The sequence below is a fragment of the Flavobacterium sp. B330r genome (genome assembly GCF_056824325.1).
In genome coordinates this window covers 4,729,057-4,844,399 of record NZ_CP124860.1, presented here as the reverse complement: position 1 = coordinate 4,844,399, position 115,343 = coordinate 4,729,057, and the positions used below count along the sequence as shown (strand labels likewise).

107 protein-coding genes and 2 tRNA genes (2 of these 109 only partly in view) are annotated in these 115,343 nt (G+C 32.2%); 49 read left to right on the top strand and 60 right to left on the bottom strand.

What is annotated here, in order from left to right; genetic code table 11:
* Both QLQ95_RS21590 and QLQ95_RS21585 read left to right on the top strand, forming a co-directional pair.
* Positions 1-313, top strand: the end of a protein-coding gene (locus tag QLQ95_RS21590; RefSeq protein WP_095931121.1) for a M48 family metallopeptidase. It extends 497 nt beyond the left edge of the window; only the last 313 of its 810 coding nucleotides appear in the window; its start codon lies beyond the left edge, outside the window; its stop codon occupies positions 311-313.
* Positions 314-481: 168 nt separating this feature from the next.
* The gene (locus QLQ95_RS21585) at positions 482-1,807 is read left to right on the top strand and encodes an MFS transporter (RefSeq protein ID WP_482501616.1); all 1,326 of its coding nucleotides are present in this window, start codon (positions 482-484) and stop codon (positions 1,805-1,807) included.
* A 90-nt stretch (positions 1,808-1,897) separates the two neighbouring features.
* Here QLQ95_RS21585 and QLQ95_RS21580 read toward each other — a convergent pair whose 3' ends face one another.
* Genes QLQ95_RS21580 through QLQ95_RS21565 form a run of 4 tightly spaced genes read right to left on the bottom strand, consistent with a single transcriptional unit; the run spans position 1,898 to position 4,784 of the window.
* The gene (locus tag QLQ95_RS21580; RefSeq protein ID WP_320495553.1) at positions 1,898-2,620 is read right to left on the bottom strand and encodes a head GIN domain-containing protein; all 723 of its coding nucleotides are present in this window, start codon (positions 2,618-2,620) and stop codon (positions 1,898-1,900) included.
* A 19-nt stretch (positions 2,621-2,639) separates the two neighbouring features.
* Positions 2,640-3,698 carry a hypothetical protein gene (locus QLQ95_RS21575; protein ID WP_320495552.1) on the bottom strand — a complete coding sequence of 353 codons (1,059 nt, stop codon included), beginning with the start codon at positions 3,696-3,698 and terminating at the stop codon, positions 2,640-2,642.
* A complete protein-coding gene (locus QLQ95_RS21570) occupies positions 3,682-4,215 on the bottom strand; it encodes an anti-sigma factor (RefSeq protein WP_320495551.1) in 534 nt (177 codons plus the stop codon). Before QLQ95_RS21570 ends, QLQ95_RS21575 begins: the two co-directional genes overlap by 17 nt.
* A 14-nt stretch (positions 4,216-4,229) precedes the next feature.
* Positions 4,230-4,784, bottom strand: a complete 555-nt coding sequence (locus tag QLQ95_RS21565; RefSeq protein WP_320495550.1) for an RNA polymerase sigma factor — start codon at positions 4,782-4,784, stop codon at positions 4,230-4,232.
* Between the two features lie 164 nt (positions 4,785-4,948).
* Between QLQ95_RS21565 and QLQ95_RS21560 the strand changes: the two genes are divergently transcribed.
* From QLQ95_RS21560 to QLQ95_RS21530, 7 genes are all read left to right on the top strand, one after another.
* Positions 4,949-5,635 (top strand): hypothetical protein, encoded by a 687-nt coding sequence (locus QLQ95_RS21560; protein WP_482501614.1) that lies wholly within the window; start codon positions 4,949-4,951, stop codon positions 5,633-5,635.
* Positions 5,636-5,892: 257 nt separating this feature from the next.
* Positions 5,893-8,346 carry an endopeptidase La gene (gene lon / locus QLQ95_RS21555; RefSeq protein ID WP_482501612.1) on the top strand — a complete coding sequence of 818 codons (2,454 nt, stop codon included), beginning with the start codon at positions 5,893-5,895 and terminating at the stop codon, positions 8,344-8,346.
* 144 nt (positions 8,347-8,490) lie between these two features.
* Complete coding sequence (gene porQ / locus QLQ95_RS21550; RefSeq protein ID WP_320495546.1) at positions 8,491-9,510, top strand: type IX secretion system protein PorQ; 1,020 nt, start codon at positions 8,491-8,493, stop codon at positions 9,508-9,510.
* A 4-nt stretch (positions 9,511-9,514) separates the two neighbouring features.
* Positions 9,515-10,117 carry a murein L,D-transpeptidase catalytic domain-containing protein gene (locus QLQ95_RS21545; protein WP_428239190.1) on the top strand — a complete coding sequence of 201 codons (603 nt, stop codon included), beginning with the start codon at positions 9,515-9,517 and terminating at the stop codon, positions 10,115-10,117.
* Between the two features lie 99 nt (positions 10,118-10,216).
* A complete protein-coding gene (locus QLQ95_RS21540; protein WP_482501611.1) occupies positions 10,217-10,822 on the top strand; it encodes a murein L,D-transpeptidase catalytic domain-containing protein in 606 nt (201 codons plus the stop codon).
* Between the two features lie 43 nt (positions 10,823-10,865).
* Positions 10,866-11,558 carry a (d)CMP kinase gene (gene cmk, locus QLQ95_RS21535; RefSeq protein WP_250836233.1) on the top strand — a complete coding sequence of 231 codons (693 nt, stop codon included), beginning with the start codon at positions 10,866-10,868 and terminating at the stop codon, positions 11,556-11,558.
* Between the two features lie 69 nt (positions 11,559-11,627).
* Entirely contained in the window at positions 11,628-13,004 is a 1,377-nt protein-coding gene (locus tag QLQ95_RS21530) for a nucleoside permease (protein WP_482501609.1), read from the top strand.
* 77 nt (positions 13,005-13,081) lie between these two features.
* Here QLQ95_RS21530 and QLQ95_RS21525 read toward each other — a convergent pair whose 3' ends face one another.
* Positions 13,082-13,591 (bottom strand): hypothetical protein, encoded by a 510-nt coding sequence (locus QLQ95_RS21525; protein WP_320495538.1) that lies wholly within the window; start codon positions 13,589-13,591, stop codon positions 13,082-13,084.
* Positions 13,592-13,719: 128 nt separating this feature from the next.
* Here QLQ95_RS21525 and QLQ95_RS21520 point away from each other — a divergent pair, with 128 nt between their 5' ends.
* The 3 genes from QLQ95_RS21520 to QLQ95_RS21510 all read left to right on the top strand — a co-directional run bounded on the left by QLQ95_RS21520 (position 13,720) and on the right by QLQ95_RS21510 (position 19,536).
* Positions 13,720-14,556: a hypothetical protein gene (locus QLQ95_RS21520; RefSeq protein WP_482501607.1), complete on the top strand. Its 837-nt coding sequence runs from the start codon at positions 13,720-13,722 to the stop codon at positions 14,554-14,556.
* A 473-nt stretch (positions 14,557-15,029) separates the two neighbouring features.
* Complete coding sequence (rpsA, locus tag QLQ95_RS21515; protein ID WP_250836229.1) at positions 15,030-16,808, top strand: 30S ribosomal protein S1; 1,779 nt, start codon at positions 15,030-15,032, stop codon at positions 16,806-16,808.
* Positions 16,809-16,932: 124 nt separating this feature from the next.
* Entirely contained in the window at positions 16,933-19,536 is a 2,604-nt protein-coding gene (locus QLQ95_RS21510; protein WP_482501605.1) for a DUF7619 domain-containing protein, read from the top strand.
* Positions 19,537-19,641: 105 nt separating this feature from the next.
* Here the strand turns inward: QLQ95_RS21510 and QLQ95_RS21505 are convergent, their stop codons facing one another.
* The gene (locus tag QLQ95_RS21505) at positions 19,642-20,169 is read right to left on the bottom strand and encodes an ExbD/TolR family protein (protein WP_482501604.1); all 528 of its coding nucleotides are present in this window, start codon (positions 20,167-20,169) and stop codon (positions 19,642-19,644) included.
* A gap of 212 nt (positions 20,170-20,381) precedes the next feature.
* Between QLQ95_RS21505 and QLQ95_RS21500 the strand changes: the two genes are divergently transcribed.
* Complete coding sequence (locus tag QLQ95_RS21500; protein WP_482501603.1) at positions 20,382-20,936, top strand: fasciclin domain-containing protein; 555 nt, start codon at positions 20,382-20,384, stop codon at positions 20,934-20,936.
* Between the two features lie 83 nt (positions 20,937-21,019).
* Here QLQ95_RS21500 and QLQ95_RS21495 read toward each other — a convergent pair whose 3' ends face one another.
* From QLQ95_RS21495 to QLQ95_RS21460, 8 genes are all read right to left on the bottom strand, one after another.
* A complete protein-coding gene (locus QLQ95_RS21495; protein ID WP_482501601.1) occupies positions 21,020-21,865 on the bottom strand; it encodes an EamA family transporter in 846 nt (281 codons plus the stop codon).
* Between the two features lie 59 nt (positions 21,866-21,924).
* The gene (locus tag QLQ95_RS21490; RefSeq protein WP_095931140.1) at positions 21,925-22,068 is read right to left on the bottom strand and encodes an SsrA-binding protein; all 144 of its coding nucleotides are present in this window, start codon (positions 22,066-22,068) and stop codon (positions 21,925-21,927) included.
* 81 nt (positions 22,069-22,149) lie between these two features.
* A complete protein-coding gene (locus tag QLQ95_RS21485; protein ID WP_482501599.1) occupies positions 22,150-23,604 on the bottom strand; it encodes a serine hydrolase in 1,455 nt (484 codons plus the stop codon).
* A gap of 20 nt (positions 23,605-23,624) precedes the next feature.
* Positions 23,625-25,064, bottom strand: coding sequence for a serine hydrolase (locus QLQ95_RS21480; RefSeq protein WP_482501598.1), 1,440 nt, complete (start codon positions 25,062-25,064; stop codon positions 23,625-23,627).
* Positions 25,065-25,069: 5 nt separating this feature from the next.
* On the bottom strand, positions 25,070-26,938 hold the full coding sequence (locus QLQ95_RS21475; protein ID WP_320495527.1) for a M56 family metallopeptidase: 1,869 nt from the start codon (positions 26,936-26,938) through the stop codon (positions 25,070-25,072).
* 11 nt (positions 26,939-26,949) lie between these two features.
* Positions 26,950-27,318 carry a BlaI/MecI/CopY family transcriptional regulator gene (locus QLQ95_RS21470; protein WP_095931144.1) on the bottom strand — a complete coding sequence of 123 codons (369 nt, stop codon included), beginning with the start codon at positions 27,316-27,318 and terminating at the stop codon, positions 26,950-26,952.
* Between the two features lie 29 nt (positions 27,319-27,347).
* Positions 27,348-28,922, bottom strand: a complete 1,575-nt coding sequence (locus tag QLQ95_RS21465) for a M56 family metallopeptidase (protein WP_482501597.1) — start codon at positions 28,920-28,922, stop codon at positions 27,348-27,350.
* A 7-nt stretch (positions 28,923-28,929) separates the two neighbouring features.
* On the bottom strand, positions 28,930-29,298 hold the full coding sequence (locus tag QLQ95_RS21460) for a BlaI/MecI/CopY family transcriptional regulator (RefSeq protein WP_320495522.1): 369 nt from the start codon (positions 29,296-29,298) through the stop codon (positions 28,930-28,932).
* Positions 29,299-29,693: 395 nt separating this feature from the next.
* Between QLQ95_RS21460 and QLQ95_RS21455 the strand changes: the two genes are divergently transcribed.
* The 4 genes from QLQ95_RS21455 to QLQ95_RS21440 all read left to right on the top strand — a co-directional run bounded on the left by QLQ95_RS21455 (position 29,694) and on the right by QLQ95_RS21440 (position 33,026).
* Positions 29,694-31,145 carry a hypothetical protein gene (locus QLQ95_RS21455; protein WP_320495520.1) on the top strand — a complete coding sequence of 484 codons (1,452 nt, stop codon included), beginning with the start codon at positions 29,694-29,696 and terminating at the stop codon, positions 31,143-31,145.
* Positions 31,146-31,163: 18 nt separating this feature from the next.
* Positions 31,164-31,562: a hypothetical protein gene (locus tag QLQ95_RS21450; protein WP_320495517.1), complete on the top strand. Its 399-nt coding sequence runs from the start codon at positions 31,164-31,166 to the stop codon at positions 31,560-31,562.
* Positions 31,563-32,167: 605 nt separating this feature from the next.
* A complete protein-coding gene (locus QLQ95_RS21445; protein ID WP_320495515.1) occupies positions 32,168-32,590 on the top strand; it encodes a hypothetical protein in 423 nt (140 codons plus the stop codon).
* Positions 32,591-32,627: 37 nt separating this feature from the next.
* Positions 32,628-33,026, top strand: coding sequence for a hypothetical protein (locus QLQ95_RS21440; RefSeq protein ID WP_320495513.1), 399 nt, complete (start codon positions 32,628-32,630; stop codon positions 33,024-33,026).
* A 124-nt stretch (positions 33,027-33,150) separates the two neighbouring features.
* Here the strand turns inward: QLQ95_RS21440 and QLQ95_RS21435 are convergent, their stop codons facing one another.
* A complete protein-coding gene (locus tag QLQ95_RS21435; protein ID WP_482501595.1) occupies positions 33,151-34,368 on the bottom strand; it encodes an MDR family MFS transporter in 1,218 nt (405 codons plus the stop codon).
* A gap of 99 nt (positions 34,369-34,467) precedes the next feature.
* Here QLQ95_RS21435 and QLQ95_RS21430 point away from each other — a divergent pair, with 99 nt between their 5' ends.
* The 7 genes from QLQ95_RS21430 (at position 34,468) to QLQ95_RS21400 (ending at position 39,515) form a co-directional block, all read left to right on the top strand.
* The gene (locus tag QLQ95_RS21430) at positions 34,468-35,067 is read left to right on the top strand and encodes a DUF1684 domain-containing protein (RefSeq protein ID WP_095931148.1); all 600 of its coding nucleotides are present in this window, start codon (positions 34,468-34,470) and stop codon (positions 35,065-35,067) included.
* A complete protein-coding gene (locus QLQ95_RS21425; protein WP_095931149.1) occupies positions 35,067-35,714 on the top strand; it encodes a TatD family hydrolase in 648 nt (215 codons plus the stop codon). Before QLQ95_RS21430 ends, QLQ95_RS21425 begins: the two co-directional genes overlap by 1 nt.
* A gap of 233 nt (positions 35,715-35,947) precedes the next feature.
* Positions 35,948-36,661 (top strand): tRNA threonylcarbamoyladenosine dehydratase, encoded by a 714-nt coding sequence (locus tag QLQ95_RS21420; protein ID WP_095931150.1) that lies wholly within the window; start codon positions 35,948-35,950, stop codon positions 36,659-36,661.
* 186 nt (positions 36,662-36,847) lie between these two features.
* Complete coding sequence (locus tag QLQ95_RS21415; RefSeq protein WP_095931151.1) at positions 36,848-37,510, top strand: HAD family hydrolase; 663 nt, start codon at positions 36,848-36,850, stop codon at positions 37,508-37,510.
* 70 nt (positions 37,511-37,580) lie between these two features.
* The gene (locus QLQ95_RS21410) at positions 37,581-38,423 is read left to right on the top strand and encodes a DUF2911 domain-containing protein (protein WP_095931152.1); all 843 of its coding nucleotides are present in this window, start codon (positions 37,581-37,583) and stop codon (positions 38,421-38,423) included.
* 154 nt (positions 38,424-38,577) lie between these two features.
* Complete coding sequence (locus tag QLQ95_RS21405; protein WP_482504071.1) at positions 38,578-39,099, top strand: TetR/AcrR family transcriptional regulator; 522 nt, start codon at positions 38,578-38,580, stop codon at positions 39,097-39,099.
* A 5-nt stretch (positions 39,100-39,104) separates the two neighbouring features.
* Positions 39,105-39,515: a DUF1348 family protein gene (locus QLQ95_RS21400; protein ID WP_428239205.1), complete on the top strand. Its 411-nt coding sequence runs from the start codon at positions 39,105-39,107 to the stop codon at positions 39,513-39,515.
* Positions 39,516-39,520: 5 nt separating this feature from the next.
* On the opposite strand, the gene QLQ95_RS21395 is transcribed toward QLQ95_RS21400, so the two are convergent.
* The 13 genes from QLQ95_RS21395 to QLQ95_RS21335 form a co-directional block, all read right to left on the bottom strand.
* On the bottom strand, positions 39,521-40,150 hold the full coding sequence (locus QLQ95_RS21395; protein ID WP_482501594.1) for an MCP four helix bundle domain-containing protein: 630 nt from the start codon (positions 40,148-40,150) through the stop codon (positions 39,521-39,523).
* Positions 40,151-40,176: 26 nt separating this feature from the next.
* On the bottom strand, positions 40,177-40,779 hold the full coding sequence (locus QLQ95_RS21390) for a hypothetical protein (RefSeq protein ID WP_482501592.1): 603 nt from the start codon (positions 40,777-40,779) through the stop codon (positions 40,177-40,179).
* 266 nt (positions 40,780-41,045) lie between these two features.
* Positions 41,046-42,770 carry a sodium:solute symporter family protein gene (locus QLQ95_RS21385; protein WP_482501590.1) on the bottom strand — a complete coding sequence of 575 codons (1,725 nt, stop codon included), beginning with the start codon at positions 42,768-42,770 and terminating at the stop codon, positions 41,046-41,048.
* A 113-nt stretch (positions 42,771-42,883) separates the two neighbouring features.
* A complete protein-coding gene (locus QLQ95_RS21380) occupies positions 42,884-45,415 on the bottom strand; it encodes a PIG-L family deacetylase (RefSeq protein ID WP_482501589.1) in 2,532 nt (843 codons plus the stop codon).
* Between the two features lie 180 nt (positions 45,416-45,595).
* Positions 45,596-47,221 carry an LVIVD repeat-containing protein gene (locus QLQ95_RS21375; RefSeq protein ID WP_482501587.1) on the bottom strand — a complete coding sequence of 542 codons (1,626 nt, stop codon included), beginning with the start codon at positions 47,219-47,221 and terminating at the stop codon, positions 45,596-45,598.
* A 211-nt stretch (positions 47,222-47,432) separates the two neighbouring features.
* Positions 47,433-47,954 (bottom strand): hypothetical protein, encoded by a 522-nt coding sequence (locus tag QLQ95_RS21370; RefSeq protein WP_428239088.1) that lies wholly within the window; start codon positions 47,952-47,954, stop codon positions 47,433-47,435.
* Between the two features lie 190 nt (positions 47,955-48,144).
* Positions 48,145-49,809 (bottom strand): hypothetical protein, encoded by a 1,665-nt coding sequence (locus tag QLQ95_RS21365; protein WP_482501585.1) that lies wholly within the window; start codon positions 49,807-49,809, stop codon positions 48,145-48,147.
* 246 nt (positions 49,810-50,055) lie between these two features.
* Positions 50,056-51,156: an AI-2E family transporter gene (locus QLQ95_RS21360; protein ID WP_482501583.1), complete on the bottom strand. Its 1,101-nt coding sequence runs from the start codon at positions 51,154-51,156 to the stop codon at positions 50,056-50,058.
* A gap of 102 nt (positions 51,157-51,258) precedes the next feature.
* Positions 51,259-51,789 (bottom strand): mechanosensitive ion channel domain-containing protein, encoded by a 531-nt coding sequence (locus tag QLQ95_RS21355; protein ID WP_202002950.1) that lies wholly within the window; start codon positions 51,787-51,789, stop codon positions 51,259-51,261.
* 10 nt (positions 51,790-51,799) lie between these two features.
* Positions 51,800-52,384: a Maf-like protein gene (locus tag QLQ95_RS21350; protein ID WP_095931164.1), complete on the bottom strand. Its 585-nt coding sequence runs from the start codon at positions 52,382-52,384 to the stop codon at positions 51,800-51,802.
* Positions 52,377-53,303 carry a geranylgeranylglycerol-phosphate geranylgeranyltransferase gene (locus QLQ95_RS21345; RefSeq protein ID WP_320495503.1) on the bottom strand — a complete coding sequence of 309 codons (927 nt, stop codon included), beginning with the start codon at positions 53,301-53,303 and terminating at the stop codon, positions 52,377-52,379. The genes QLQ95_RS21350 and QLQ95_RS21345 overlap by 8 nt, the downstream gene beginning before the upstream one ends.
* 83 nt (positions 53,304-53,386) lie before the next feature.
* The gene (locus QLQ95_RS21340; RefSeq protein ID WP_482501580.1) at positions 53,387-53,914 is read right to left on the bottom strand and encodes a KdsC family phosphatase; all 528 of its coding nucleotides are present in this window, start codon (positions 53,912-53,914) and stop codon (positions 53,387-53,389) included.
* Positions 53,898-54,659: a Rossmann-like and DUF2520 domain-containing protein gene (locus QLQ95_RS21335; RefSeq protein WP_095931167.1), complete on the bottom strand. Its 762-nt coding sequence runs from the start codon at positions 54,657-54,659 to the stop codon at positions 53,898-53,900. Before QLQ95_RS21335 ends, QLQ95_RS21340 begins: the two co-directional genes overlap by 17 nt.
* Before the next feature lie 288 nt (positions 54,660-54,947).
* Here QLQ95_RS21335 and QLQ95_RS21330 point away from each other — a divergent pair, with 288 nt between their 5' ends.
* A complete protein-coding gene (locus QLQ95_RS21330; protein ID WP_482501578.1) occupies positions 54,948-58,169 on the top strand; it encodes a cytochrome c biogenesis protein in 3,222 nt (1,073 codons plus the stop codon).
* A 66-nt stretch (positions 58,170-58,235) separates the two neighbouring features.
* On the opposite strand, the gene QLQ95_RS21325 is transcribed toward QLQ95_RS21330, so the two are convergent.
* The 4 genes from QLQ95_RS21325 to QLQ95_RS21310 all read right to left on the bottom strand — a co-directional run bounded on the left by QLQ95_RS21325 (position 58,236) and on the right by QLQ95_RS21310 (position 60,787).
* Entirely contained in the window at positions 58,236-58,970 is a 735-nt protein-coding gene (locus QLQ95_RS21325; RefSeq protein ID WP_482501576.1) for a DUF3667 domain-containing protein, read from the bottom strand.
* Between the two features lie 18 nt (positions 58,971-58,988).
* Complete coding sequence (locus tag QLQ95_RS21320; RefSeq protein WP_428239084.1) at positions 58,989-59,381, bottom strand: DoxX family protein; 393 nt, start codon at positions 59,379-59,381, stop codon at positions 58,989-58,991.
* Positions 59,382-59,468: 87 nt separating this feature from the next.
* Positions 59,469-60,257: an anti-sigma factor gene (locus QLQ95_RS21315; protein WP_482501574.1), complete on the bottom strand. Its 789-nt coding sequence runs from the start codon at positions 60,255-60,257 to the stop codon at positions 59,469-59,471.
* Entirely contained in the window at positions 60,257-60,787 is a 531-nt protein-coding gene (locus QLQ95_RS21310; RefSeq protein WP_095931172.1) for an RNA polymerase sigma factor, read from the bottom strand. The genes QLQ95_RS21315 and QLQ95_RS21310 overlap by 1 nt, the downstream gene beginning before the upstream one ends.
* Before the next feature lie 765 nt (positions 60,788-61,552).
* Here QLQ95_RS21310 and QLQ95_RS21305 point away from each other — a divergent pair.
* Positions 61,553-62,140, top strand: a complete 588-nt coding sequence (locus tag QLQ95_RS21305; RefSeq protein WP_095931242.1) for a glutathione peroxidase — start codon at positions 61,553-61,555, stop codon at positions 62,138-62,140.
* Positions 62,141-62,330: 190 nt separating this feature from the next.
* On the opposite strand, the gene QLQ95_RS21300 is transcribed toward QLQ95_RS21305, so the two are convergent.
* Together QLQ95_RS21300 and QLQ95_RS21295 are read right to left on the bottom strand one after the other, a co-directional pair.
* Positions 62,331-62,828 carry a GNAT family N-acetyltransferase gene (locus tag QLQ95_RS21300; RefSeq protein WP_320495496.1) on the bottom strand — a complete coding sequence of 166 codons (498 nt, stop codon included), beginning with the start codon at positions 62,826-62,828 and terminating at the stop codon, positions 62,331-62,333.
* Between the two features lie 16 nt (positions 62,829-62,844).
* On the bottom strand, positions 62,845-64,020 hold the full coding sequence (locus tag QLQ95_RS21295) for a thioredoxin family protein (protein ID WP_482501571.1): 1,176 nt from the start codon (positions 64,018-64,020) through the stop codon (positions 62,845-62,847).
* A gap of 177 nt (positions 64,021-64,197) precedes the next feature.
* Between QLQ95_RS21295 and menD the strand changes: the two genes are divergently transcribed.
* From menD to QLQ95_RS21255, 8 genes are all read left to right on the top strand, one after another.
* Positions 64,198-65,859, top strand: a complete 1,662-nt coding sequence (gene menD / locus QLQ95_RS21290) for a 2-succinyl-5-enolpyruvyl-6-hydroxy-3-cyclohexene-1-carboxylic-acid synthase (RefSeq protein WP_482501569.1) — start codon at positions 64,198-64,200, stop codon at positions 65,857-65,859.
* A 90-nt stretch (positions 65,860-65,949) separates the two neighbouring features.
* A complete protein-coding gene (locus QLQ95_RS21285) occupies positions 65,950-66,291 on the top strand; it encodes a DUF2853 family protein (protein ID WP_379801053.1) in 342 nt (113 codons plus the stop codon).
* Between the two features lie 171 nt (positions 66,292-66,462).
* Positions 66,463-67,317, top strand: coding sequence for a CvfB family protein (locus tag QLQ95_RS21280; RefSeq protein ID WP_320495493.1), 855 nt, complete (start codon positions 66,463-66,465; stop codon positions 67,315-67,317).
* Positions 67,318-68,105: 788 nt separating this feature from the next.
* Positions 68,106-68,939 (top strand): 1,4-dihydroxy-2-naphthoyl-CoA synthase, encoded by an 834-nt coding sequence (locus tag QLQ95_RS21275; RefSeq protein WP_012024845.1) that lies wholly within the window; start codon positions 68,106-68,108, stop codon positions 68,937-68,939.
* Between the two features lie 85 nt (positions 68,940-69,024).
* Positions 69,025-69,987 carry a 1,4-dihydroxy-2-naphthoate octaprenyltransferase gene (menA, locus tag QLQ95_RS21270; RefSeq protein ID WP_095931179.1) on the top strand — a complete coding sequence of 321 codons (963 nt, stop codon included), beginning with the start codon at positions 69,025-69,027 and terminating at the stop codon, positions 69,985-69,987.
* Between the two features lie 30 nt (positions 69,988-70,017).
* A complete protein-coding gene (locus tag QLQ95_RS21265; RefSeq protein ID WP_095931180.1) occupies positions 70,018-70,695 on the top strand; it encodes a metal-dependent hydrolase in 678 nt (225 codons plus the stop codon).
* 160 nt (positions 70,696-70,855) lie between these two features.
* Complete coding sequence (locus tag QLQ95_RS21260) at positions 70,856-72,094, top strand: tetratricopeptide repeat protein (protein ID WP_320495488.1); 1,239 nt, start codon at positions 70,856-70,858, stop codon at positions 72,092-72,094.
* Positions 72,095-72,192: 98 nt separating this feature from the next.
* On the top strand, positions 72,193-73,236 hold the full coding sequence (locus tag QLQ95_RS21255) for an o-succinylbenzoate synthase (protein WP_482501566.1): 1,044 nt from the start codon (positions 72,193-72,195) through the stop codon (positions 73,234-73,236).
* 51 nt (positions 73,237-73,287) lie between these two features.
* Here QLQ95_RS21255 and QLQ95_RS21250 read toward each other — a convergent pair whose 3' ends face one another.
* Positions 73,288-73,830 carry a hypothetical protein gene (locus tag QLQ95_RS21250; RefSeq protein WP_320495486.1) on the bottom strand — a complete coding sequence of 181 codons (543 nt, stop codon included), beginning with the start codon at positions 73,828-73,830 and terminating at the stop codon, positions 73,288-73,290.
* A gap of 17 nt (positions 73,831-73,847) precedes the next feature.
* Entirely contained in the window at positions 73,848-74,759 is a 912-nt protein-coding gene (locus QLQ95_RS21245; RefSeq protein WP_482501564.1) for an OmpA family protein, read from the bottom strand.
* A gap of 183 nt (positions 74,760-74,942) precedes the next feature.
* On the opposite strand from QLQ95_RS21245, the gene QLQ95_RS21240 reads away from it, so the two are divergent.
* The gene (locus QLQ95_RS21240; RefSeq protein WP_428238631.1) at positions 74,943-75,416 is read left to right on the top strand and encodes a CYTH domain-containing protein; all 474 of its coding nucleotides are present in this window, start codon (positions 74,943-74,945) and stop codon (positions 75,414-75,416) included.
* A gap of 1 nt (position 75,417) precedes the next feature.
* Positions 75,418-76,386 (top strand): YpdA family putative bacillithiol disulfide reductase, encoded by a 969-nt coding sequence (locus QLQ95_RS21235; RefSeq protein WP_428238632.1) that lies wholly within the window; start codon positions 75,418-75,420, stop codon positions 76,384-76,386.
* A 106-nt stretch (positions 76,387-76,492) separates the two neighbouring features.
* Here QLQ95_RS21235 and QLQ95_RS21230 read toward each other — a convergent pair whose 3' ends face one another.
* A complete protein-coding gene (locus QLQ95_RS21230; protein ID WP_482501561.1) occupies positions 76,493-78,061 on the bottom strand; it encodes a protein adenylyltransferase SelO in 1,569 nt (522 codons plus the stop codon).
* Between the two features lie 190 nt (positions 78,062-78,251).
* The gene (gene msrA / locus QLQ95_RS21225; RefSeq protein ID WP_482501559.1) at positions 78,252-78,785 is read right to left on the bottom strand and encodes a peptide-methionine (S)-S-oxide reductase MsrA; all 534 of its coding nucleotides are present in this window, start codon (positions 78,783-78,785) and stop codon (positions 78,252-78,254) included.
* A gap of 182 nt (positions 78,786-78,967) precedes the next feature.
* Here msrA and QLQ95_RS21220 point away from each other — a divergent pair, with 182 nt between their 5' ends.
* A complete protein-coding gene (locus QLQ95_RS21220; protein ID WP_095931189.1) occupies positions 78,968-80,455 on the top strand; it encodes an aminotransferase class V-fold PLP-dependent enzyme in 1,488 nt (495 codons plus the stop codon).
* Between the two features lie 308 nt (positions 80,456-80,763).
* Here the strand turns inward: QLQ95_RS21220 and QLQ95_RS21215 are convergent, their stop codons facing one another.
* The 6 genes from QLQ95_RS21215 to QLQ95_RS21190 all read right to left on the bottom strand — a co-directional run bounded on the left by QLQ95_RS21215 (position 80,764) and on the right by QLQ95_RS21190 (position 85,394).
* Entirely contained in the window at positions 80,764-82,413 is a 1,650-nt protein-coding gene (locus tag QLQ95_RS21215) for an APC family permease (protein WP_482501556.1), read from the bottom strand.
* 96 nt (positions 82,414-82,509) lie between these two features.
* Positions 82,510-82,980, bottom strand: coding sequence for a nuclear transport factor 2 family protein (locus QLQ95_RS21210; RefSeq protein ID WP_095931191.1), 471 nt, complete (start codon positions 82,978-82,980; stop codon positions 82,510-82,512).
* 47 nt (positions 82,981-83,027) lie between these two features.
* Positions 83,028-83,552 carry a hypothetical protein gene (locus tag QLQ95_RS21205; protein ID WP_095931192.1) on the bottom strand — a complete coding sequence of 175 codons (525 nt, stop codon included), beginning with the start codon at positions 83,550-83,552 and terminating at the stop codon, positions 83,028-83,030.
* Between the two features lie 11 nt (positions 83,553-83,563).
* Positions 83,564-84,040 (bottom strand): hypothetical protein, encoded by a 477-nt coding sequence (locus tag QLQ95_RS21200; RefSeq protein ID WP_095931193.1) that lies wholly within the window; start codon positions 84,038-84,040, stop codon positions 83,564-83,566.
* A gap of 6 nt (positions 84,041-84,046) precedes the next feature.
* Positions 84,047-84,724 carry a peptidoglycan DD-metalloendopeptidase family protein gene (locus QLQ95_RS21195; protein ID WP_095931194.1) on the bottom strand — a complete coding sequence of 226 codons (678 nt, stop codon included), beginning with the start codon at positions 84,722-84,724 and terminating at the stop codon, positions 84,047-84,049.
* Positions 84,725-84,728: 4 nt separating this feature from the next.
* Positions 84,729-85,394, bottom strand: coding sequence for a spermidine synthase (locus QLQ95_RS21190; RefSeq protein ID WP_320495479.1), 666 nt, complete (start codon positions 85,392-85,394; stop codon positions 84,729-84,731).
* A gap of 64 nt (positions 85,395-85,458) precedes the next feature.
* Here QLQ95_RS21190 and QLQ95_RS21185 point away from each other — a divergent pair, with 64 nt between their 5' ends.
* On the top strand, positions 85,459-86,010 hold the full coding sequence (locus QLQ95_RS21185) for a 1-acyl-sn-glycerol-3-phosphate acyltransferase (RefSeq protein WP_095931196.1): 552 nt from the start codon (positions 85,459-85,461) through the stop codon (positions 86,008-86,010).
* Between the two features lie 84 nt (positions 86,011-86,094).
* Here the strand turns inward: QLQ95_RS21185 and QLQ95_RS21180 are convergent, their stop codons facing one another.
* On the bottom strand, positions 86,095-86,544 hold the full coding sequence (locus QLQ95_RS21180; RefSeq protein ID WP_095931197.1) for a helix-turn-helix domain-containing protein: 450 nt from the start codon (positions 86,542-86,544) through the stop codon (positions 86,095-86,097).
* A 311-nt stretch (positions 86,545-86,855) separates the two neighbouring features.
* Between QLQ95_RS21180 and QLQ95_RS21175 the strand changes: the two genes are divergently transcribed.
* From QLQ95_RS21175 to QLQ95_RS21160, 4 genes are all read left to right on the top strand, one after another.
* On the top strand, positions 86,856-88,010 hold the full coding sequence (locus QLQ95_RS21175; protein ID WP_482501554.1) for a M14 family metallopeptidase: 1,155 nt from the start codon (positions 86,856-86,858) through the stop codon (positions 88,008-88,010).
* Positions 88,011-88,087: 77 nt separating this feature from the next.
* Positions 88,088-88,567, top strand: coding sequence for an Lrp/AsnC family transcriptional regulator (locus QLQ95_RS21170; RefSeq protein ID WP_008468989.1), 480 nt, complete (start codon positions 88,088-88,090; stop codon positions 88,565-88,567).
* A gap of 92 nt (positions 88,568-88,659) precedes the next feature.
* Positions 88,660-91,245: a phosphoenolpyruvate carboxylase gene (locus tag QLQ95_RS21165; RefSeq protein WP_095931199.1), complete on the top strand. Its 2,586-nt coding sequence runs from the start codon at positions 88,660-88,662 to the stop codon at positions 91,243-91,245.
* 9 nt (positions 91,246-91,254) lie between these two features.
* Positions 91,255-91,770 (top strand): DinB family protein, encoded by a 516-nt coding sequence (locus QLQ95_RS21160; protein WP_482501553.1) that lies wholly within the window; start codon positions 91,255-91,257, stop codon positions 91,768-91,770.
* Positions 91,771-91,911: 141 nt separating this feature from the next.
* Here the strand turns inward: QLQ95_RS21160 and recQ are convergent, their stop codons facing one another.
* From recQ to QLQ95_RS21130, 6 genes are all read right to left on the bottom strand, one after another.
* A complete protein-coding gene (gene recQ / locus QLQ95_RS21155; protein WP_095931201.1) occupies positions 91,912-94,026 on the bottom strand; it encodes a DNA helicase RecQ in 2,115 nt (704 codons plus the stop codon).
* 143 nt (positions 94,027-94,169) lie between these two features.
* Entirely contained in the window at positions 94,170-94,583 is a 414-nt protein-coding gene (locus QLQ95_RS21150; RefSeq protein WP_172426943.1) for a DNA primase, read from the bottom strand.
* A gap of 8 nt (positions 94,584-94,591) precedes the next feature.
* On the bottom strand, positions 94,592-95,560 hold the full coding sequence (locus tag QLQ95_RS21145; protein WP_095931202.1) for a deoxyhypusine synthase family protein: 969 nt from the start codon (positions 95,558-95,560) through the stop codon (positions 94,592-94,594).
* A gap of 103 nt (positions 95,561-95,663) precedes the next feature.
* Complete coding sequence (locus QLQ95_RS21140) at positions 95,664-97,067, bottom strand: type III PLP-dependent enzyme domain-containing protein (RefSeq protein WP_095931203.1); 1,404 nt, start codon at positions 97,065-97,067, stop codon at positions 95,664-95,666.
* A 303-nt stretch (positions 97,068-97,370) separates the two neighbouring features.
* Complete coding sequence (aroB, locus tag QLQ95_RS21135) at positions 97,371-98,438, bottom strand: 3-dehydroquinate synthase (protein ID WP_095931243.1); 1,068 nt, start codon at positions 98,436-98,438, stop codon at positions 97,371-97,373.
* Positions 98,439-98,576: 138 nt separating this feature from the next.
* On the bottom strand, positions 98,577-101,273 hold the full coding sequence (locus tag QLQ95_RS21130) for an O-antigen ligase family protein (protein WP_482501552.1): 2,697 nt from the start codon (positions 101,271-101,273) through the stop codon (positions 98,577-98,579).
* A 186-nt stretch (positions 101,274-101,459) separates the two neighbouring features.
* Between QLQ95_RS21130 and QLQ95_RS21125 the strand changes: the two genes are divergently transcribed.
* Entirely contained in the window at positions 101,460-102,629 is a 1,170-nt protein-coding gene (locus QLQ95_RS21125) for a proline dehydrogenase family protein (RefSeq protein ID WP_482501551.1), read from the top strand.
* 192 nt (positions 102,630-102,821) lie between these two features.
* Here the strand turns inward: QLQ95_RS21125 and QLQ95_RS21120 are convergent, their stop codons facing one another.
* Complete coding sequence (locus QLQ95_RS21120; protein ID WP_320495455.1) at positions 102,822-104,612, bottom strand: ABC transporter ATP-binding protein; 1,791 nt, start codon at positions 104,610-104,612, stop codon at positions 102,822-102,824.
* 262 nt (positions 104,613-104,874) lie between these two features.
* Between QLQ95_RS21120 and QLQ95_RS21115 the strand changes: the two genes are divergently transcribed.
* A tRNA-Val gene (locus tag QLQ95_RS21115) sits at positions 104,875-104,949 on the top strand.
* A gap of 77 nt (positions 104,950-105,026) precedes the next feature.
* Positions 105,027-105,107 (top strand) — tRNA-Tyr (locus QLQ95_RS21110).
* A gap of 58 nt (positions 105,108-105,165) precedes the next feature.
* Here the strand turns inward: QLQ95_RS21110 and QLQ95_RS21105 are convergent.
* Complete coding sequence (locus QLQ95_RS21105; RefSeq protein ID WP_482501549.1) at positions 105,166-105,828, bottom strand: hypothetical protein; 663 nt, start codon at positions 105,826-105,828, stop codon at positions 105,166-105,168.
* 252 nt (positions 105,829-106,080) lie between these two features.
* Between QLQ95_RS21105 and QLQ95_RS21100 the strand changes: the two genes are divergently transcribed.
* A complete protein-coding gene (locus QLQ95_RS21100) occupies positions 106,081-106,662 on the top strand; it encodes an RNA polymerase sigma factor (protein ID WP_482501548.1) in 582 nt (193 codons plus the stop codon).
* A 188-nt stretch (positions 106,663-106,850) separates the two neighbouring features.
* Entirely contained in the window at positions 106,851-108,455 is a 1,605-nt protein-coding gene (gene lepB, locus QLQ95_RS21095; protein WP_482501546.1) for a signal peptidase I, read from the top strand.
* 63 nt (positions 108,456-108,518) lie between these two features.
* Here the strand turns inward: lepB and QLQ95_RS21090 are convergent, their stop codons facing one another.
* Positions 108,519-109,049: a hypothetical protein gene (locus QLQ95_RS21090; protein WP_482501544.1), complete on the bottom strand. Its 531-nt coding sequence runs from the start codon at positions 109,047-109,049 to the stop codon at positions 108,519-108,521.
* A 154-nt stretch (positions 109,050-109,203) separates the two neighbouring features.
* On the opposite strand from QLQ95_RS21090, the gene QLQ95_RS21085 reads away from it, so the two are divergent.
* Entirely contained in the window at positions 109,204-109,761 is a 558-nt protein-coding gene (locus tag QLQ95_RS21085) for a hypothetical protein (protein WP_482501543.1), read from the top strand.
* A 45-nt stretch (positions 109,762-109,806) separates the two neighbouring features.
* Here the strand turns inward: QLQ95_RS21085 and QLQ95_RS21080 are convergent, their stop codons facing one another.
* Together QLQ95_RS21080 and QLQ95_RS21075 are read right to left on the bottom strand one after the other, a co-directional pair.
* Positions 109,807-110,736: a DUF2268 domain-containing putative Zn-dependent protease gene (locus QLQ95_RS21080; RefSeq protein ID WP_482501542.1), complete on the bottom strand. Its 930-nt coding sequence runs from the start codon at positions 110,734-110,736 to the stop codon at positions 109,807-109,809.
* Positions 110,737-110,755: 19 nt separating this feature from the next.
* Entirely contained in the window at positions 110,756-111,235 is a 480-nt protein-coding gene (locus QLQ95_RS21075; protein WP_482501540.1) for a hypothetical protein, read from the bottom strand.
* A 144-nt stretch (positions 111,236-111,379) separates the two neighbouring features.
* Here QLQ95_RS21075 and QLQ95_RS21070 point away from each other — a divergent pair, with 144 nt between their 5' ends.
* Positions 111,380-111,961 (top strand): HD domain-containing protein, encoded by a 582-nt coding sequence (locus QLQ95_RS21070; RefSeq protein WP_320493527.1) that lies wholly within the window; start codon positions 111,380-111,382, stop codon positions 111,959-111,961.
* Between the two features lie 21 nt (positions 111,962-111,982).
* Here QLQ95_RS21070 and QLQ95_RS21065 read toward each other — a convergent pair whose 3' ends face one another.
* The 4 genes from QLQ95_RS21065 to QLQ95_RS21050 all read right to left on the bottom strand — a co-directional run.
* Positions 111,983-113,014 carry an alginate O-acetyltransferase AlgX-related protein gene (locus QLQ95_RS21065; RefSeq protein WP_320493528.1) on the bottom strand — a complete coding sequence of 344 codons (1,032 nt, stop codon included), beginning with the start codon at positions 113,012-113,014 and terminating at the stop codon, positions 111,983-111,985.
* Positions 113,015-113,018: 4 nt separating this feature from the next.
* The gene (locus QLQ95_RS21060; protein ID WP_320493529.1) at positions 113,019-114,455 is read right to left on the bottom strand and encodes an MBOAT family O-acyltransferase; all 1,437 of its coding nucleotides are present in this window, start codon (positions 114,453-114,455) and stop codon (positions 113,019-113,021) included.
* A gap of 93 nt (positions 114,456-114,548) precedes the next feature.
* On the bottom strand, positions 114,549-115,085 hold the full coding sequence (locus QLQ95_RS21055) for an endonuclease V (RefSeq protein ID WP_482501538.1): 537 nt from the start codon (positions 115,083-115,085) through the stop codon (positions 114,549-114,551).
* 15 nt (positions 115,086-115,100) lie between these two features.
* Positions 115,101-115,343 carry the 3' portion of a hypothetical protein gene (locus QLQ95_RS21050; protein ID WP_428239218.1) on the bottom strand. The gene runs 330 nt beyond the window's last position, so 243 of the gene's 573 nt are visible here — the last part of the coding sequence; its start codon lies off the right edge, out of view; it ends in the stop codon at positions 115,101-115,103.

The following is a 115,343-nucleotide window of genomic DNA, read 5'->3' as shown; positions in this document are numbered from 1 at the left end:
CGGAAAATCTGAAGCAACACAGCAAATATTTGCACAAGCATACGGAATTGGTTCTGAAGTAGGAGTAATGCTTCCATTTAGTAGAAGTAACGAAAGTGAAGCCGACAAAATTGGTTTGACTTTAATGGCAATTGCTGGTTACAATCCAGATGATGCTGTCGCTTTCTGGAGTAGAATGGCTGCCAAATCTGGTGGGGCATCTGCACCTGAATTTATGAGTACACACCCTTCTGATGCAACAAGAATTGCTAATATTAAAGCTTTAATTCCAGAAGCTAAAGCAATTGCATTGAAAGTTGGAACTATAAAATAGATTTTAAGTACACAATAAGTACACAAAATATTCTTTTAAGCCACTCGTTTCCGAATGGCTTTTTTTATTTAGTAAAGTTTATAATTTAATAATGTATGATTTCAACAATTTCCGTTTGATTATCATAAAAAATAGATAAATTCGTAGCCTATTTACAAAACCATTTCTATGAAAAACCTACAAAAAGGAGATAAGAAGCTTTTAAATGCTTGGGCGTTTTATGACTGGGCAAATTCAGTTTATACCTTGACTATTGCATCTGCAGTTTTTCCAATTTTTTACGAAGCATTATTCAGCGACAGAGATCATTATATTGATGTTTTCGGAATGCATCTTAAAAACTCAGCATTAATTAGTTTTATTACGGCATTTGCTTTTATGGTGGTTTCGTTTATTTCACCATTATTATCTGGAATTGCTGATTATGTTGGAAACAAGAAATCATTTATGAAGTTTTTTTGTTACGTAGGAGCTTTGTCTTGTATGGGATTATACTGGTTTGATTTGGATAATATTTATATCGGATTATTATTTTATTTCCTTGGATTACTTGGCTATTGGGGAAGTTTGGTTTTCTACAATTCCTATCTTCCAGATATTGCATTTGAAGAACAGCAGGACAGAATTAGTGCCAAAGGATATTCGTTAGGATATATTGGAAGTGTTATCTTATTAATCATCAATTTAGCGATGATTATGAAGCCTAAAGTTTTTGGAATTTCAGGAACTGATGGCGAAGCAGCAATGAAGGCAATGCGTTATTCTTTTATAATGGTAGGAGTATGGTGGATTTTATTTAGCCAATACACTTACTATTATTTACCAAAAGGAAGTAAAGAATCGGGGCAGAAACTAACAAGATCTGTAGTATTTAATGGCTTTAAAGAATTAAAAAAGGTTTGGACGTTATTACAAGAGAATATTCCTTTGAAACGATATTTAGGAGGTTTCTTCGTTTCTAGTATGGCTGTACAAACGGTAATGCTTGTAGCAACCTATTTTGGAGCCCAGGAAATTCAGTGGGAAACTAAAGAACAAAGTACAATAGGTTTAATTGTTTGTATTTTAATCATTCAATTGGTAGCTGTTGTTGGAGCTGTTTTGACCTCTAGAGCTTCAGAGAAATTTGGAAACGTACCCACTTTAATATTTATCAACGTAATTTGGGCAGTATTTTGTGCGCTTGCCTATTTTATTACTTTGCCAACACATTTTTATGTAATGGCAACAGTTGCCGGATTTGTAATGGGCGGAATTCAAGCATTATCTCGTTCGACTTATTCAAAATTATTGCCTGATACACAAGATACAGCATCGTTTTTTAGTTTCTATGATGTTGCAGAAAAAATCGGAATTGTAATCGGAATGTGCGTTTACGGAATTATCGATCAAATTACCGGAAGCCCTCGTGCTGCAATTGTAATCTTGGCCGTATTTTTTGTTATATCCATATTTCTATTGAGAAGAGTGCATAAAAAAGACGTTTCAAAATAATCGAAACGTCTTTATACTACAATATCGCAAAGTGCAATTAATTATTGATTGATGATAGTTTTGTAATTTGCGATATTTTTATTTAAATAATTAACCTTTGTAAATTTTTCCAGACCCCGAAACTTTTACATCTCTTTTCTCTGGATTTCCTAGATACTTAATATTTCCAGAACCAGAAACTCTTCCCGTAATACTACTTTCGCAAGTTACTACGCTATTTCCAGAACCTGAAACAGTAACATCTACAGTTTGTGATTTTAAATTTGAAGCATTAACGTTTCCTGATCCTGATATTTTGCTTGTAAAAGAATCTGCTTTCCCTTTTAAAACTATATCTCCCGAACCACTTAGCGCTAAATCAAAATTTCTAGAATCAACATCTAAATCAAAATTTCCTGATCCAGAAAGTTTTGCAGAAAAACTATCGCTATTGATTTTGTTTTTGCTTTTAACATCTCCAGATCCAGACAATGTAACTGCTGATATTTTTTCGAAAGGAACTATTACTTGTATCTTTTTGCCCATACTGGTACGAAGTTGTACTCCTCTCTCAATATAAACTTTCAATTCATTTCCTTCAACTTCCACTTTAATTTTAGACAATAAATTTTCTTCTCCTTTAAGAATAATTTTTCCTTCTTTTCCTGATACTAAATCTACATCAAAAAATCCTGAGATTCTTATGCCATCATAGTCTCCAGTTGTTCTTGTTTCGGTAGTGACAGTACCGTTTCCGCTTATTTTTGTTTGTGCGTTAGAATTTATTGCCATAAAAAGTAGGCTTAATGCTGTAAGTAAAATTGACTTTTTCATTGTTTTGATTTTTAGATGATTAATTTTTTGTTAGGGAAATATTTCCGTAGTTCGAATTGATATTGATTTTATTTTGACCTTTTTTCTTGTAATAGCCAGCAATTCTTTTACTGTTACTTTTAACCTCAGAGACAGAAATCTCTAAAGAATTATCATGTTTAATGTTTGAATATCTTGCAGAAATATCAAAATCAAATGCATAATTGGGTACGTAACCAATTGAAATATCTGTATATCCTGAGTTTATGCTAATGTTCCCCGCTTTTTCAGTTACAGTCCCGATACTGATTTTACTGTAATTGGTATCGTAGCTAAAGTTACTGGAAATTTCGCCAATAATGAAAGTTAAATAATTTCCAGAACCACTCAAAGAATTGATTTTTTGAAATTTAAACGTTCCGTAGTTGCAATCTGCTTTTATGTTTTGGCCATCATTAAGATTAACATCTGTATAATTTGCGCTTAGATTCAAGTTCCCAGAATCATTAATTTTAAGATTCGAATATCGAGCATCAATATTTCCTGTTTTTATGTACTCTATGCTTGAATTTTGGCAGTATTGAATAGAGATTTGATTACTAGATCCATTTAGTTTTCCTAAAGCCACTTTTCCATATTTACAGTCAATATCTGTAGAAGCTTCAGCATTTGGTACCGAAATATTACCGTATTTATTAACCAATTTAATTGATCCGTTTTTAGGAATTTTAATCACATAATTGATCTCAAAACTATTATTACTTCCCTTGCTTTTAAGATTAGAGCTTCCTAGTTTGGTTACGGCAGAAACTAGACCTTTAAGCGCCGTGATATCAACATCGATACTGTTTAATCTTTCGTTTACCCAATTTTCATTTGGGCCATTTACCTTTATAGTAATATCCAGATCAATTTTATCTTCATCCCAAGTGGTTACAGTGATGCTTCCATATTTGTTATCAATATCGATTCCTGCATTAGAATTAACGATATAGGTTTTTTTAATGTTTTTTTGTTTAGTAACAAAAGCATCATCATTTGAAAAACCTAAGAAAGGAATCAAAAGAAATAAGATTAGTAAGTTATAGTGTTTTTTCATTAGAGTTGTTTTTTAATTTTTCGTTGTCTTCAATTCTTTTCAAAACGGTTTGTAAAAAAGAAATACGCGTTTGAAGATTGCTAATCATCGCATAAATAATTTGTTTATTCTCACCATTTTTTTGCAGTTCGTTTATGATTTTCTGATAATCAGCGTCAAAAGTTTTCATCTGATTCATAGCATCAGTAATAATCTGCTGATTTTCTGGTGAGTTTTTCTCTTTTAGCTTAACCAGTTCATTATCGATTAGAATATTGAAAATAGAGTCTGTACGTTTAGTTTCTTTAGAAGCAAATTTGAATTCTTTTGGTTTTTCATTTTTATAAAAAAGAGAAACTCCAAGCATCAATACAATCGAAGCGGCAATAGCAGTCGCGAACCAGTATTTTTTCTTAGGCTCTTTTTTGTTTAATTTTTGCAGAAAATCTACCTGGTGATCAGAATTTAATTCCTGAATATCCCATTGGTTTTCAAATCTTTTAAATAAGTCGTCTAAATTGTCTTTTTCATTTTTCATAATTCCAATTCATTTTATATTTCTTCCAATTTTTTTCTCAAACTATCTTTGGCTCTACTCAAGGTTGTTCTGCAATTTGCATATGTAATGTTCAAAATCTCGCAGATTTCTTCTTGATCGTAACCTTCAATGTAAAAAAGAGTCAGCACCATTCTGTAATTATCTTTCAGCTGCAAAATGGTATCTAAAACCTGTTTTAGTTTTAGAGCGTTTAAGTCAATATTTTCAGAAAGAATTCCGTCGTTTTCTTCGATTTTATAAAGCTGTTTACTTAAATCTTCTACATGAAAAGAGTTGTTTTTCTTGTAAAAATCGATGCTATAATTGATGATTATTTTTTTTAACCATGCGCCAAAAGCCACTTCTTGTTTATAGTCATTGATTTTTGTAAAAGCTTTTAAGAAACCTTCCTGCATGACGTCTTGTGCAAAATGTTCGTCTTTTACAATACGAAAAGCCACGTTATACATCGCCTTACAATAGCGATTGTATATTTCAAACTGCGCTTTCTGGTTATTGTTTTTACAGAGCGCAATTAGTTCTTCGATATTTTGGTTGTTTATATTCAAGTAGTGGCTTTTGGTTTTTAATATAGACTTGGCTTTTTTTTGTTTGTTACAGTTTTGATAAAAAAAAATAAAAATATTTTTTGATTTTACGTAATGCCGTAAGGTATAATACATTCATTGCTATAATTTCACATAAAATTTAACTACCAAAAACAAATTCAATAATGAGAAAATTAAACAAATGCTTTGTAATTCTGTTTGTTATGACAGGATTTATGTTAACATCATGTAGCAATGACGATTCTAGTGAAAGTGCTGGAGAATCAACAGGTGATTATTGGCCTTCTAAAGTCGGTAATCAATGGGTTTTTAATCAAGATGGCGCTGAAAGCACAGTAAAAATTCAAAGTTCATCTAATAAAGATGGCAATACGTATTATAAATTTAACCAATTATTTGGTTCTACTGACGAAATTTCTGGAACAGCAGGTGCTTCGCTTAAAAAAGTAAAAGGAGATTATTGCATCGTTATTGATGAAGTGAATTATAGTTCTGAAGGAATAACCGGAAAATCAACTGGATATGAATTTATTCTTTTTAAGGATTATTTGGATGTAAATCAAACATGGAAAGGGTCTTATTCTCTAGAAACAAGCTTTAATATACCAAGTTTTCCTTCTTTGAAAATGAATGCAAACTACACAGGTACTATTTTAGAAAAAGGAATAAGCTTAAAAGTTAAAGAAGTAACCTATAGTAATGTAATCAAATTTAAACTCCATATTGAAGCAAGCGCGCAGGGACAAAGTTCTTCATCAGATACATTTTATTGGATTGCTAAGGATGTTGGAATTGTAAAATTAGAATCGTCTGGCACTACTTCAGAACTCGTTTCTTACTCTTTGAAGTAATGAATAAATAAAATGCTTGAAACCCGAAAATCTTTTTTCGGGTTTTTTGTTTTCTAAACTTTAAAATGGATTGTATTTTAAAATTGACTAATTAGAATTATTTAAGCTTTAAGTTTGTTTTGGCATAATGATTGTCTATTTTTATGCCCTATCTTGTAATTGAAAAACGAAACACGTTTTTGGTAAAACTTCAATAAGCAATACTCTATTTATAGATAGCACAGAAAATTTAATGACAAAAAGACTTATATTTTATTATGTCAAACCATAAAATACTTACCATTGACAATCTGTCACTTCAAGAATTTGACTCAGAGGCAGAATTAATTCCATTATTGACTCCAGAAGACGAAGAGGAAATGAATAATGAAGAACTTCCTGTTTCTCTTCCGATTTTACCTTTACGCAATACTGTTTTATTTCCTGGAGTTGTTATCCCAATTTCTGCTGGGAGAGATAAGTCTATTAAACTAATTAATGATGCTAATGCAGGCGGAAAAATAATTGGTGTAGTTTCTCAAATTAACGAAGAAGACGAAGATCCGTCAAAAGATGATATTCATAAAGTTGGAACTGTTGCACGCATTTTACGTGTGCTTAAAATGCCTGACGGAAATGTAACGGTTATTCTTCAAGGAAAAAAACGCTTTGAAATTGACGAAGTTGTTTTAGAAGATCCCTATATGACAGCAACGATCAAAGAAGTTGCTGAAGAACGACCAGATGAAAATGATACTGAATTTACTGCTATTTTAGATTCTGTAAAAGAATTGGCGATTCAGATTATTAAAGAAAGTCCAAACATTCCTTCAGAAGCTACTTTTGCTATTAAAAACATTGAAAGCCAATCGTTTTTAATCAATTTTGTTTCGTCTAACATGAATTTATCAGTAAAAGAAAAACAAGGTCTTTTATCGATAAATGGGTTAAAAGAACGTGCTTTAGAGACTTTACGTTATATGAATGTAGAACTTCAAAAATTAGAATTGAAGAATGACATTCAGTCAAAAGTTCGTTTTGATTTAGATCAGCAGCAAAGAGAATATTTCCTTCACCAGCAAATGAAAACCATTCAAGAAGAATTGGGTGGCGTTTCTCAGGAAGAGGAAATGGACGAAATGGGGCAGAAGGCTAAAACCAAAAAATGGGACGAAAAAACGCAGAAACATTTTGAGAAAGAATTGTCTAAAATGCGTCGTATGAATCCGCAGTCGCCAGATTTTGGAATTCAGCGCAATTACTTAGAATTGTTTTTGGAATTGCCTTGGGGCGAATATTCTAAAGATAAGTTCGATTTAAAACACGCACAGAAAATTTTAGATAAAGATCATTTTGGACTTGATGAAGTTAAGAAAAGAATGATCGAGCATTTGGCAGTTTTAAAATTGCGAAATGATATGAAATCACCAATTATATGTTTAACAGGGCCTCCAGGAGTTGGTAAAACTTCAATCGGTCGTTCTGTTGCAGAAGCTTTAGGAAGAGAGTACGTTCGTATTTCTTTAGGAGGCTTGCGTGATGAAGCGGAGATTCGCGGTCATAGAAAAACCTATATTGGAGCGATGCCAGGACGTATTATTCAGAGCTTGAAAAAAGCAGGAACATCCAATCCTGTATTTATTTTAGACGAAATCGATAAATTATCAAACAGTAATAGTGGCGATCCATCTTCAGCTTTATTAGAAGTTTTAGATCCAGAGCAAAACAGTTCTTTCTACGATAATTTCCTTGAAATGGGATATGATTTGTCTAAAGTAATGTTTATTGCGACTTCAAATAATATGGCTACAATTCAGCCAGCTTTGCGCGATCGAATGGAAGTTATCAAAATGTCAGGCTACACTATTGAAGAAAAGGTTGAAATTGCCAAAAGACATTTATTTCCAAAACAATTAGAAGCTCACGGTTTAACCGCAAAAGATTTGACTATTGGTAAAAAGCAATTAGAAAAAATCATTGAAGGTTATACGAGAGAATCGGGTGTTCGTAATTTAGAAACAAAAATTGCGCAAGTAATAAGAAATGCAGCAAAATCTGTTGCAATGGAAGAGGAGTACAACAAGAAAGTTACAGATGAAGATGTTGTAGCGATTTTGGGAGTGCCAAGATTAGAGCGCGATAAATACGAAAATAACGATGTTGCAGGTGTTGTAACAGGTTTAGCTTGGACCAGTGTTGGAGGAGATATTTTGTTTATTGAATCTTTGATTTCTGAAGGAAAAGGATCATTGACTATTACAGGAAATCTTGGAACTGTAATGAAAGAATCTGCTACAATTGCATTAGAATATATTAAAGCAAATGCTAAGAAATTAGGTATTAGTACAGAATTGTTCCAAAAATATAACATCCACTTGCACGTTCCAGAAGGAGCAACTCCAAAGGACGGACCAAGTGCTGGTATTGCAATGCTTACTTCTTTAGTTTCGCTTTTAACTCAGAAAAAAGTGAAGAAAAGTTTGGCTATGACTGGAGAAATTACGCTTCGTGGAAAAGTATTGCCGGTTGGTGGTATTAAAGAAAAAATCTTAGCGGCAAAAAGAGCAGGAATTAAAGAAATTATTCTTTGCCACGAAAACAAAAGCGATATTGATGAAATCAAAGCAGAATATTTAGAAGGCCTAAGTTTTCATTATGTAAAAGAAATGAGTGAAGTTTTAGCTTTAGCTTTAACAGATCAGAAAGTAAAAAATGCTAAAGATTTGAAATAAATATTTCTTTTGGCTGAATATGTAAATTCCAAATTCCAATTTTAATGATTGGAGTTTGGAATTTTTTTATTGGACTTTATTTTTAGTGTTATATAATTTTATATTTGCACTTGCGTTATTCCCATATAGGTGCGCCAAAAACAAATGCTTAAAAAAGTTGTTTTATTTTTTATAATCTTAATTTGTTCGTCTTCTTTCGGACAAGTTGGAGGGCGCTACACTTACCAGTTTTTAAATTTGACCACTTCGCCAAGACAGGCGGCATTAGGAGGAGATATTATTACCATATATGATGAGGATGTTAATCAAGCTATGTCGAACCCCGCTCTTATAAACGCAGACATGGACAATCATTTGGCATTAAATTACGGAAGTTATTATGGTGAAGCCTCTTATGGTACAGCATCGTATGCTTATACTTATGATAGACATGTGCAGACTATTTATGCTGGAGTTACTTATGTGAACTATGGTACATTTGAAGGTTATGATGAAAACGGACAGGCAACTTCTAATTTTACAGGAAGCGAAGGTGCATTATCGGTTGGATATGCGTACAATGTTCCTTATACCGATTTATACATTGGAGCAAGTGGTAAATTGATCACTTCTTCTTTAGAAAGTTATAATTCGATAGGTGGTGCAGTCGATTTGGGTTTTTTATATGTAGATGAAATGAATGACCTAAATTTCGCCCTTGTATTTAGAAACATGGGGACACAGTTTACTACTTATTCAGGAATTAAAGAAAATCTTCCATTTGAAATTGTAGCAGGTATTTCTCAAGAATTAGAACATGTTCCAATTCGCTGGCATCTTTCTCTAGAAAATTTACAGCAATGGAATATCTCTTTTTCAAATCCAGTTCGTGGAGAAACGAATATCGATGGCTCTACAAGTCCAGAAAAAGTTTCTTTTGTAAACAATGCGCTAAGACACGTAGCTTTTGGCGTTGAGCTTTTCCCTAAAAAAGCATTCAATTTTAGAGTAGGATATAATTTTAGAAGAGGCGAAGAATTACGAGTAGACGAACAGCGTAACTTTTCGGGCGTTTCTTTGGGGTTTGGTTTAAAAATGAATAAACTGAAATTCAATTATTCATATTCTAGATATACGTTGGCGGCCAACACAAGTCTTTTTGGTTTAACATTAAATTTTCAATAAGTAAATGAAACTGTTCTATTTGGCTTTGTTTATGTCAATAAGCTTTTTTACGGGTTCTAAACTTTCTTTTAAAGAAGAAGAAACTATTTCTACAATAGAAATGGAAAGAATTAATGGTAGAATTGCTGGTATAAAAGACATGATTACTACCGATCATAAATACAATCAGAAAATAGTTTTTTTAATTGATATGAAAGTGCCTTCTGGAAGAAATCGCTTTTTTGTTTACGATCTGCAGAAAGATGAAGTTGTAGATCAAGGTCTTGTAGCCCATGGTTCTGGTTCTGAAACAGGAGTAAGGGGAGCGCTTAAATTTAGCAATATGCCAAATTCTAATTGCACTGCTCTAGGTAGATATTCTGTTGGAAAAACCTATAAAGGCATTTTTGGAAAAGCATATCGATTGGCTGGTTTAGAAGAAAGCAATAACAATGCTTTAAAAAGAGCAATTGTTTTGCATCATTATTCTGCGGTTCCTTACGAAGAACAGGATTATTATATAAGCAATAGTCACGGATGCCCGATGGTAAACGAACAGTTTTTTAAAAGAATAGAAAAAATTATTGATAATTCTAAGTCCAATATCCTTATGGATATTTACTATTAATAAAAGAGCGTAAGAGTGTCCAAAAGAAAGTCAAAACTTTTTATTGTCGAATAGTTTTAGTCTTCAATATTGAAAAGTTTTTTTTCTGAATCTAAATCAATGAAAAAAATAATTATTGTATTCCTTTTTATTCTTGCGCTTTTTGTCGGGTATTTGCTGCTGTCCGATAGTAAAGAAATTGGTTTATTGTCTTCTGATGATAAAAGAATTGAATTTCAAATTGCTGACATAAAAAAGCTGATAAACAAAAATCCGCAATACAATAACAAAATAGCCTTCTTTGTTGATATGAAAATTCCTTCGGGAAAAAATCGCTTTTTTGTTTATGATTTAAAAGCAGATAAAATTATCGATAAAGGTTTGGTTGCCCATGGTTCTGGTTCTGAAACAGGTATTAAAGGTAAACTTCGTTTTAGCAACGTTCCCAATTCATTAAGCACTTCATTAGGGAAATATTACATTGGAAAACATTATTACGGAAAGTTTGGTAGAGCATATAAGCTCTACGGATTGGATAAAACGAATAGTAATGCTTTTAAACGAGATATTGTTTTTCATTACTATTATGATGTTCCATATGAAGAGAAAGATGGCTACATTTGCAATAGTTTTGGCTGTCCTATGGTTAATAAAAAATACTTTGACAGAATAGCGCGACTAATTGATAGTTCTGAATCGAATATTTTGATGAGTATTTATTATTAAAAATCAACTGTCATTAAAAGAATAAAAATTTAAATATAAAAAATTGAAAAAAATTACCATTGCTATCGACGGATTTTCATCTACAGGCAAAAGCACTCTTGCAAAACAATTAGCAAAAGAATTGGAATATGTTTATGTAGATACTGGGGCGATGTACCGCGCGGTTGCCTATTTTGCTATGCAGCATAATTTGATTGAGGCCGATTTTTTTAAGAAAGAAGCTTTGGTTGAAGCATTATCTGATATCAAATTAGAATTTAAGTTTAATTCAGATTTAGGTTTTGCAGAAATGTATTTGAATGGTGAGAATGTAGAGAAACAAATTAGAACGATCGAAGTCTCTAATTTTGTTAGCAAAGTAGCAGCTGTTTCAGAAGTTCGTTCTAAGTTGGTAGAGCAGCAGCAGGAAATGGGAACCAATAAAGCCATTGTAATGGATGGAAGAGATATTGGAACTGTAGTTTTTCCGAATGCAGAATTAAAAATATTTATGACCGCAAGTGCAGAAACACGTGCACAAAGACGTTTTGATGAATTACAGCAAAAAGGTGATAATGTTTCTTATGAAGAAGTTTTGAAAAATGTTGTAGATAGAGATTATATGGATACACACCGCGAAGATTCTCCTCTTGTAATTGCCGATGACGCCATTGAGATTGATAATTCTTACTTAAATAAAGAAGAACAATTTGCTGCAGTTCTGGAATTAGTGAATGATGTTGTTAAAACAGCATAATTTTTTGCAGATATTATTTTAAATGGTAGTTTTACCGCTTCATTTTTACTAAAGAACAATTTTTATCATATGGGGATTAAAAATAGATTGATTTTAATGAGCTTTCTTCAATTTTTTGTTTGGGGAGCCTGGCTTATAACAATTGGAAATTATTGGTTTGGAACAAAAAACTGGGAAGGAACTCAATTCGGACTAGTTTTCGGAACCATGGGAATCGCTTCTCTTTTTATGCCTACACTTACAGGTATTATTGCCGACAGATGGATTAATGCCGAAAAATTATACGGTGCGCTTCATATTCTTTATGCGGTAGTTTTATTCGGAATTGCACAAGTTGCTACACCAGATACTTTTATTATTGTTATGCTTTTAGCAATGTGCTGTTATATGCCAACAATTGCTTTAAGTAATTCAATATCTTATACTTCGCTTAAATTAAATAATAAAAACATTGTAAAAGATTTTCCGCCAATTCGTGTTTGGGGAACAATTGGTTTTATTGTGGCAATGTGGATTACGAATTTAAGTGGAAGTAAAGCGACTGAATATCAGTTTTATATTGCTGGAGTTGGTGCTTTAATCCTTGGAGTTTATGCTTTTACTTTGCCAAAATGTGAGCCGCAGCGTTTGATTAAAGAAAATGCTACTTGGATTGAAACTTTTGGTTTAGAATCTTTCAAATTGTTTGCAAATTACAAAATGGCTTTGTTTTTTGTTTTTTCTATGTTTTTAGGAGGAGCATTACAATTGACAAATGCTTATGGCGATGTATTTTTAGATGAGTTCAAGCATTTTCCAAAATACGCAGATTCTTTCGTAATAAAATATTCGACTATTATAATGTCGATTTCTCAAGTTTCTGAAACCTTGTTTATTCTAGCAATTCCGTTTTTCTTAAGACGCTTCGGTATCAAACAGGTTATGTTGATTAGTATGTTGGCTTGGGTTCTTCGTTTTGGATTATTTGCGTTTGGAGATCCGATAGGAGGGTTATGGATGATTATTTTGTCTTGTATCGTTTACGGAATGGCATTTGATTTCTTCAATATTTCGGGTTCTTTATTCGTAGAAAGCAATACAGATTCTAAAATTCGTTCTTCTGCACAAGGTTTATTTATGATGATGACCAATGGAGTAGGAGCAGTTTTAGGAAGTTTAACTTCTGGATGGGCAATTGATCGTTTTTTTACCAAATCATTTGCTAACACAACAGAATTGGCTGGATTTTTACAAACAGATGCGACTAATGAGAAAATGGTAGAATTTGTAAAAGGACAAGGAAATTCAATTTCTGCAGACGGAATTTTTACAAATCCAATTTTGATGAAAGATTGGCACACGATCTGGTTATCATTTGCAGCTTATGCTTTGGTGATTGCAATCGCTTTTGCTATTTTGTTTAAACACAAACATGATCCGAAGGAAATTGAGAATTTGAGTCATTAATATCTCTATAATTATATATAAAATCCCGTTTTCAATATATCGAAAACGGGATTTTTTTAGTGAAGAATTTAGAAAACTTATTTTAGAGAAGCAATCAGATCTTCTACTTGCCTTTTTTGTTCTGCATATTTTTGTTGGAGCTCGGAACCTTCACCCATTCGGCTGTAATATTCAAGACCTTTATTGGCGAAGAATTTTTTGTGAAAGTTGGATATTTCCGGAATTTGCGGAAACTGAATATGAAAGTTCATTTCGTAATAAGCTTGCCATTCTCGTTCATTTTTATCTAAAACATAAGGTTTTATTGTCTTTTGATTGACGTGAACCATTTCGTGAGTGATTAAAACAAGCATTAATTCTAACTGAAATTCGAAGGTGTTTTCAGGTATTCGAATGATTTGAGGTTTCCCAAAATCTCCTTCAGTTGTCATGAGGATAAAATCTGGTTTGGCGCTTTCTCTAAACTCAAATCCTTTTAAGTTAGCATTTTTGAGATTATACTTTTTTAATAACCAATAAACAGCATTGATAACTTGTCCTTTTTCATGCAAAGTCTTTATTTTTATTTTTATTTCATCAAGTGTCATGGTTATAAGATTATAATAAGGAATTAAAGTTATAGATAAATTTACATTTAATTTGGGAAGCAAAGTTTTTTTTTTGTAGGTTTTTGTTTATAATTTAAGCATTGTATATTTGCTTTTAAAATTGCAATATGTTATCTCACTACAAGAATTCTCTTCCTCCATTTCGTGCTGTACGTTCGATTTCTAATGCATTTTGGGGTTTTACTACTGGTGTTTTTCTTCTGTTGCTGGTCTTAGCAGGAGTTTGTCTGATCATTTATTTGATAGTAGAATTACTTACAGAACCTTTAATGTCTGGAAAAGAGATTTTAGGCTTAATTGTTTTGGTATTATCCATTGCCAGTGCAATTGGCTTTTTTATTTATAAGGTAGTCTATGAAAGAAGTAAACGATACACCACTACTATAATAGATGAAAATGGAGTTCATTACTTTAACAGATTCAATAATACGATTGTGAATGAGTTGTTGTGGAGTCAATTTACAGAAAGACTCTTAGGAGAACAAAAAGGAATTTATATCGCAAAATTTGATATTGATTGTTTGGCTTATAATTCAAGAGGAGGCAGGTCGGAAGGAGGTATTGTAACGAAACTTTTTTGGAGGATTAAAGTAAATGAAAAAGAAATAATACACAGCGAATATTTTACTTCCAGTCATCTTTTTAGCGGCATTTATATTAATCGAGAAGATTTGATCCGGGCATTTTTATTGGGTTTAGCGCATTACAGGCCTGACCTTACAATAAATCCTTGGATTTTTATTGCAAACTCAATCAATATCAAGGATTATACTTTTTATCCAAAGTCAATATTTGTTAATGTGCTTATGGTATTGTTCTTTGTATTGTTGATGCTGTTTATTTTGTTTTTGTTATATGAAAGTTCAACTCCATTAGAACAGGAAAATGTTCTGAGAATGATTCATGATTCGTTTGCAAAACTTAAAAGTTTAATGGAATTTTAAAGATTGTAAATGATCATAAATCCGAAAGATTTAAAACCTGTCATGTTTGTTTTATTTACGGATCAAGTCCTTGTTAAGCTTCAAACTTAAACAAAGGTAGCTATGCATAGTATTTTTAGGAAGAAAGGGTTTTGCCTGCGCTCAACCTGACAAATATGGCTGTTGAAAACAATACAGCTTCTAACCTAGCCCCGATAGAAGTGGAAATCCTTTTGTGACGGGGTTCGGCACAAAAGATTGCAACGGATAGCGGGACTGAACGTCTTGAAAACATAAATTCTTCTGCTTCTTAAACAAATGGCTGATAATCATATCGGTTTTGTTTTGTTAATTCAGAAAAATGTATTAATTTTGCAGTCCTTTTGGCAGAGAAGAGTTTCTATTAGGAATCAACCATTTATGTAAAACAACTTCTGTATTTTCTATCGCATAGAGAAACTCGAGAAAAACAGAATACAAATTTTTTTATCAGCATGTCTGAACAATTAAAATCACAAGAAGAGTTTTTAGCAAATTTTAACTGGCATAACTTCCAAGAAGGAATTGATGCAGTAGATGAAAAAAACTTACAAGAGTTTGAAGAACTAGTATCAAAAACTTTCATCGCTACAGATCAAGAAGAAGTAGTAGAAGGAGTTGTCGTTAGAATTACAGATAGAGACGTTATCGTTGATATCAATGCTAAATCTGAAGGTGTTATTTCTTTAAACGAATTTCGTTACAACCCTAATTTAAAAGTAGGTGACAAAGTAGAAGTATTAATCGACATCCGTGAGGATAAAACAGGTCAATTAGTATTATCTCACAGAAAAGCACGTACTATCAAATCTTGGGATAGAGTTATTGCAGCTAATGAAACTGGAGAAATCGTTAACGGTTTTGTTAAATGTAGAACTAAAGGAGGTATGATTGTTGACGTTTTCGGAATCGAAGCGTTCTTACCTGGATCTCAAATTGACGTTAAGCCAATTAGAGACTACGATGTATATGTAAACAAAATGATGGAATTCAAAGTGGTAAAAATCAACCACGAATTCAAAAACGTTGTTGTATCTCATAAAGCGCTTATCGAGGCTGATATTGAAGTACAGAAAAAAGAGATCATCGGTCAATTACAAAAAGGACAAGTATTAGAAGGTGTTGTTAAAAACATTACTTCTTATGGTGTGTTCATTGACTTAGGTGGTGTTGACGGATTAATTCACATTACTGACCTTTCTTGGAGTAGAATCAACCACCCAAGTGAAGTTCTTGAATTAGACCAAAAATTAAACGTTGTAATCCTTGATTTCGATGATGAGAAAACAAGAATTCAATTAGGATTGAAACAATTAAACGCTCACCCATGGGATGCTTTAGATGCTAACTTAACTGTTGGTGACAAAGTTAAAGGTAAAGTAGTTGTAATCGCTGATTACGGTGCATTTATCGAAGTTGCTGAAGGTGTTGAAGGTTTAATCCACGTTTCTGAAATGTCATGGTCAACTCACTTACGTTCTGCTCAGGACTTCGTGAAAGTTGGAGATGTTGTTGAGGCAGTTATCTTAACTCTTGACAGAGATGATCGTAAGATGTCATTAGGTATCAAACAATTGACTCAAGATCCATGGACTGACATTACTTCTAAATACCCAGTAGGTTCTAAACATACAGGTATCGTTAGAAACTTTACAAACTTTGGTATTTTCGTAGAATTAGAAGAAGGAATTGATGGATTAATCTACATCTCTGACTTATCTTGGACTAAGAAAATTAAACACCCATCTGAGTTTGTAAACGTTGGTGAAAAACTTGATGTAGTTGTATTAGAATTAGATGTTGAAGGACGTAAATTATCTTTAGGTCACAAACAAACTACTGCTAATCCTTGGGATCAATACGAAGATTCTTTCGCTGTAGGAACTATCCACAACGGTGAGATTTCTGAAATCGTTGACAAAGGAGCTACTGTAGAATTCGGAGATGATATCGTTGCTTTCATTCCTACTCGTCACCTTGAAAAAGAAGACGGAAAGAAATTGAAAAAAGGTGATACTGCTGATTTCAAAGTAATTGAATTCAACAAAGAATTCAAAAGAGTAGTTGCTTCTCACACTGCTATCTTCAGAGAAGAAGAAGAGAAAAACGTGAAAGCTGCAACTGAAAATACTTCATCTGCATCTTCTACAAATGCACCAGCTGCAACTTTAGGAGATAACAATGATGTATTAGCTGCATTAAAAGCTAAAATGGAAAAAACTGAGAAAAAATAATTCTTAGCTTTTTATAAATAGGAAGTCCCACAGTAATGTGGGACTTTTTTTTGCTCAAATTTTATTTTATTTAGAAAACTTTAACAAATAAAGTTGTGTTATTATTTTAAAAAGTTATTTTTGTATGAAAATACCACATATGAAAAAACTCTACTTTTTTGTTTTGGCTTTATGCTTTTTTAATGGTGCAAATGCACAATTTGTTTCTTTTCAGGATTTTAATCTTAAAATTAAATTGCTGTCATCTCCTGTAAATACCAACTCCAATTCGGAAATTGAAATCAGCGAAGCGTTAAATACTACTTATTTAGATATTAGCAACTCTAATGTCATTTCATTACAAGGATTAGAAAGTTTTGCCAATCTTCAATTTTTAAATTGTAGTGACAATCCAATTATGACAGATGTTGATTTTAATTTTCTAAAGAAATTAGTTTATTTAAAGTATTCTAATATTCAAAACAAACAATATTTACAAATTGAAAATTTACCAGAGTTAACCACTATAATAGCTGATGGACTAACTAATTTGAAATATGTTCAATGTACAGGAAATCCAAAACTAGAGACATTAAACTTAAATGGGGCAGTTAGTTTGACTGAAATTGCGGCTTCAAATAATAAATTGACTACCTTAAACCTTCAAGGTTTAACTGCACTTAAAAAGTTATATTGCGGAGGAAATCAATTGGCTGAATTAGATGTCAGAAGTTTAACAAATTTAGAATCTTTAGAATGCGGTGGTAATCTGTTGACATCACTAAAAGTGAATGGCTTAACAAAACTTTTTTCATTATCATGTACTTATAATAAACTGTTACAATTAGATCTTAATGGATTAACTAATCTGGGTTATTTACAGTGTTTTTCTAATCAAATAATGAGCCTTAATGTAAGCGGTTCAGCCAATCTTATTGAGCTTTATTGTGATGGAAATGCTATTTCATCATTAAATTTGAATGGTTTAGAAAAACTCGAATATGTAAATTGCAGTAGTAATCAATTGCAATATTTAAATATAAATGGACTGCCAAAGCTTAAAGGTTTTAGATGTATAAATAATAAGCTTACAGCTTTAGATTTAACGCAATTAGCAAGTCTAACAAAATTGGAGTGTTCTTACAACCAATTGAAAATGTTGGATGTAAGTGATTTAGGTGAATTAGAAGAGCTTAACTGCTCAAACAATGAGCTTAACTTTTTGTATATAAGAAATGGCAATAACGAAGCTAAAAATTTAAATTTTTCTGAAAATCCAAATTTGTTATATGTTTGTGCAGATGAAAGTCAATTGTCGCAAGTTCAAAGTCTTTTAAATAATTATGGGTATACCAATTGCAGTGTAAATGCCTATTGCTCATTTAATCCAGTAGGGCAATATTTTATTGTTTCTGGGGATAATAAAATAGACGCAGATAATAACGGCTGTGATACTCAAGATTTAAATTTGCCAAATTTAAAGCTTAATATATCTAATGGAACTGATACTTCAAGTTATATAGCCAATGGAAATAATTATTCTATTGCCTTGCCAACAGGAACGCATTCTATAACACCTGTTTTAGAAAATCCTACTTATTTTGCGATTACGCCATCAGCTATAAATGTTGACTTTCCATCACAGACAAGTCCGTTGAATCAAAATTTTTGTATTACACCAAATGGTATACATTCAGACTTAGAAATAGTCGTTATACCAATCAATCCAGCTAGACCAGGATTTGAGGCATCATATAAAATTATTTATAAAAACAAAGGTAATATAGCAGAATCTGGATCAGTGAATTTAAGTTTTAATGATTCTGTTTTGGATTTTATCGCATCAAATCCAGCTGTAAATACTCAGAGTACAAATAATTTATCATGGAATTTTACAAATATTAAACCTTTTGAGTCCAGAGAAATCACATTTACCATTAAAGTAAATGCTCCGACAGCTACTCCAGCTGTAAATAATGGTGATATATTGGCATATACAGCAACCATAGTATCTTCAAATGCAGATGAAACCCCTAAAGACAATTCATTTGGCTTCAATCAAACAGTTGTAGGATCTTATGATCCGAATGATAAAACCTGTTTGGAAGGCTCAGTTATTACTTCAGAATTAATAGGTGAGTTTGTGCATTATTTGATTCGTTTTGAAAACACAGGAAGTTATCAAGCGCAAAATATCGTTATAAAAGACATCATTGATTTATCAAAGTTTGACATTTCAACGCTAATTCCGACGAGTTCTAGCCATTCATTTGTAACTAAAATTTCTGGAGGAAATAAGGTAGAGTTTATTTTTGAAAATATTAATCTTCCTTTTGATGATGCCAATAATGACGGTTATGTAGCTTTTAAAATTAAAACCAAACCAACACTTGTTGTGGGAGATTCTTTTACAAACGAAGCAAATATTTACTTCGATTATAATTTTCCAATTTTAACCAATACAGCAACTTCTACATTTAAAAGCACTTTGACGACCCAGGATTTTAATTTTTCTAGATATTTGGTTTTATATCCAAATCCATCAGATCAAATTTTAAATATTTCTCAGAATGAGAATATTAATGTACAATCTTTTGAGATTTATGATATTTTAGGTCAATTAATTATAGCTATTCCAAACGCAAAAACAACCTCAAATATTGATGTTTCCAAGTTGAAAACGGGTAATTACTTTATAAGAGTAAAATCAGATAAAGGAAGTTCAAGTATGAAATTCATTAAGATTTAAATAAAAAGTCCCACAGTAATGTGGGACTTTTTATTTGTTTCAGGTTTCAAGTTTGTTTCGTTTGTCAGTTCGAGTGGAGTCGAGAACCTTTTTGAAAGTGATTTTTTATTTTAAAGCTAATAATTTAGATTCTTCTGGTGTGAAATCATTTACAATTACATATGTACTTATATCTGCAATTGCCATTTCATCTAATATATCAACTAGATTTTTAAAGTTAGATTTTTTGCTTGGTTTTATGATAACAACCATTCCTCGTCCTGGTCTTCCTAATTGAGCAGAATAATTAAGCATGTTTTTGTTTTGTTTTAGAAGCTCTTGTCTTATTCCATCTTTTCCGTATCCAAACTTTTTAGGAGCAACTTTGGGTACTTCTAGTAGTCCCATATAAGACACTAGTTTATTATCATCTCCTAGTAAAATTGTGTAAGATCGGTTTTCTCCACAGCCACCTGTCCATTTACATGCAATATTACCATAATCTGGCAGACTTAAAGCCATAGCTTTGTTTTTTCGTAATTCTATTGTGACCATAAAAAAAATAATTAATAAAAAAGAGACGCTAACCATTGCAGTTAAATCTACTCTCGAACTTAACTTTTTGCTTCGTACTTTCTGTGGTAAATTTTTCATAAAGAATAGTTTTGAATTTAAATTTAATAATAAAAAGAAAGCAAAATTCATGTATTCTTAAAATTTTTAGAATAAAATTTAAAATCTACTAAAGCCTTGTTTTGCTAGTACTTAGAAAGATATAGTTTTCTTTTTCGAAACTAATTTGTTTTAATTTAAAACCAAAACATTTTTTCCTGCGTAAATGAGCTTATAACTTAAAAACAATAAATATGAAAACTAGAAAATTTTTAGCTCTTGCAGTTTTAGCTTTAGGATTTGCATTTACATCAAATGCACAAAAATCAGTAATGGTTGGTGGAGCAGCGATGTATCCGAATAAAAATATTATCGAAAATGCTGTTAATTCAAAAGATCACACCACATTAGTAGCCGCAGTAAAAGCTGCAGATTTAGTTGAAACATTAACAGGGGCAGGTCCGTTTACTGTTTTTGCTCCAACTAATGCTGCTTTTGATAAATTGCCAAAAGGAACTGTAGAGACGTTATTGAAACCAGAGAATAAAAAAATGCTTCAAAATATCCTGACTTATCATGTAGCAGCGGGAAAATGGAGTTCTGCTGATATTGCAAAAGCAATAAAAGACGGAAAAGGAAAAGCAACGATTAAAACAGTAAGTGGTGGAACCCTTACGGCATGGATGAAAGGTAAAGATCTATATATTACTGACGAAAATGGCAGTAAAGCAAAAGTGACCATTGCAGATGTTAATCAGTCAAATGGTGTAATTCATGTAATAGATGCTGTTTTGCTTCCAAAAAAATAAGTAGTTTCAAATTCCAAAAAAGAAATTCCAAATTCCAAGCTTAAATTGGAATTTGGAATTTTTATTTTGAGATTTTTCCAAGATTATTTTTTAGCGGTCAAAGTGCTTCCTGCAGAAGCAATTATAACACAAAGTACAGCTAGAATTTCGTAGAAGTTTAAATTTTCTTGAAGAAATATAAAAGCGCAAATAGAAGCTGCTGCTGGTTCTAGACTCATTAATATGCTAAAAGTACGAGGCGGAAGTTTTCCTAAAGCCTTCATTTCTAAAGTAAACGGAATCGCACTAGACAAAAGAGCAAGAGCAACACCCATTCCGAATAATTTTGGAGTAAGATTGTTTAATCCGCTTTCTAGAAAACCAAAAGGCAAGACTAAAATCGCCGCAAACAGCATTCCGGTTGTAACGGCATCACCATCGTTCATTATTTTCGAAATTTTACCTCCTAAAACAATATAAGCACTCCAGAATGCTCCAGCGAGAAGCGCGCATATAATTCCGATAGGATCTAAGCGATCGTTTGTCCATGGTGCAATTAATAAAATGCCAATTGCAGCCAGCATTACCCAACAATAATCAACCAAACGTTTTGAACCTGTTATAGCCAGTATTAAAGGTCCAACAAACTCTAAAGTTACGGCTAGGCCAATTGGAATTTTTTCTATTGCGAGATAAAAAATTAAATTCATGGCCCCTAACGACAGACCATACGGGATTACAATTTTCCATTGTTGCGGAGTTATCGCTTTTAGATTTGGTCTGTAAGCCAGTAGTAAAATTAACGCCGAAATACCAATACGCATAGATGCCGTACCAGCTGCGCCGATTGTAGGAAAAAGTGTTTTGGCAATAGCAGCCCCACATTGAACACTAATAATAGCTAATAATACTGCTGGAACAGGAGGAAGGCTGAATTCTCGGTTTTTCATAAAAAATAAGACAGAATCATAAAAAATAATTGCTGTCGGATAATAAAATGTATTCTAAATTAATTGTCCAATGCTCTTTTTGTAACATAGGCGCGGTAACCAATAATAGCCATTTGCCATTTCGTAGCCTTAGAAATGTCTAGACCCTTTTTGGTAAAGCTTGGCAAAAGTAGTTTATTTAGTTTAGCTAATAATTTATACATAGTAGATTTGTTTGTTCAAAGATATAAAAAAAGACTTTGTGTTTGAAGCAAAGTCTTTTGGGTAGTAAAATGTAAAAGTATTTAAATTTTGAGAATCAGATTTTCGTCGCCTTCGGTTTCACGATTTATGGCATTTTTTGGAGCTTCCATCCATCCCGTTTTATTGATGACAAATTTGAATAGATGTGTTTTGTTTTTTTCAAATTTCGATTTTGGGACTGATAATTCAAATGTGTTTTTGTTTTTCTGAATCATTTTAAAATTCTGATCATTTGGATTCCATTGGTCAAAAGAACCCGCTATGGAAACGCTTTTAACCAAATTCGGATCTAAATTCTTATCGTGTTCATAAACAAATACAACATTAGCGTTGACGATCTTGTAACCGTAAATGCTTGCTTGTTTTTTGTTTTCACTCAATAAATCATTAGAGAGTCTTGTAATGGCTTCACCAAGTGCATTGCCGGTATTTTCATCACTTATATTTACAATGATGGAAATTCCTAGTTGGCGTTCAGGATAAACAACCAGCATGTTTTGAGTTCCAAAAGCACCGCCGTGTTTCCAGCAGTTTTTTCCATTTTCATCTACTTGAATATAATCCCAGAAATAACCGTTCCAAGTTGTTGGGCTATTTAACAGGTTTCGTTGCGATTCTTGAACAATTTCATTTTTTGTATTAAGCTCATAAGCAATAAATTTAGTCAAATCACCTAAAGTAGATTTTAGCATTCCAGCGGCGCCCCAAAGGTTGTCTGAAATGTTAGGCATTAGAACGCCTTTTAGATTATAGCCGTTTGCAATAACAGTATTTGGACTTAAATTTATACCGCTTGATTGCATGTCAAGTTTTGAAAAAATATTTTCTTTCAAAAGCGTTTCATAGCTTTTTCCATAAACGTTTTCTAAAATATGAGCCGTAAGATTAAGACTTCCGTTGCTGTACTTGAATTTTGTTCCTGGTAAAGTGTCTAATTTTATAGTTTTAAGATCTTCAAAAAACTTCTCACGACTATACATTTCATCCATCTTTTTAAAAGCCAAATAGCTACTATCGTTTCTGTTTTTTCTTAATTCGGCAGTATCTGGAAGATCTTTGTCAAAACCAGTTCTAAAAGAAACCAAATCTTTAATAGTGATTGGAGTTCCGTTATATTCTAAGTTTGGATAAGAGCCTGTAATATATTTTCTAATATCATCGTCTGGATTCAATTTTCCTTCCAAAACCGCTTGCGCCGTCAGTAAACCTGTAAATAGTTTTGTTATAGAGGCAACTTCAAAAACAGTGTTGTTGTTCGCAATATTTTCTTTTCCCTTATCAATTTCGCCGTAATGTCTCGTATAGGTTTTTCCATTCTTAACCACTCCAATTGAAATAGAATTAGCTTTTGACTTTCCTATTAAAAGCGAAGCTGTTTTGTCCATTGCAGTAAAAATACTTTTTTCGGCAGTATTTTTCTGCGCTAGAATTGAAAAGCTAAAACATAAAAACAGGAGTATATTGAGCTTTTTCATTTTTGTAAATATGTTTTTCATTTATTAAAGAGAAGTATAGATTACTTCGCTAACATTGTGTTGATTTTCTCCAGCATTTCTTTAGCATTATTGTTGTCCGGAGAAAGAGATAATGCTTTTTGGTAGTTTTCTTTCGAAAGTGCCAATTCATTATTTCTAAAATAGCCATCAGCCAAACTATCAAATGCGTTTCCAGATTTCGGATTCTCTTTTGCATTAAGCTCTAAGACTTTTATTCCGTCATGTAATCTTCCATGATCCATTAATGTATAGCCAATAACATTTAGTCGATATTCAAAGTCCCAATCTGGATGATTCTTTTTTATGGCTAAATAATTCTGTTGCGCTTTTGTAAAGTCTAATTTCAAAAAAGTCTGATTGATTTTTTCTCCAGCTAATAAAAATTCATCTGTAAGTGTTTTATCTACAATCGAAGCCACATGATTAATTACTTGACTTTGTACATATAAGCCTGAATATTTATGCCCATTGGATAAAAAGATTATCGTTAAATCACGATCCGTAAATTTTCTAAATGCAGTTTCATTGCCACCAGTAAAGCCGTATGAAAGGACATTATTTACCAGTACTATTTCCCAACCAAAAGCAAAACGATCTGTGTTGTTGGCAAACGGAAACGGTTTCCACATATCGTATTGGGTTTCTTTTTGAAGATAAACGCCTTTATCAAGATTTTGATTCCAGCGAATAAAATTTGGTAAAGAAATATTTAAGCCGTTTGCAGAATGAGCGTCGGTGCCAAAGTTTGAAGTGCTTTTAACGTACTTTTTTGTTTTATCATCATAGTTGTATCTAGAAGCACTGTTGAGTGCCGTTTCGCCAAAATTGGACGAAAAATAAACGCCTGATTTTACAGAAGGAAACTGATTTTGTAAAATATATTCTTCAAACGTCAAACCCGTAATTCTTTCGATAATTTTAGCCAGAAATAAATAATTGGTTTGATTGTAACGATATTGATTTCCTGTTTTAAAATCCATTGTTTTTTGAGACAGTAAAGCTATTTTTTCGTCAAGTGGTGCCGTTATCGGAATTTCTTCAAACCTAACAACATCAGGAAGTCCAGAAGAATGAGAAAGCAAGTTTTTAATTTTTACGTCTTGCCATTCTTTTGGTGTATTTTCTAAATATTTTGAAATAGGGTCTTCAAGAGATAATTTTCCTTGTTGAATAAGTTGAAATATCCCAACATTGGTAATTAATTTGGTAGTTGAAAATATTTTAAAAGCAGTGTTTTTATCCACTGCTTTATTATCTTCTATAGAAGCTTTGCCAAAATATTTTTCATAAACAATTTTACCATCTTTTATTACTGCCAATGCCACACCGGGAATTTCATTAATTGCTATTACTTCTTTTATGTAATGGTCAATTTTTTGTTCTGTTGATTTGTCAGCTTTTTTTTGACCAAAAGATAAATTAAGAACGAATAGTAAAGAGACGGTAAGAAAGGCTCTCATCAGGATTAAGCTTTTTTATTCTGCTTTTCCATTTCTTTCATCTCTTTTTCACGCTGCTTCATGTCTTTTTCATGTTGTTTCATGTTTTTTTCATGTTGCTTCATATCTTTAGCATGTTGTTTCATATCAAGTTCATACTGCTTCATGTCTTGCTCGTATTGTTTCATGCTGTTTTCATAGTCTTTAGAATCGTCTCCGAATTTGAAATTAAAGTCGTAGTTGAACTTTTCCATGTTTGCGCTGAATTTTTCCATAGCAATTTCATATTTCGCCATTTCTTTCTCATAAACTTCTGCTCTTTGCGACATGATAGCTTCAATTTGCTTTTCGTATTCTTTCATTTGAGGCTCAAACGCTTCCATCTGTTTTCCAAATGCTTCCATGTCTTTTTCAAATTTAGCCATTGCTACTTTATCTTTTGGATTTTTTGGAGCAACAGGAGGTTTTGGCATTTTTGACATATCAATTGCTGGAACAGGAGGCATTGGTCCTGAAGGAAATGCTGGTGGAGTTGGAGGTGCAGGAGCTACAACATCAGATTCTCCATTGCCAAAAGTGCGAACAATAACTTTATTATTTTTGATAATCATTGGTGTTCTGAAATTTCCATCGGTATTAATTACAATAGCCTTTGATCCGTTTTCGTTTGTTCCAATTGCCAATTCGCAGTCTTTAATAGCTTCGTCTCCGTCAATTCTGATCATTTGTTTTTTTCCAGAATCCGATTTTACTTTGATTTGAATCCCAGTCAATTCTTCTTTGGTATTTCTTTTTACATCCGAAATTTCGACATCCAGATTATGATTTGCCTTTAATTGGCCTGGCAATTCATTTAATTCCTTATCAGTCGTGTTTTTAGTAATTTTGATTGTTTGGTCAGTATCTTTAACGGTGTCTCTTTGGATTGAGGCAACTTCAGCCTGTTTCTTTTCTTGTGCAATGGTTCTTATTTGAAATAAAAGAACAAACGCACCAAGAGCAGGTATTACTGCCGAATACTTCCAGTAATTTCTTTTGTTTGATTGATTTTTGTTTAACATGACAATTCGTTTTTTGATTAATGATTGATAAAAATGATTGGTGATTGCAACACAAGTTTCGTGTGTTGTGATTTTTAAAAGTGTGTATTGATACGCTTTTTTGTCGGCAATTTTTTTAGAAGCTTCACTATCTGCAATGAATTCAAGATTTTGAAGAATAGCTTTCTTATAAAGCCAGATAATTGGGTTAAACCAAAATAGAATGCAAAAGATTCTAGAAATCAAAACATCAATGGTATGCTTTTGATCGCTGTGCACTTTTTCGTGCTCCAAAATACTTTCCAATTCCGACGAAGTATATAGTGATGAGTTATATACAATGTAATCGAAATAAGAGAAAGGAGCTATATTTTCATTAACATCGATAAATTTAAAATCTTCCTGCTGTTCAATCTTTTTTCCTTTTAAAACAGAATTCAGACTGTAAAAATCAAGCGCAAATTTGATCATGAAACCTAAGAAGCCAATTGCGTAAACTACAGCCGCGACCAAAGTCCAATTGATTACAAAATTCTCTTCTTCAATAACAGAAACAGTTGTTGGCTTATACGGAGTCTCATAAACAGCAGCTTCATGATTTGAAGTTGGAATATTCGATACATCCGTTGTTGTAGTTGTAATTATTGGATCTGGCATTGGCGCTGGAGGCGTTTCAACCCAAATTACTTTCGTATAAACTACAAAAGGCAATACCACAGAAGTGATTAATCCCGCAATTAAAAACCAGCGGCTACTGTTAAAAAAAGTTTCTTTGCGAAGTAAAAAGATGTAAGCAAAATAAAACATTGCTAATAACCCGCTTGATTTTAAGATAAAAATGAAAAGTGCTTCCATAACTATTTTGATTACTTACCTGCTTTTGGATTTTCGATCATGTCTAAGATTTCACGCAATTCGTCTGCCGAGATTTTTTCTTCTTTAGCAAAAAAAGAAACCATGCTTTTGTATGAGCTATTAAAATAATTGTCAATTGCAGTGCTCATGAACCCTTTTCTGTAATCTTCGATGCTTACAGCTGGATAATATTGATGTGTATTTCCAAAAGCATTATGTGCAACATATCCCTTTTCTTCCAGATTACGAACAATGGTAGACAAAGTATTATAATGTGGCTGATCTTCTAAAATCTCTGCTTGAATTTCTTTTACAAAAGCTTTTTTCAGCTTCCATAAAATATGCATGATTTCTTCTTCTTTATTGGTCAGTTTTTGCATTTCTCAGTGATTTAAAAGATTAAAACTTTTTATTTTTTGCTTTTAATTTCGACAATCCCATTCTCGCCTTTTTCGCCAAATAAAGCTACAGCATCTAAGCTTTTGAAAACTCTTACCGATTTAATCGTGCTAGGAGGAAGGCTGTTCATATCAAAATCAGAAGGCATATCTTTTCCATCTAAAATTACAAGCGGAAAACCTAATTTCAAATTCGTTTTTACACCATTTGAAACAGCAACAGATGTTCCTTTATCAGAAGAAGTAGTAATAACCGTATTATTGTCATTATCTACAATTACAGTAGTGCTAGAATTTGCACTACTATTACTATTAGTTTTTGTACTAGTATTAGAATTAGTGTTAACATTGGTTTCGGTTTTTAGTTTATTGCTAATTGCTTTTTTAGGTTCTTTGTCATTAGAATTATTTACAGTCTGAATTCCTATTTTTTTATCCCCATTTTTATAAGTAATAATAATTACTCCGAATTCATTTATTGCTTTATCCGAATTTTGAATGGATTTTGAATGCTGTTTTCCTTTCTTTATATCGACTGTAATAGATGTTAGTTGGTCTGAATCATTTCTCTTAACTTCAGACATTTCAAATTTTACATTGTGGTTTTTCTTCAAATTATTCTTGATTTCATTTAATTCAGCATCTGTAGAATTTTTGCTGATTTTAAAAACATCTACAGATTCAATATTTGAATCGTTTTCTTTTATAATTTGTGGTTTTTCTTTCGCAATTACTTCAAATTGAAATAATAAAACAAATGTGGCAAGTGCAGGAAGCATAAGATAATACTTCCAGGAATTCCACTTTTTTGATTGATTTTTGTTTAACATGACAATTCGTTTTTTGATTAATGATTGATAAAAATGATTGGTGATTGCAACACAATTTTCGTGTGTTGTTATTTTTAAAAGCGTGTATTGATATGCTTTTTTGTCTGAAAGTTTCTTAGAAGCTTCACTATCAGCAATAAACTCTAGATTTTGAGTGATTGCCTTTTTGTAAAGCCATACAATCGGATTGAACCAGAAAATGATACTGAAGATTCTCGAAATCAATACATCAAAAGTATGGTTTTGATCGCTGTGCACTTTTTCATGTTCCAAAATGCTCTCTAATTCTGATGCTGTGTAAAGTGATGAGTTGTACACAATATATTCGAAATAGGAGAAAGGCGCGATATTCTCGTTGATATCTACGAATTTGAAATCGGCTTGTTGTTTGATTTTTTTTCCTTTTATAATAGAATTCAAACTATAAAAGTCAATTGCCAGTTTTAAAAGAAAAACAAAAAGACCAATTCCATAGAAGCCAACAATAATATAGTTCCAATTAAATTCTACCGATTCGCTGTCTGGGTTATTTATTAATGTTGTTTGGATATTGGTATCAAAATTAGGAGCAGCATCAATCCAAATTACTTTTGTGTAAGTCAATAATGGTAAAATTACTGAGACTATCAAGCCAGATAAAAGAAACCATCTGTTGCTGTTAAAAAATGTTTCTTTGCGCAGTAAAAAATAGTAAGCACAATAAAACATTAGCATTAAGCTGCTTGATTTGGCGATGTAAATGAAAACTGCTTCCATAAACTGATTATTTTTTTTCGTTTTTATTTTCGATCATTGATAAAATTTCACGCAATTCATCTGCTGAAATTTTTTCTTCTTTCGCAAAAAAGGAAACCATACTTTTATAAGAACTATTGAAGTAATTATCGATTGCAGTTTTCATAAATCCTTTTCTGTAATCTTCAATTGCTACAATTGGAAAGTATTGATGGGTGTTTCCAAAAGCATTGTGTCCAACATATCCTTTTTCTTCCAGATTACGCACAATAGTTGATAATGTATTGTAATGTGGCTGATCTTCTGTTATTTCGGCTTGGATTTCTTTTACAAAAGCTTTTTTCAGCTTCCATAAAATCACCATGATTTCTTCTTCTTTGTTTGTTAACTTCTGCATCTTCTCTAATTTTAATTCAAACCTACAACTATTTTTTTAGTTACACAACTATAAAAGTAGTTATTTAACTAAAAATTAAGTTTGGTTTTAGTTTTGAACGCAGAAATGCTATTCAAATTTAATGGTAATAAATTGAATTATAAGGATTTAAAAGGTGAAAAGTTTTTTAAAGAAGTCTTCTCGTTTGTCAAAGCGTTCTTGATCCAAATATAGCATCACGTTTCAACAACCATTGAAAGGATTTATATTTGCGATTGTAGTAAAAGTTTTAGTGTAAAGGCTTTTTAATATTTTATTTGTTAAATTAAATTTAATTATTTTATATTCACGACAATTAATTGTAAGATATTTTTTAGTTAAAAAAGAATTTTATTATCCAACCAATGTTAATGCGTATGCACAAATTTATTAAGTATTCCGTTTGTTTTTTTATTGCACTTTTTCTTTTATCGTGTAGTAATGATGTTTTAGAAAAAAATCAGGAAAATGTAAAAACCGTTACGACTGATTTAGAATTATCGAAATTTTCAAATCCCAATATTGCACAAAATGTTGAAGTCGATTTTGAAAATGTAAACGTAATTGAAAAAGACGATTTTAAGATTTCAGAATTCTTAGCAAAAGAAAAAGTTGTAAACACTTTTGAATCTGACGTTCTGCAAAACCATTTGAAATATCAAGGTGTTACAATTGAAAGTGAAGGCAAATCTCAATCATACTTTTTAGAAGTTTTTACGCTTGCAAAAAGTGCTGTTTACCCTGAGACTATCACAAATCTAAAGGACTTTACAGGGGGATTGAATGTGTATTCCTTTGATGGTGAAAATTTAGGTTCAGTAGTTGTTAGAAATGGTAAAGCGGCAAATGTTTCAGGAAAAAATGAGTTAGATGTTTTGACAAAAACAATAAATTTGTTTTATGCTCCATCCGATATTACAAGCAAAATACCTCTATGCAAGGAGACATATACACAAACGGTATGGCTAACTCAAGATGTTTGGCGAATAATTAGCAATGGTTCAAAGATTTTAGAGGTCATCTATGTAGGTGAAAAGGTTACTAAAACTACTAATACCGTGCCTTATCCTTGTGAGAGTTCAGGAGATGTAGAAGCTATAAAATTACAGCGAATAGCGCAATATTCACATTATAGCGAAAATGGGCAATATCTTGGAGAGAGTTCTTCTTTCCAAATTATGGATTATCTTACAGGAAAAGCAAAGTGCCTTAATGATTTATTAAATAAAAACGGGAATTCTTTTGTCCAAAATCTATTTTCAAAGTTTGAAGGGACATCAAAGTTCGATATTGCAATTTCCTCCGTAGATGCCTTACCTAAAACTGTAGATGGCGTTGTAACATATCTTAACGGGAGGACGTTAGAGCCAAAAGGTAAATTAATACAAATCGAAATTAGCACTACTGAGGTAAATAAAAGAGCTCCGCTTGAAGTTGCGAGGATTATATTGCACGAATATATACACGCAGATATTTATAGGAAACTTGGCACAGTACTTGCTATGAATGTAGAGAATTTAGATTTTAAAACGACATATGAAAATTATGAAAGGGAACAGCACAGTGTAATGGCCAAATTGTACGTTCAGAGTATGAAGGAAGCATTGAAACAATTTCATCAGAGTATTTTGCCTGGTGATATTAAAGCTTATACTGATTACTATAAAGAACCACCAAGTGACGCGTTTTACGAGGCTCTTGCGTGGGGAGGGTTGAGAGACAGTCATGTAAAAGCTTGGAATGAATTATCAGATGAAAAAAAGGCATCTATAGAGGCTCTTGCTAGCAGAGTGGAGCAATTCTCCAAAACAAGCCCTTGCAGTAACTAATAATAAAAAATAAACGATATGAAAATTGCTACACTTTTTATTTTGTCATTATTTCCTTGCTTTGTAGGAGCTCAGGAAAAAGTAAAAGACACACTTTTTTTTGCTTATGATAGTAATTATATTAATACATATCCTGAAAATCCAAATGATTATTATATAAAAGATGGGAGTGGTGCTCGTATTGGTGGCTTTTACTTTATTGAAGTTCAAAAGATAAAGAATTGCAAGACTAAAAAAAGAGAAATTAGTCTTAAAGAATATATTAGGTCATCTAAATTCTATGATGAAAACAGAAGATTAAAATTATGGGATTATGACCTTTCGACTTACCTTAAAAATTACGTTATTTTTTTAGTCAAAACTGAAAACGGTAAAAAAAGTTATATACAAGTTGAATCAAGTTTTGAAATTGAATAATTTAAAAATTAAACACAAATAGTATTAAACTGAGAGTCGTATAGAATTGTACGACTCTCTTTTGTTTTAGATAAAGAAAATGCCTGCTTTTGTTAGATTTTAAAAGGTTAAAAGTTTTTTTTAAGAAATCTTCTCATTGGTCAAAGTGTTCTTGATCCAAATATAGCATCCTGCTGGAACAGCCATTTCAAAAGATTTATAGTTGCTATTGTAGTGAAAGCTCTAATGTAGAGGTTTTTTAATATTTTATTTGATGAATAAATTACAATTCTTTTATATTTGTAGCTTTGAATTGTAAGATATTTATTAATTATAATGACGAATTAGTAGAGGGTCAGAAAATGCAAAAATTGCAAAGATTGATTTAGAACTAGAGAAATTTACTAATCTCAATATTGAACAAATGTTGAAGCCGAAAATGTCAATGAAATTAAAAAGATAAGCAATGTCTTGGAATGGTTCGAAAGAAGTAGATGGTGAAGTTTGGAATATTTTAACTCCTAAAAAAACATAGATAAATACAATATTTAACAACCAACTTAAGAAGCTAACACAAGTTCGCTTTTGTGATAATAAATAATATCAAACTTAATTTGATTTGAACGATGATGTCGAAATTTAAAATCTTTGTTTTTTTAGGATATACACTTATAATACATTTATTTTTTTTAAGTAATTTACATGCGCAGCAAAAAGTTGAAAAAGATACGTTGTATTTTAAAATAGATAATTCCTATCTGTTTGAAAATAAAAATATTCCAAAAACTTTTTTTATTGAAGACGGAAATGGACACACCGAATTTTGTTTTCAAGAAGCTGAAATTTTGTTTAATTTAAAACCTACAGAAGTATTGGATTTAAAGTATTTTATAAGGAACTCAAAATTCTTTATAAATCAAGGAAAAATAGCATTAGATATAAAAGGACTGGTCGATTTTATAAAAAACTATAAAATTATTTTAATAAGAGAAAGTGATAAAAAGACCGAATATATTAAAGTAAATGTTTCAATTATGATTTTTGGATAAATATTTAATATAAAGCTTGAAATTTTAAAAACAAATTATGAAAATATTCATTTTATTCCTGACTTTTATTCTTGGAATAAATTCTCTAGCTCAGGAAAAAGTAAAAGACACACTTTTTTTTACTTATGATAGCCAATATATTATTACGCATAAAGAAATCCCAAATCATTTTTACATAAAAGATGGTAGTGGTGCTCGTATTGGTGGCTTTTACTTTACTGAAGTTCAAAAGATAGAGAATTATAAGACTAAAAAAAGAGAAATTGGTCTTAAAGAATTTGTTAGGTCGTCTAAATTCTATGACGAAAATAGAAGATTAAAATTAAGAGATTATGAACTTACTGATTACCTTGAAAATTACGTTATTTTTTTAGTCAAAGCTGAAGATGGTAAAAAAAGGTATATACAAGTTGAAGCAAGTTTTGAAATTGAATAATTTTAAAACTGAAATAAAAATATTTTTTTTGAATTGAGAGCCGTACAATTTTATACGGCTCTCTTTTGTTTTAAATTAAGAAAACGCTTGCTTTTGTTAGACTCTAAAAAGTTAAAAGTTTTTTTTAGGAAATCTTCTCGTTGGTTAAAGCGTTCTTAATCCAAATGCAGCATCCCGTTGCAACAACTCCGATACAGGCCATAAAAAGCCAGTTAATTTGATAACCAAATCGGGTAATAATTTCAAATCCTAGCTTAGAACTAATAATATGAGCAAGGCTAAAACTCATTGTATAAAGTGCCATGTATCGGCCTTCTTGTCCGCGAGGTGCTCGGCTTAAAGCAAATGCGTTAGAAAAAGGGAAAGTAAGCACTTCTCCAATCGAAATGCAGACCATGCTCACAACCAAAATTCCGGCCCAGAAATTAACTAGAAGTAAAAAGAAACTGCTCGCCATAACAAACGATCCAACGATGATAATTCTAATCTTTGGAAAAGCTTTTCGCTCTAAAAATCCAACTGTTGGCATTTCTAGGGTAAAGATTAAAAGTCCATTTAAAGTCATTAACAAACCGGTTTGGAATTCGCTTAAGCCAAATTTTTCATTGTGATATAAAGGTAAAGTGGTAAATAACTGGAAGAAAATCATTGCTGTAATGAAACTTACAAACAAGAAAACCCAGAAAATTTTATCGTGAAAAACCGATTTTACATCAGTAGCACTTTCTGTTTTATCATCATGCGTTGCTTTTTTCTTTTCTTTTACCAATAAAGCAAAGATTGAAATCGAAATAATACAAGAAGCTCCGTCAACCCAAAACAAACCTGAATAACCCATTCCCATAATAATCAAACCTCCAAGCGCTGGTCCGGCTGCAAAACCAAGATTTACAGCAAGACGCACAAGCGTAAGGGCACGAGTACGGTTTTCGGGTTTGGCATAAGCGCCCAAAGACACAAACATAGCAGGACGAAACATATCTGCAATCGTCATAAGAACAAACATGGCCGCACAAAGGGCCCAGAAAGTGGTAATATATTGAACAAAAAATAGCGAAACTCCACTAGTGGATAAACTAAAAATCATGATTTTATAGAACCCGATTTTATCTGATAATTTACCACCAAGCCAAGAACCCAACATAGATCCAAGACCAAAAGCCACCATAATCCAACCTACTTGATTATACGAAAAATGAAGGTCTTCTTTTAAATACTTGGATAAAAAAGGAAGAACCATTGTTCCAGCGCGGTTAATAAAAGTAATGATAGCAAGAATCCAAACTTCTCTGGTAAAACCTCGAAAGTTGTTAATGTAGTGAGTTAAGGCAGTTTTAAGCATTTTGTTTGATAAATTATCGTCACAAAGTTAGGAAACTTTGTCTCGTTAAGTGGTTGCTGTTTTGTTACTTTTGAACTATTTTTGCAGAAAATTTCTAAGATGAAAACTATAAACGCCCTTGCTTTATTGTTGGTATTTAATTTTGGCTTTGCACAAAAAAAGTTCAATAAGACCGATGTTCAAAAATTTCAAAAGAAAATCAATACCGAGTTTGCTGATCCTAAGACGAGTCCGTTGATGGCTGAAGATTTGAAAACCTTTAAAAGCTTAGAATTTTTTCCTATTTCAGAAACTTATTTTGTAACTGCCACTTTGGAAAAAGCCAAAGGGGGAAAAGTTTTTGAAATGAAAACTTCAGGAAATTATACTCCAAAGTATATTAAATATGGTACTTTAAACTTTAAAATAAACGGAAAAGCTTTTAAACTTGCCGTTTACCAAAGTTTAGAACTTATCGTTCAAGAAAAATATAAAAATCATCTTTTCTTGCCTTTTTCAGATTTAACAAGTGGAAAGCAAAGCTATATTGGAGGCCGCTATATTGATTTAGAAATTCCGAAAGAAAATACAATAGCAATCGATTTTAATCAAGCTTATAATCCGTATTGCGCTTATAATTACAAGTATTCTTGTCCGCTTGTACCACAGGAAAACGATTTGAAAATTGAAATTAAAGCAGGAGTAAAAGCGTTTCATTAATGGAATATTTTAATTTTCATACACATCAATTTACCAATCAATCTAATGTTGTAGAATTGGTTAATCAGTATACAAAAGATTTTGATGAGACGATTTCGTTTTATTCTGTCGGAATTCATCCTTGGTATATTGACGAAAATCGAATTGATGAAGATTTGAGAATTATTGAAGAAAAACTGCAAACTCCAAACTGTTTGGCAATTGGCGAATGCGGTTTAGATAAAAGAATTGAAGTTCCGTTTGACTTGCAGATTTCAGTTTTTGAAAAACAATTGGAATTAGCAGAAAAATTCAAGAAACCTGTAGTAATTCATTGCGTTGCGGCTTTTCAGGAAGTAATGGCAATCAAGAAAAAAATGAAGATAGGAGTTCCAATGATTATTCATGGCTTCTCAAAAAATAATCAACTGGCAGAGCAATTAATTGCAGCTGGATTTTATCTTTCGTTTGGAAAATATCTATTGAAAAATCCAGATTTAAAAACGGTTTTTCAGAATGTTCCAAATGATCGTTTTTTCTTAGAAACCGATACAATTGAAGAATCGATTCAGCAAGTTTATGAATTAGCTTCAGAATATAAAGGATTAAATTTAAAAGAATTACAAGGCGTTATTTTAAGTAATTATAAAAGGTTATTTAAACAATGAAAGGAATAAAGAATAAAGAATAAAGAATAAAGAATAAAGAATAAAGAACATAGAAAAAAGAATATAGAGTAAAGAGTTTTTGTATTCAAAGTTTGTCACCCTGAGCGAAGTCGAAGGGCGTTCCAATTAGGGCTTCGACTTCGCTCAGCCTGACAACTGGGAAAAACTTGAAACCTGAAACTTGAAACTTGAAAAATCATAAACTTGAAACAAAAAAATAAAAAAGAGAATATATGGCAGAATGGACAGAAAGAGCAGAGCTTTTGTTTACTAAAGAAGGATTAGAAAATTTACAAAAATCTAATGTTTTAGTCGTTGGGCTAGGAGGAGTTGGATCTTTTGCAGCTGAATTTTTAGCAAGAGCAGGAGTGGGCAACATGACAATTGTAGACGGAGATGTTGTAGATATTACGAATATTAACCGTCAATTGCCAGCTTTGCATTCTACAGTTGGTCAGCCAAAAATTAAAATTGTAGGCGATCGATTGATGGATATTAATCCGGAATTGAATTTAACTCGTGTTCAGGAATTTCTTTCGCCAGAACGTGCTTTTGAGATTGTTTCTCCAGAATTTGATTATGTTTTAGATTGTATTGACAGTATTACTCCAAAATTAAACCTGATTATTGCTGCAAAACGCAAAAGAGTAAAAATAATTAGCAGCATGGGAGCAGGAGGAAAAATGTTGGCCTCTAAAGTAAAAGTAGCAGATATTTCAAAAACAATTAACTGTTATTTTTCTAAAACAGTCCGTAAGCGTTTAAAAGAAGTAAAAATCAATAAACTGAAAGTGGTTTTCTCTTCTGAAATTCAAGACGAAAAAAGCTTAAAATTAACAGATGGTAAAAACTTTAAAAAGTCATTTTACGGAACAAACAGCTATATGCCAGGATTATTTGGCTTGCACGCTGCCGAAACAGTGATTAGATATTTGCTTAAAAAGTAAGGTTCTAAGATGCTAAGATTCTAAGTGCTAAGGTTTTTTTGGCTAGAATGGTGAATCTTAATTTCTTGAACTTATAAATAGAACTTAAAATAACTTTGACAAAGTTCAAAACTTTGTCAAAGTTAGATACAAAAGAGAGAAACCTAAGAATCTTAGTATCTCAGAACCTTAGAACCTTAAAAAAAAATGATTAAAACAGTAATTTTTGATATGGATGGCGTAATCGTTGACACGGAGCCAGTTCATCGTTATGCCTACTATTTACAATTTTCAGAATTGAATATCGAAGTTCCAGAAGAGATGTACACCACATTTACTGGATTTTCGACTCGAAATACATTTCAAACTTTAAAAAGTTATTTTCCAACTGTAGAACAGGAAGTGGAAGATTTGATTCAACGAAAAAGAACTATTTTTAATCAAGCTTTTGATACTAAGGAAGATTTGCATCTTTTGGATGGTGTCGAAGATTTGATTAAAAATTTATACAACAGCGGAATGCAATTAATTTTAGCTTCTTCGGCTTCAAAAGTGACTATTGATCGCGTTTTTACAAGATTCAATCTGCATCAGTATTTTACGCATATTGTAAGCGGAGAAGATTTTCCACAATCAAAACCTAATCCAGCGATATTTATTCATGCGGCTTCTCTTTCTGTTGCACCAAAAGAAGAATGCGTTATTATTGAAGATAGCACAAATGGAATAAAAGCAGCAAAAGGGGCAGGAATTTATTGTATAGGATATAATAGTGAGCATTCTCATCTTCAAGATTTATCTGAAGCTGATTTAGTTATAGAACATTTTAACGAATTGAATGCTGAAAAAATATCACAGTTAAAGGACTGAATTATATTAAATTTAACATTTGTTCCCTAATTGAATTTGTAAATTTGGATAAAAAATAAAACTTAAAATAATGAAGAAACTACTTATTGCTTTAGCCTTGATTTTAGCGCCATTAGCATCAGAAGCGCAAGTAAAAACTCCACAAGCAAGTCCAAAAGGATATATCAAACAAACTGTTGGTTTAACTGATGTTGAAGTTACGTATTCAAGACCAGGAGCAAGAGGAAGAGCTGTGTTCGGAAATTTAGTTCCGTTTGGAAAATTATGGAGAACTGGAGCTAATGAAAATACCATTATTAATTTTAGCGATGACGTTATTATAGACGGAAAAACGCTAAAAAAAGGAAAATATGCAATTTATACAGTTCCTAGAATCGAAAGTTGGGATATCATTTTCTATCTTTCTACTGATAACTGGGGATTGCCAGAAAACTGGAGCGATTCGTACGTAGCTTTAAAAACTACAGTTAAAGAAGATGCTTTGCCAACTCCAATTGAAACTTTTACAATAGGAATTAACGGATTAGATCCTAATTTTGGATATTTAGATATTGCTTGGGAAAATTCTCATGTAGCTTTAAAATTTGAAGTTCCAACAGCTAAAATTGCTGTGGCAAGTATTGAGAAAACTTTGGCAGGTCCAACTTGGAATGATTATTTTGCTGCATCTCAATATTTATTCCAATCAAATGGAAATATCGAAACAGCTAGAAATTATGTAGACAAAGCGCTTGATATGAGTTCAGATAAACCATACTACGTAACAAGATTGAAGTCTCAAATTCAAGCAAAACAAGGTGACAAAAAAGGAGCAATCGAAACTGCAAAAGCTTCTCTAGCATCTGCTGAAGCGGCAAACAACGCCGATTACGTAAAATTGAATAAAGATAGTATCGCTGAATGGAGCAGATAATAATTCTTCCGAATTCTTAAATTCCAATTTTTTAAAATATCAAAATCCAAAACTGACGAGTTTTGGATTTTTTTTTGTCTTTAGAATAAAATAGACAGACTTGTCTGTTTGTTTAAAAATGTTTTTTATATTTGCAGATATAAATTACGATGTTATGCTGCCAAAAGAAAGAATATTAGAGAAGACATTTACTTTATTTCACACACAAGGTTATAATGCTACTGGCATCAATCAAATTATTGAAGAAGCAAAAGTTGCAAAGGCAAGTTTTTATCAGCATTTTAAATCTAAGGAGGATTTGTGTGTGGCTTTTTTAAATCAGCGTCATTTCTTTTGGTTTGAAGAATTGCAAAAGTTTACATCCAAAGAAGAGGACAGGAAACTAAAAATTTTAGCTTCTTTTGATTTCTTAATTTATATGAATAAAAAGGAAAATTTTAGAGGTTGCAGTTTTCTAAATATTCTATCAGAAATTCAATCAGATAATATTAAAATTTTAGACGTAATTCAAAACCATAAAGCCGATTTACGCGTCTATTTTACCGAAATTTTAAATGATAATCTTTTATCAGATCACGTTTATCTGCTTTTTGAGAGTTGCATTATAGAAAGTCAACTTTTCAAATCCAATCAACTTATTGAGCAAACTAAGAAAATTATCCAAACTTTAATCTAATTATTATGGAACAGAAATTGCCATTGCCGCCTTTCTCATATGAAACAGCAATAGAGAAAATTCAATTAGCAGAAGATGCTTGGAACAGTCAGGATCCAGAAAGAGTTTCAAAAGCCTATACGATTGATAGTGAATGGAGGAACAGAAATCAATTTGTAAACGGAAGAGAAGAAATTGTACAGTTCTTAACGCAAAAATGGAAAAGGGAGAAAAATTATAAACTTAAAAAAGAATATTGGGCACATACCGAAAATAGAATTGCAGTTCGTTTTGAGTATGAATATCAAGATCTTGAAGGAAACTGGTTTAGAGCCTATGGAAATGAGAATTGGGAGTTTGATGCAAATGGTTTGATGCAAAAACGTTTTGCAAGTATCAATGATCTTTCAATAAAAGAAGAAGAAAGAAAACTTTAAGAAATTTAATTCATAGAGGGCGGTTCAGGAATTTTTACCGTCCTTTTTATTTTCTTTATAATTAGTAAATAAAAAGTAATGCCTCCTAAAATAATCAGCAATGCGATTTGAAGTTGGCCAAGTACATTGTTTCTGCTGTACATAGCATTTGCGACAGCAAGTTTTGCCTTCCCTTCTTCAATCTGAATTTGCGAAAGAGATTCGAGAGTTTTTAATGCTTGTGCACTCGAATTGGCTATTTTGTTCCAATCTTTATTTTCAACCTGTTTGTTGATTTCTTTGCATGAAAGTAAAAAAGCATCAAAGTACTGTTTTTCTTTATTTGTTAAAACCGTTTTAGCATACAAATCATCAATAGTATGAATAATGTTTAAGGTGTGAATAATTTCATCTTTCTTGATATTATCGCTTAAATCTAATTTTTCAGCTTCAGCTTTTATAAAATGAAGTTCTTTAGAATATTGAAAAATATAATGCGCCACAACCAATCGGTCTTTGTAAATAGCATTGATATTATCATTTACGTTTTTAGAATTTCGCAACGTATTAAAGTTACCAAGCAGAATGATAAGCATTACAACTAGTAATATAAAAGCAGCTTTGGTTTTATTGCTGTACCTTCTGTGATCTTTCATAAAGCTTTTTTTTTAGATAACAATAATTAATCAATCATTCTGTTCTCAACCAGTTCAATGTTTTTTATAGCGGCTAGCGGAGTAATTTTTACTTTTTTATCTCCTTTGACAAAATAAAAGTAGTACAAACTATTGTTTCCAATAACAAAAACGTTTTTAGATTCTCCTTCGTTAAAATCCATTTGATAGCTGTACTCCAATTTGTTTTCTTTTAGCTTTTTCTTGGTAAAATAACCTCCTGCCATACCATAGCCAAGAAAAAAAGACAACAGAAAAAGTATAAGCGATTTTATGGCAATGCTATTATAGTAGCTTTTAGTTTCTTCTGGAGATAATGCATCAGTCGATTTTAGTTCAAAAGATCTTTTTACAAAGGTCAAATCTTTATTCTTCGCTAAAAAAGAAGGAAGATAAAAATGCACCAGAAAAAGTATAATGATGGCTCCAAGAATAATTGGGTTTGAGGTAAATTCAGCAATCGGACTAATTAAAACGTCCATAATAGTAGAATACCTTAAGATATTAATTCCGAATTGATAATAATAAATACTGTCTTTCAGTATTCCCATTACAATCAAAAAGAGATAGCCAAATGGCAATAGTTTTTCTAAATCGTCTGAAATCTTCATTTCTTCAGCTTAAAATTGGTTAGTTTTAGATCAGTTTTACAACTTACTAAAATAGTCTTTTTTACTTACAATAAATGAAGAATCGTATTGGAAGAAAATAGTTATCCGAATTTTAAGCAGCTATTTCCTGCTGTCCGCTGTATCTTTTGTGGCGAACCCCGCCACAAAAGGATGCCGCTCCCATCAGGGCTAGGGCATCAGGTCTTATTTGTGCGATTTTTGTTTAATTAATGAATCAGTCACTAAAACAGTTTGCTAATCATCTTTTATTCAATTATTAACTCATTATCATCCGATTTTCCTTTAAAGAACAAAAACTGAAGTAAAAGCGCCAATACAATAGTCAAAATAGCTCCAATAAAATTAAGCCATAAATAACCTAGTTTCTCCTGTCTGTAAACCATAAAATAATAAATCACAAAAATCGTAAGCTGACTTATGAGAGCACTGATAAACATTGGTTTTGCCTGAACTCTTTTGGTATAAAAAGCTACAAGGAAGATTCCTAAAACAGTTCCGTAGAAAATAGAACCAATAATGTTTACAAGCTGAATTAAATTTTCAAACAAAGTTCCAACGCAAGCAAAAAGTATTGCTATAACTCCCCAAAAAAGAGTAAAAAACTTGGTAACATGCAAATAATGTTTCTCCGACTTTTCTTCTTTCTGATTTCGTTTGTAAATATCTATTGCTGTTGTAGAAGCCAGTGCAGTTAATCCAGAAGCAGTAGAAGACATGGCAGCCGAAATAATAACGGCCAATAACAATCCGATTAGACCTTTTGGCAAATAATGCAGAATAAAATGAAAAAATACATAATCTTTATCGTTGGTTTCCGAATTACTATCGGCTCTCGAAATTATTTCCTTGGCTTTATCGCGAAGATCTTTTTCTTTATTCGATAGCGCAACCAATTCTTTACGCAAAATCGGATTGTCGTAGTCTTGATTCAGCTGATCGATGTACAATAAATTAATAACTTTTTTATCTTCAGAAAGTTTCACTAGCTTTTCTTCTAAAACATGATATTCTTGTTTATAATCCGACTTCTCAATTGCAATTTTATTATTCGGATTAAAATTTAAAGGAACTGGATTGAACTGAAAAAATACAAAAACCATAACCCCTGTGAGAAGAATAAAGAACTGCATTGGCACTTTTAGAAGTCCGTTCATGATTAATCCCATTTGACTTTCGCGAACTGATTTCCCAGATAAATAACGTCCCACCTGTGATTGGTCTGTACCAAAATAGGCAAGTGCCAAAAAGAAACCTCCTGTAATACCACTCCAAAAAGTATATTTTTCTTCGGGATTAAAAGAAAAGTCAACAATATTCATTTTGTCATTTGCTCCCGCAATATGCAGCGCACTATTAAAAGTCATATCGTTTGGAAGATAATGCAGAATCAAGAAAAACGTGATAAACATTCCAGACATAATGACAAACATCTGCTGTTTTTGCGTAACGTTTACCGCCTTTGTTCCTCCAGAAAAGGTATATATGATTACCAAAACTCCGATAATGATATTCATTACAGTTAAATTCCATCCTAGAAGTGCAGACAAGATAATCGCTGGAGCATAAATAGTTAAACCGGTTCCTAGACCTCTTTGCACTAAAAATAAAATTGCAGCAAGCGAACGGGTTTTCACATCAAATCTTTTTTCTAAAAATTCATAAGCCGTATAAACTTTGCTTTTATGATATAGCGGAATAAAAGTCAAACAAATAACAATCATCGCAATTGGCAAACCAAAATAGAATTGCACAAACCCCATGCCGTCATGATAAGCCTGTCCTGGAGTTGATAAAAATGTAATTGCACTCGCTTGTGTCGCCATTACAGAAAGACCTACAGTGTACCAAGGTGTTTCGTTGTTTCCTAAAATAAAATCTTCTACGTTTTTACTTCCTCGGGTTTTCCAAGAGCCGTATCCAACAATAAATAAAAGTGTAACAATAAGTACGATCCAGTCAAATAGCTGCATAGGTTATGAGTATAATTGCATGATTAAGAAAAAGATAGCAATATAGATTGCATTTGCTACTAAAACATAAGTGTAGCTTTTTTTCCATTTTTTTATTTTTTTAGCTTCCATATTTATTGCTTTAAATCTTGTTTAGGAGCTTCAATTGGCTGTTTTAGAGAAATAATATTCGATAATAATCGATAGGCTCCAGAAACACCTTCTGGCAATTCTCTAAAGAAACTCAAACCAGTGTAAATGTAATATCCTTTTCCGTAAGGTGCGACAAGAAGAGCTCCATCTTTTGGAGATTCTCCTTTATCGTGCGACGAAATAATAGGAGTGAAGGCAGGATCATATTCGTTTGGATAATATAGACCTTGTTCTTGTGTCCATCCTTGAAAATCTTTTTCAGATATTTTATTAGGCGTATTTAAAACAGGATGATTTGGTGCTAAGAATGTAATTTTAGCATTTTCTTCTGTTACACGATCGTTTGATAATTTCAACGGATAAGGAGCAATTTTGTCCGTCACTAATTTTCCATTTGTATTGTATTGTACAATCATGTTTTTACCGCTTTTTACAAAATTGAAAAGTATATTTTGCTTGTTTGCCAAAGCATTTACGGTATTGTAAGCACGAACTCCGGTAATTACAGTACTGAAAGAATCTAATTTTTCTGGAGTAATTTCTTCGGGTTTTAAGATCGAAACTTTATATCCCATTTGAGTCAAACTTTCCGGAACTTCGTCTCCAGCGCCCATAATATAAGCAATTGCATCGCCAGAAATTTTTAAATCAATTCTAATGCATTTTGATTCAGATGGTTTTAAAACCATTTGTTTGGTAATATGACTGAAATCAATAATAGTTAGGTCTTTGTCAAAGCGTTTTTTGTCTACAATTGCGACACTTTTTACTGTGGCTTCCTCTGGATTTACTGGAGGTGTTACTTCAAAATAGAAGATTTGCTCGTTGCCTTTTTTGTCTAAAACAAACGGAATTTCTTTTGGAGAAACAGACCAGCTTTTAGGCAATTCTAATTGTAGATTCCCTTTTATATCATCTTTTCCAGCGCGAACTTTTACCGGAACCATTTTGCTTTTGGTATTTCCAAAAATTAAAACTTTTTCTAAAATAGAAGTTGTAACTTCTGGAACGATATCAAGAAAATTGTACATTTCGCCTTTTACGCCATCATTGTACTTGTACACAACAGTGCGCTCAAACGGAATCTCTATATCATTGATTTTGATGTTAAAGACCACTTTTGTGTCTCTAATAATATCTGGTGTACCAATAATTTCTTGATTAGAAACGGTATACATTCCAACTGTTGCTTTTTCTTTTAGCCAATAAGGTTGAGTGTATTCTATATTGTTTGGAAGCTGCAATTGCAGATTGATCTTCTGATCGTTATTATTCTTCAATACAACGTTTTGGGCTGTTGTTTGATTGTCTGGAAGCGTAGTCACACTAATTAATTGCATTCCGATAGAACATCTATTAATAGCTTCAAGAGTTAATTTTATTGTACTTCCTGGAGTTGCTTCTTGTTCGTTGGCAACCGCTTCAAGATATAAACCAGAACAAGATGCGATAATGTTTTTTATAGCAGCAAGTTTAATCTCTTTCCAATGGGTATCGTCTAAAGCTTGAATCATTGCATAGGCTTTGACTAAATCTGGAATACTTGCAGAAGGATGGCTAAAATCGTATTTTGAAATGATGGAAGAAATCAAATCTCCAACTGGTTTTCCGTTTTTAACACGGTTCCAGCTTGTATCTATACCGTCAAATAAATTATCACGTTCTTTTGGGGTCTCGCCATTAATTAGCTCCAAATATTCGGTTTCTTCACCGCGAACACCAGTACTTCCAAAACCTTGTGACTGATGACGGCTTCGGCTTAAAGCAGCGATTTCCTGATTTGATTTTCCTATTCCTGTGTAGTAAACGCCTGTTTCTAACTTCGTAAATTTAGATTTATTGGCAGCATCAAATTTTTCTTGGCTTCCGTAAAACCACCAAGAAGGATTGAAGAATTGGCGTTTTACCTGCCAAGGAGAAACATATTTTAATTGTTCGGGATAAATTTTAGGATCGTTTGTTAATTTGAAGCTTTCAACACTCAGCATGGCAGAAGAGGTATGATGTCCGTGTGTTGTACCAGGAGAACGATGATCAAATCTATTAATAATAACGTCTGGCTGAAATTTTCTAATGGTCCAAACTACATCAGCAAGTACTTTGTCTTTGTCCCAAATATCTAAAGTTTCAGATGGATTTTTTGAAAAACCAAAATCGTTTGCTCTAGAAAAAAATTGTTCGCCACCATCTATTTTTCGAGCTTCAATTAATTCCTGAGTTCTAATAACACCCAATAATTCACGCAATTGCGGGCCAATTAAGTTTTGTCCGCCATCTCCACGAGTAAGTGATAAATAACCCGTTCTGGCATTCATCTCATTGGCTAAATACGAAATCATTCTAGTGTTTTCATCATCAGGATGCGCAGCAACATACAATACAGAACCTAAAAAGTTTAGTTTTTTAATTTGATTGTAAATTTGAACTGAATTTGGTTTTTGCGGCTGTTGTGCAAATGAAATCTGAAAACCTATAAAAAATAGAATAAAGATTTGAATCTGTATTTTTCGCATGGTGAGTGTTAGGTGTTTTTTTGAAATTATTCCAAAAATAGTAATTATTTTATGGAAGATTATTTAAATGAAATGTTAACGCTCAATAATTATACCTTTCTTTAAGATGATGAAACAAAAAAAGCTGCCAGATTGGTTCTGACAGCTTCTTAAAAATATATATTTGATGCCGTTTACTGCTTATTTCAATTTGTTTTCTGTATCAACGTAGTTTCCTGTAATAGTTACGCCAGTACCTTTTGTAACTTTTCCGTAAATAGTGATAGAAGAAGTATTTCCAATGAAATTGATTTTAGCGCCACTATTCAATCTCAAATCTCCCCAAATTACAACAGATCCTTCAACTTGCAATGTAGCATTGCTATTGATAATTAATTCTGTTGGAGATGATTGCTGGTATTTACCTTGAGATAAACTTCCTCTCATGTTAAAAGTACCACCGCTATTTAGTGTTAAGTTACTAAGAACAGTAATAGAACCACAATGTGTTAAAACTGCACCAGAATTAATGATTGCCGAATTAATAGCTGTTGCTCCTTGGTAAGATTTTATATCATTAGAATTTAAAATCAAATCTCTCCCTTGATTGTATAAACCATAAGTTAGACAGCTCGCAAAATTAGTATTTGGTTTTTCCATTTTAATGATTTTCAAACCGCCAGTTCCGCTTGCTACATAAATGTAATTTCCGCTTGATTTTACATAGTTTGAAGAACCTGCAATTCCAACCGAACCTAATAAATTTAGCTGTGTTGCAGATTGATACACATTAAGTCCTAATGCTCCGTTAGCAACAAAAGCATAACCATCATTAAAAGAAACTGCATTGGTTACATTGTCTTCGCCTGCAGTTGTGATTCCGATAGTTTGTAACTTTGATCCACTGTTGATGTCGTATACGCCAAGACCATTTGGACCTTCAGAAACAAAAAGTTTTGTTCCGTCGATATCCATCGTTCTTTTTGCCCCACTAACGTCTACAGAAGTTGTAAAGCTCTTTTGCAATGCAAGAGTCGATTGATTGTAAATGTTAACTCCTTTAGTTCCGCTTAAAGTAACAACTTTATCGCTTGTTAAAGCAATAGAACGGAAATCGGCCATAGCAGCTTTTCCTGCAATTACTTTTGTAGAACTGTTTACTTTAAACAAACTTCCGTTGTCTCCCGTTACAGCAAAATAATTAGAAGCATTAGCAGCTACGTCTGTTGTAACTCTACTTTCTAAGTAATTTGTTTTCAATTTATCTGTAAGCAATCCTGAACTTAACTCCATATTAAACACAATTGCCGGATTCCCTGCTAGTTGAGTGTCTTTGTCCACATCTTTAGCAGCTCCGATAATTAAATTTGATCCTGAAAAAGTCAGAGAAGTAATATCTGTGCTTGGAATTAGGGCAGAAGTGACCAATTTTGGCTTGTACGGATCAGAAACATCAATCACGTCAATAGCTCCAGAATAAGCATCGCCTCTCATAATATAAGAAACATAGGCGTAATTTCCGTTTACAGTAACGTGACTAGCTTGTAACGTTCTTCCGTTTGCATCAACTGGTGGTTTTACTTCGGCAATTTGAACAAGAGGAAAAGAAGTGTTGGTAGTCTCTGCAGATTTTCCTGCTAAAGCACCATTTTCGATCGAGATTACCCCAGAATTAGTTAAGTCAAGTCTTTGGTTTAATGTAGATTGATCTGAGGTAATGGGAATGTTATTTGACGATTGTCCATCGTTTTTGTTGTCATTGTTATCGTCACAACCTATTAACAGTGACATTGCTAAAAATGAAAGCAAATAAACATTCTTTTTCATAAATTTCTTTTTTGGATTTTAAAATTCGGCGCAAATATATATTATAAATATATTACAGATCAGATTTTTAACACGAAACTTACTGTAATACAGTTATTTATATTGAATATACAACATTTTAACAAAAGATCCCATTAAACAAATCATAAAAAAAGAGAGTATCGTTTTTTTTTGATACTCTCTTGTATTGATCGCTAGTAATTTAGCATTATTATCTTCTACCGTGTCCATGCCCACGATCGTGATCATCATGATCATGTCTGTCATGGTGTTTATCATGTTTATTGTGTTTGTCGTAATGTTTGTAATCTTTACGATCGTAATGACGACGTTCACTGTAACCATATACAGGTCTTGGTTTGTATGGTCTTTGTGGAGCTCCGTGGTATCCTCTGTAATATTTCACTCTATGACGGTCAAAATAAGTATAAGGAGTTCTACCGTGATAATCTGTCAAAACTACTTTGTAACCTCCATACAAATCATAGTTTCTATATTGTCTAGGTAAGTACGTCGCTCTTACCCATTTTCCGCCTCCGAAATAGATAAATTGAGCAGCACGAACATCGTAGTAAGCCTCAACATCTGGAAGATAGTAATATTCCATTTCTGTATATCCCGCTGGTCCCCAAGCTGGTGGAGCACCAATATTTACGTTAACCGATACTTGGGCTTGTGTGGCGTTTGCAACCATTAGAAATAATCCGGCGATTGCTAATTTTATCGTTTTCATCTCTTTTTAATTTTATAATGTTAATCTTGAATAGGGATATTCATATACTGTGCCAAAAAATAAAAAGAGATGTATTTTGTCGAGTAAAAATGCATTTCAACGAGTAGAGAAAGCGGTTGAAAATGGTTAATTTATTGATTTTAAAGGTTTTTGTTGCTTTTAGAGTTTTTCAAAAAAAAGACAAAAAAAATTATTTGTAATTGACAACTCTAGGCTTTGCAAGTTCGAAACTTTGAAGTCCGTAATCGGTAGTTTCAAAAGTATTGGTTTTGAAAACATTATCGCCTTGTTGCGGAATACTTGGATAATAAGATAGCGAAAGCTGGAATGAGCTGAAAACCAAGTAGTCATTACTAATTAATAATCCTACGGTAAGTTTAGAATAGGGCTTACTCTTTGTCATTGCCATTTCTGGACTTCCTAATACTGCAATGGAATAATTGAAAAATGGGTTTAAACGAAATCCAAGTAAAGAGTGTGGCGAATACGTTTGTGTCTGTAGTGATAAAACAGCTTTGCTGGTTCCATACAAATAACTGTTAAATCCAGGAATTCCGTTTCCTTCATTTATATTCAGCTGATCTCCAATTATGTCATCACGATTTATTCCAATTACCACTTTCGGATTTACGAATTGTCTGATTTTCCAATTTCCGACGCTAAATAATTTTGTAAAATAATTGGATTCAAACAGAAAGGAAGTTTGGTAAGTTTTGGATTGATGAAAAAAAGTGCCTGCTTCAAAATTCATACTTAAAAAACCTAAACGGTAATAATTTCCAAAAGAGAATTGAGCCCCAACATAAGGCCGCCAAAAAGTGTTTTTGTACTGATATCCAAAAGTAACACCATATATTCTTCCTATCGGTACGTCTTCTGTTTGTCCGTTTCTAAAAATATAGCTGTCTTTGATAAATTTTCTTGTATTGAGACCAATTCCACTCAGAATTAGCTTTTCAGAAGAATAAAAATGATTCGGATCGTAAAGATCAGATGGCGACTCACTGTAATTGACATTCAAAAAACGAGCAGTAGTAACAAGGTTTGTTATGGCTTTGTGATTGTCTTCAAATACTTTAAAAGCACGCCCCGCCCAAACATCTTGTGAGGTATATTTTTTGGGTTGATAAGCAAATGTAGAATCTGGAGCCTGAAGCGTATCTTTTCTAAAACTTTCATCCATATAAAATCCGCCAGCCCATTTGGTCAGGGGAGAGTAGAAGTCTCGTTCGATATCAATGCTTTTAATATAGTTATTATCTAAATCCATTTTGTAATGCAGAACAGTTCCTATATAGGTATTCTTAATATTGGGAACAGTATACGTTACTTCATTGGCATTTTGACCGTCATCAAAACGGTTGGTAAAACGATATTCAAGCTGTTGTCCACTTCCAAAAAAATCTTTTTCTTTAAAACCTACCGAAACTTGATTGCTCGAAATTGAAAACCTCGGAATTGTACTCCAGGAATCTAAAACACGAATGGTAACATCTACAGAATCTGAAGCTTGACCCACTGTCTGATTGGAAATTCTAACCGCTGTAACATAGCGCTGCGCACGAATCAAACGCTCAGACTCTAGAACTTTGTAGGTATCGTAACGAGAATTTCTCTTAAAAAGCAACAAGTTGTAAATGGCAATTTTCTTTGTTTTTAAATGAAGTCTGTTACCCATTCTTTCTCCCCAGTTTTTCGGAGTTAGAGTAGTATCGGCAACAGAATACCCAAAAGGATCCAGAGTAATAATATTGATTTTTCGAATAATTTTCCCATCATAATTTGTGGAATCAATAGGAACAAGCAGTTCGTCTTTTTTCTTCGACTTTTTAGATCTAAAGAATAATTTATGCATGGTCTGCGTAAATTTATTTTTCTTAGAGTAATTTCTAATCTTAGTGTAGATTTCCGTAGTGTCTTTCTCTTTTTTGGGCTCTTTTTTACTATCATTTACCTGTGCATACCCGCTTTGTAAACAAAAGCACAGCAAAATAAAAAACAGTATTTTATTGTTTAAAGACATTCGGTAATTTTCTTCTAATAGTTTTAAGTTTTATGAATTTAAGGAATAAACAGATGCTATGCTAGCATAACGTTATTTTTAATTTTCTGTTGTAATTTTTCTTTTTCTCCAAGCAAATTTCCGCGGTACATGATTCCCCATAAGATAACCCCAAGCAGAAAGTGAATCAATACGATCAAAAATAATTTTCAAAATAGCCAGAAGAGGAATGGCTAAGAACATTCCGGCAATTCCAGCAGCAGCACCTCCGACAATAATTCCCATAATAGAAACAAAAGCATTTATTTCTACTTTAGAATTAATAATTAACGGCACAAGGAGATTATTATCAATAAACTGAACAATAACGTTTACAATTAGAATTCCGAGGATTACTGAAATTTCTCCAGATCCCGTTAACGATGCCAGAACGGTAATAATTCCAGCAATAAAAATTCCGATATAAGGAATCAAGTTTAAAATTCCCGTAATCAATCCGAGAAGGACGAAGTATTTCACGCCAATGATCCATAAACCTAAACTCGTCAATACCGAAACCACAATCATTTCGATAATTAAACTGACGATATAATTATTGATCGAAACTTTTATCTGAGACAAAATATCTTGCAGAATACCATGATTTTCCTGTTTGATTAATTTGGCAAAAAACAGTTTAAAATGCTCTTTATAAATTAAAAACAGAAAAGTGTAAATGATCATAATGGTACTGTCTAAAAAAACATCACTTATCGAAATTATAAATGAACCTAGTTTAGCCTGACCCGTTTTGACCGAATCTTTTGTGACAGAATCCAGATATTTTTTCTGTTCGCCAATACTTACCTGAAAATTTTCTCTTATAAACTTATGAATTTCGACAATAAAGGAGTTTGCATTTTTCTTTATAGTTTCAAAATCATTGGCCATATAAGTGACTTGGTAGGAGATAAAAACTAGAATTCCGACCACAATAGAAATGAAAATAGCAAGACAGACTATAGCAGCGAGGTGCCTTGGAAACTTAAGTTTGGTCTTTAGAAAAGTAAAAATCGGAAGGAGTAAAACGGCAAATAAAAATGCCATTAAAATGGGCGTAAGAATATCTTTTCCGAGACAAAAAATGAATGCAAAACAAATTAAAGTTACAAGAATAAAAGAAAGTTTTGCATAAAAGGGTAATGTTATGGGCCGAGTCATTTTTTATTTTATTTAGCTGAATTTATAAAACAAATATTACACTTTATTTGTCTTTTTACGTTCTAGCTTTTCTTGCGCCCGTTATAAAATTCCCATTACATTTTAGTCAAAAAACTCTCGCTCTTCATATTTTGCTGGAATAATCGAAATTCCTTTTTGAAGCAGTAAATTGTTCGGGAAAACAATTTTTTCTCCTTCTTTTGTTTTTAAGCTGACGTGGAAAGTATTAATGTCTTCGATTTCAGCTTCAATTGGAAAATCTTTATCATGAATTTTAATCGTATCTCCAATTCTAAAAGGAAAGGAGAAGAATAAAACCATTCCGGAAGTAATATTGCTTAAAATAGACCATTGCGCAAACATAGCAACACCAATTACAGTAGCAATAGAAGAAATGGTAATAAAAATATCTTCTGTCTGAACCCCCCAGATTATGATCAAAATGGTTACAAGAAGTATATTCATTAAAATATTAATATACTTAATAACCAGATTGGTACGATGCTCAAATAATTGGCTTGTAGCCGCAAATTGCTTTATTAGTTTAGCAATTACTATACGTAATACAATCAAAACACCAATAAGAATGATTGTCGCTATTATTTCTCGGCTATACTCTTTAAAAGAAAACATAAATAAATTTTTACACTAATGTAGTCAAAAATTCGTAAACTTTGGCTGTCGGAAGCCCCATTACATTGGTATAAGAACCTTCTACTTTTGCAACTGCCATAAAACCAAACCATTCCTGAATACCATAAGCACCAGCTTTATCATAAGGTTTGTAGTTTTCTATATAATACAAAATAGCTTCGTCTGACAAATCGTTGAAGGTTACTTTTGTAATATCGTGCAAAAGAGTAGAGGAATCTGAAGTTTTAAAACAAACAGAAGTAATGACTTCATGAGTTGCATTAGACATCGATTTAATCATTTCAAATGCTTCTTCGGCACTTTTAGGCTTTCCTAAAGCTTTATTCTGGTGCCAAACAATGGTATCGCTTGTAACCAAGATTTCGTTTTCTTTCAATTCTCCTTCAAAAGCGCTGGCCTTTAATTCGGCTAGATAATCGGTAATTTCTACCGCTTTTAATTCTGGCGGATAAATTTCTTCAACGTCTTTTAAGCGAATTTCAAAATCAAGGTCTAAATCCTTAAAAAATTGCTGTCTGCGAGGAGAACCCGAAGCTAAAATGATTTTATACTTTTTTAGTTTTTCTTTAAGCATTGTATTTGATATTTAAGGCAATAACCAAGATTGATAAGATTCCGAAGAATAAGATAAGTTTTAAGATGTTGCTTAAATGATGAAATTCCTTTTGAGATTTTGCACTGAATATTTTTACTATAAAATAAAGCAAAGGCGCTAAAACAGTGGCAAAAGCATAAAATACTGAAATGTAAAGCTTGTTTTGCATGAAGTACGTATTGCAATAAAGCGCACACATAATAAATGCAACAACAGCAAAGCCCAAAGCGATTTTGGCCGCTCTATTAACTCCTATTGCAACAGGTAACGTATTCATTCCCATATTGTAATCGCCATTTACATCTTCGATATCTTTTATAATTTCACGAATAAAATTAATCATAAAAGCAAATAAGGCATAGTCTATTAGAATAGAAAAAAGACTGGCCATTTGGGCTTGATTTTCGCCTGTTGTAGCAGGAAAAAGATCAAAAATGCCAATAATTAACACACTTGCTGCTAAAAGCAATGCCACTACGAAATTACCTAAAATCATAATTTGTTTTAGACTCGTTGCATAAAAATATAGAAGCGAAGCTATTAGAATAAAAAGGGATGCAAAAGTCGGCCTCATAATAATATTCGACAGAATAAAACCAATTGCTACGCCAGAAATATTTAAACCTATATAAATATTATAAGCAGCCGTTTCTGTAATTCCTTTTCCAACGACAACATTTTGCGGTTTGTTGATGCTATCAGTTCCCACATCGTAAATATTATTAATTACATAACCTGCAGCGGCTAATAAAACAGTGCTTAAAACCAGCAATCCATATTGCCAGTCAGCCAATGCCAGCGGAACTTGCTGTTGTTTTAAAAAGGCATAGCGAAAAAGCAGCTGCATAAAAGCAAGCATTAAAAGGTTTTTATAACGAATAAGTTTTAGGAATTTCATATTCTAAGGTTCTGAGAGGCTAAGATTCTAAGGTACTGAGTTTTTTTAAATGGATACTGGGACTGAAAACTGCGACTGATTACTTAATCGTGTTTTCCGTTAAAATAATCCATCCATTTTCCTTGCACTTTCATCACTTGCTCGATAACGTCTCTCGCAGCGCCACGTCCGCCTTTTACATGTGAGATATAGCGGCATAGTGTTTTAATTTCCGGACTAGCATCTTGCGGACAAGTTGGAAGTCCAACTAATTTCATTACATGAAAATCAGGGATATCGTCTCCCATATACAACACATTTTCGGGTTTAATATTGTTGCTTTCGCAGTAAGCTCTAAAAGTTTTTACTTTATCCGGAGTTCCTAAATGAATGTCATTAACGCCCAAATTGCGCAAACGTACACGTACACCTTCATTGCTTCCGCCAGAAATAATGCATACATGGTAACCACTTTCAATAGCCGCTTTCATTGCATAACCATCACGAATGTTCATTGTTCTTAACATTTCGCCTTCATTGGTTACAAAAACAGAACCATCTGTAAGTACGCCATCTACATCAAAAACAAACGTTGTGATGTCATTCATTATTTCTTTATAACTTTTTCCCATTATGCTGTATAGATTGTGTTAGGATTTTATAGATATTTTTTTTGTTTTCGTCTTGTAAAAAGGCCATATGCGCATTGGTTGTGTTAGAATCATGGCGTATCGCTGGGCCTGTTTGTGCATCAATAGGATCGAGTGTATTGATTTTATCTGCCGTTTCCTGAATTAAAGGCTTTAAAACAGCAAAAGGAACTTGGTTTTCTTCGCAGATTTCGTGCCCCATTTGGTACAAGTGATTCGTAAAATTGCTTACAAATACGGCAGCAACATGAAGTGCCTTGCGCTGTTCTGAACTTATAGAATAAACCGCAGTTGAAACACTTTTTGCAATGGTTTCTAAAAGTTTGAAATCGGCTGTATTTTCTGCTTCCAAACAGAATGGAACAACAGAATAATCTAATTCTTTATTTTTAGAAAATGTCTGAAGCGGATAAAAAACACCTCGTCTGTTTTTAGGATCTAAAAGTTCAATGGAAGATGTTCCAGAAGTATGAACCACCAATTGATTGTTAAACGGAAGCTGTTCTGAAACTTCTGTAATGGCATTATCTGAAACTGAAATAATATGCAAATCAGTAGGTTCTAATGCTTGAAAATCGGTTACAATCTTTTCAGAATCAATCAAATGAAGTAAGGCTTCTTTCTTTCGTGAAAAAACCTGCTTAATTTCAACAATTTTGCTGGCAGAAAAAGCCTTTATCAAATGCTGTGCAACATTGCCGGAACCGATTATTGTTATCTGAATCATGAAAGCAAAATTAGTATTATTTTTTTTAATGCGGGAGACTATTGAATATTGATAATGCTTTTTTGAAATTTTTATTGTCTTCTGGTTTTGGTTAGAATTCTAACACTTTTTAGCTAAAAACAATTATTCAAAAAAAGCACATCTGTTTTGTAGGTTTAAACTTTCCTTATTACCAATTCGTTTAAAAAATAGTCCTTATTTTTGGTTTTTATTAACAAAAGGCAAAGCCTGCTAATCAACATTTTTAAGTACTTTTGTCGCACTTTTATACAATGTAATTCCTAAGAAATGGATAAAAAAATATTCTCTTTTTTGTTTTCTACACGATTAATGGCCGTTCTTTTTTTAACATTCGCAATTGCAATGGGTATTGGAACTTTTATCGAAAGTAAATACAATACCGATACGGCTAGAATACTAATTTACAATACTTGGTGGTTTGAGGCAATTATGGCCATCTTTATGCTTAATTTCTTCGGAAATATCAAAAGATATCAATTGCATAAAAAAGAAAAATGGGCAACTCTTTTATTGCACCTTGCTTTTGTTTTTATCCTTTTAGGAGCTTTTATTACAAGATATATTAGTTACGAAGGAATGATGCCAATTCGCGAAGGCGCGGCAGAAAACCAAGTATATTCAGATAAAACCTTTTTAACCATTTTTGCTGATGGTGAATATAAAGGGGAAATGAAAAGAAGGGTTTTTGAAAAAAGCCTTTTATTTTCTCCTGTTACCAATAATGACTTTAGCATTTCAGGAAAATTTGACGAAACTCCTTTTGAAGTTACCTATTCGAACTATATCATGGGAGCAAAAGAAGTGGTTAAGCCAGATCCAAACGGAACTTTATACCTTAAATTAGTTGAAGCTGGAGCGGGTGGACGTGAAGAACATTACCTGAAAGAAGGTGAAGTTCAGAACATTCACAATGTTTTATTTGCTTTAAATAAGCAGACAGACGGTGCCATTAACATCAATACAACTGGAAAAGAATATACAATCCAGACTCCTTTTGAGGGTGAATTTATGCGAATGGCAGATCAATTTAAAGGAAAAGTTACAAAAGATAATGTGCAGCCTTTAATGATGCGTTCATTATACAGCATTGGAGATATTAGAATTGTATTTCCAGAGCCTCCATTGAAAGGAAAAGTGGATTACGAATCTAATAATGATTTCAAAGCAAAATCTCATTCTGATGCCTTAGTCGTTAAAGTAAAAGCAGAAGGACAGGAAAAAGAAGTAATGGTTTTTGGTAATAAAGGCCAAGTTGGCGAAGCTAAAACGGTTAAAATTGGCAATATAGAATATTCTATTTTCTTTGGAAGTAAAGCTTATGTCTTGCCATTTAAAATTCGTTTGAACGATTTTATTGCTGAGAAATATCCTGGAACAGAAAAAAGTTATTCTTCATACAAAAGTAAAGTAACCGTTCAGGATTCTACAGAAACTTTTGATGCCGATATTTTTATGAATCACGTTTTAGATTATAAAGGTTTCCGTTTCTTCCAATCTTCATTTGATCCAGACGAAAAAGGAACTGTTTTATCTGTAAACCACGATTTCTGGGGAACGAATATTACTTATTTTGGTTATTTTCTATTATACATTGGTTTAATGGCAATTATGTTTACGAAACATTCTCGTTTTGGTGATTTGAAAAAGAAATTAGAAGCCATTCAGAAGAAAAAAGAAAAGCTAATTACTATTTTAGTTTTATTGATTAGTTTGAACGGATTTGCACAGCAAACCCCTCATGTTCATTCACACGATCATGATCATGACCATGAGCATACGGCAGATTCAAATGATCATGCCAATCACGTTACGGCTCCGCCAAGCAAGAAACAGTTAGATTCTTTATTGAATATTTACAAAGCGCCAGAAGCGCACGCAGCAAAATTTGGTCGTTTGATTATTCAGGATGCTGGAGGTAGAATGAAGCCAATTAATACGTTTTCATCAGAATTACTTCGTAAAGTAAGTCATAGTGATAAGTATAACGAAATGAATTCTGATCAGGTTTTCTTATCTATGACGCAATATGCGCAGGTTTGGATTCAAGTTCCATTGATTTATATTAAATCTGGAAATGATAGTATTCGTAAAATTATCGGAATTGATTCTAAAGATCAATATGCACCGTTCGTAAAATTCTTTGATGAACAAGGAAATTATAAATTATCTCCTTATTTAGATGCAGCTTACAAAGCAGCAAATCCGAATAATTTTGAGAAAGATTTTGTTGAGACTGATAAAAAAGTAAACTTAATGGAATCGGCATTAAGCGGAAGTATTTTAAGAATCTTCCCAATTCCAAATGATCCAAACCACAAATGGGTTTCTTATTTAGAGCGTGAAAGTGCTGGTTTTAAAGGAATGGATTCTACTTACGTAAAACAAATTCTTCCGTTATATTTTAGTGCTTTAAATAACGGTTCTATCGAAAAAAACTTCGATACAGCAGATAATTTAGTAGAAAGCATCAATGGTTTTCAAAAGAAATTTGGAGCTAAAGTAAGACCAAGTGAGCAAAAAATCGATGCAGAGATTGCTTACAATAAGTATGATGTATTTAAAGTTTTGCCTTACTGGTATATTACAGTAGCTATTTTGATGTTAATATTTACGATTTTAAATATTTTCTTTGAGAAAAAATGGCTTCGTGTTACCGTAAACGTTTTCCACGTTATGGTGGGATTATTGTTTGCACTTCATACGGTAGGATTAATTGCACGCTGGTATATTTCTGGACACGCACCTTGGAGTAACGCGTACGAATCTATTGTATATGTGGCTTGGGCAACTATGTTCTTCGGACTTGCTTTTGATAGAAAATCTAAATTAACAGTTGCTTCATCTGCATTTGTTACAGCAATGATTTTGATGGCTGCTTATATGAACTGGATTGACCCTGAAATTGCAAATTTACAGCCGGTGCTTAATTCTTACTGGTTAATGATTCACGTTGCAGTAATCGTTGCTAGTTACGGCCCATTTGCATTAGGAATGATTTTAGGTTTTGTTGGTCTTGTATTGATTTTCTTTACAACTGAGAAAAACAAAACTAAAATGGACTTACATATTAAAGAAATAAGCTATATCAATGAAATGGCCTTAACAATTGGTCTTATTATGTTGACTATTGGAAACTTCCTTGGCGGACAATGGGCAAATGAAAGCTGGGGACGTTACTGGGGATGGGATCCAAAAGAAACTTGGGCTTTAATTTCAATTATGGTTTATGCCTTTGTTATTCACGCTCGTTTTGTACCTGCGCTAAGAGGAAAATGGTTCTTTAACTTAATGAGTATGTTTGCTTTTATTTCGATCTTATTTACTTATTATGGAGTGAATTTTCACTTAGTTGGTCTGCATTCTTATGCAAGCGGAGAAGCACATTCATTAAACTGGGTATATTATTTACTAATTGCCATTAGTATAATTGGAGCAATTACGTATCCAAAATATCATAAATACTACAAAACTAAAAAAGTAAAGAAATAAATAATTTACAATAATTATTAATTCATAAGAAAGGCTCAACACCATGTTGAGCCTTTTTTTATATTTCTAATCTGAAAATTTACCCGAGAGAAGAAGTACAATAGCAGTTAGTATTAAAAAGCAGATTAAAAAAATAAGATGGCTTAATATGGATAATAAAAATGCTTTTGTTTTAGATATTTTATTGAAGAACTGAATGTTGGTCCAAAAGATTAAAACAATACCAATAATATACATGGTATAAGTATACTGCTGTATGTGTGAAGTATGATTGAAAAAAATTAATGCTGGTATTGTTAGTAGCTGTACAGAAATTCTTTGTGCAGCTTTGAAAGTATTAAGCACAAAAAGTTCCACAAAATTATAACCTTGTTTTCTAAAAATGAGATACGTACCAATAGTATAAATAGGAATAGAAGCCACTGTTACCCACGAGAAATGCGTGGCGAACCATTCGTTTAAATAATCAGAATCTATGTTTGGACTCTTTACCGAATCAAAAGTATTAATGTGGAAATAATGGTATAAAACACCATAAAGGGTTGCAAGAACCACAACCAGTGATAAAGGCTTGAAATGACGAACTCTTTTTCCTTCAATAAATTCGCGAATAGAATGGCCTGGCCTTGTAAATAATTGTTTTAGAGAATACAAAATACCTTTATCAAAATGCAATAAACCGTGCTGAATGTCGTGCCACAAAAAATGAATATTTATTTTGTGTGTTTCTGCAGGCTGACCGCAATTATTGCAATAATGACCTGTAAAGATCTGATGGCAATTTTTACACATTATTTCCATTTCAGTTCCATATTTGGTTTATGAATTACTTTTTTGCTTTCTTATGATTCCACTAGGATAAATAATTGCCAATAAAACTATTATGAGCAGAAAATTATATTCAACACCGTTTCTTCCTCCGCCTACAACAAACCAGCCTTCTTTAAAATGCACTAGAATGATTCCCATTATAAGAACAAAAATGGTTACAAAACCCGCAAGTTTAACGTATTTGTTTGCTAACAAAAGTACCGCCGCTACAACATGAGATAATTTGATGCTCCAAGCTAGAAATACGCCATAGGGAGCAAAACCAATTTGATTTAGGAAAAGATTTCCAAAATCATTAATGCCATTATTAAACATTCCAAAAACGGAATGGGTCAGGAGGATAATGGCCGTAGCAATTCTTAAGAGCAAGGTTGAATTCATAAATTGGTTTTTGGTGAATTTAAAAGTAATAAAAAAAAACGCATATTACTCTGAATATGCGTTTTAGCTTTTTATGAAAAGTAAGTTTTAAACTTTTCCTAAAGTATAAAGCTGTTCCATTGTTGGTGTTGGACTTCCGCCAGCTGGTTCTAAAGTAATTCCAAAAGCCTCAGCCGAATCGGTTTGGCTTACAGCAAAGATTTTTTGTTTATTTCCTTCAAAATCATCCAGTAAACCAATACTTGTTGGCGTAAGAACAGGACTTAGCTTTAAAGACCAAACCTGATAAACCATTCCTTTTGGAGGATCTGGTAAACCTGCGGCATCAATATAAGTTGTTTTAGTCTGCTTATTCCAGTATACTTTTGCAAAAGAAGCTGGAGAAACGGCCTGACCGCCAAGAGTAACTCCAGTATTTTTAATATCTCTCACAATGCTTAGATTTTTTTCAGTTTGTTTATTCTGCTGATCTAAGAAAGCATATTCGCGCTGAATTTTATTTTTTTCATTGCCAACAGTCGAGATTGCTTCTTGAGTTTTTGTTAATTCTAAAGTCTGATATCCTAAACCTAGCAATAACAGCACGGCAGCGGCCCAACCGACATATTGAGACCAGTTTGAAGTTGGTTTCAGTTCGACTACTTTTCCATGTTTAAGTTCCAGACGAGCTTTAATTTTTTCAAAATTTTCCACAGAATGGAAAGGAGAGAAGCTCGACGAAAGTGCAATTATAGCTTTTTCTATCGAAATGATTTCTTGATCAACTTCGGGTGATTTTTTTGCTAGTTCTGCTATTTCTAAATTTTCTTTTTCGCTCAGTAAGCCATAAACGTATAGCTCTAAAATTCCTGATTCTATATATTCTTGTGCTTCCATTATACTTTCAAATAATTACGTAAATCGTTAATACAGTTTCTGTTTTGTGTCTTGATAGTCCCTAGTGGCAGTGCCAATTCTTCTGAAGCTTCTTGCTGGGTATATCCTTTAAAGAATAATAGGTTAATTATTTCGATACATTTTGGTTTCAGTTTCTTTACGAATTCTTGAATTCCAATTGCATCGAGTTTGTGGCTTAATTTATTACTCTCATCTAACAGATTTACGAAATTATCTGAGGAAAGGTTTTTTTGCGTGTTATTATAGTCTTTAGAACGAAGTTTATCGATCGATGTGTTTCTGGCAATATTAATAATCCAGGTGTAGAAACGACCTTTACTTTCGTTATAAGAATCGATGTTTTTCCATATTTTGACAAAAACATCTTGCAGAACATCTTCTGCTTCTTCTCGATTTTTGATTAGGACATGAATGACAGAAAACAAGCTTTTTGAATACATATCGTACAAATGGGTAAAAGCTTTTTCGTCCTTTTTGTAAATTAAAACTAGCAGTTCTTCTTGACTCATAGATTAGAAATTTTAAGTTTAAACATTAGAAATTGAAGCATTATATGTTAACCTGTTATAAAGTTAAATTATTTTTCTCTCACTTTTATATTTTTTTTAATAGCGAAAAACCTAAGAAAATAAAGGCTTCAAGAAAAAAATGCATTTTTTTTTCATTTTTTTAAAACCAAAAACAATCCAATTTCGTAAATGTATTTATAAGGCCAGAAAAATCTTAATAGAGTCATAGAAAATCGAAAAACTGTTGTTATAATAGCATTATAGACATATGGATAGCAAAATAATAGTCAGAATATTAATAGTTGGATTAACAACAGTTTTGACACTGATCAGTTTTTCTGAAAGTGAATTTTTAAAAGATGCTTTAACGAGCTTTATTAGTATAAGAATTGATAACGAAATAGTTTAAAAATATTAAATAGTTGATGCACTCGGACTTCCAAAAAAAGAAGATTTTTTTAATAGGTCATTCGACAATTTTAGGATTTAAGTTTTCATCATACAAGCCAATAAGAGATTTTTTTTAAAGACGTTTGACATATGGGGGTTGAAGAAATTTTCGACATAACCGAGTGTCATCAACTATAATTTATAAAAGATTACATAATAATTAATTCATGGTTTGATTTGTTTGTATGGGGGGAAGCCTAACGTCTGATTAACGTTAGGCTTCAATTTTTTATTTAACTTTTGATTGGCAAAAATTATAGACTTAAAATAGTTTTTGTGAAATGGATTTTAGCTAATTTTATAAAAAATTATCAGATGAAAAAAATAATATTAATGCTATTTGGAGCAGCTCTTTTGTCAGCAACAGGATTAAATGCTCAAACTAATACAAACAAATTATCTAAAAAAGATAAAGCCATGGCTAAAGAAACAATTTATCAATTTAAAGTAGAAGATTTATCAGGAGATACTTTTGACTTTGCTTCTTTAAAAGGCAAAAAAGTCATGATTGTTAATACAGCTTCAAAATGCGGTTTAACTCCGCAATACAAAGATTTAGAAGCGGTTTACAAAGAATATAAGGATAAAGGTTTTGTAATTGTTGGATTTCCAGCAAATAATTTTGCATCACAAGAGCCTGGAACGGCTAAAGAAATCGAAACATTCTGCCAGCAGAATTACGGTGTAACTTTCCCGATGATGAACAAGGTTTCTGTTAAAGGAAGTGATATGTGTGAAGTGTATAAATTCTTAACCGAGAAATCTAGAAATGGATTGCAAGATTCTGAAGTAGAATGGAATTTTCAAAAATACCTAATCAACGAAAAAGGGGAATTGGTTAAAGTAATTAAACCAAAAACTTTAGTTACAGAACCTGAAGTTATTAATTGGATTAAAAGCTAAAGCATAACTATCTAAACCAAAAAATCCACAAAATTGAAATAATCAAATCTGTGGATTTTTTTTGTCATTCTGAGGAACGAAGAATCACACTCGGAATTCGACAAAGATTGGAGAATTACTATATGGATTTACTTGTGTGATTCTTCGTTCCTCAGAATGACAAAGAATAAAAAATCTTCATCCTTTGCGGTTAAACTAAAATAAGCTGCATAAAAACCAAGTCCAACCAATGGTCAAATTTGTAGCCAACTTCACGAATCGTGCCCGTAGCGATAAATCCAAATTTTTCATGAAAAGCAATACTTCCTGCATTATCAGCATCAATTGCGCCAATCATAACATGATAACCTTGTTCTTTTGCTAAACAAATTAATTCTGTCAAAAGTTTAGAACCAATTCCTTTTCCTATAACATTGTCCACTACATAGACAGAATGTTCTACGGTATATTGATAGCCTATTTTCTCTCTAAATTGCCCATAACTTCCAAAACCAACTACTTCGCCATCTAAATCGGCTACAATTACAGGAAGATTTTTAGCTTTTTTATCTTCAAACCATTTGGTCTGAACTTCCAAAGTTTGAATCTCGTAGCTATAATTAGCGGTTGTATGTAAAATAGAGTGATTTACAATTTCTAGAATCTTTTGTAAATCGTTTGTGGTTGCAGGTCTTAAAATAATGCTCATTGGTAATTATTGTGATTTATTTGGTATTCAGTTCAGCCAATAGAACGTCTACTTCTTTAGAGTTCCAATCCATTTCCTTAGCAATGGCTTTGGCATTTTTGGCATATTCTAAAGCTTTTTTCTTATTCTTTATTTTGTTGTACAGCTTAGCTTCAAGTAAATTGCCATCGTATGAATCATTTAATTCTAAAGAGCGGTCTACCCAAGAAATAGCCTTTTTTAAACTTTCAGTATCTTTAATATGCTTAAAGTAAGTATTGGCAATATCCTTTAAAAAACTCGCATCGTTCCAAACTAATTTCTGAGTGTCTTCAAGAGTAACTTTTTTATAGAAATTCCATTTTTCAGTTCTTTCCGCTAATGTCAAATCGTATTTAAAAACCAAAGAATCTGTTTTCTGCAATCGGATAGATTTGGCAATTTCTCTTTGTTTATAATAGTTTACCGTATCTAAATTATCAACCAAAGGACGAAGCAATTCGTTTACGATACTTTCAATCTTACGGTCAACACGATTTTGAGACGCTACTGCAGCAAATTCTTTCTGATGGTTTAAAACAAACTGAAATTCTCTAGATTTAATATCCGTAACACCGTTGGCTATAACTCTCCAGTTTAATTCGCTAACCAATTGATTATCCGTTTGAGTATTCAAATATACGTGAGTTGGTATTGATAACTCAGTTCTGTCTTTTCCTTTTTTTAGAGTATTTAAATACGTGAAGAATTTATCAGAATTGCTTGGATCAGCAAGAAACTCCTTTTCTAAATATGGCAATTGCATTTTCGGATTTAAAGCATAACGCAATTCATTTTGAAACTCCGCTTTTTTCATTTCTCCTTTCAGAGCATAAATTAGCGTTTCATTGCCGTCAAGAAATAAAAAAGTAGGAAGTGATTTTGTATTGAATTTATTCTTTAAAGCAATTCCTTCTTCTTTTTCAATATTTTTATACGTGCATACATAATTTTTATTCAAAAAATCAATAATAGCGGGATCGCTTAAAACTTCGGTTTTTATTAAATTACAATGCGGACACCAATCGGCATAAAGCATTACAAAAAGTGGTTTTCCTTCTTTTTTTGCATTTTCTAAAGCTGTTTTGTACTGAACATCAACAGGAACAAATTGATTCTGAGAAGTTATGGTTTGAAAAGTAACAGATAAAAAAAGTATAAATAAGAAACGCATAATAAGGCTGGCTTTTATTAATTATTCGATTTTACAAATATATCCCCTTTTTTGAGAAAGAGCCTTAATATATTCCTAATTATAATATAAATCAAGTGCGAAGTTTGTAACTTTGTAAGCAAGAGAAAGAAAGATTAAATAAGGATTTTTCTTTGAAAAAAGTAATACACGACCGGAATGATTTACCCCAAAATAGCGCTTGCACAAAGCATTATCGAAATTTTATCTGCCAAAGGCATTGTTAATATTATAATTTCTCCAGGATCTAGAAATGCACCGTTAACTATCGGATTTGCTCAAAATTCAAATTTTACCTGTTATAGTATTGCAGACGAGCGATGTGCCGCTTTTTTTGCTCTAGGAATTGCACAGCAAACTAAACAGCCAACTGCAATTGTTTGTACTTCAGGATCGGCTTTATTGAATTATTATCCCGCTTTCGCGGAAGCGTTTTACAGCCAAATTCCTTTAATTGTAATCTCTGCCGATCGTCCGCAAAGTAAAATTGATATTGGTGACGGACAAACGATTCGTCAAGAAAATGTTTTCTCTAATCATTCCGTTTTTAATGCAAATTTGACCGAAGATGCTTCAGAAGAAAATGATTTAAAAATCAATTTGGCGATTGAAACAGCAATTCAAAAGAAAGGCCCAGTTCATATTAATGCGCCTTTTGAAGAACCTTTATACGAAACAACAGAAGAGCTTTCTGTACAGCCCATAATTACAAATCTAGAGCCAGAAGTTTTTTCATCAGCAATAGAAAATAGCAACGAGATAGTTTCTATTTGGAATACTGCAAAGCGAAAATTAATCTTAGTGGGAGTTAACGAAGCAAATGCAATTGATCAAGAAGTTATTGAAAATTTAGCTTCAGATCCGTCAATTGTGGTGTTGACAGAAACAACATCAAATCTACATCATCCTAGTTTTATCAATTCAATAGATACTTTAATTACTCCTTTTGATGATTTTGATTTTAAGAAGTTTAACCCCGAGGTTTTAATCACTTTTGGAGGAATGGTTGTTTCGAAAAGAATTAAAGGATTTTTACGAAAATACAAACCAGAACAGCATTGGCATATTGATACTTTAAGAGCGTATGATACATTTGGAGCATTGACAAAACATTTTGAGATGCAGCCAAATGATTTCTTTAAAGACCTTCTTTCAAAAACATCTTTTGCAAAAAGCAATTATTTTAAAAATGTAGATGCCGTTTACCAAACGAGACTAGAAAGAAGAAGAGAATATTTAAGTAAAATTGAATTTTCTGATTTTAAAGTTTTCGAAAAAGTAATAGAATCCCTTCCTAAAAATAGTCTGCTGCAAATTAGCAACAGTTCTGCAATTCGCTATGCGCAATTAATCGATATTGATAATTCTATCGAAGTTTTTTGCAACCGCGGAACAAGCGGAATCGATGGAAGCACTTCTACAGCAATTGGTGCAGCGGTTGGAAATAAAAAGCAAACTGTTTTTGTAACTGGAGACATCAGTTTCTTGTACGATAGCAATGCTTTGTGGAATTCATACATTCCAAAAAACTTCAAGATTGTTTTAATAAATAATGGAGGAGGAGGAATCTTTAGAATTTTGCCAGGACATCAAGAAAAACCTGTTTTCAATACGTATTTTGAAACCTCTCATAATCTTACAGCGGAGCATTTGGCTAAGATGTATAATTTTAATTATTATGCAGCAAAAGACAATGAATCTTTAGAAAGCGGAATACAATCCTTATATAGTTCAGATGATGTCCCAGCAATTTTAGAAGTATTTACTCCAACATTGGAGAATGATCAGATTTTGAAACAATATTTTAGACACTTGCATTAAATTTGAAAGAAAAATTTTGTTAAAATTGTTGATTTATTGCTTCTTTAGCTATAGATTTGGCGCATTATTCACCAAATTAAATTTATAGTTATGAGCAAGAGAGAAGAATTAATTAAAAAGTACACTACTGATTTAAAAGAGAAATGTGGTATTACAGCTGATGTAGATTTATTAACAAAAGTCACAATTGCTTGTGGTCCATCAATTTATAATAATGACGCCTCTACAGTAGCTTCTTCGCAACAATCAGAATTGGATACCGTAAAAAACAACTTTCTAATCAAGAAATTAGGTTTAAGTAGTGGTCCAGATTTAGACAAAGGAATTGATGCCGTTATGGAAAAATATGGAAAATCAAATAAACACAAATATAGAGCAGTAGTTTATTATTTACTGACTGTACATTTTAAAAAAGAAAGCATCTTCAAATAATCTAAGTTTGATGCAATTTAAAATCCCTTCATAAGTTCTACTTATAAAGGGATTTTCTGTTTTTTACCTACAAATTAAGTTTTGTTAAATTAATTTCTTTGTACGATGCCAAACTTCGTACCTTTGCACCTCACAAACTTAGTTGTATAATCAACTTAGAATATTTAGAAAATGCTAGAAATAGGAAAATACAATACCCTAACTATATTGCGTGACACCAAAGTTGGTTTGTTTTTAGGAGATCCTGAAAACGATCCAGATGGCGTTCACGATGTTTTGCTTCCCAATAAATATGTACCAAAAGTATTTGAAATTGGCGAAGAATTAATCGTTTTTGTTTACTTAGATCATGAACAGCGACCAGTTGCGACAACTTTGGTTCCGTACATTTTACTTAATGAGTTTGCTCTTTTGAGAGTAAATTACATTAATAACGTTGGTGCGTTTATGGACTGGGGAATGGAAAAAGATATCTTAGTTCCGTTTAAAGAACAAGCGCGTCCGATGGAAAAAGGAAAACGCTATTTAGTTTATTTATATTTAGACACACAGACTAATCGTTTGGTGGCTTCAAGTAAAACCAATCAATTTTTGAGTAATGACCAGTTGACGGTTGAAAAAGGAGAAGAAGTAGATTTAATCGTGTCTCATATTACCGATATGGGAATTAATGTTATTATAAACGAACAACATAAAGGCCTTTTGTACAAAGATGAAGTTTATGATGATTCGATAAGAACCGGCGACAGAATGCGTGGTTATATCAAAAACATTCGTCCTGATAACAAAATTGATGTTGCGCTTCAGCCTCAAGGCGTTGAGAGTATCGAGCCCAATGCAGAGAAGATTTTAAGCGAATTGAGAGCCAGCAGAGGTTTCCTTCGCTTAAACGATAATTCTCATCCAGAAGACATTAAAACAGTTTTGAAAATGAGTAAAAAGTCATTCAAAAAAGCAATTGGCTCATTATACAAAGAAAAACTGATCGAAATTAAAGAAGACGGAATTTATCTGGTAAAAGAATAGAAATTCCAATTAAAAAATTCCAAATTCCAATTGATACTTGGAATTTGGAATTTAAAATTTGGAATTTATTTTGCGCTAGCAAAATTATTATAACACGAAAGGCTGCTCATTACAAGCAGCCTTTCGCTTTTTATTCAGTTTTAAAAAAAATTGTAATTAAAAAAAAACAGAAATAAAATAATTCGAATTCATCTCAGGACAATGGCTTTACGTATTTTAGAGATCGTCCCATCGATGGTATGTCTTTTAAATAATCAATGCACCTATCTTAAAAGCAAAAAAGAGAATTTCACGGCTCATCCATTGGTTTTATAAAATAACTTTTAGAAAGTTGTGAATTAGTACTTTTTTCCTCTTTTCGTTATCATTTCTATACTAATCAATAGACAATTCTAACATTTAACCTTAGGTGTTACTTTTTTCTTTTTGAAGTTTCGACAAACACATAAATCATTTGCTCCTTTAATTGAGGTTTGTTACTTAAAACCCTAAAAAAATGAGCGACAAATTTTTTAAATTTTCTCAAAAAAATCATTTTTTAGGTTAATAAATCAGTGAAAGAAAATCAATCTGAAATCTTTGAAATGTTTTGTATCTCATTGATTTCTAGGGTGTAAAATTAATTATTATTTTTCTAAACTAATGTTAAAAAATGTTATTTTTTGTAAGTAAATACCAATTGTTAACATTAGAAGTCAATTTAGCAAAGACTTAAGAGCGATTGAGTAGGTAAAGTAGTAAAAATGATTTATTTTTACCCTATAATTATTTTTAAACAAAAAATCAAAATGGATTGGATTACAGCCAGAGAATTTGAAGATATAACTTATAAAAAATGCAATGGAGTAGCGAGAATAGCTTTTAACAGACCTAATGTTAGAAATGCATTCCGTCCTAAAACTACTTCAGAATTATACCAAGCTTTTTATGATGCACAAGAGGATACTTCGATTGGTGTAGTTTTACTTTCAGCTGAAGGGCCTTCAACAAAAGACGGAGTTTATTCTTTCTGCAGCGGTGGAGATCAAAATGCGCGTGGACACCAAGGTTACGTTGGAGACGACGGACAGCACCGTTTAAATATTTTAGAAGTACAGCGTTTAATCCGTTTTATGCCTAAAGTAGTTATTGCAGTGGTTCCAGGATGGGCCGTAGGTGGCGGACATAGTTTGCACGTAGTTTGCGACATGACGCTTGCAAGTAAAGAACATGCCATTTTTAAACAAACTGATGCAGACGTAACAAGTTTTGACGGTGGTTACGGATCGGCATATTTGGCTAAAATGGTGGGTCAGAAAAAAGCTCGTGAAATCTTCTTTTTAGGTAGAAATTATTCTGCTCAAGAAGCTTTTGAAATGGGAATGGTAAATGCTGTAATTCCACATGACGAGTTAGAAGCTACTGCTTACGAGTGGGCACAGGAAATTCTTCAAAAATCACCAACATCTATAAAAATGCTGAAATTTGCAATGAACTTGACAGACGACGGAATGGTCGGACAACAAGTTTTTGCAGGAGAAGCAACTCGTTTAGCTTACATGACCGAAGAAGCAAAAGAAGGAAGAAACGCTTTCTTAGAGAAAAGAAAACCAAACTTCGGTGAAAATAAGTGGTTACCTTAAATAAGTTATAAAATAGTTTCAAGTTTCAGGTTTCAAGTTAAGAACCTGAAACTTGAAACCTGAAACTAAAAAAACAAAACAAATAATGAAACATTGGATTGAAGCCGCTAGACTGCGCACATTACCTTTATCAGTTTCCGGAATTATAGTTGGAAGTATTTATGCATTGTCAAATCCAACAGAAACGATTAACACTCCAACAGAAGTATTCAGCTGGAAAGTTTTTGGTTTTGCTCTATTGACAACGTTAGGATTACAGGTTTTATCCAATTTTGCAAACGATTATGGCGATGGAGTAAAAGGCACTGATAATGCTGATCGAGTAGGGCCACAACGCGCTATTCAGAGTGGTGTTATTACGCCTCAGGCAATGAAAAAAGCCATTATTATTACTTCGCTTTTAACTTTATTGTCTGCCATCACATTAATTTATTTTGCTTTCGGAAAAGACAATTTCGGATATTCAATCTTTTTTCTATTATTAGGAATCGCGGCTATTGTTTCTGCAATTCGTTATACTGTTGGTAATTCTGCTTACGGTTATAGAGGATTTGGAGATGTATTCGTTTTCATTTTCTTCGGACTAGTGAGTACTTTAGGAGTAAACTTTTTGTACGCAAAAGAAGTTGATCCGCTTTTGATTCTTCCAGCCGTTGCAATCGGATTATTGAGTGTTGGGGTTTTAAACCTAAACAATATGCGCGATCAGGAATCGGATAAAAAATCCGGTAAAAATACAATTGTAGTGCAGATAGGAGCTAAAAAAGCTAAAAACTATCACTTTTTCCTAATCATTACTGCAATGGTATTAGTAGTTGTATTTGCTATTTTAAGCGATTACAACTTCGACCAATACTTATTTTTATTGGCTTATATTCCGTTGACAAAACATTTAATTACCGTTTACAAAAATCAAGATCCAAAATTATTAGATCCAGAATTAAAGAAACTGGCATTAAGCACGTTCTTACTTTCTATACTACTTACAGTGTGTATGATTTCTTTGATTTCAGATATCATTGTAAACCTCTTTTTGGGAGGTAGATAAAAATAAACGTTTAATTTAAAAGGTAAAAAAATGAAAATTACATACTACGGACATGCTTCATTAGGAATTGAAGTAGGAGGAAAACATATCATTGTGGATCCATTTATTACCGGAAATCCGCAAGCAGCATCAATCAATCTTAGCACAATAAAAGCCGATTATATCTTATTGACGCATGCGCATGCCGATCACGTTTTAGATGTTGAAGCTATTGCTCAAAATACAAAGGCAGTTATTGTTTCTAATGCTGAGATTGCAAGCTATTACGCAAAAAAAGGATTCAATTCGCACCCAATGAATCACGGTGGAAGCTGGAAATTTGATTTCGGAAAAGTAAAATATGTAAACGCAATTCACTCAAGCAGTTTTCCTGATGGCACATACGGAGGTAATCCTGGAGGTTTTGTAATCGAAGGAGAACATAAAAATATCTATATCGCTGGAGATACCGCTTTGACTTACGATATGAAATTGATTCCGCTTCGTACAAAATTAGATTTAGCAATTCTTCCAATTGGAAACAATTTTACAATGGATGTTGAAGATGCTATTATTGCTTCAGATTTTGTAGAATGTGACAAAGTTTTAGGATATCACTTTGACACTTTTGGCTATATCGAAATCAATCATGAAGAAGCAATCCGCAAATTTTTCGATAAAGGAAAAGATTTAATGCTTTTACCAATCGGAGATTCTATTGAATTATAAGAAGCTAATCCCGCTATACGCTATATCTTTTGTGGCGAACCCCGCCACAAAAGGATATCGCTACTATCGGGGCTAGGGCACTCAATTCCATAAGAAAGTTATTTGGCATAATCTATGTTAATTGAATTAAAGTTTTTTAAAGTAAAAATCATTTTAATCTGTGAAATCAGTGGCAACTAAAGCATCATCACAAAATTCAACTTTCAAACCAATTCTATTCTTACTATTTATCGCAATTTCCAGTAATGCGTTTGCACAAAAAGACGGTTATTGGGACAAAGAACGCGCTACAACCAAAGAAATTATGGTTCCTGCGCGCGATAGAATTTCTATACCAACAGAAGATTTGCCGGTTGGAACTACAGAAATTGTATATAGAATCACTCTTTTAGACAAAAACCAAGAAATGGCCAATAGTTTGGTCTCTTTGTTAAAAGCAATTCCAGATCCAACAGGAGTAAGTCAGGGTTCGGCTGGCGCTGTTTTTCTGATGTCAAAAATTTCAGGAGATGACAAATGCACTTATTCGATTTTTACATCTAATGAAAATGCTAAAAAATATATTGCAGATGGTAAAATTGACAATGCTTGCTATTCTCAAGCAGAACCTGTAAGCAAAGATGCCAAACGTTTATCCGTAAACAAATCTTCTTGTTTAAAAGAAGATATTAGCACTATTTGGTTTGGCTTTGAAAGCAAAAATTGGATCTTGAGTCAGAAAGTTGTTATAGAAGTGGTGCCTTGGGTTGATACTAAATTAAGCCGTGGTTGGAATCAAGACAATAAAAATGAAATTATAAGTTTGTGCAAAACGTCTACAATGGCACAAAAAATGGCCAATTCAGATGATTTCTGTGTTTGCATTTTAAATAAAATTATGAAGCAATATCGTTACGACGAGTTTCAAAAATTATTAGCCGTAGAAAAGACAAAAGTGTACAAAGATTTTGGAAACAGCTGTTACAAAGATGCCGATATTTCTAAAAATGTATTCAACGATTTGAGAACGCAAGTTGCTTCTTTAATTAAAGCTCAAAAATACAACGAGGCAATTCCAAAATTAAACACGATTGTTAGCGAAGGCAAAGCAACTGCATTAGATTACAGTTCTTTAGGTTATTGCTATATTTTAACCAAACAATATGCAAAAGCATTAAAAGTGCTTTTAGAAGGCGAAAAATTGGATGATACCGAATTATTGGTAAAATTAAATTTGGCACATACTTATTTGGTAAGCGATGATTATGGTGCTGCTAAAGCCATTTACAAAAAATACCAAACACAAAATGTAACCGATAGCTTAAGCTGGATTGCCAAAACAAAATTAGACTTTGCAGCATTTGAAAAAGCAGGTTTGCCAACAAAAGATTTTGAAAAAATCTTAAAATTATATAACTAAGTTTTTAAAACACTAAGTTGTTTAGATGTGAAATGCTTCTTAAGGTTTTTTTTAAGCTTAGCAGCTCAGTATCTTAGCAACTCAGCATCTTAAAAAAAATGAAAGCATCCTATCAAAAATATTTATTAGAGTTTAAACGCCCCTCAGGAACTTCAAGAGGGATTATGACCGAGAAAGAAACTTGGTTTATAATTCTGGAAGAAAATGGCAAAAAAGGAATAGGAGAGTGCGGCATACTTCGTGGCTTAAGTGCAGACGACCGCGAAGACTACGAAGAAAAACTAAAATGGGCTTGCGATAATATTCATTTAGGAGAAACCGAACTTTGGAACGCTTTATTAGAATTCCCTTCTATTCAATTTGGGTTAGAAATGGCTTTCTTGTCTCTTAAAAGCGAAGATTCATACATTTTATTTCCGTCACGTTTTACTAATAATTCAAGCTCAATAACCATAAACGGATTAGTTTGGATGGGCGAAGCTGTTTTTATGAAACAGCAAATAGAAGAGAAATTGGCAGACGGTTTTAACTGCATAAAACTTAAAATTGGTGCCATTGATTTCAATAAAGAATTAGAATTATTGCAATACATTAGAAGCCATTTTTCTCCAGAAGAAATAGAAATCAGAGTAGATGCTAATGGTGCTTTTTCTTCAATAGAGGCTTTAAATAAATTGAATCAATTAAATCAATTTCAGCTTCATAGCATAGAACAACCAATTGAAAAAGGTCATATTTCAGAAATGGCAGAATTGTGCAAACAAACTCCATTTCCAATTGCGTTGGATGAAGAGCTTATTGGAGTGTTTTCATTTGAAGAAAAAGAAAAATTGCTTCAAGAAATCCAACCCCAATACATCATTTTAAAACCAAGCTTTATCGGCGGTTTTCGTGGTACACAAGAATGGATTACTCTTGCAGAAAAATACAATATTGGCTGGTGGATTACTTCGGCATTAGAAAGCAATATCGGATTGAATGCTATTGCACAATGGACCTTTACTTTAAATTCAGATATGCCGCAAGGTTTAGGAACCGGAGCATTATATACTAATAATATAGATTGCCCACTTGAAGTAAAAAATGGAAAACTTTGGTACAATTCTTCTAAGAATTGGGAAAGGTTCAAAGGTACAGAGTGACAAAGGTAAAATCTCTGAACCTGTGCAACTATGCACCTTTGAACCTATTTTTTACTCTTTTCCTCCCAAAAGATTTTCTTGCCATTCTTTTAAATCCTGCCATTTGCCTTGATAAGCAAGGAGTGCTTGTTTAGCCCATGTGCTCGGATTATGCATGGCGTAATTTTCTCCGCCAGCATCTAGAATAGACTGCATTTTTTCGGTAGAAGCTTGTGAAAGCTCGTACCAGGTGTTGATTCCTGAGGCATTAAAAAGAGCTTCTATTTTAGGACCAATTCCTTCTACAATTTTTAAGTCATTTTCTTTAATTTTCTTGCCTAAGACATTTGCCGCCAAACCAGCATCAAAAACAATGTCTGCAGGTGCAGTTGCAAAAGATTGTACCGAAGCTTTGGTTTTTGCCGCCAAATCTGCTTCTAGTGTAGCGATTTTTGCATTTAAGTTTCGTGTATTCGCTTTACAGGCATCTAAATCAGCTTGAAGTGATGCTGAAAGCGAATCATCATTTTTAGAATTCATTTTTCCTAGTAAATAACCTAAGATTCCACAAATTAAGCCTACTAGAATAGGTATTAAGATACAAGGTATATTCATGATCGTATATTTTTATGTTATTTAATGGTAATTACAGTTCTTCTGTTTGAAGCTTTTCCTTCTGCAGTGTTATTATCGCCAATAGGCTCGTCAGGACCTTTAGATTGTGTTTCAATTCTCGCATTATCGATTCCGTTTTTAGAGAGATAATTTTTTGAGAAATCGGCTCTTTTTTGTCCTAAAACAATATTTGAATCGCGATTACCAACATTATCAGAATGCCCGATCACTACAATCACCGCATCTTTTACGTTCTCGGCATATTTGGCGATGTCAGTAACTTTTTGCTTCTCAATATCGCTCAATTTCTCGCTAGATTTGTTAGTGTTGAAGTGGAGAATTAACGGATCAGCATTTATTTTTGCTTTTAATGCGCTCCACTCATCATTTGGTGTTGCAGTAGAATCTATCGCTTCAAACAAATATTCCGCAGGCCCTAGAAGTGTATCACCACTCATTTTCCACTTATCTATAATGGTGCCTTTAGTAGAAAACTGATTTTCTAACAATCCTTTTGAAACAAAATAATTCTTAACATCATTGGCCCTCGCCAGACCTAGATTTTCAAAAGTAGTAGAATTTGTTTCGTCCGAAGTCGCGTAACCGGTTATTGTAATTTTTTGTTTCGGATTTGCTTCTAAGAATTTCTTTAAGTTATCGATACCAGTTGTGACCGAGTCGCTTACAGGCATAATAAGCTTTGCACTGTTTTTAAGGAACTTCAAATTATCATTTGTCTGATAATTAAGTCCGGGACCATTTAATACAAACGGAACAAAATTGGGCTCTGTGACAGTAGGAGTAACTGTTTTTGGAGTAATGTCCGTTGTTGTTTTTTCACAGCAATTGCAGCAAAATTTCAGATATAAAAAAGTACCCAAAATGATGGTTATTGCAATGCCTAACAGGTAAAGTGCTTTTTTAGACATATATTTCGGATTAAGATTCTATCAAATTTAATTAAAATAATAATCATAACACATTAATAATCAGTTATTTTAATGTTTAGACGTTAAAGTGAAGCAAAATAAATTGAATTGTTTTTCGACTTTTACACGTTCAAAGACTTGATTAAAATGAGTAACTTGCATAAAAAATAATCTACAGTTAAAATGGTCGAAATAGAAAGAAAGTTTCTTGTAAAATCCAATGATTTCAAGAGCCAAGCTTTTACTCAGAATAATATTGCCCAGGGTTATTTGAGTTCTGCTCCTGAGCGTACAGTTCGGATTAGAATTAAAGGGCACAAAGGCTTTATAACCATAAAAGGAATAAGCCATAGCGGTGGTATGTCTCGTTTTGAATGGGAAAATGAAATTCCGTTAGATGAAGCACAAGAACTATTGAAATTATGCGAAAAGGGCAAAATTGAAAAAACACGTTACGAAATAAAATCTGGAGAGCATATCTTTGAAGTAGATGAGTTTTATGGAGAAAATGAAGGCTTGGTAATGGCTGAAATCGAGTTAAACTCTGAAAATGAAACTTTTGAAAAACCAGAATGGTTAGGCGAAGAAGTAACAAACGACGAAAGATATTACAATGCTTACTTAAGCAAAAATCCATATAAAGATTGGCAAAAATAAAATGACAGAATCAAAATACGACCTTATTATTGTGGGAGGCGGGCCAATTGGTCTGGCTTGTGCAATAGAAGCAGAAAAGAAAAAACTGAAATATTTAATTATAGAAAAAGGCGCGATTGTTAATAGTATTTTCAACTATCCGCTCTACATGACCTTTTTTTCTACGGCAGAAAGATTAGAAATAGGCGAGATTCCGTTTAATTGTTTGGCTCCAAAACCGGGACGTCAGGAAGCTTTGGAATATTACAGAAATATTCATCGCTATTTTAAATTCAATATCAATTTATTTGAAAAGGTTCTGAGTGTTGAAAAACAAAACGCAATTTTTAAGATTACAACAGACAAACGAAATTATGAAGCTCAAAACGTGGTAATTGCAACTGGTTTTTATGATATTCCGATTGAAATGAATGTTTTAGGTGAAGCTTTACCCAAAGTACGCCATTATTATAAAGAAGCGCACGAATATGCTTTTAGAAAAGTTTTGGTTGTAGGCGCTAATAATTCGTCTGTAGATGCGGCTTTAGAATGCTGGAGAAAAGGATCAGAGGTTACCATGGTAATTCGTAAAAACGAAATTAATAGCCGTGTAAAATATTGGGTTAAACCCGATATTGAAAACCGAATTGCAGAAGGAAGTATTAAAGCTTATTTTGAATCTAATATCACCGAAATTAGAGAAAATGAAGTAGAAATTGAAACTCCAAACGGAAAAGTTACAATTGAAAATGATTTCGTTCTAGCTTTAACGGGTTATAAGCCAGATCTTACTTTTCTAGAAAAAATGGGTATTAAACTTTCTGAAGATGAATTAAAAATTCCAGTTTATAATCCTGAAACCATGGAAACTAATGTAGAAGGTTTATTCCTTGCTGGTGTAGTTTGCGGCGGAATGCAGACGCATAAGTGGTTTATAGAAAACTCGAGAGTTCATGCTAATCTGATTGTAGATTATATAAGCTCAAAGTAAAAGTAAGCCACGAATTACACAAATTTGCACCAATTTTATCCGTTTAATTTTTATTCTTAAAGTATAGAAATTGGTGCGAATTTGTGTAATTCGTGGCAAAAAACTTTTATGAACTACAAGATAACATAGAGCATCCCACCTTAGTTCTTGCCCAATCTGGACGTTTCGCAAACCATTTTTCAGATTCAGGCTGTTCATCATATGGATTTTTCAAAAGCTGAAATAATTCATCAACCAAAGAGTAATCGTCTTTATCTGCAGCATCTATGGCTAATTGAGCCATATAATTTCGAAGTACATATTTCGGATTAATTTGATTCATTTTTAAAGCCCTTTCTTCATCTGAAAGTTCTTCTGCGTTTAATCTTTTCAAATAAACCGTAAACCATTTTTGCCAAGCATCGAGAATGTTTTCTTTTATTTCTTCTGAAATATAAAAAGCGTATTCTATTTTTTCGAATGCTTGTTCTACAGAATCTTCTTTTTTAATTTTACTCAGATTTCTAAAAAAGATAGTCATATCGGTTTCTGATAACTGCAAAATTTCCTCTAAACCTTTAATAATTTTATTATCAGATTCACTTGAAGTAAAGATACCTAATTTGCTTAAAAACATTGTTTTGTAATCATTTTCAAACTCTGTCATAAATGAATCTAAGATCTTTTCTAAAGGTGCCGCTTCATTAACCAAAGGATAAAGCGAATTAGCCAATTGAAACACATTCCATTGAGCTACCTGAGGCTGATTTCCGAAACGATATCTTCTATTTTGGCTGTCGGTTGTATTTGGCGTCCAGTCTGGATCATAATTTTCAAGCCATCCGTATGGGCCATAATCGATTGTGATTCCGTGAATCGACATATTGTCGGTATTCATTACACCATGTACAAATCCGACACGTTGCCAATGCAGAATCATTTCGCGAGTTGTATCGGCAACTTTTTGAAAGAATTGTAAATATTGTTCTTTGGGTTCGCCCTTTATTTCAGGAAAATAGTGTTGAATAGTATATTCTACAAACTGTTTCAAATTTTTCAACTCATTTCGAGCCGTTAGCATTTCAAAGCTTCCGAAACGAATAAATGAAGGAGCAACACGACAAACAATTGCACCTTTTTCATAAGCAGGATTTCCGTTATACAAAATATCCCTTAAAACTTGATCTCCAGAAAGAGCAAGAGAAAGCGATCGAGTAGTAGGAACACCCAAATAGTGCATTGCTTCGGCGCATAGATACTCTCTTATAGAAGAACGTAAAACAGCCAATCCATCTGCAGTTCTAGAATAGGGAGTTTTTCCAGCTCCTTTTAATTGCAGAGTATAAAACTGATTGTTGTTTTCTACTTCCATCAGATTGATTGCACGACCGTCGCCTAATTGTCCTGCCCAGTTTCCGAATTGATGTCCTGCATAACACATTGCATAAGGACGTGATTCTGGAAGGATTTCTTTTCCAGAAAAAACATTTAAAAATTCTTCTGATTGAATTTCATCTTTAGAAATTCCAACCAATTCAGCAACTTCTTCAGACGCATGAATCAATTTTGGATTGGAAGGTTTTACTGGATTTACGTACGAAAACAGCGTGTCTTTAACCTGACGAATTTCATTTGTCAAATCTGGATCTGCTGGTAATTCGGCAGTAAAACGATTTTTTATTTTAAGATTTTTCATTTTGTTGATTTTCTTTTTGCCACAGATTATACAGAATAGAAGGATTTTTTTGTTTGCCACGAATTGCACAAATTTCCACTAATTTTTAGGCTTAGTTAGAATAAGATTCGTGCGAATTCGTGTAATTCGTGGCAAATGGATAATACAGAAAATCTTTTTTAATCTGTGTAATCTGTGGCTAGAACTAAATTTAGCCGATTAACCTATCAGCGTACATTTTTTTAAGTTTTTGAATTTTTGGATCAATTACAACTTGGCAATATCCAGCTTCTTGATTTTCATTATAATAGTTTTGGTGATAATCTTCGGCTTCGTAAAAAACTTCAAAAGGCTTTAATTGGGTTACAATTGGATCTGGATATGCAGGCTGAACTTCTTCAAATACTTTTTCTGCAATTTCTTTTTGTTCGTCATTATGATACAGAACTATAGAACGATATTGCGTTCCGCTATCGCCACCTTGACGATTTAAAGTTGTTGGATCATGACTTGTCATGAATATGAAAATTAAGTCATGATATGAAATTATGTCAGGGTTGAAAGTTACTTGAATCACTTCAGCATGTCCTGTTCTACCCGTGCATACTTCGCGATAAGCAGGATTCTTTATAAATCCGTCTGAATAACCCGATTTTATAGATTCTACACCTTTTATACGCTGAATTACAGCCTCAATACACCAAAAACATCCGCCACCAAAGGTAGCAACTGATAAATTTCCCATAAATAATGCTTTCTTTAAATTTAATGCCTATTAATTCGATAGGATATTATGATAATTTATTAAAAAAAAGTTCTTTTAACTAAAAATACCAAACGGTAACGTAGTGTTTGAAGTTTAGTATTGATAAATTCGCAATTTTATAAAAAAACTATATATTTGCAGTCAAACACAAGGCACAACTAATGAATAGCAAAAATAGTACCATGACCCTGGAAACTTATTTTCAGGAATTTAGACAAAATATTGTCGGTATAAACCAAGAATTTACGTCACCTTATGGCAGAAAATCAATAATTTACACCGATTGGACTGCCAGCGGAAGATTATATCGCCCTATTGAAGAAAAATTATTGAATCAATTTGGGCCATTTGTTGCCAATACACATACAGAAACGACTGTTTCTGGTACTGCCATGACAAAAGCGTATCATCATGCTAGACATATTATTAAGCGTCATGCTAATGCCAATCATGATGATGTGTTAATTACGGATGGAACTGGAATGACGGGAGTTATCAATAAGTTTCAGCGTATTTTGGGATTGAAAATTCCTGAAAACTTGAAAGGTTTTACCAATGTTCCTGCTGAGAAAAAGCCAATTGTCTTTATTTCGCATATGGAGCATCATTCTAACCAGACTTCTTGGTTGGAGACTATTGCAGATGTAGAAATTATTCCTTCTTGCGAGAAAGGGCTTTTCAATTTAGAAAATCTTGAAGTTTTATTAGAAAAATATAAAGATAGAACGATAAAAATCGCTTCTATTACAGCCTGTTCAAATGTTACTGGATTAAGAACTCCTTTTCACGAAGCGGCAAAATTGATGCATCAGTACAATGGTGTTTGTTTTGTTGATTTTGCTTGTTCTGGACCTTATGTAGAAATTGACATGCATCCTGCTGATCCAGAAGCCTATTTAGATGCTGTTTTTATGTCTCCACATAAATTCTTAGGAGGGCCAGGAACTTCTGGGGTTTTAATTTTCAATAAGAAATTATACAATAATATGATTCCTGATTGCCCTGGAGGAGGAACGGTAAGTTGGACAAATCCTTGGGGCGAGCATAAATACATCGATAATATTGAAGATCGCGAAGATGGTGGAACACCTGGTTTTCTACAAGTTATTAAAATCGCGCTTGCCATTGAATTGAAAGAAGAAATGGGGATTGAAAACATCATGGAGCGTGAGCACGAAATTGTTGATTATGTTTTCTCTCAATTAGATTCTGTCGAAAATATCAAAATTTTAGCAGGGCAACACAAAGAACGTCTGGGGGTCATTTCATTCTTTATTGATGATCTTCACTTTAATTTGGGCGTTAAAATTTTGAATGATCGTTTCGGAATTCAGACTAGAGGAGGATGCAGCTGTGCGGGAACTTACGGTCATTATTTATTACATGTTGATCAAGAAACTTCTAATAAGCTAGTTAATGAAATTACGATTGGTGATTTAATTAAAAAGCCGGGATGGATTAGAATGTCGATTCACCCAACGACTACAGATGAGGAAATTGCTTTTGTTTGTGAAAGTATAAAAGAGTTGGCAGCAAATCATAAAACTTGGGCATTGGATTATTCTTATGATAAAATGCGTAACGAGTTTATTCATAAAGATGCAACTTCGTTTGAAGATGAACTAGTTGAAAGTTGGTTTAAATCTTAGATTTTTATTTAACCGCAAAGTTCGCGAAAGTTTTTTCTATAAAAATATTTTTAAAGAACGCAAAGTTTAGTAAACCCGACAGGTTTTTGAAACCTGTCGGGTTTGTCAATTTTACGTATAACCTTTGTCAAAGTTTCAAACTTTGACAAAGGTCTTCTAAGGCAATTAATTTTGTTATTTCTTATGAAAACACAAATTTTTCTGCTTCTTAAAAATTACATAATCAATCGTACACCACCAAGATCGGCTACACGGTAAGAGAATTTGTTTCCTGGAGAACCGATAAACATAAAGTTTTTTGGGATTTTCTATTTTTCAGAAAGCTCGTCGATTATTTCGGGACCAAATGTGCCTTCAATTTCGATGTATTCTATATCTAATCCGCCGTATGCGCGATCTAAAACTTCGAGATCTTTTTTAAGCGCTTCGTTGTCTACAGGATCTTTTTTGACATGAACAATTTTTAATTTCTTTGTAGTTTCGTTGTCTTCAACGTATTGTAAGACTTTGTTCAAGATTGTAATGTCATCTCCTTTTGTAAAGAAAACAAACTCTTGAGAGTTAATTTCGGAACTTAATTTTTCAAGATAACGATTACTCAGAATAACCATTTTACGCAATGGCTGATAGAAATATTCTAAAGCTTCTATTAATAGACGTATCAAAATAACACGATTGAGCATAATTCCAATAAAGAGTAAGGCTGGAATCATATATTGCAAAAAGGTATAAAACGAATTGATGTTGAGAAGCATGTTTCCAAAAAAAGCAGCTATTACAGAAACTACCGCAATTACGACCGCAATACCTCGCGCACGTTCTGGTCTTGGCAGTTTTCTGCGTTTGTATTTTAAAAGCAGATTTCCGATTCCGAAAAGAGCCATAACAGCTAAAAATGAAAAAGTATAAACTCCAGCAAGAGATTCCAAATGCCCGTTTGTCGCAAAAAGAACAGAAATACAAAGAATTAGAAAACTTAAAACAATTCTATAATGAGAACCTCTTTTGTTTTGTTTTAGAAAATAATTAGGAAGAATTCGGTCTAATGTCATTCGGTTTAAAAGCCCTGAAACCCCCACAAATGAGGTTAAAACAGCTCCGCACAGCACCATAACAGCATCTATAGAGATAAGCCATGCTAACCAAGATCCACCTGTTGTTTCTCCTAAATGCGCTAAAAGTGATTCTTTATTTTCTCCAACTTCTGTTAGCGGAATTACGCTGATTAACAAAATAGCAATTACGGGATTGAAGAAACTTACAATTCCCCACATGTTTCGAAGTGTTTTAGGAAAAACACCGTGTTCTTGTTCTTCAACAAAATTGGCTGAACTCTCAAAACCTGATATTCCCAACATGGCTGCCGAAAAGCCAAGAAAAAGAGCTGTTTGTATGCTTCCTGATGAAATTGGTGTTTGCCAATTGATGTGAAAAGTATCTAATCCGTGAGTTAAGACAAACCAAACTGATGCTAAAACCAGCAAAGTCAAAGTCCCTATATGTGTCATGAAAATAATGACGGCCACAAATGCCGATTCTCCAATTCCTAAAATGGCTAATCCCGTAAACAGAATTAAAACGACTACTGTTGCAATGGTTACATTTAGACCTTCAAAGATTCCGTGCAGGTAATGCATTCCTTCAGAAGCAGAAATTACAGCGGTTGCCATATAAGATAAAACCGTTAAAGTCGCTGCTAAAGAAGCCAGACGTTTGGTCGAAGTGTTTAATAAAACATTGTAAGCACCACCATTTAAGGGAATTGCTCCAACAACTTCAGCGTAAATTTTACGGAAAAGAAATAATACAACAGCAACAATTAGAAGTGAAATCCAAGCATATTGACCTGCATATAAAATGGTTAACGCTGAAACATATAAGCAAGAAGAGCTAATGTCATTTCCGCAAATTGCAGTTGCCTGTAATTCATTTAATTTTTTGTGTACGATTTCTTTCATTAGTATCTAAAATTTACACTTTTAGTAAAATTAAGTAACAAAAAAATTAGAATCGGGCGTGAGGCAAATAGTGATATCTAGTTGTAACGTATTGTTTTATTTGGCATTCTGAAATTGTTTCAGTGCTGATAAGGCTTGCGATTGAACTTTCTTCTGAAAAAATCCTGTCCAACCTAATAAATAGCCCGTAATGCCAAAAGCTTGTTTTGACCATTTCCACACATCAAAACTATCGGTGTGTTTGATAATTAATCCGTCTTGAAAAATAAAATGGGCAGAGATTTTATTGACAACTTTTCTATTTGTTTTGCTAAAATTATAGGTAGCGGTCCAATTTGCTGAACCAGTAGAATCGTCGGCAGTTACGTTTGAAAATTCGATTTTTAAATTGCCTTTACTTTTTAGAAGCAGCATTTCCCACATTTTAGAAACCTGTTCTTCTTTTAATAATCCAAAAGCTGGATCTATAAAATGAACTTTCGGATGATAGCATTCACTCATCGTTTTAGCATCTGCATTTGCGAAAGCAGTATAGAATTTTGCAATTAAAGCCTCATTTGCATTCATAAAAATATATTTATGTTAAATATAAGGTTTATTAAATTAAAAAATCATTACAAAACACTAATTTCTTTTGCTGTATCAAATGTTTTTTTAGTTTTATCAAATGCTGTTGAGAAATACTTCACTTTGCTGTAAGCAGTAAAATGTCCCGTTAGATTCCCTGAAATATCTGGCCCTCCAGCAATTATAAACCTTATAGCATAAATATCGGTCTTTTTAAGTTTCAGCCATTCTGCGGGAGTAAAATAATAGTAGGCAGTTGTTTTTCCGTCTGCAGATTCTTTTACATTCTTATCTGTACACGCAATTACATCTGCATTGGTTAAATCGACATAAACGCCACCAGCAATTTTTGCTTTGTCACTTGCTGTTGAAACAGTTAGTTTTAAAATGCCTCCTTTTTCCGTCTTAGCTATTTGAACGTTAATTTCGCCAGAGTAAGCATATTTTTCGCAAATAAAAGTGTATTCTTGTGTTGCTGGATAAGGAGCTGAACCTTTTACACTCATTGTTTGCTGTGCCGAAGCAAAAGTTGAAATAAAAAATAATAGGAGTAGTGACAGTTTAAAATTCATATATATGGTATTTATTGTTCGGCTAATTTGGCATCAAATTTCTCATCCCAATCCATAGATTTTATGGCAGAAATAAGATTATCTTCATTTACAAAAATGCGTAATTCTTTATTGGCAACTTTTTTAGTGTACAAGGCATGATAGCGGTAAATGACTTCTTGTTTGGTTTTGTAAACTCCATCCAATTTTAAATCTATAAAACTTCCGTAATATTGTCTAAATCTTTGGCAGGTCTTTGTTAAACGCTCTTCTGTAGTGTTTTCCATAACCGATTTAGTAACTTCAGTTTCATTAAAAGGTTTAAATTTTGAAGTATTACAAGTTTCTAAAACTCTCTTTCCTAAATCATACGCTTTTCGCTGCTGATTTGCATTTACTTCTTCTCCAGAAACTTTTTTAATTTTTAAATCTTCTGTATCTCTACTTACTGTTTTCGACTTACATCCAATTAACAATAACAAACATATAATCAATCCTGCTTTCTTCATAACTATTTAAGTAATTTTTAATAATAAGTTAGGATCGGGACAATTTTCGATATAAAAGTTTAGGTCATTTGTATTGCAGACGCCTGGATAGTCTCCCCAATAATCGCCAATATTATGGATAATCTGAAAATGTACATGAGGGGCGTAATCTCCATTTACTGAGGCATTTCCTAAAGTCGCAATCTTTTCGCCTTTCTTAAATTGGTCTCCGATATTTAAATTTTCTATACTTTCTAACGATAAATGTCCGTATAAAGTATAAAATTTCTCATTTTCTACTTCATGTTCCAATATAATAGTCGGTCCATAGTCTCCTAGGCCAATATTGTTTTTAAAACTATGAACAACTCCGTCAAGGGCAGCAAGAACAGCTGTTCCAGCTTCGGCCCATAAATCTAATCCGATGTGAATATTACGTTCGGGTTTGGATACATCTAAAAAAATAGGACTTCTTTGATATAAAAATCTTCCTTCTATATAACCGCCAAATGCAACTTTAGCGTTGTTTTCTTTTAAAAATTTTGAAATGTATTTTTCAAAATCTTCTGAGGTATCCAATTTTTGACTTACTAATTCCTCATTAGAAACCGATAAATTTAACGGCGTGTATTCTGAAATATTAATTGAGGCATCAATAACTTTAGTAGGTGGCTGGGCATTTAAGATTGAGGTAAGGGGCTTCATAAAACTAGGCAACTTTATTTATAATTATTAATTCATTATGTACTTCTATTCGGGGTAACATTTTGGTTTGAAACAATTTCGGATTAACTTCTGTCACATACTTTCTATTTCGAACATTATGCGCTTCGTCTAATATCATGGTGTTGAATAAAACAAAGCCAGCATCTTTTAAAATCGTGCAGATTCTATCTACAAAAAACTTCTCAAACAAAAAGTTAGGCATATGTGTATCTTCAAAAATATCAATTATTATGAGATCGTATTTCTCTTTTGTTTTTAAAACAAATTCAAATGCATCATCAATAACCACTTCCAACTGTTTAATTTGATTAAGATTAAAATACTGATTTGCAATCTCAATCATATCGGGATCTATTTCTACCCCAGTTATTTTTTCTTTATATTCGATCTCATTTACTAATGTTTTAACTACGCTTCCACCAGCAACACCTAATAATAAGATGTGTTCCATTTCTAGAATTTTATCATAACCAATATTTCGAAGTCCGTACCTTAATATACGCTGTAGACTTCCGTACGAATAATTGGTGTTTTCAGTGTCCAATACTAATTCTCCATTTGCCCAGGTAACTTCGATCATTTTACTTCGGGTCGATTTTTTCTTAAATATTTTTATTGGAATTAAGTAACTGAAAAATTTTCGAATCATTTTTTATGCTTTTACTCAAATTTACCATTAAATCTTTTATTTTGCACGAAATATTATATCTTTAATGAAAAAACTATTATATAAATTCGTCTTTTTTAAGCTAATGGGCTGGAAAATAGTAGGAATCGAAAATGCAGAAGTTAAAAAATGTATACTCATGGTGATGCCTCATACGAGTAATCACGATTTTTATATCGGACTTTTTACTCGAGGCATCTCTGGACTACAGATGAATTGGGTAGGAAAGAAAGAATTGTTTCGTTTTCCGTTCGGTTATTATTTTAGAAATGTTGGAGGAGAGCCTTTAGATCGTTCCGGCGGATTAAATAAAGTAGATTCTATTGCTGCAATTTTTGACAGAAAAGAAATCTTTCGTTTAGCTGTTGCTCCAGAAGGAACTAGAAAAAAAGTAAAAGAAATTAAAACAGGATTTTATTTTATCGCTCTTAAAGCGAATGTTCCAATTGTTCCCGTAGCTTTTGATTGGGGCAAAAAAGAAGTAAATCTGGGCAAGCCATTTTATCCAACTGGAAATTATGAAGCCGATTTTGAAATCTTAAAAAAACACTATGAAGGAGTTTTGGGGAAAATTCCTGAAAATGGAGTCAAATTGTAATTTCTGAGAATTTTTTCAAACGCGCGAGAATTGCATATTTGAAAATTTTCTGGACTAAGAATCAAATACGCGCTAATTTTTATATTATGGAGAATAGGCTTTAAAAGTTCCATTTTTGTAGAATAAGACTATTTTTTCAATTTCATCATCTTCAAAATTAATATTTACATTTTTTGAAGGTGATACTTTTTTTATTTCGCTCTTTTCTTCTTCATTTTTTTCAATGGAAGAAAACAAATCTGTACCTATATTTTCATTGGATGAAATTGGAGTAGGAGATTCTGGAATTTCTAAATTTTCGTCATGGTTTTTAGGAAAACTTCCTTTCCCAACTAAAATCCAATACAGATCAACATCAGGGAAAACCTCCAGAATTTTCATTACAAAATCTAAACTTGGCTTGTTTCTACCAGATAAAAGATGAGACATACTAGAACGTTGCACACCAATTTTATCTGCAAAGGTAGAAGCATTTAAACCATAATAATCTAATATGGTTTCGAGTCTTTTTACAAAATCATCTATGTTTACCATTGTGAATTAATGTTTTAAATTGTTCTATTTACAAATGTAAACAAAAAGAAAGAACACTCCAATCTTGTTGTTTCATTTTTAATAGGACTTTAGTTTTATGTTAAATATAAAATTTATGTAAAGCTTTATAATTAACTGAAATTAATATATTTATGAACCTTAAATGAATTAAACAGCTCTATTAAAACAAGTTAAAGCGTAAATGGATAAATACTTTATAAAACTGTTTACAAATCTAAATTATTAAATTTTTCTTTTGTTTACAATTGTAAAAATAAAGATATTTACTTTTGTAAACTAATCAAAATACAATGAATTTAGAACAGCTTTTTACGCAATACAAAGAAAAGTCAATATCTGGACGATATCTTACTTTAGATCATATTAAACCTCTTTTAGATAAGTTAAATACAAATGGCCAAGTGGAGATTATTGGTACATCTGTTTTAGGAGGACCTATATATAGTTACCAAATCGGTACAGGAAAGATACGTGTTTATTTATGGTCTCAAATGCATGGTAACGAAAGCACAACAACTAAAGCTTTATTTGATTTCATTAATTTATTAAATGGCGATACTGATTTTGCTAAGCAAATGCTGGAGACTTTTACTTTCTACTGTATTCCGATACTTAATCCTGATGGAGCGAGACTTTATACACGAGCAAATGCAAATGAAGTAGATTTAAATCGTGATTCTCAAAACCTGACACAACCAGAAAGCAAAGTTCTACGCGAAGTATTTGAAAAATTTAAACCTGATTTCTGTTTTAACCTTCACGACCAGCGAACCATCTTTGGAGCAGGAACGACAGGAAAGCCAGCGACGGTTTCTTTTTTAGCTCCTTCTTATAATGAGGAAAGAGAAGTAAACGATAATAGATTAAAGGCGATCAATATTATTGCAGGAATCAATGAAGAACTGCAAAAATACATTCCGGGACAAGTTGGCCGTTTTGATGACTCGTTCAATATTAATTGTATAGGAGACACTTTTCAATTTTTAGGCGTTTCAACCATTTTATTTGAGGCTGGGCACTTTCAAGGTGACTACGAGCGAGAAGTTACTCGAAAGTTCATATTTTTCGCGTTAATTACAAGCTTCAAACTGATATCCGAAAACGATTTAGTTAATAATCGATTTGGTGAATATTTGAATATTTCACAAAATAACGTGGTTTTTTATGATTTTATGTATAAAAATGTCAAAATAAATTATGATGGTATCGAAATTATTACGAATTTTGTCGCACAATACAAAGAGGAATTAATCGAAAATAAGATTCATTTTAATGCTTACATAGTAGAAGTAGGTGAGCTGGAAAATTATTTTGGTCATTACGAATACGACGCAAAAGGCGCAGAATATTCGGACGATTTCCAAAATTTTCCAAAAACGGGTCAGAAAGCAAATTTTTATTTAAATAAAAATGTTAAATTTGTTAACGGATTAATAAAAAGTTAATTTTTATGTGAATTTGTTGTTTTTTATATATAATTTTATACTTTGTAATAGCAATTAGTAATATTAATTAAACAATTATGAGTAAATTTCGTTTAGATGAAGTAGATCACCAGATTTTAGATATGTTAATAGACAATACGAGAGTTCCGTTTACTGACATTGCAAAAAAACTATTGATATCTGCTGGTACAGTACACGTTAGAGTTAAAAAGATGGAAGATGCCGGTATCATCATGGGGTCTTCATTAGCCTTGGATTACGATAAATTAGGTTATTCATTTATTGCTTATGTAGGGGTTTTTCTAAATAATACATCTCAGACTAAATTTGTATTAGAGAGAATCAATCAAATTCCATTCGTAACTGTAGCTTCTGTAACTACAGGAAAATTCAACATCTTTTGTAAAATTAGAGCAAAAGATACTAAGCACGCGAAAGAAGTTATCTTTATGATTGACGATATTGATGGTGTTTACAGAACAGAAACAATGATTTCATTAGAGGAAAGTATAAACGATAAGAAGCGTTTGATGCATACTATTTTCAAAAATATGTAATAACTTTTCTTGAATGCTATATTAAAATATAACCTCAAGTTTATTCTTGGGGTTTTTTTATGACTAATTAACCAACCAACTATAACACGATTATGTATACGTTGCCAAAAATTGAGCGTTTTAATCAAGACGTTCTCTCAAAATACCACATTTATAATAGTGTTTTCATAACATTACCTTTTGACTCTATAGATAACACAGGGGTCTTACTTCCTTTATTTACAGAGACTTGCGAAACGGGCTTTAAAAAACAAGAAACACCAAAAGAAATCGTAGATTTCTTTTCTAATAAATTTTTAAACAATACTTCTGAAGATGAAAAAATCGATCTTATGTTTCGATTTATTCAATATATAGAACGTCAGATTGTATTGTTTGATGCCATTGAAGATGCTGCTTTTCCAGAAGTTAATAATATGGAAGGGCGTGGATCTCTTCGTGATATTAAGGAGAAATCTGATGCTAAAGAGAAAGATGACGAATTGGTAGAGTTTCTAGAAAACTTTAACGTTCGTACAGTTTTAACAGCGCATCCTACTCAGTTTTATCCAGGACCCGTTTTAGGAATTATAAATGACTTGACAGAAGCTATTCGTCAAAATGATTTGCTTCAAATTAAACAATTACTTGCTCAATTAGGAAAAACGCCTTTCATTCAGAAAGAAAAACCAAATCCTTATGATGAAGCAGTAAGCTTAATTTGGTACCTAGAAAATGTATTTTATGCTACTGCAGGAGAAATTGTACATTATTTGCAGAAAAACATTTTAAACGGAAATCCGATTCATAATCAATTAGTAAAACTTGGTTTCTGGCCAGGGGGTGATCGTGACGGAAATCCTTTTGTTACTACAGATATTACACTTAAAGTTGCAGATCGTTTGCGCACCTCAATTTTAAAGTGCTATTATGTAGAAATGAGAAACTTAAAACGCAAGCTAACTTTCTCAGGTGTAGATGATTTAGTAGCAGAACTTGAACATAAGCTTTACCGTTCTGTATTCTATTCTAAAGGAGATATCTTTATTACTTTAGAAGAATTATTGACACAATTAAACAAAATTCGAACTATAATTATAGAGAAACATCAATCTTTATATTTGGATGAATTAGATGCTTTTCTAGTAAAAATTAATTTGTTCGGATTCCATTTTGCGACTTTAGATATTCGTCAGAATAGTAAAATTCATAATGCCGTTTTCAAAGATGTGGTAGATTACTATTTGAATTCTGGTTCAGATGTTTTTCCTAAGAATTATTTCGAATTGACAGAAGATCAAAAAATTGATGTTCTTTCTAAAGTAAAAGGAAATCTAAATCCTGTTGATTTCGAAAATGAAATTACAAGATATACTTTAGAATCGGTGCAAGCCATTAAAACCATTCAGCAAAATAATGGTGAAGAAGGAGCAAACCGTTACATTATCAGTAATAACGAAAGCGCGCTGAATGTGATGGAAACATTTGCCATGATTCGTTTGAATAACTGGGAAAAACCAACAGTTGATATTATTCCGCTTTTCGAATCAGTAGACGATTTGCAAAATGCACATGCTATTATGGAACAGTTGTATACCAATCCAGAATATGCTAAACATTTGAAATCTAGAGGAAACAAACAGACCATTATGCTTGGATTCTCTGACGGAACTAAAGATGGCGGCTATTTAATGGCAAACTGGAGTATTTATCAAGCTAAAATTTCGCTGACTAAAATTTCTAGAGAATACGGAATTAAAGCTATTTTCTTTGACGGACGTGGTGGACCTCCAGCTCGTGGCGGTGGAAAAACACATAAATTCTACGCTTCTTTAGGTCCAAAAATTGAAAACAACGAGATTCAAATTACAGTTCAAGGTCAGACTATTAGCTCTAATTTTGGAACTTTAGATTCTTGCCGTTACAATATCGAAAACTTATTGAGTGCCGGTGTTACAAATCAAGTATTTAGTAAAGAGAAAAATGAACTAACAGCTGATGAAACTCAAATTTTAACGGATTTGGCTAATTTAGGTTATGAGAAATATTTAAGTTTCAAAAACCATCCAAAGTTTATTCCGTATTTAGAAAAAATGAGTACGCTTAAATATTATTCAAAAACTAATATTGGAAGCCGTCCTTCAAAAAGAAGTAAATCTGAATCTTTAGATTTTGCCGATTTAAGAGCAATTCCGTTTGTAGGTTCATGGAGTCAATTAAAGCAAAACGTTCCTGGGTTTTTTGGAGTAGGTTCGGCATTAAAACATTTTGAAGAATCTGGTCAATGGAACAAAGTAAGCGATTTATATCACAATTCATTGTTTTTCAAAACTTTGCTTGAAAACAGTATGATGTCATTAGCAAAATCATTCTTGCCTTTGACAGCTTACATGAAAAATGATCCTGAGTTTGGCGAATTCTGGCAGATTATTTACGATGAGTTCTCAGAAACAAAACGTCTTTTGTTGAAAATTGCTGATCATAAAACATTAATGGAAAATTATCCTGATGGTATTGCTTCTATTCAAATAAGAGAGCGTATTGTTTTGCCTTTATTGACAATTCAGCAATATGCTTTATTGAGAATCAATGAGCTAAACAAAGAACAAACTCCTGATGAAGAGTTGATTAAAGTTTATGAGAAAATCGTAACGAGATCATTATTTGGAAATACTAACGCAAGTAGAAACTCAGCTTAAAATATAAAAATGAAAGCAGCAGAATTATTAGACAATGAATATTCAGGTCATTTTGGTACTTATATCAAAGCGGCTGGTGATGGAATCTTAATTGAAGAGCTAGAAATTTCACTTCATGAATTTATCCGATTTGTACAAAATATTCCAATGGATAAATTTGATTATCGCTACGCGGAAGGGAAGTGGACCATTAAAGATATTATTCAGCACGTAATAGATACGGAGAGAATTTTTGCATATCGTGCTTTGCGTTTTTCAAGAAACGACAAAACGCCTTTACCAAGCTTTGAGGAAAATGATTATGCAGACAATACAAATTCAAACAGCAGAAGTATTCAAGATCTGCTTACTGAATTTTCAGCGGTAAGACATTCGACTTTATTATTTTACAAAAGCTTATCCGAAGAACAGTTGAAGAGAATTGGAACTGCGTCTAACAATCCGATTTCTGTTCGTGCTTTAGGTTTTGTAATGATTGGACATCAAAAACACCATCAGAAAGTTTTTGAAGAGAGATATTTGTAAAATATACTTTGTATATAAAAAAAAAACTGTACTTGAAAAAGTACAGTTTTTTGCTTTTAGAAACGTGAGCTTCGACTTCGCTCAGCCTGGAATAGATAGTTTATTAATTGGTATGTCAGGCTGAGCGAAGTCGAAGCCTTTTTATGCTGTTTGATGCTTTCTCTCCAGGAACGCCAATCCAAATCGAATTTTGTCATAAGACATTTTTTCTTCAAAATAATCGAAGTAAGGTCTTAGTGCATTTGGATTTTCTAATTCAATCTGAGCTTTTTCAATTTGAAGAATTTCCTCTTCAGAAACAAATTGACTTAAATCTATATCATTTCCGTCAACGTATAATTTAGCCAAATGAGAAATGATTGTAGTTTCGCCGAGATTTCGTTGCTCAGCAATTCCCTTCACAGAAAGTCCGGCTTGAAATAATTCTAACGTTTTTTTATAAGTATTCTCTTTTTTCTCTTTTTTGACAACCGATTTATTTCGCTGAAATTCAATTATAACATTTATAAAATCGGTTCCGTATTTTTCTAGTTTAGCTTTACCGACACCTTCCACAGCAAGAAAATCTTCATCAGACATTGGTCTTAAAACTTCCATTTGTCTTAATGATGCGTCACTAAAGATAACATACGCGGGAACTTCTTCTTCTTGAGCGATTTCATAACGTAATTTTCTAAGCGTTTCAAAAAGAGAATTTTTAGCAGCTTTTGGTTTTGCTTCTTTGGCTTCGTTTTTATCAATTACTTTTTTGACAACTGTTGTCAGTTTTACTTTTTCTCCTTCAAACAAAACTTTCTTCGCAAAGGGAGTAAGCAAAATTTTATTGTGCTGATGAAAAGCAATTTCACAATATCCTAAATTGATAAGCTGAATAAGATATTGATTCCAATCGTACCAAGAAACATCAGCGCCAATTCCGTACGTTTTTAGCTCTTGATAATTTTTTTCGTAAATATACGCGTTTCTCGAGCCTCTCAAAAAATCAACAATTACAGCTAGAGACTCAGATTCTCTTAATCGCACAATTGCCGACAAAGCCTTTTGTGCGAGAATCGTCCCATCGAAAAAAGTTGGCGGATTTTTGCAAATATCGCAGTTTCCGCAATTCTCAGTTACCAGTTCGCCAAAATAAGACAGCAGAATTTTTCTGCGGCAGCTTACAGCATCGGCATATTGCTTCATACGATCTAACTTTGCAAGCTGAATATCTGAGTTCAATCCTTCCGATGCAAATTTCTGCAATTGAATTACATCGGCGTAACTTTCAAACAAAACGGTTTCAGCTGGCAAACCATCTCGGCCCGCACGCCCAATTTCTTGGTAATATCCTTCTATATTTTTTGGAAGATTGTAGTGAATGACCCAACGAACATTTGATTTGTCAATTCCCATTCCGAAAGCAATTGTAGCGCAAACTACTTGACAATCGTCATTAATAAATTGATCCTGAGTTTTGGCACGTGTTTCATTATCTAGGCCTGCATGATATGCTTTAGCTTCAATTCCGTTCTTTTTAAGTTTTTCAGCAAGTTCTTCTGTAGTTTTACGACTCAAGCAATAAATTATTCCAGATTCATTGGGTTTGCTTTCAATAAAATCAATGATTTGCTTAACGCGATCTAAAGCAGGACGAACTTCTAGACTCAAATTTGCTCTATCAAAAGAAGCGATAAACGTTTTTGGATTCTTAAGATTTAATTGCTTGGTTATATCTGTTCGTGTTGCTTTGTCAGCAGTCGCAGTTAAGGCCAAAATTGGAGTAGAAGGGAAACGACTTTTCAAATAACCCAAATTAGTATAAGCAGGTCTAAAGTCATGACCCCAAGACGAAATACAATGTGCTTCATCAATTGCTATTAAGCTAATGTTCAACTCATTGAAAGCCATATCCAAATAAGAAAGACTTTCAGGCGCGATATAAACTAACTTAAAATGATTTGTTTTTAAATTATCAATATAATATTGCTGCTCTTGAGAAGATTGGCTACTATTAATAAAACAAGCAGAAATTCCGTTGGTTTTTAAACTATCAACCTGATCTTTCATTAAAGCGATCAAAGGCGATATGACAACTGTTATTCCTGGTAGAATTAAAGCGGGAAGTTGAAAACATATTGATTTTCCACCTCCAGTGGGCATAATTGCCAAGGTATCTTGTCCTGACAAAATGGTATTAATTATGGTTTCTTGATTGGGTCTGAATCTTTCGAAACCAAAATTTTCTTTTAGTGTAGTATGTAGAATTTCTGAAGTCATAGGCATATATTTTTTATCCAAGATTTAAATGTAAAAATAATCCTATAAAAATAAAAATATAATTTGGTTTTGTTTGTTTCTTATTCATCATAAAAAAAAGGAACTCCCAATAGAGTTCCTTTATTTATTAAAAAGAAAATGAATTAATCTTCATCGTCTTCGTCTTCTTCATCATATTCAGTATCTGCTTTGTCATCTTCATCGTCATCATCGTCACCACTGTCAGTATCTGGCTTATCAAGATTATCATCATCTTCGTCATCGTCATTGCTAATATCATCATCAAGATCAATACCTTTAACTGGCGCAATTGCATCTACATCAACATCTAAATCATCATCTTCATCGTAGTTTTCAATTCTGTCAGCAAGTTTAGTACTAATTTTCACCAAGTAAATTGTGTCTTCAGTACGAACTTCTACAGCTTCAACCAATTCGTTTTTAGCATTTCTAAAACGGATAACATCCGAATCATCATAACCATCAGGAAATTTTTCAACCAAAAGGTTTAAAATTTCGTTGGTAAGTTTGGCGTAGTCTACTATAACTCTTTTCATAAATTATCTTATAAATCTAATAAGTATGCAAAAATTAACGGCGCAACGATTGTAGCATCCGATTCAATAATAAATTTTGGGGTTTTGATGTCTAATTTACCCCAAGTGATTTTTTCATTTGGAACTGCTCCAGAATAAGATCCATAACTAGTTGTTGAATCTGAAATTTGGCAGAAATAACTCCAAAATGGAACATCGTGCATTTCCATATCTTGGTATAGCATTGGCACTACACAGATAGGGAAGTCACCTGCGATACCACCACCGATTTGGAAGAATCCAATTCCGTTTGAACTGTTTTTAGAATACCAATCCGCAAGGAAAGTCATGTATTCAATTCCAGATTTCATAGTAGACGCTTTTAATTCTCCTTTAATTACGTATGAAGCAAAGATGTTCCCCATTGTACTATCTTCCCATCCTGGAACGATAATCGGCAAGTTTTTCTCTGCAGCTGCATACATCCAGCTATCTTTTAGATCAATTTCATAATATTCTTCTAAAACGCCAGACAATAACATTTTATACATAAATTCATGCGGGAAGTAACGCTCACCTTTGTCATCAGCGTCTTTCCAAATTTTGTAAATATGTTTTTGCAAACGACGGAAAGCTTCATGCTCAGGAATACAAGTGTCTGTAACACGGTTTAATCCTCTTTCTAATAAAGCCCATTCGTCTTCTGGTGTTAAATCGCGATAGTTAGGAACTCTCTCGTAGTGAGAATGAGCTACTAAATTCATGATATCTTCTTCTAAGTTTGCTCCAGTACATGAAATAATATGCACTTTGTCCTGTCTGATTACTTCGGCAAAAATTTTACCAATTTCTGCTGTACTCATTGCGCCAGCCATACTTACCAGCATTTTAGCACCATCAGCTAATTGCTGCTCATAAGCTTTTGCAGCATCTACTAATGAAGCAGAGTTAAAATGCAAATAATGTTTTTCAATAAACTGACTGATTGGTCCTTTCATTTTTTTTGTTTTTTTTTTTGAATTAAAAAGTTTTAACCTTTTTGGATGTTCATGCAAATTAAGAATTTTTTAAGAAAAATTATTACTTAATGTGCCGTTTTTTTTACACCTTTTTTTTGTATCCTAAAATCTTTAAAACGTCGTCTGAAGTCTGTTGCTCTGAGAACACTTCGGTTGCCAGAATTCCATTTTCATCACGATCGATTAAAATATGTTTAGGTTGTGGAATCAAACAGTGGTGTAGACCTCCGTATCCTCCAATTGTTTCTTGATAAGCGCCAGTATTAAAGAATCCAATATACAAAGGCTTCTCTTTGTTATATTTAGGCAAATAAATGGCGTTCATGTTTTGCTCAGAATTGTAATAATCGTCACTATCACAAGTCAGACCTCCTAACAGAACCCGTTCGTAAGTATCATTCCAGCGATTTACTGCCAGCATAATAAAACGTTTGTTTATAGCCCAAGTATCTGGTAAAGTGGTAATGAAAGATGAGTCAATCATATTCCATTTTTCTCTATCATTTTGTTGTTTCTGATACAAAATCTGATAGATTGCACCACCGCTTTCGCCTACAGTAAACGATCCAAATTCCGTAAAAATATTTGGAACATCAACTTCGGCTTCATCACAAGCAATTTTAATCTGATTGATAATTTCATCAATCATGTATTGATAATCATATTCAAAGGCAAGTGAGTTTTTAATTGGAAAACCACCACCAATGTTCAAACCATCTAGAGTAGGGCACTCTTTTTTAAGAGCAATGTATACTTTAATACATTTTACAAGCTCATTCCAGTAATATGATGTATCGTTAATTCCGGTATTGATAAAAAAGTGAAGCATTTTCAGCTCTAATTTATCATTTTCCTGTATTTGTTTTTTATAGAAAGAAACTATGTTTTTGTAACCAATACCTAATCTAGAAGTATAAAACTCAAACTTAGGCTCTTCTTCGGCAGCAATACGGATTCCGATTTTGAATTTTCCTTTAATTTCTGCCTGTAGCAAATCTAACTCCTCGTAATTATCAATAATCGGAATAGTGTTTTTATGTCCGTTGTTGATTAATCTTGCAATGTTAGCAATATATTCATCTCTTTTAAAACCGTTACAAATTACATAAGTGCTTTTGTTGATTTTTCCATTTTCTAATAAATTCTCCACAATATTCACGTCAAATGCAGATGAAGTTTCGATGTGAATGTTATTCTTGAAAGCTTCATTCATAATATATTCAAAATGAGAGCTTTTTGTACAATAACAATAGTAATATTTTGCTTCGTATTTATTCTTTTCCATTGATTTTCTGAACCAAGCTTTTGCTTTGTTGATATTTTCAGAAATCTGAGGCAGATAAGTAAACTTTAATGGTGTGCCATATTGTTCAACCAATTTCATCAAATCGATGTTGTGGAACAATAGGTTGTCTTTGTTTAGTTTGAATTCCTCTTGTGGAAAGTAGTATGTTTGATTTATTAGATCAGAATATTTTGTATTCATTTATTTGTCAATGTTTAGAGATTGTAATTTTACTTAATGTTAGGCTTTCTGGGGCTTAATCTTAAATTCAAACTCTAATATTGGCAAATATAATTGGCAGTTTTTCATGCTCAGCTTTAGTACATTGGAAAACATCAAAACAAAACGGGCTTTTACTATTATAGAAACGGTTCAACATTCTTAATAAAGAACTATTGAGTCTGTTTCTGTAAGAGCTAAAGTGCCTTTGCTGATTCTTTGTTTTCATGGGGCAAATGTAAAAAATAATATATACCAAATGCAATGCTTTTGATTAAAAAAAGTTTAAGATTTATAATCCTCAAACGCTTCTAGAATCAATTTATTTTCAACGGATTGGTTAATTTTTATTTTTCCGATTCCTTCAATCAATGCAAATTGAATTAAACCGTATTCATTTTTTTTGTCGTGAATTAGCAATTCTAAGATCGGATCGATATCTTTTTCTTCAAAAATTACATCGTCATAAATGTCTTTAATCACTGCTTTAATCTCTCTATATTCTTCTGCAGAAATTAATCCTTTTTGAAGAGAAATATAACTTTCCAAAATCATTCCAACCGCAATGGCTTCTCCATGTAGTAAAGTGATTTTTTCTTCACTTTCTAGAAAATATCCTTCAATGGCGTGTCCTAACGTATGTCCGAAATTTAAAGCTTTACGGATGTTTTTCTCAGTTGGATCCTGAATTACGATTTCATTCTTGATTTCAACCGAGCGATAAATCAATTGATCTAATTCATCAAAAACAATTGATTTCAAATCTGAAAATTGTCTCCAGTACGGCGCATCATATATTAACCCGTGTTTTAGCATTTCTGCCAAACCAGAACGCATTTCGCTTTGTGGTAGTGTTTCTAAATATTGCGTATCAATTAAAACCATTTGAGGCACGTTGATAACGCCAATCTGATTTTTAAGATTTCCTAAGTCAACACCAGTTTTTCCTCCAACAGAAGCATCAACCATAGATAATAATGTAGTAGGGATATTAATGAAATTTACACCTCTTTTAAAAGTAGAAGCAACAAAACCACCTAAGTCTGTAACAACGCCACCTCCCAAATTAATAACTAGCGATTTTCTATCAGCACCAAGTTCTGTTAATATATTCCATATCTCGATACAAGTCTCAATGTTTTTATTGGCTTCACCAGCTTCAAATTCAATGATTTCGATCGCTAAATCTGTCTCTAATAAAGGAATAAATTTTGGCAAACAATGTTCATTAGTCTGATCATCTACGATTATAAATATGTTAGAATATTTATTCTCTCTCAAATGTTTATTTAAAGCTTCGTAAGCATTCTCATTAAAATGTACGAGATAATTATTGGCTTGAATAGATTGCATAATTCTTTTGTTAATTGAAAGCGCAAAATAAGGCATTTTTAACGTAATAATATTCAAACTTCTGGGCTAATTTGTTTTAAAATAAATTAGCCTATATCATTTAGCAGCTTTCTTAAATTCAAAATTTCGCCTGTATAGCTAATTGCATTTGTTAGCAATTAGTGCTTCAGCATCACGATAGCTTTTGCTTTTTGATATATGCAAATACTTACATGCATTACTATTGTCATTTTCTTGGAGATAACAAATTGCAAGGAAATATTCTGTTTTTCCACCATTTAAGCCCGGATACTTTAAAGCATTCAAAAGATAATTTATGGCTTTTTTTGACTGGCCGACTTTTAAATAATAGAAACCAATATTTTGTGCAGCGTAAATACTTTTTGGATCAATTTTTAAAGCTTTTTGGTAAGACTCAAGAGCTTCATCCATTTTTTTCTGTTCTTCAAATTTTTGTCCTTCTGTAATTAAATCTGCGATTAAAAGATCATTTTTACGCTTTTTTAATGCAGCTTCTTCTGCATCAGTATTCTGAATTTTAGACATTAATTGTTTTGCAGCAGAATAATTTTTCTCTTTTGCTAAGTTAAAATACTTAAGTGCATTAGCTTTATCATTTTCTTTTAAATAACAAATACCTAAGAAAAACTCTGTCTTTCCGCCATTTAAACCAGGCGATTTTAATGCTTCAAGAAAAGCATTTATTGCTTTTTTATTTTGCCCCTGCTTTAAATAATTAAATCCTATATTTTGAGATACGTACACATTTCTAGGATCAATTTTTAACGCTTTTTCATAGGAATGTAAAGCATTGTTTAAATCCGATTTGTTTTCAAAATTATGACCTCCAATTAGATAACTTGTAATTAAAAGTTCGTTTTTTTGTATTGTTAAGAGACTATCTTTAGGGAATTTCCTCAATCCTTCATCAATAAATTTAAGTAAATTTCGATAATTATAGCCTGAATATTGAAGTCCGCGAGCTGCAATATTCCATGTTTGAGGCATTGGTCTGTATTCCGAAAACAACTTATTCTGTTTTATTATTTCTAATGTGTCCCTTTTAGATATAGCAAATTTAATTGCATTATTAAATATGTCATAATTTCTTGGACGTAGATAAAAAGCTTGTTTTGAATAAATATAAGCACTATCAATATTTCCTTTATGTTTAGAAATGACTTGCTTGTAAAACTCAATACGTCCAGCATAACCATTAATTTTACTTGCTTTTGAAAAACAGTTAAGTGCCTTTTCGTAATTTTTCTCGCGTACATAATAAATTCCAGCATATTCATAAAATGACTCTGAACTACTAAGTGTATTGGGATATGCTGACATTTTATTCACTACTTCATCTCCGCTAAGAACACCTTTTGTGTTCATGTTTATATCGTCAAGAGCAATTAAGTATTCTAAGTTTGAAGCTTTATAAATTATAAAAGCAGAATAACTTGTTAGTAGAGATACTATAATTATAATTGAAACTGTAATTTTTAATGAAATTTTATTTGATGGCACGATTTGATCTATTTCAGTATTAGCCAAGCTCAAGGCTAAAATCAAACTAAAAAATATAGCCATTGTAGGTCTGTACATCGGGAAATTAAAGAAAGAATCTATACCATATGCAATTAGCAACATCAATGTTAAGATCGCAATAAGTTGCTTATCGGTGCTATTTGGCTTAATTATCTTTTTCAAATTAATAATTAAAAGATAAATAAATATAGAAAGGTAAATTAAACCATTAATAATACCTGTTTCAGCTAAGATTTCAAGAAAGTCATTATGGGCATGCAAAGAAACAGTTGAATCGTTAGAAGTAGTCCTTTCATAAGGAATGGATTCGACTTGATAATTACCTAATCCAATTCCAAAAATTGGATTTTTTTCGCTCATTTTAATTGCATTACCCCAAAATGTTAATCTAGCCTTTGATGAAGCGTCATCAGTATTAATCTGGCTAACTCTGTTCTCCAACGATGCATATCGTTCCTTGTCTTTAGATTTTTCAAAAATTGAATTTACAAATAATACAGCTATTAAAACAGGAATTATTAAATATATAATCCTTATGAAATTCGATTTACTAAGAGATCCTTTAAGTAGATAAATGATGTAGACAGTATAGATTAAAAAAAGATTTATTAAAGGAGTTCTTGCGCCAGTTAGAAAAATGACTGCACTTACTGAAAATAATGCGACGAGAAGGAACCATTTTTTATAACCATCGTAATAAGTTATTCCAAGCAATAAAAATGGAACTTTGATTGTAAGACTTGCTGCAAGTATATTTATATTTCCTGTATTTCCTTTCATTGCATGCAAAAGATCTATTATGGAAGCATGTCGCGGAATAATTATAAAATTGCATAATTGCAACCAAGCCTGTAAAAAAGCGCTAATACCTACGATTATAGTAATTTTATAAAGCAGATCTAGCTTGTCTTTCAGTAGAATAGTGAGATTTATAAATAAGCAAAATACAATTACTATTTCAGTAAATTTAGTATAAACTAGCGATGTGTTTTTTGCTGCAAAAAGAGATATTCCGCAAAGAAATACAAAAGCTAGATAAAGTTTAAAAAGGAAACTCTTTTTTAATATTGACAATGAGGTAATTGAAGTTATATCTGAATTAAAGTAAAAATAAAAGCCCAATAGCATATTTATCAGTGACAAATAAAGGAATTGAGGATTGATGATTTCTAAACTTTTAAAATAAGGAAAAAAGTCAATTGCGAGTAATGAAATAATAACTGTTAGAACAGTAAAGCTTGAGATGCTTTGCTTTCTTTTTGTTTCATTAAGTATTTTATCAATTGCATTCATAACACTCATTTTTTTGCAAAATTAGTAAAAATTCAAAGTAATTTCTTACTTATTTGGAAAATAATTATTCTATCGCATTCTTTAGCTAAAATTGATTTCTTTTTTATTGCTAAAATTGAAAAATATGATACCATTTAGTGAATAATATTCAAAACACTCTATATCTTTGCACAAAAACTAAACTTAATGGAAAAAATATTCGATAGCACACAAGTTGCGTTTTCGCTAAAAAGTGATACAGAACTTGATAGAGCTTATTTCCTTTTCAAAATGATTGACAGTGAACCTCTAGTAAGAATAGGAACTGCTGTAACAAATTTTGCAATTAAAGCTCATTTACCAGTAGAAGGATTAATTCGTGCAACTGTTTTTGATCACTTTTGTGGTGGTGTAAACGAAAACGACTGTCTTACTGTTGTAGATAAAATGTTTACAAAAGGCGTTTCGTCTGTTTTAGATTATTCTGTTGAAGGAAAAGAAGAAGAGGAGCAATTTGATGCTGCATTAGAAATGACTTTAAGAACTATTGATTTTGCTAAAGAACGTTTAGCAATTCCATTTGCAGTTTTTAAACCAACAGGTTTAGGTCGTTTTGAATTGTACGAAAAATTAGGAGAAAAACAAACTCTTAATCCCGCAGAACAAGCAGAGTGGGATCGAGTAGTGGCCCGTTTTGATAAAGTTTGTGGCGAAGCTCATAAAAAAGATGTTGCCTTATTAATTGATGGTGAAGAAAGCTGGATGCAAGATGCAGCTGATGATTTGGTTACCGATATGATGCGTAAATACAATAAAGAAAAAGCAATTGTATTTAACACTTTGCAAATGTATCGTTGGGATCGTTTAGATTATTTGAAAAAACTTCATGAGGTAGCGAAATCCGAAGGTTTTTATATCGGAATGAAACTAGTTCGTGGCGCTTACATGGAAAAAGAAAACAAAAGAGCGGAAGAAAAAGGTTATGTTTCTCCAATCTGTGTTTCTAAAGAAGCTACTGATATCAATTACGATAATGCTGTACAATATATGTTAGAGCATATTGAAAAAATGGCCATTTTTGCAGGAACTCACAACGAATTGAGCTCTTATAAATTAATGGAAATGATGGCCCAAAAAGGAATCGCTAAAAATGATTCTAGAATTTGGTTCGGACAATTATACGGAATGAGTGATAATATTAGCTACAACTTAGCAGAAAATGGTTATAACGTTGCTAAATACTTACCATTCGGACCTGTAAAAGATGTTATGCCGTACTTGATTCGTCGTGCAGAAGAGAATACTTCTGTTGCTGGTCAAACTAGCCGCGAATTATCTATGATTAAAGCAGAACGTAAACGTAGAAAAGGGAAATAATTCAGTTTACAGTTTAATATAGAAAAAGCTTCAATTAAAATTGAAGCTTTTTTATTCGAAATAAGTCAGTATTATTAAACCCGACAGTTTTTAAGAATCTTTCGGGTTTGTTATTTGAGATAAAAAAACTCCATTTGATTTTTAAATGGAGTTTTTTTTGAATTTGGATTTTATAAAAATTGGATTTTCAAATTAAGAGTTACTAAACTGTAAGTTGCTTAAATTCTTGTAAATTCCGTTTTCTAAGTTTATTAGTTCTTGATGTGTTCCTTCTTCAGAAATTCTTCCGTTGTCTAAAACTAAGATTTTGTCTGCATTTCTAATTGTAGAAAGCCTGTGCGCAATAATAATGCTTGTTCTTCCTTCCATCAGAACTTCTAGAGCTTCTTGAACTAGTTTTTCGCTTTCACTATCTAAAGAAGAAGTTGCTTCGTCTAAGATCAAAATGCTTGGGTTTTTAAGCAAAGCTCTCGCAATTGCGATACGCTGACGCTGACCTCCAGAAAGCTTAACTCCACGTTCTCCAACCAAAGTTTCAAATTTCTCAGGGAAACCATCTACAAAATTGAACGCATTAGCTTGTTTAGCGGCTGCTATAATTTCTTCTTCAGAAGCGTTTGGATTTCCATAAGCAATATTTTCTCTAATTGTTCCACCAAACAAAATAACATCTTGAGGAACGATACTCATATTTCCTCGAAGATTTTCTAAATCATAATCGTAAATATTTTTTCCATCAACTAAAATTTCTCCTGAAGTTATATCGTAAAAACGCAATAAAAGCGAAGAAATAGTAGATTTTCCGGCTCCACTTGGTCCAACGATTGCTATTTTCTGGCCGAATTCGGCATTGAAATTCACATCTTTTAAAACCTGAACTTCCTTTCTTGAAGGATAACTAAAAGCAACGTTATTGAAAGCTACATTTCCTTTTATTTTTTCAACTGCCGAAAGTCTTGGCTTAGCATTGATTTCTTCTGGAGTTTCTTCTAATAATTCAAAAACACGCTCTGTTGCGCCAACTGCTTTTTGAATTTGCGCGTACATTTCTGCAATTCCACCAAAAGAAGCACCAATAAATGTAGTATATAATACAAACGAGATTAAATCACCAACACCTTCAACTTCTCCTTTAATCGTTAATGTGATTCCGTACCAAACAACAGCAACAACACATCCGAAAAGGCAAAGAATAATAAACGAAGCAAAATAACCTCTGTATTGACCACCTTTAATAGCGATTTTTACAATTTCTCTAATTTTGTTTTTATAACGCTGAATTTCGTACCATTCGTTAGCAAATGCTTTTACATTGCTAATTCCTTGCAGTGTTTCTTCAACTATAACCTGGCTTTCGGCAACTTTATCTTGTGTTTTTTTTCCGTATTTACGAATGAATCTTCCAAAGATCACAGCAGCAACTGCTACAATAGGTACAATTGCCAGCATCATTAAGGTTAATTTTGGACTAATGCTTCCTAAGATTACAAAACCTCCAATAATTAAAATAAACTGACGCAGAAACTCAGCAATAGTGGTGCTAAATGTATCTTGCAATTGCGAAATATCGGCACTGATTCTACTATTAAGTTCTCCAACACGTTTTTGAGAATAAAACGACATGGGTAATTTTATCAGATTCTCATATAATGCAAAACGAATATTAGAAAGAGAGTTTTCGGTAAAATTTACAAACAATGAAATTCTAAAAAACGAGAAAATTGCCTGAAGTGTGAGAATCACCATTAAACCAAGTGCAATTTCGTTTGCTTTAGAAAGATCTTTATTCGTAACGCAATCAACCAGCATTCCCATTAATTTAGGAAAGGCTAAGGCAGTGGCGCTTGTTAAAAATAAGAAAATCAAGCCTAGGAAGAATTTCCATTTGTGATTTTTAGCGTATTTAAAAATTCGGAGAGCTTTTTGTAGGGAGTTAGAGTTTAATTTAGCTTTAGGTAAATCATTTTCTTGAAATCTTGCCATTTGAATATACAATTAAGGTACGCAAAGGTATGACTATAGCAAATGAATACAAAAAGAATATCTGGAATAAGCTTTCGACTAATCAATTTTTAACTAAAATTTAGAAATTGCAGATTTTTTCTTTTTTTTAATTCGCTGAAAAATAGTTTTCTAGATGTTTTTATTGAAGTTTTTTTACTTTTTTCAAAAAAAGGCTTGGAAATATAAAATCTAGCTGTATATTTGCACTCGCAATCACAAACGATAGCAGCCTAGTAAAATAGGGCGATTAGCTCAGCTGGTTCAGAGCACCTCGTTTACACCGAGGGGGTCGGGGGTTCGAACCCCTCATCGCCCACAAATAAATCCTTAAGAAATTAAGGATTTTTTTTTGAATTTCGTGAATGCAATAAATTGTAATTTGCAATCAGATTTGGGGAGATACTCAAGCGGCCAACGAGGGCAGACTGTAAATCTGCTGTGTGAACTTCGCAGGTTCGAATCCTGCTCTCCCCACAAAGAAACGAAAAGCCTGTAAGTCTTTTGATTTACAAGCTTTTTCTTTTTTAGTAGCTTACTTTATTTCTATATTTCCGCACAGAATTTCTTTATCTCTTATTTTATAAAAAAGATTTTGTCCCTTTAAACTAAGTTCTGTTCGCAAGACACCATATTTATCTCCTCCAATCAAACGAAACGTTACAACATAAAATGCAGTTGATTCTTTTGGCTTAATAGTCCTTTTTAATAAAGATGGTTTATCAATATTCTTATCAAAAAAAGTTTCTAAGTTTGTCAAACCATAATTAAACAAAGGTATTTTCTGAATTGTCATCGTGTCAGATGGAATCAATGTTTTGTAATATTTTCCAGGCAGAGTAGGAATCTCATAAGAATCTATAGGAAAGTTAATTTTCAATTCAATAGAATCATCTGTTTCATTGATTATTCGAGTCCAAAATACAGCATAAATGTATTCGTTTCCTTTAGGATCAGTATATTTTATTCCGCCTTTGGGCAGGCTATTTTGTACTATTAGACTTTTGTCTTTAGAATTAGTATATACATATTTAGTATAAATGCTCTTATCAATATTACTATTAGATTTTTTATTCTTTTCTGTATTCTTTACTGATTCTAAAGTTTGTTTATCAACAGTATCAAATCCTGAATTAATATCTTTCTTACAGGAAAAAAGTACGGTTACTAGTATCAGTAGTATTGTTGTTTTATTCATTTTCTGTAAATAATAAATTGATTTCTATTTCAAGCAATTTAAAAAATATTTCAGGTTAATACATTAACCTTTTTAATATAAACAAAAGCCCTATAGCAAGAACAGTTAGAAATGTTAGGTTTATGATTTTTGGAGGAAACTGGAATTATATAAAAAAAGACCGTATTTTGATACTTTAAAGTCTTAATAGGCAAAAAGATACATTCAATTCATCTTTAATTTTGCAACTCCAAAAATTAGAAATTTGATGTTATGACTGAATTGAATATACCTGACTCTTTATTGATAAAAAAATACGTAGAAGGTAACGAAGAAGCGCTCTCAAAATTAATTAACAGACATAAATCTAGAATATATGGTTTTATATACTCGAAGATTAAGGATACAGATATTGCAAATGATGTTTTTCAAGATACGTTTGTTAAAGTAATTAAGACACTTAAAAGCAATTCTTATAAGGAAGAAGATAAATTCGTTTCTTGGGTTATGAGAATTTCTCACAATTTGATTATGGATCATTTCCGTAAAATAAAAAGAATGCCAATACAAAGAGATACTGATGAATTTTCCGTTTTTTCTATTCTATCTGATAATTCTCCAAATATTGAAAATAGAATAATTACAAACCAGATTCAAATTGATTTAAAAAAACTGATAGAAGAACTCAATGACGATCAAAAAGAAATAGTTGAAATGCGATTATATCGTAATATGAGTTTTAAAGAAATATCTGAAGAGAAAGAAATTAGTATAAATACAGCGTTAGGAAGAATGCGTTACGCAATAAACAATTTAAGAGCAATTATTAAAAAAAATAAGATTACACTAACATAGAAAACTTATTCTACATTAGTATAAATGGCGTTGGACTAAGATTACCGAATTAACTGAGAAAGGCAATTAAATTCTAAATTTTAGTTGTTTGTGTTTTAGTATTTGTAACAAATTATACAAAATACTACTTATACTAAATCAATATATTTTTAGTATAAAAAGAAACAACCAATTAAACCCTCAAAAACATGAATTTATCGCAATGGCTTATTTTTATCTTAATCGTTCAAATTATCCATGGATTATCTACTTGGAAACTTTATGTAAAAGCTGGCAGAAAACCGATAGAGTCATTTATTCCCATTTACAATTTAGTTGTAATGATGAAAATTATAAAACGTCCTCTTTGGTGGGTATTATTACTTTTTATTCCGATAATTAATCTTTTGATGATCCCTGTGGTTTGGATCGAATTTATTAGAAGCTTTGGTAAAAACTCCACAAAAGATACGATATTGGTTTTGCTAACATTTGGCCTCTATATTGCATTTTTAAACTACGCTTCAAAAGATGTATCCTATATCGAAAATAGAGATTTACGGCCAAAATCCAAAACGGAAGATACATTAGGATCTCTTGTATTTGCTATTATTGTTGCGACATTGGTTCATACCTATATTATCCAGCCCTTTACAATTCCGTCTTCATCTCTAGAAAAAACATTGTATACGGGGGATTTTTTGTTTGTCAGTAAAATTAATTTTGGCGCACGAGCACCTATGACTTCGGTTGCATTGCCGATGGTTCATGATTCGATTCCTATTTTGGGTTTGAAATCTTATTTATTTAATGATGATTTTACTAAAAAGGAAACCTCATTATTGAATAAGTTTCAGTTGCCGTATTTTAGATTTCCAGCCTTAGAAGAAATCAAACGTAATGAAATTGTAGTTTTTAATCAACCTGCAGATACTTTGCGAAATATGGATAATTTTAATCCTGATCGAAACTATTACAAACCAATTGACAAAAAAACAAACTTAGTTAAACGATGTGTTGGAATACCTGGTGATACTCTAGAAATTCGCGACGGAAATATTTATATTAATGGCAAAATATCAATATTGCCAAAAAGCGCAAAACCTCAATATAATTTCCTAATTGACACAAAAGGGCAAGCCATAAGTCAGGATGAGCTTAAGTCTTACGGAGCAAGAGAAGGTTTGAGATATGACAACGGCTATTTTGCATTAACCAATACTGGAGCATATTTTTTGACTCTAACAGATGATGAAGCTAAGTTAATGGCAAGCAATCCTGTTGTAAAAAGCGTTAAAAAACAATTGACACCAAAAGGCGAAGATGGAAATGTATTTCCTCATATCCGATCATTGGGTTGGAATATCGATAATTATGGTCCGATTTATATTCCGAAGAAAGGAAAAACCGTAAAATTAAATATGGAAACGCTCCCTTTTTACAAACGAATTATCGAAGAGTACGAACACAACAGTTTAAATATTAAAGGCAACCAGATTGTAATAAACGGAAAACCAAGCGACACTTATACTTTTAAACAAGATTATTATTGGATGATGGGAGATAATCGCCAAAATTCTCTAGATGCAAGATTCTGGGGATTTGTTCCTTTTGATCATGTAATTGGAAAACCCGTATTTATCTGGTTTAGCTGGGAGAAAAATGCTTCTGGCATTAATAAAATAAGATGGAATCGTGTTTTTTCTGTAACAAACGGAAACGATGAGCCTAAATCGTATTTAATTCATTTTTTAGTCATTTTAGGCCTTTTTATGATAGCAAACAAATTGATGAAAAATAGAAAAAAACAATAGGTTTTAAATACAAAAAAACTCCTTAAGAAATTAAGGAGTTTTTTTATGCTATATTTTTAAGCTTTATACCTCTATTTGTTTTGAAAAGAAATCATCTATTGTTACTTTATGTTTTGGCAAAGCATAATCAATTACTTCTTCTCTCATCTTATTATATTTTTCAATATGATTTCTCAATATTTCCTCGTCACCATACATTTTTGAATACTTCTGTTTTGCCATTTGCATAATTTTAGAAATATCGTTTAGCTTTAAATAAATAATTTCAGAAAGTGTATAGTTATTAATTTCTAGGCACCCTTCAAATTCTTTAAATTGATTAAGATCTCCTATTCCTGCTGTAAAAAAATTCATTTTTCCCTTATAAATCATAGATAACCAAAATGGTTGCCATAATGCTGTCGGAATCAATTCTCCGTTGTCTATATAGCTATTAATTTTAGTTGCGATAGCATGATCACTCTTTAAGAAATCATTTTTAATTCGGTCTCCTGAAATAATATTTAACTCTTTTTTAGAATGTAGAATTTCCTCGACAGAAGGATATACAACTTCAGATATATTAAAACGAAAAATTATTTTTACTTCAGTCATTTTACTTTTGCTTTCATCTTAGCGAAAATAGGAATTAAAACGTTGATTTTTACAAATCGTCAATTATAGAATAGTTCCTATATTGGCAACAAAATGATTTACATTTATCTCACTTTTCAACTTAAATCTCAGATATAAATTTTAAACTTAAAAATTGGCGAAAAAATCAAACCGAAATTGGTATTTTATATTTATAGGAATTCTGATGTTGTATTTTGGGTTATCTAATAATGTGACATCCAAAAGAACAGAATTGCAAAAAATTACGGTAGAACTGGAAAACGACATCGCCAGTGCAAAGGGTAGAAGCACTGCCGATTATAAATTTTGGACAAAAACCTTTAAGAATCGATTTAATATTTTAAATGCAAGTGTTTCCAAAGACAAACAGGATGCTGTAGCAAATTTAAAAAAGGGCCAAAAGGTCGATTTATTAATCAAATCATCAGATTTTCAAAGTCTCTCTGAAGGCAAGAATGAAATTACGGTAATCGGCCTTAGTTTAAATGGAAATTCTTTAATGACACCTGATGAATTTTACTATAATCGAGAGTTATATAAAATTCGACAAGGCTTATTTGCGCTCTTTTTAGGCTTTATGCTACTATTAAATGGTTTGGCAAAAATTCCCCAGAAGATCAATTATATTCTTATTGGAATTTTTATTGCAGCCATAGCCATTATGCGATTTTTTGAGATAGGTATATATTAATTTGTTTAAGTTTTAAGAGAAGAAATGGTTCTTTACCTAAGTGCGTTATTTAAAAAACGCATCAAAACTTTCTTTTTTAGATTTTTGATACTTTTCGATATAAGTATCTAGAAAACCGCTTTGCTGCAAGAATAGCAATGGATCTTTTATATTCAGAATTTCGTCAATTGCTTTCTGTTTGTCTTTTTGTTTATTGAAATAAGATTCTATTATTTTATAACCCATCCAATATCCCAAGTCATTTGGTCTATCATCTTTTTTGGTAGTTCCATACAGCCAATCTAGATAGTCTGTATTTTTTAACCTTGATACAAATTCTTCGCATAATTTACCTTTATGCTGCGCTCCATATTTATAAGAAAACGAATTAATTGATTCTCCTGAAATAAGTTCACCAATAAAATCTGCGCCACCTTCCATCAGGCACCATTTCAAAAGCATATCTTTACCGGTTATATTTTGCTGATAATGTATGAGTTCGTGAGCAATTAAGCCAGAAATTCCATCTAGATTTTGAAGCATTTCGGTTCCAACAATAACTCCCTCTGGAGCAGAAGTTCCACCTGAATTAAATCTTCCGTAAACAAAAAAAATAGGAGGGAATTTTGCCTTTGGATACCAATATTTCAATGCACTATAAATAACTCTTACACGCTTTTCTTTAGAAGAAAGATCGTTTAAAACATTTCTTGTAAGTTCATACTCTGCTTTTCTTTTTTTTACCACTCTAAAAAGAGAATCGGCATTGATTATTCTGTTTTCAGTAAAAGCTTTAACACCAGGAGAACCTTTCTGCATATATTCAACAAATGGATTTTCTTTTGATTTGTCCATTTTGTCGAAAGCGATCCAGAAATTTTCTGAATCTCTTGTTTCAAAAACAGCATCTAAAGGATTGTCTGAAAAGTTATTTTGTCCAAAAACGGGATTTTGGATATAAATCAAAGCAAATAGAAGAATAAACTTTAGTTTCATATGTTTCTTTAAGATTGGTTTATATTTTTCTAAAATTAAACACGTTAGAATAATATTCTTTCTTTTTATCTTCTACAATCAGCAAGCTATTAAAATATGTTATTTCAAATCGGCTGCTTTCTAAAAATAAATGTTTAAGTCTATAATTGTAGTTCAGTTCTTTTTTAATGAAATTAATTATATTCAGAAATTCTTCTTTTTCAATTTTAAAGCATTCATCAATATCAATTGGTTTTCCTATGCTATAAATCACTTCAATACTATTATTTTGTCTTTTGAACAAATCCAAACAAAACTGATAAACAGCTACTTTTGGTATTAAAATGGTTTTTTCGTCGAAACGAAAATTATACGTAATTCTAAAATTGGCTTCATCTTCAAGCTGAACTCTAATTTTATTCATTTCATTTACCAAAATGACTGAATTTGCAAAAGTGTCAAATTTGTATTTGAAATTCTCCGATAAAATTTTTAAGTTTTCTATAATAGTTTCAGCCATTAAAACAGATTTAATTTTTCTTAATTTTCAATGCTAATATATAAATAAAACCTCGTTAATTTAATTTTAAACTTTAAACGATTGCAGATCTTTAGAAAAAGCAATACATTACAATAATATAAAAACCTATAATAGACAATAAAAATGAAAGAGCAAAAAGACTGGTCAATAGATGAAATTCAGAATGTTTGGAAGCTGGTTTCAAAACTTCATAACGGACAAAAATATGGCGGATTTAATGAGGATGAACAAGTTGAATATCTGAATCATATCGGCGGTGTTGTTTTTGAGATTATAAATGCTGCGCGATTTACAGAAAACATGAATGTTGATCTGGCAATTAAATGCGCGATGCTTCATGATACCATAGAAGATACCGAAATGAAATATGAAAAAGTGATCGACTTATTTGGCAGTCAGGTTGCATCTGGAGTTCTTGCTTTAACCAAAGATGATAAAATCAAAGATTCTTCAGAAAAAATGATGGATAGTTTAAGAAGAATCAAACAACAGCCCATAGAAGTTTGGGCAGTTAAAATGGCTGATAGAATTTCAAATCTATACGAACCACCTTTTTATTGGAATGATGATAAAAAACTAAAATACATTGCCGAAGCAGAAACTTTATACAATGAACTGAAAGACGGAAACGAATATTTAGCGAACCGATTGAAACTTAAAATAAATGAATATCATCGGTTTCTGAGTTCAAATCAATTCGTATAATAGAAAAACTCCGCAATTTCTTTATTGCGTATTAATTCTTTTCTTTATTTCATCTGCAATTAATTTTGCCGCTACAGGTGACCAATGGGTGTCAGCGAAATAATATATATCTTTTTTGCTTTCCATATTTTTTAACAATAGCTCTTTTGAATCTATATAAATATAATTCTTACTAAGTTTATTTAAGTTTTCAAAGAAAATCGGTTTTTCAAAATTCGTCTTATCTGCAATGTACGAATAATACATGTCGTATTTATCGGGCGCTGGCAATACAATTAATTTTACATTTCTCTGTTCAAGTTGTTTTGCTAAAAAATTCAATTTATTATTAAGACTTTCAACCTTTGCCATTGTATTATTTCTTTCTAGTGCATAAAGATCTCTATTGTAAAAAAGCAATTTACTCGAATTATTACTAAATAAATTATTGTTATTAAGTTCAAGATTAAATACTTCATTATTTGATAAATAATTCTTTTTAAAGAAAAACTTCGGAAATGTAAACGGAAAATTTAAAGTTGTTTTAGAAAATAATTCATAACGATAGCTTTCATGTTTTGAATGGTGATTCTTAATTAAACTATCAATTTCACTAACATATATTTTTTGCTCAATATCAGTATTTTCTGCGTTATAGATAATATTTCGCTCTATATTTTGAAGTATGACATAATCTATTTTATAGGTTGAAAAAAAATCTCCATTTATTAATTTTACGATGGTTTGAAATTGATTCTCAGCCCTAAAAGTATCAGCATTTAATACGCTGAAATGGTCTGCAAGCATATTGTTGTACCCAATAGATCCTCTATTGGAAAATGAATCTCCAATAGTTAAAATTTTAAACTCTTTATTTTGGGTTTCAGACAATAATTCAAATTTTACTTTACGATTAGAATCAAGAGCTTTCATATAACCTTTGTCGATATTGGGTATGTAACCTACACGTAATAGATCCGGATTTTCTGCATCAGAATAAAATGAAAATGTAACTATATATAAAACAAAAAAAGGCAGGGTAAATGGCAATGTTTTTAGAATAAACTTTTTCATAAACTTAAAATTGAAAATATATGAATTCTGATTCCTTTCCTCCAAACCAAAAAACTAAAATGATTAATATGTAATAGAAAGCATATCTAAAAACCGGTTTCCATTTTAACCCTAGAGAGGCAATAGCATATTCTTTTTCCCTTCCAAGCCATTCTATTAAAATGAATATTGTAAGTAAAATCAAGAGGTTCGTTGGTCTAATTGTTGGAATTGAGAAGACAGATCTTGAAAATATTTGGGAAACATACTGAAATGCGTGTCTCAAACTTTCTGCTCTAAAAAAGATCCATGCAAATACGGTTAAGCTAAATGTAATTGCAATAGATAGAAAATCCTTAAAACTTGGAAAAAGTCTTCCTTTTGCAACAATTTCTATATTATTCCTATTGGTATTAAACAATATTGAAGGCATAATAAACAAGGCGTTTAATAAACCCCAGAAAATAAAGGTCCAATTAGCTCCATGCCAAAATCCGCTTACGATAAAAATAATAAAGGTATTTCTAACTTTTATTAATGTGCTTACTTTACTTCCGCCTAACGGAATATAAAGATAATCACGAAACCAACTTGAAAGAGAAATATGCCAACGTCTCCAAAATTCAGCTATATCTCTTGAGAAATAAGGAAAGGCAAAATTCTTTAAAAGATCTATTCCGAAAAGACGAGCAGTTCCTAGGGCTATATCTGAATAACCTGAGAAGTCTCCATAAATTTGAAATGTAAAAAAGATTGCACCAAGTACATGATCACTTCCTGAATGACTTAACGAATTGTTGAAAATTTCATTTGCATATTTTGCGCATTGATCAGCGATTACTATCTTCTTAAATAATCCCCATAAAATTTGTCTTAAACCATCAACAGCATTATTGTAATTAAAAAAACGCTCTTTTTTTATTTGAGGAAGAAGATGAGTTGCACGTTCAATTGGCCCTGCTACCAATAATGGAAAGAAACTAACAAATAAAGAATAATCAATAAAATTCTTTTCTGCTTTAATGCGACCTTTATAAATGTCTATCACATAAGATAGTCCATGAAATGTATAAAAAGAAATACCAACTGGCAGAATAATTTTAAGCGTCCATAGATTGATTTCTAATCCTGTGTTTTTTAAAGCGTCGGCTAAAGACTCTACAAAGAAATTATAGTATTTAAATATCCCTAGAAAACCTAAATTGATTGATATGCTTAACCAGAACCAAAACTTTTTCCAATTCTGATTATCTGTATCAGCCATTTTAATTCCAGTAAAGTAATCTAGTAATGTTGAAAAAATAAGAAGAAATAGAAATCTATAATCCCAACAAGCATAAAAAAAATAACTCGAAACAAGTAAAAGAATATTTTGAAGCTTTAAACTTTTCTTGGCAAAACACCAATATAAAAGAAAGACAATCGGTAAAAAAATGGCAAAGTTTATAGAGTTAAAAAGCATGTGGTATTATAGATGTTTAATACATTTATTAATCAAAAAATGTTTTTAAAATATTTTTTTTGGCGAATATAGAAACTAACTTTTAAAATTACCTTAATGAGATTCTGTTTTTTTATTCAAGATTAAAACATTCTCCTTACTCAGTCTATCCAATTCTTTCAGCAAAGTTGGAAATCTAAACTCGCCGGCCATGCTCTCCACTTTTTTGTAGGCTTCATCCAAATTAATTCCGATAGAAGTTATGTATAGTGGTTTCTTGCTATCGCCTCTGAATAGGGCCTTTTTATTCTTTTCTATAGAAGCAAAATTGGTTTTGGCGACACCAATAATTGGAATTTCTTTATTTAACTTTTCGTATAAATAACCGCCTAAACCGTATTTGTTTTCATCGTTTAAATAAACAAAACCATCAACTATTATAACCTCTATAGTCGACAAATCTATTTGTTTTAATAAGCTCAGAATACAAGGCAATTCTCTTTTGTAAAACTCTCCGGGTATATATTCTTCTACGTTATCTATTATTTCTGAATGAATTTTGAAGTTTTTGTCTTCGTTCCATTCGGCAAATTCAAGACAGATTGTTTTTGCTTTTTGGCCAAAATAATAGGTATCAAAGGCTAAGATCATAAGGGGTATGGTAGTTTATTTTGAATTAATTTTCTGCAATTCAGCATACATTTCGTTTAAAAAAGACTGCTGTTTGCAATCGTCTTTAAAATAACGCTGATAAATAACACTGCAATTCTCTACATCAGCTATATTTTCTTTATTGAAAGACCAATCATCAGTATTTTTAATTGTTATTCCTAAATCATCATCGCAACTTTGCCAAAGTTCTGAGAATTTAGTTTTTTGATCCTCTCTCAATTTGCTGAAATCGGCAGT

What these genes read in the sequence shown, in the direction of transcription:
- QLQ95_RS21435 (WP_482501595.1), bottom strand. Translation starts at nt 34,368, where the DNA reads ATGCTTAAAACTGCCTTAACTCACTACATTAACAACTTTCGAGGTTTT.
- QLQ95_RS21075 (WP_482501540.1), bottom strand. Translation starts at nt 111,235, where the DNA reads ATGGCTGAAACTATTATAGAAAACTTAAAAATTTTATCGGAGAATTTC.
- porQ (WP_320495546.1), top strand. Translation starts at nt 8,491, where the DNA reads ATGCTTAAAAAAGTTGTTTTATTTTTTATAATCTTAATTTGTTCGTCT.
- QLQ95_RS21210 (WP_095931191.1), bottom strand. Translation starts at nt 82,980, where the DNA reads ATGAATGCAAATGAGGCTTTAATTGCAAAATTCTATACTGCTTTCGCA.
- QLQ95_RS21420 (WP_095931150.1), top strand. Translation starts at nt 35,948, where the DNA reads ATGGCAGAATGGACAGAAAGAGCAGAGCTTTTGTTTACTAAAGAAGGA.
- QLQ95_RS21355 (WP_202002950.1), bottom strand. Translation starts at nt 51,789, where the DNA reads ATGTTTTCTTTTAAAGAGTATAGCCGAGAAATAATAGCGACAATCATT.
- QLQ95_RS21475 (WP_320495527.1), bottom strand. Translation starts at nt 26,938, where the DNA reads ATGGAAGCACTTTTCATTTTTATCTTAAAATCAAGCGGGTTATTAGCA.
- QLQ95_RS21440 (WP_320495513.1), top strand. Translation starts at nt 32,628, where the DNA reads ATGAAAATATTCATTTTATTCCTGACTTTTATTCTTGGAATAAATTCT.
- QLQ95_RS21310 (WP_095931172.1), bottom strand. Translation starts at nt 60,787, where the DNA reads ATGAGTCAAGAAGAACTGCTAGTTTTAATTTACAAAAAGGACGAAAAA.
- QLQ95_RS21280 (WP_320495493.1), top strand. Translation starts at nt 66,463, where the DNA reads ATGCTAGAAATAGGAAAATACAATACCCTAACTATATTGCGTGACACC.
- QLQ95_RS21575 (WP_320495552.1), bottom strand. Translation starts at nt 3,698, where the DNA reads ATGAAAAAACACTATAACTTACTAATCTTATTTCTTTTGATTCCTTTC.
- QLQ95_RS21405 (WP_482504071.1), top strand. Translation starts at nt 38,578, where the DNA reads ATGCTGCCAAAAGAAAGAATATTAGAGAAGACATTTACTTTATTTCAC.
- QLQ95_RS21125 (WP_482501551.1), top strand. Translation starts at nt 101,460, where the DNA reads ATGGAAAAAATATTCGATAGCACACAAGTTGCGTTTTCGCTAAAAAGT.
- QLQ95_RS21305 (WP_095931242.1), top strand. Translation starts at nt 61,553, where the DNA reads ATGAAAAAAATAATATTAATGCTATTTGGAGCAGCTCTTTTGTCAGCA.
- QLQ95_RS21415 (WP_095931151.1), top strand. Translation starts at nt 36,848, where the DNA reads ATGATTAAAACAGTAATTTTTGATATGGATGGCGTAATCGTTGACACG.
- QLQ95_RS21425 (WP_095931149.1), top strand. Translation starts at nt 35,067, where the DNA reads ATGGAATATTTTAATTTTCATACACATCAATTTACCAATCAATCTAAT.
- QLQ95_RS21150 (WP_172426943.1), bottom strand. Translation starts at nt 94,583, where the DNA reads ATGAAAAGAGTTATAGTAGACTACGCCAAACTTACCAACGAAATTTTA.
- QLQ95_RS21410 (WP_095931152.1), top strand. Translation starts at nt 37,581, where the DNA reads ATGAAGAAACTACTTATTGCTTTAGCCTTGATTTTAGCGCCATTAGCA.
- QLQ95_RS21470 (WP_095931144.1), bottom strand. Translation starts at nt 27,318, where the DNA reads ATGCAAAAACTGACCAATAAAGAAGAAGAAATCATGCATATTTTATGG.
- QLQ95_RS21205 (WP_095931192.1), bottom strand. Translation starts at nt 83,552, where the DNA reads ATGAATTTTAAACTGTCACTACTCCTATTATTTTTTATTTCAACTTTT.
- QLQ95_RS21300 (WP_320495496.1), bottom strand. Translation starts at nt 62,828, where the DNA reads ATGAGCATTATTTTAAGACCTGCAACCACAAACGATTTACAAAAGATT.
- QLQ95_RS21185 (WP_095931196.1), top strand. Translation starts at nt 85,459, where the DNA reads ATGAAAAAACTATTATATAAATTCGTCTTTTTTAAGCTAATGGGCTGG.
- QLQ95_RS21070 (WP_320493527.1), top strand. Translation starts at nt 111,380, where the DNA reads ATGAAAGAGCAAAAAGACTGGTCAATAGATGAAATTCAGAATGTTTGG.
- QLQ95_RS21245 (WP_482501564.1), bottom strand. Translation starts at nt 74,759, where the DNA reads ATGTCTAAAAAAGCACTTTACCTGTTAGGCATTGCAATAACCATCATT.
- QLQ95_RS21275 (WP_012024845.1), top strand. Translation starts at nt 68,106, where the DNA reads ATGGATTGGATTACAGCCAGAGAATTTGAAGATATAACTTATAAAAAA.
- QLQ95_RS21445 (WP_320495515.1), top strand. Translation starts at nt 32,168, where the DNA reads ATGATGTCGAAATTTAAAATCTTTGTTTTTTTAGGATATACACTTATA.
- QLQ95_RS21385 (WP_482501590.1), bottom strand. Translation starts at nt 42,770, where the DNA reads ATGCAGCTATTTGACTGGATCGTACTTATTGTTACACTTTTATTTATT.
- QLQ95_RS21390 (WP_482501592.1), bottom strand. Translation starts at nt 40,779, where the DNA reads ATGAAGATTTCAGACGATTTAGAAAAACTATTGCCATTTGGCTATCTC.
- QLQ95_RS21130 (WP_482501552.1), bottom strand. Translation starts at nt 101,273, where the DNA reads ATGAATGCAATTGATAAAATACTTAATGAAACAAAAAGAAAGCAAAGC.
- QLQ95_RS21510 (WP_482501605.1), top strand. Translation starts at nt 16,933, where the DNA reads ATGAAAATACCACATATGAAAAAACTCTACTTTTTTGTTTTGGCTTTA.
- QLQ95_RS21190 (WP_320495479.1), bottom strand. Translation starts at nt 85,394, where the DNA reads ATGATTCGAAAATTTTTCAGTTACTTAATTCCAATAAAAATATTTAAG.
- QLQ95_RS21490 (WP_095931140.1), bottom strand. Translation starts at nt 22,068, where the DNA reads ATGTATAAATTATTAGCTAAACTAAATAAACTACTTTTGCCAAGCTTT.
- QLQ95_RS21495 (WP_482501601.1), bottom strand. Translation starts at nt 21,865, where the DNA reads ATGAAAAACCGAGAATTCAGCCTTCCTCCTGTTCCAGCAGTATTATTA.
- QLQ95_RS21585 (WP_482501616.1), top strand. Translation starts at nt 482, where the DNA reads ATGAAAAACCTACAAAAAGGAGATAAGAAGCTTTTAAATGCTTGGGCG.
- QLQ95_RS21235 (WP_428238632.1), top strand. Translation starts at nt 75,418, where the DNA reads ATGACAGAATCAAAATACGACCTTATTATTGTGGGAGGCGGGCCAATT.
- QLQ95_RS21195 (WP_095931194.1), bottom strand. Translation starts at nt 84,724, where the DNA reads ATGAAGCCCCTTACCTCAATCTTAAATGCCCAGCCACCTACTAAAGTT.
- QLQ95_RS21220 (WP_095931189.1), top strand. Translation starts at nt 78,968, where the DNA reads ATGAATAGCAAAAATAGTACCATGACCCTGGAAACTTATTTTCAGGAA.
- QLQ95_RS21320 (WP_428239084.1), bottom strand. Translation starts at nt 59,381, where the DNA reads ATGAATTCAACCTTGCTCTTAAGAATTGCTACGGCCATTATCCTCCTG.
- QLQ95_RS21485 (WP_482501599.1), bottom strand. Translation starts at nt 23,604, where the DNA reads ATGAAAAACATATTTACAAAAATGAAAAAGCTCAATATACTCCTGTTT.
- QLQ95_RS21255 (WP_482501566.1), top strand. Translation starts at nt 72,193, where the DNA reads ATGAAAGCATCCTATCAAAAATATTTATTAGAGTTTAAACGCCCCTCA.
- QLQ95_RS21580 (WP_320495553.1), bottom strand. Translation starts at nt 2,620, where the DNA reads ATGAAAAAGTCAATTTTACTTACAGCATTAAGCCTACTTTTTATGGCA.
- QLQ95_RS21065 (WP_320493528.1), bottom strand. Translation starts at nt 113,014, where the DNA reads ATGAAAAAGTTTATTCTAAAAACATTGCCATTTACCCTGCCTTTTTTT.
- QLQ95_RS21265 (WP_095931180.1), top strand. Translation starts at nt 70,018, where the DNA reads ATGAAAATTACATACTACGGACATGCTTCATTAGGAATTGAAGTAGGA.
- QLQ95_RS21160 (WP_482501553.1), top strand. Translation starts at nt 91,255, where the DNA reads ATGAAAGCAGCAGAATTATTAGACAATGAATATTCAGGTCATTTTGGT.
- QLQ95_RS21500 (WP_482501603.1), top strand. Translation starts at nt 20,382, where the DNA reads ATGAAAACTAGAAAATTTTTAGCTCTTGCAGTTTTAGCTTTAGGATTT.
- QLQ95_RS21080 (WP_482501542.1), bottom strand. Translation starts at nt 110,736, where the DNA reads ATGAAACTAAAGTTTATTCTTCTATTTGCTTTGATTTATATCCAAAAT.
- QLQ95_RS21370 (WP_428239088.1), bottom strand. Translation starts at nt 47,954, where the DNA reads ATGAAAACGATAAAATTAGCAATCGCCGGATTATTTCTAATGGTTGCA.
- menD (WP_482501569.1), top strand. Translation starts at nt 64,198, where the DNA reads ATGATTTACCCCAAAATAGCGCTTGCACAAAGCATTATCGAAATTTTA.
- QLQ95_RS21335 (WP_095931167.1), bottom strand. Translation starts at nt 54,659, where the DNA reads ATGATTCAGATAACAATAATCGGTTCCGGCAATGTTGCACAGCATTTG.
- QLQ95_RS21140 (WP_095931203.1), bottom strand. Translation starts at nt 97,067, where the DNA reads ATGAATACAAAATATTCTGATCTAATAAATCAAACATACTACTTTCCA.
- QLQ95_RS21365 (WP_482501585.1), bottom strand. Translation starts at nt 49,809, where the DNA reads ATGCATAAATTATTCTTTAGATCTAAAAAGTCGAAGAAAAAAGACGAA.
- QLQ95_RS21455 (WP_320495520.1), top strand. Translation starts at nt 29,694, where the DNA reads ATGCACAAATTTATTAAGTATTCCGTTTGTTTTTTTATTGCACTTTTT.
- rpsA (WP_250836229.1), top strand. Translation starts at nt 15,030, where the DNA reads ATGTCTGAACAATTAAAATCACAAGAAGAGTTTTTAGCAAATTTTAAC.
- lon (WP_482501612.1), top strand. Translation starts at nt 5,893, where the DNA reads ATGTCAAACCATAAAATACTTACCATTGACAATCTGTCACTTCAAGAA.
- QLQ95_RS21145 (WP_095931202.1), bottom strand. Translation starts at nt 95,560, where the DNA reads ATGAAAGGACCAATCAGTCAGTTTATTGAAAAACATTATTTGCATTTT.
- QLQ95_RS21530 (WP_482501609.1), top strand. Translation starts at nt 11,628, where the DNA reads ATGGGGATTAAAAATAGATTGATTTTAATGAGCTTTCTTCAATTTTTT.
- QLQ95_RS21170 (WP_008468989.1), top strand. Translation starts at nt 88,088, where the DNA reads ATGAGTAAATTTCGTTTAGATGAAGTAGATCACCAGATTTTAGATATG.
- QLQ95_RS21395 (WP_482501594.1), bottom strand. Translation starts at nt 40,150, where the DNA reads ATGAAAGATCACAGAAGGTACAGCAATAAAACCAAAGCTGCTTTTATA.
- QLQ95_RS21180 (WP_095931197.1), bottom strand. Translation starts at nt 86,544, where the DNA reads ATGGTAAACATAGATGATTTTGTAAAAAGACTCGAAACCATATTAGAT.
- QLQ95_RS21240 (WP_428238631.1), top strand. Translation starts at nt 74,943, where the DNA reads ATGGTCGAAATAGAAAGAAAGTTTCTTGTAAAATCCAATGATTTCAAG.
- QLQ95_RS21175 (WP_482501554.1), top strand. Translation starts at nt 86,856, where the DNA reads ATGAATTTAGAACAGCTTTTTACGCAATACAAAGAAAAGTCAATATCT.
- QLQ95_RS21480 (WP_482501598.1), bottom strand. Translation starts at nt 25,064, where the DNA reads ATGAGAGCCTTTCTTACCGTCTCTTTACTATTCGTTCTTAATTTATCT.
- QLQ95_RS21345 (WP_320495503.1), bottom strand. Translation starts at nt 53,303, where the DNA reads ATGAAATTCCTAAAACTTATTCGTTATAAAAACCTTTTAATGCTTGCT.
- QLQ95_RS21465 (WP_482501597.1), bottom strand. Translation starts at nt 28,922, where the DNA reads ATGGAAGCAGTTTTCATTTACATCGCCAAATCAAGCAGCTTAATGCTA.
- QLQ95_RS21250 (WP_320495486.1), bottom strand. Translation starts at nt 73,830, where the DNA reads ATGAATATACCTTGTATCTTAATACCTATTCTAGTAGGCTTAATTTGT.
- QLQ95_RS21285 (WP_379801053.1), top strand. Translation starts at nt 65,950, where the DNA reads ATGAGCAAGAGAGAAGAATTAATTAAAAAGTACACTACTGATTTAAAA.
- QLQ95_RS21400 (WP_428239205.1), top strand. Translation starts at nt 39,105, where the DNA reads ATGGAACAGAAATTGCCATTGCCGCCTTTCTCATATGAAACAGCAATA.
- recQ (WP_095931201.1), bottom strand. Translation starts at nt 94,026, where the DNA reads ATGACTTCAGAAATTCTACATACTACACTAAAAGAAAATTTTGGTTTC.
- QLQ95_RS21520 (WP_482501607.1), top strand. Translation starts at nt 13,720, where the DNA reads ATGTTATCTCACTACAAGAATTCTCTTCCTCCATTTCGTGCTGTACGT.
- aroB (WP_095931243.1), bottom strand. Translation starts at nt 98,438, where the DNA reads ATGCAATCTATTCAAGCCAATAATTATCTCGTACATTTTAATGAGAAT.
- QLQ95_RS21295 (WP_482501571.1), bottom strand. Translation starts at nt 64,020, where the DNA reads ATGCGTTTCTTATTTATACTTTTTTTATCTGTTACTTTTCAAACCATA.
- QLQ95_RS21330 (WP_482501578.1), top strand. Translation starts at nt 54,948, where the DNA reads ATGGATAAAAAAATATTCTCTTTTTTGTTTTCTACACGATTAATGGCC.
- QLQ95_RS21450 (WP_320495517.1), top strand. Translation starts at nt 31,164, where the DNA reads ATGAAAATTGCTACACTTTTTATTTTGTCATTATTTCCTTGCTTTGTA.
- lepB (WP_482501546.1), top strand. Translation starts at nt 106,851, where the DNA reads ATGAATTTATCGCAATGGCTTATTTTTATCTTAATCGTTCAAATTATC.
- QLQ95_RS21360 (WP_482501583.1), bottom strand. Translation starts at nt 51,156, where the DNA reads ATGACTCGGCCCATAACATTACCCTTTTATGCAAAACTTTCTTTTATT.
- QLQ95_RS21350 (WP_095931164.1), bottom strand. Translation starts at nt 52,384, where the DNA reads ATGCTTAAAGAAAAACTAAAAAAGTATAAAATCATTTTAGCTTCGGGT.
- QLQ95_RS21120 (WP_320495455.1), bottom strand. Translation starts at nt 104,612, where the DNA reads ATGGCAAGATTTCAAGAAAATGATTTACCTAAAGCTAAATTAAACTCT.
- msrA (WP_482501559.1), bottom strand. Translation starts at nt 78,785, where the DNA reads ATGGGAAATTTATCAGTTGCTACCTTTGGTGGCGGATGTTTTTGGTGT.
- QLQ95_RS21430 (WP_095931148.1), top strand. Translation starts at nt 34,468, where the DNA reads ATGAAAACTATAAACGCCCTTGCTTTATTGTTGGTATTTAATTTTGGC.
- QLQ95_RS21525 (WP_320495538.1), bottom strand. Translation starts at nt 13,591, where the DNA reads ATGACACTTGATGAAATAAAAATAAAAATAAAGACTTTGCATGAAAAA.
- QLQ95_RS21570 (WP_320495551.1), bottom strand. Translation starts at nt 4,215, where the DNA reads ATGAAAAATGAAAAAGACAATTTAGACGACTTATTTAAAAGATTTGAA.
- QLQ95_RS21545 (WP_428239190.1), top strand. Translation starts at nt 9,515, where the DNA reads ATGAAACTGTTCTATTTGGCTTTGTTTATGTCAATAAGCTTTTTTACG.
- QLQ95_RS21505 (WP_482501604.1), bottom strand. Translation starts at nt 20,169, where the DNA reads ATGAAAAATTTACCACAGAAAGTACGAAGCAAAAAGTTAAGTTCGAGA.
- QLQ95_RS21200 (WP_095931193.1), bottom strand. Translation starts at nt 84,040, where the DNA reads ATGAAGAAAGCAGGATTGATTATATGTTTGTTATTGTTAATTGGATGT.
- QLQ95_RS21340 (WP_482501580.1), bottom strand. Translation starts at nt 53,914, where the DNA reads ATGGGAAAAAGTTATAAAGAAATAATGAATGACATCACAACGTTTGTT.
- QLQ95_RS21060 (WP_320493529.1), bottom strand. Translation starts at nt 114,455, where the DNA reads ATGCTTTTTAACTCTATAAACTTTGCCATTTTTTTACCGATTGTCTTT.
- QLQ95_RS21540 (WP_482501611.1), top strand. Translation starts at nt 10,217, where the DNA reads ATGAAAAAAATAATTATTGTATTCCTTTTTATTCTTGCGCTTTTTGTC.
- QLQ95_RS21380 (WP_482501589.1), bottom strand. Translation starts at nt 45,415, where the DNA reads ATGCGAAAAATACAGATTCAAATCTTTATTCTATTTTTTATAGGTTTT.
- QLQ95_RS21165 (WP_095931199.1), top strand. Translation starts at nt 88,660, where the DNA reads ATGTATACGTTGCCAAAAATTGAGCGTTTTAATCAAGACGTTCTCTCA.
- QLQ95_RS21315 (WP_482501574.1), bottom strand. Translation starts at nt 60,257, where the DNA reads ATGGAAGCACAAGAATATATAGAATCAGGAATTTTAGAGCTATACGTT.
- QLQ95_RS21090 (WP_482501544.1), bottom strand. Translation starts at nt 109,049, where the DNA reads ATGACTGAAGTAAAAATAATTTTTCGTTTTAATATATCTGAAGTTGTA.
- QLQ95_RS21100 (WP_482501548.1), top strand. Translation starts at nt 106,081, where the DNA reads ATGACTGAATTGAATATACCTGACTCTTTATTGATAAAAAAATACGTA.
- QLQ95_RS21105 (WP_482501549.1), bottom strand. Translation starts at nt 105,828, where the DNA reads ATGAATAAAACAACAATACTACTGATACTAGTAACCGTACTTTTTTCC.
- QLQ95_RS21215 (WP_482501556.1), bottom strand. Translation starts at nt 82,413, where the DNA reads ATGAAAGAAATCGTACACAAAAAATTAAATGAATTACAGGCAACTGCA.
- QLQ95_RS21375 (WP_482501587.1), bottom strand. Translation starts at nt 47,221, where the DNA reads ATGAAAAAGAATGTTTATTTGCTTTCATTTTTAGCAATGTCACTGTTA.
- QLQ95_RS21460 (WP_320495522.1), bottom strand. Translation starts at nt 29,298, where the DNA reads ATGCAGAAGTTAACAAACAAAGAAGAAGAAATCATGGTGATTTTATGG.
- QLQ95_RS21325 (WP_482501576.1), bottom strand. Translation starts at nt 58,970, where the DNA reads ATGGAAATAATGTGTAAAAATTGCCATCAGATCTTTACAGGTCATTAT.
- menA (WP_095931179.1), top strand. Translation starts at nt 69,025, where the DNA reads ATGAAACATTGGATTGAAGCCGCTAGACTGCGCACATTACCTTTATCA.
- QLQ95_RS21230 (WP_482501561.1), bottom strand. Translation starts at nt 78,061, where the DNA reads ATGAAAAATCTTAAAATAAAAAATCGTTTTACTGCCGAATTACCAGCA.
- QLQ95_RS21560 (WP_482501614.1), top strand. Translation starts at nt 4,949, where the DNA reads ATGAGAAAATTAAACAAATGCTTTGTAATTCTGTTTGTTATGACAGGA.
- QLQ95_RS21055 (WP_482501538.1), bottom strand. Translation starts at nt 115,085, where the DNA reads ATGATCTTAGCCTTTGATACCTATTATTTTGGCCAAAAAGCAAAAACA.